The sequence below is a fragment of the Methylobacterium sp. Leaf99 genome, assembly GCF_001422375.1.
In the GTDB taxonomy this organism is placed as follows: domain Bacteria; phylum Pseudomonadota; class Alphaproteobacteria; order Rhizobiales; family Beijerinckiaceae; genus Methylobacterium.
This window is the reverse complement of sequence record NZ_LMMU01000001.1, coordinates 166,645-280,715: the sequence shown is the minus strand read 5'-3', so window position 1 is coordinate 280,715 and position 114,071 is coordinate 166,645. Positions and strand designations below refer to the sequence as shown.

Annotated in this window: 100 protein-coding genes and 2 pseudogenes; 59 read left to right on the top strand and 43 right to left on the bottom strand. The window is 68.9% G+C overall.

Annotated elements, in window-relative coordinates; genetic code table 11:
* Window positions 1-43 precede the first annotated feature (43 nt).
* The 5 genes from pyrH (at window position 44) to dxr (ending at window position 4,499) form a co-directional block, all read left to right on the top strand.
* Entirely contained in the window at window positions 44-766 is a 723-nt protein-coding gene (gene pyrH / locus ASF28_RS01300) for a UMP kinase (protein ID WP_056086606.1), read from the top strand.
* Between the two features lie 135 nt (window positions 767-901).
* The gene (gene frr / locus ASF28_RS01295) at window positions 902-1,468 is read left to right on the top strand and encodes a ribosome recycling factor (protein ID WP_056086604.1); all 567 of its coding nucleotides are present in this window, start codon (window positions 902-904) and stop codon (window positions 1,466-1,468) included.
* 187 nt (window positions 1,469-1,655) lie between these two features.
* Window positions 1,656-2,456 (top strand): isoprenyl transferase, encoded by an 801-nt coding sequence (locus tag ASF28_RS01290; RefSeq protein ID WP_056086601.1) that lies wholly within the window; start codon window positions 1,656-1,658, stop codon window positions 2,454-2,456.
* Complete coding sequence (locus ASF28_RS01285; RefSeq protein ID WP_056086597.1) at window positions 2,456-3,322, top strand: phosphatidate cytidylyltransferase; 867 nt, start codon at window positions 2,456-2,458, stop codon at window positions 3,320-3,322. Before ASF28_RS01290 ends, ASF28_RS01285 begins: the two co-directional genes overlap by 1 nt.
* A gap of 13 nt (window positions 3,323-3,335) precedes the next feature.
* A complete protein-coding gene (gene dxr / locus ASF28_RS01280) occupies window positions 3,336-4,499 on the top strand; it encodes a 1-deoxy-D-xylulose-5-phosphate reductoisomerase (protein WP_056086594.1) in 1,164 nt (387 codons plus the stop codon).
* A gap of 4 nt (window positions 4,500-4,503) precedes the next feature.
* Here the strand turns inward: dxr and ASF28_RS01275 are convergent, their stop codons facing one another.
* Window positions 4,504-5,142 (bottom strand): TetR/AcrR family transcriptional regulator, encoded by a 639-nt coding sequence (locus ASF28_RS01275; protein WP_056086592.1) that lies wholly within the window; start codon window positions 5,140-5,142, stop codon window positions 4,504-4,506.
* Window positions 5,143-5,268: 126 nt separating this feature from the next.
* On the opposite strand from ASF28_RS01275, the gene ASF28_RS01270 reads away from it, so the two are divergent.
* The 5 genes and pseudogenes from ASF28_RS01270 (at window position 5,269) to lpxD (ending at window position 13,393) form a co-directional block, all read left to right on the top strand.
* A complete protein-coding gene (locus ASF28_RS01270) occupies window positions 5,269-6,507 on the top strand; it encodes an HlyD family secretion protein (protein WP_056086589.1) in 1,239 nt (412 codons plus the stop codon).
* Window positions 6,508-6,512: 5 nt separating this feature from the next.
* Window positions 6,513-8,088, top strand: a pseudogene (locus tag ASF28_RS01265) (DHA2 family efflux MFS transporter permease subunit); the annotation flags it as partial.
* A 170-nt stretch (window positions 8,089-8,258) separates the two neighbouring features.
* The gene (gene rseP, locus ASF28_RS01260; RefSeq protein WP_056086587.1) at window positions 8,259-9,419 is read left to right on the top strand and encodes an RIP metalloprotease RseP; all 1,161 of its coding nucleotides are present in this window, start codon (window positions 8,259-8,261) and stop codon (window positions 9,417-9,419) included.
* Between the two features lie 310 nt (window positions 9,420-9,729).
* Entirely contained in the window at window positions 9,730-12,288 is a 2,559-nt protein-coding gene (bamA, locus tag ASF28_RS01255) for an outer membrane protein assembly factor BamA (protein ID WP_056086584.1), read from the top strand.
* A gap of 46 nt (window positions 12,289-12,334) precedes the next feature.
* On the top strand, window positions 12,335-13,393 hold the full coding sequence (gene lpxD / locus ASF28_RS01250; RefSeq protein WP_056086581.1) for a UDP-3-O-(3-hydroxymyristoyl)glucosamine N-acyltransferase: 1,059 nt from the start codon (window positions 12,335-12,337) through the stop codon (window positions 13,391-13,393).
* Window positions 13,394-13,488: 95 nt separating this feature from the next.
* Here lpxD and ASF28_RS01245 read toward each other — a convergent pair whose 3' ends face one another.
* Window positions 13,489-14,217, bottom strand: a complete 729-nt coding sequence (locus ASF28_RS01245) for a Crp/Fnr family transcriptional regulator (protein WP_162239968.1) — start codon at window positions 14,215-14,217, stop codon at window positions 13,489-13,491.
* Window positions 14,218-14,692: 475 nt separating this feature from the next.
* Between ASF28_RS01245 and fabZ the strand changes: the two genes are divergently transcribed.
* From fabZ to ASF28_RS01220, 5 genes are all read left to right on the top strand, one after another.
* Window positions 14,693-15,148: a 3-hydroxyacyl-ACP dehydratase FabZ gene (gene fabZ / locus ASF28_RS01240; RefSeq protein WP_370692867.1), complete on the top strand. Its 456-nt coding sequence runs from the start codon at window positions 14,693-14,695 to the stop codon at window positions 15,146-15,148.
* Window positions 15,145-15,957, top strand: coding sequence for an acyl-ACP--UDP-N-acetylglucosamine O-acyltransferase (lpxA, locus tag ASF28_RS01235; RefSeq protein ID WP_056086572.1), 813 nt, complete (start codon window positions 15,145-15,147; stop codon window positions 15,955-15,957). The genes fabZ and lpxA overlap by 4 nt, the downstream gene beginning before the upstream one ends.
* On the top strand, window positions 15,954-16,805 hold the full coding sequence (locus ASF28_RS01230; RefSeq protein WP_056086570.1) for an LpxI family protein: 852 nt from the start codon (window positions 15,954-15,956) through the stop codon (window positions 16,803-16,805). Before lpxA ends, ASF28_RS01230 begins: the two co-directional genes overlap by 4 nt.
* On the top strand, window positions 16,802-17,974 hold the full coding sequence (lpxB, locus tag ASF28_RS01225) for a lipid-A-disaccharide synthase (RefSeq protein ID WP_056086568.1): 1,173 nt from the start codon (window positions 16,802-16,804) through the stop codon (window positions 17,972-17,974). The genes ASF28_RS01230 and lpxB overlap by 4 nt, the downstream gene beginning before the upstream one ends.
* 63 nt (window positions 17,975-18,037) lie before the next feature.
* Window positions 18,038-18,529 carry a hypothetical protein gene (locus tag ASF28_RS01220; protein WP_056086565.1) on the top strand — a complete coding sequence of 164 codons (492 nt, stop codon included), beginning with the start codon at window positions 18,038-18,040 and terminating at the stop codon, window positions 18,527-18,529.
* A 3-nt stretch (window positions 18,530-18,532) separates the two neighbouring features.
* Here the strand turns inward: ASF28_RS01220 and ASF28_RS01215 are convergent, their stop codons facing one another.
* The 3 genes from ASF28_RS01215 to gltX form a co-directional block, all read right to left on the bottom strand.
* Window positions 18,533-19,426 carry a dihydrodipicolinate synthase family protein gene (locus ASF28_RS01215; RefSeq protein WP_056086562.1) on the bottom strand — a complete coding sequence of 298 codons (894 nt, stop codon included), beginning with the start codon at window positions 19,424-19,426 and terminating at the stop codon, window positions 18,533-18,535.
* A 111-nt stretch (window positions 19,427-19,537) separates the two neighbouring features.
* Complete coding sequence (gene gltA / locus ASF28_RS01210) at window positions 19,538-20,827, bottom strand: citrate synthase (protein WP_056086558.1); 1,290 nt, start codon at window positions 20,825-20,827, stop codon at window positions 19,538-19,540.
* A gap of 240 nt (window positions 20,828-21,067) precedes the next feature.
* Window positions 21,068-22,495 carry a glutamate--tRNA ligase gene (gene gltX, locus ASF28_RS01205; protein WP_056086555.1) on the bottom strand — a complete coding sequence of 476 codons (1,428 nt, stop codon included), beginning with the start codon at window positions 22,493-22,495 and terminating at the stop codon, window positions 21,068-21,070.
* A 162-nt stretch (window positions 22,496-22,657) separates the two neighbouring features.
* Here gltX and ASF28_RS01200 point away from each other — a divergent pair, with 162 nt between their 5' ends.
* On the top strand, window positions 22,658-24,925 hold the full coding sequence (locus ASF28_RS01200; protein ID WP_082475937.1) for a ComEC/Rec2 family competence protein: 2,268 nt from the start codon (window positions 22,658-22,660) through the stop codon (window positions 24,923-24,925).
* On the opposite strand, the gene lexA is transcribed toward ASF28_RS01200, so the two are convergent.
* From lexA to ASF28_RS01160, 8 genes are all read right to left on the bottom strand, one after another.
* Window positions 24,919-25,671 carry a transcriptional repressor LexA gene (gene lexA, locus ASF28_RS01195; protein WP_056086552.1) on the bottom strand — a complete coding sequence of 251 codons (753 nt, stop codon included), beginning with the start codon at window positions 25,669-25,671 and terminating at the stop codon, window positions 24,919-24,921. The genes ASF28_RS01200 and lexA overlap by 7 nt on opposite strands.
* Window positions 25,672-25,911: 240 nt before the next feature.
* Window positions 25,912-27,141: a molybdopterin molybdotransferase MoeA gene (locus tag ASF28_RS01190; RefSeq protein WP_056086549.1), complete on the bottom strand. Its 1,230-nt coding sequence runs from the start codon at window positions 27,139-27,141 to the stop codon at window positions 25,912-25,914.
* Window positions 27,138-27,623, bottom strand: coding sequence for a cyclic pyranopterin monophosphate synthase MoaC (gene moaC, locus ASF28_RS01185; RefSeq protein ID WP_056086546.1), 486 nt, complete (start codon window positions 27,621-27,623; stop codon window positions 27,138-27,140). Before moaC ends, ASF28_RS01190 begins: the two co-directional genes overlap by 4 nt.
* 10 nt (window positions 27,624-27,633) lie before the next feature.
* Window positions 27,634-28,470 carry an indole-3-glycerol phosphate synthase TrpC gene (gene trpC, locus ASF28_RS01180; RefSeq protein ID WP_056086543.1) on the bottom strand — a complete coding sequence of 279 codons (837 nt, stop codon included), beginning with the start codon at window positions 28,468-28,470 and terminating at the stop codon, window positions 27,634-27,636.
* A gap of 10 nt (window positions 28,471-28,480) precedes the next feature.
* A complete protein-coding gene (gene trpD, locus ASF28_RS01175) occupies window positions 28,481-29,494 on the bottom strand; it encodes an anthranilate phosphoribosyltransferase (RefSeq protein ID WP_056086540.1) in 1,014 nt (337 codons plus the stop codon).
* Between the two features lie 54 nt (window positions 29,495-29,548).
* Window positions 29,549-30,163, bottom strand: a complete 615-nt coding sequence (locus ASF28_RS01170; protein WP_056086536.1) for an anthranilate synthase component II — start codon at window positions 30,161-30,163, stop codon at window positions 29,549-29,551.
* A gap of 63 nt (window positions 30,164-30,226) precedes the next feature.
* Complete coding sequence (trpE, locus tag ASF28_RS01165) at window positions 30,227-31,750, bottom strand: anthranilate synthase component I (RefSeq protein ID WP_056086533.1); 1,524 nt, start codon at window positions 31,748-31,750, stop codon at window positions 30,227-30,229.
* 7 nt (window positions 31,751-31,757) lie between these two features.
* A complete protein-coding gene (locus ASF28_RS01160) occupies window positions 31,758-33,662 on the bottom strand; it encodes a SurA N-terminal domain-containing protein (protein ID WP_056091014.1) in 1,905 nt (634 codons plus the stop codon).
* A 194-nt stretch (window positions 33,663-33,856) separates the two neighbouring features.
* On the opposite strand from ASF28_RS01160, the gene tpiA reads away from it, so the two are divergent.
* From tpiA to ASF28_RS01115, 9 genes are all read left to right on the top strand, one after another.
* Window positions 33,857-34,621 (top strand): triose-phosphate isomerase, encoded by a 765-nt coding sequence (gene tpiA, locus ASF28_RS01155; RefSeq protein ID WP_056086531.1) that lies wholly within the window; start codon window positions 33,857-33,859, stop codon window positions 34,619-34,621.
* A gap of 130 nt (window positions 34,622-34,751) precedes the next feature.
* Window positions 34,752-35,159: a preprotein translocase subunit SecG gene (gene secG / locus ASF28_RS01150; protein WP_056086528.1), complete on the top strand. Its 408-nt coding sequence runs from the start codon at window positions 34,752-34,754 to the stop codon at window positions 35,157-35,159.
* Window positions 35,160-35,325: 166 nt separating this feature from the next.
* The gene (locus tag ASF28_RS01145) at window positions 35,326-36,954 is read left to right on the top strand and encodes a CTP synthase (RefSeq protein ID WP_056086525.1); all 1,629 of its coding nucleotides are present in this window, start codon (window positions 35,326-35,328) and stop codon (window positions 36,952-36,954) included.
* Window positions 36,955-36,964: 10 nt separating this feature from the next.
* Complete coding sequence (locus ASF28_RS01140; RefSeq protein ID WP_056086522.1) at window positions 36,965-37,363, top strand: DUF350 domain-containing protein; 399 nt, start codon at window positions 36,965-36,967, stop codon at window positions 37,361-37,363.
* 136 nt (window positions 37,364-37,499) lie between these two features.
* Complete coding sequence (locus ASF28_RS01135; RefSeq protein ID WP_200912635.1) at window positions 37,500-38,129, top strand: DUF1190 domain-containing protein; 630 nt, start codon at window positions 37,500-37,502, stop codon at window positions 38,127-38,129.
* Window positions 38,129-39,292, top strand: coding sequence for a glutathionylspermidine synthase family protein (locus ASF28_RS01130; protein ID WP_056086519.1), 1,164 nt, complete (start codon window positions 38,129-38,131; stop codon window positions 39,290-39,292). Before ASF28_RS01135 ends, ASF28_RS01130 begins: the two co-directional genes overlap by 1 nt.
* A gap of 104 nt (window positions 39,293-39,396) precedes the next feature.
* Window positions 39,397-39,849: a DNA polymerase III subunit chi gene (locus ASF28_RS01125; protein WP_056086517.1), complete on the top strand. Its 453-nt coding sequence runs from the start codon at window positions 39,397-39,399 to the stop codon at window positions 39,847-39,849.
* Window positions 39,850-39,872: 23 nt separating this feature from the next.
* Complete coding sequence (locus ASF28_RS01120; protein WP_244474857.1) at window positions 39,873-41,447, top strand: S10 family peptidase; 1,575 nt, start codon at window positions 39,873-39,875, stop codon at window positions 41,445-41,447.
* A complete protein-coding gene (locus tag ASF28_RS01115) occupies window positions 41,447-41,833 on the top strand; it encodes a hypothetical protein (RefSeq protein WP_244474947.1) in 387 nt (128 codons plus the stop codon). Before ASF28_RS01120 ends, ASF28_RS01115 begins: the two co-directional genes overlap by 1 nt.
* A gap of 12 nt (window positions 41,834-41,845) precedes the next feature.
* On the opposite strand, the gene ASF28_RS01110 is transcribed toward ASF28_RS01115, so the two are convergent.
* Window positions 41,846-42,886 carry a sensor histidine kinase gene (locus ASF28_RS01110; RefSeq protein WP_056086512.1) on the bottom strand — a complete coding sequence of 347 codons (1,041 nt, stop codon included), beginning with the start codon at window positions 42,884-42,886 and terminating at the stop codon, window positions 41,846-41,848.
* Window positions 42,873-44,396: an ATPase domain-containing protein gene (locus tag ASF28_RS01105; protein ID WP_056086509.1), complete on the bottom strand. Its 1,524-nt coding sequence runs from the start codon at window positions 44,394-44,396 to the stop codon at window positions 42,873-42,875. The genes ASF28_RS01110 and ASF28_RS01105 overlap by 14 nt, the downstream gene beginning before the upstream one ends.
* A 296-nt stretch (window positions 44,397-44,692) precedes the next feature.
* Between ASF28_RS01105 and ASF28_RS01100 the strand changes: the two genes are divergently transcribed.
* The 5 genes from ASF28_RS01100 to ASF28_RS01080 all read left to right on the top strand — a co-directional run bounded on the left by ASF28_RS01100 (window position 44,693) and on the right by ASF28_RS01080 (window position 49,810).
* Window positions 44,693-45,793: an OpgC family protein gene (locus ASF28_RS01100; protein ID WP_056086506.1), complete on the top strand. Its 1,101-nt coding sequence runs from the start codon at window positions 44,693-44,695 to the stop codon at window positions 45,791-45,793.
* The gene (locus ASF28_RS01095; RefSeq protein WP_056086503.1) at window positions 45,751-46,689 is read left to right on the top strand and encodes an SGNH/GDSL hydrolase family protein; all 939 of its coding nucleotides are present in this window, start codon (window positions 45,751-45,753) and stop codon (window positions 46,687-46,689) included. Before ASF28_RS01100 ends, ASF28_RS01095 begins: the two co-directional genes overlap by 43 nt.
* A gap of 74 nt (window positions 46,690-46,763) precedes the next feature.
* Complete coding sequence (locus ASF28_RS01090; RefSeq protein ID WP_056091005.1) at window positions 46,764-48,146, top strand: lipopolysaccharide biosynthesis protein; 1,383 nt, start codon at window positions 46,764-46,766, stop codon at window positions 48,144-48,146.
* On the top strand, window positions 48,143-49,330 hold the full coding sequence (locus tag ASF28_RS01085; protein ID WP_056086501.1) for a GNAT family N-acetyltransferase: 1,188 nt from the start codon (window positions 48,143-48,145) through the stop codon (window positions 49,328-49,330). The genes ASF28_RS01090 and ASF28_RS01085 overlap by 4 nt, the downstream gene beginning before the upstream one ends.
* Window positions 49,331-49,387: 57 nt before the next feature.
* Window positions 49,388-49,810, top strand: a complete 423-nt coding sequence (locus tag ASF28_RS01080) for an FKBP-type peptidyl-prolyl cis-trans isomerase (RefSeq protein ID WP_056086498.1) — start codon at window positions 49,388-49,390, stop codon at window positions 49,808-49,810.
* Between the two features lie 202 nt (window positions 49,811-50,012).
* Here ASF28_RS01080 and ASF28_RS01075 read toward each other — a convergent pair whose 3' ends face one another.
* Window positions 50,013-53,096, bottom strand: a complete 3,084-nt coding sequence (locus ASF28_RS01075) for an Rne/Rng family ribonuclease (protein ID WP_056086495.1) — start codon at window positions 53,094-53,096, stop codon at window positions 50,013-50,015.
* Between the two features lie 708 nt (window positions 53,097-53,804).
* Between ASF28_RS01075 and ASF28_RS01070 the strand changes: the two genes are divergently transcribed.
* The 3 genes from ASF28_RS01070 (at window position 53,805) to ASF28_RS01060 (ending at window position 58,335) form a co-directional block, all read left to right on the top strand.
* Window positions 53,805-54,308, top strand: a complete 504-nt coding sequence (locus tag ASF28_RS01070) for a GrpB family protein (RefSeq protein WP_056086491.1) — start codon at window positions 53,805-53,807, stop codon at window positions 54,306-54,308.
* Between the two features lie 123 nt (window positions 54,309-54,431).
* Window positions 54,432-55,718, top strand: a complete 1,287-nt coding sequence (locus ASF28_RS01065; protein WP_056086488.1) for an N-acetylmuramoyl-L-alanine amidase — start codon at window positions 54,432-54,434, stop codon at window positions 55,716-55,718.
* Window positions 55,719-55,896: 178 nt separating this feature from the next.
* Window positions 55,897-58,335: a penicillin-binding protein 1A gene (locus tag ASF28_RS01060; protein WP_056086484.1), complete on the top strand. Its 2,439-nt coding sequence runs from the start codon at window positions 55,897-55,899 to the stop codon at window positions 58,333-58,335.
* Window positions 58,336-58,386: 51 nt separating this feature from the next.
* On the opposite strand, the gene ASF28_RS01055 is transcribed toward ASF28_RS01060, so the two are convergent.
* Window positions 58,387-59,352: an alginate O-acetyltransferase AlgX-related protein gene (locus ASF28_RS01055; protein WP_056086482.1), complete on the bottom strand. Its 966-nt coding sequence runs from the start codon at window positions 59,350-59,352 to the stop codon at window positions 58,387-58,389.
* Between the two features lie 52 nt (window positions 59,353-59,404).
* Window positions 59,405-59,923, bottom strand: coding sequence for a copper chaperone PCu(A)C (locus tag ASF28_RS23125; RefSeq protein ID WP_056086477.1), 519 nt, complete (start codon window positions 59,921-59,923; stop codon window positions 59,405-59,407).
* 518 nt (window positions 59,924-60,441) lie between these two features.
* On the opposite strand from ASF28_RS23125, the gene ASF28_RS01045 reads away from it, so the two are divergent.
* Window positions 60,442-61,740, top strand: coding sequence for a L,D-transpeptidase family protein (locus ASF28_RS01045; protein WP_056086475.1), 1,299 nt, complete (start codon window positions 60,442-60,444; stop codon window positions 61,738-61,740).
* A gap of 91 nt (window positions 61,741-61,831) precedes the next feature.
* On the opposite strand, the gene ASF28_RS01040 is transcribed toward ASF28_RS01045, so the two are convergent.
* Window positions 61,832-62,299: a hypothetical protein gene (locus tag ASF28_RS01040; protein WP_056086472.1), complete on the bottom strand. Its 468-nt coding sequence runs from the start codon at window positions 62,297-62,299 to the stop codon at window positions 61,832-61,834.
* 353 nt (window positions 62,300-62,652) lie between these two features.
* Here ASF28_RS01040 and glyA point away from each other — a divergent pair, with 353 nt between their 5' ends.
* The 7 genes from glyA (at window position 62,653) to thiL (ending at window position 68,512) form a co-directional block, all read left to right on the top strand.
* Window positions 62,653-63,957: a serine hydroxymethyltransferase gene (glyA, locus tag ASF28_RS01035; protein WP_056086469.1), complete on the top strand. Its 1,305-nt coding sequence runs from the start codon at window positions 62,653-62,655 to the stop codon at window positions 63,955-63,957.
* Window positions 63,958-64,075: 118 nt separating this feature from the next.
* A complete protein-coding gene (gene nrdR, locus ASF28_RS01030) occupies window positions 64,076-64,597 on the top strand; it encodes a transcriptional regulator NrdR (RefSeq protein WP_056091002.1) in 522 nt (173 codons plus the stop codon).
* The gene (gene ribD, locus ASF28_RS01025) at window positions 64,594-65,694 is read left to right on the top strand and encodes a bifunctional diaminohydroxyphosphoribosylaminopyrimidine deaminase/5-amino-6-(5-phosphoribosylamino)uracil reductase RibD (protein WP_056086464.1); all 1,101 of its coding nucleotides are present in this window, start codon (window positions 64,594-64,596) and stop codon (window positions 65,692-65,694) included. Before nrdR ends, ribD begins: the two co-directional genes overlap by 4 nt.
* Window positions 65,695-66,339 (top strand): riboflavin synthase, encoded by a 645-nt coding sequence (locus tag ASF28_RS01020; protein WP_056086462.1) that lies wholly within the window; start codon window positions 65,695-65,697, stop codon window positions 66,337-66,339.
* A gap of 189 nt (window positions 66,340-66,528) precedes the next feature.
* Entirely contained in the window at window positions 66,529-67,035 is a 507-nt protein-coding gene (gene ribH, locus ASF28_RS01015) for a 6,7-dimethyl-8-ribityllumazine synthase (protein WP_056086459.1), read from the top strand.
* A 5-nt stretch (window positions 67,036-67,040) separates the two neighbouring features.
* On the top strand, window positions 67,041-67,520 hold the full coding sequence (nusB, locus tag ASF28_RS01010; protein ID WP_056086458.1) for a transcription antitermination factor NusB: 480 nt from the start codon (window positions 67,041-67,043) through the stop codon (window positions 67,518-67,520).
* A complete protein-coding gene (thiL, locus tag ASF28_RS01005; protein ID WP_056086455.1) occupies window positions 67,517-68,512 on the top strand; it encodes a thiamine-phosphate kinase in 996 nt (331 codons plus the stop codon). Before nusB ends, thiL begins: the two co-directional genes overlap by 4 nt.
* Before the next feature lie 9 nt (window positions 68,513-68,521).
* Here the strand turns inward: thiL and ASF28_RS01000 are convergent, their stop codons facing one another.
* From ASF28_RS01000 to maiA, 3 genes are all read right to left on the bottom strand, one after another.
* On the bottom strand, window positions 68,522-68,836 hold the full coding sequence (locus tag ASF28_RS01000; protein WP_056086452.1) for a hypothetical protein: 315 nt from the start codon (window positions 68,834-68,836) through the stop codon (window positions 68,522-68,524).
* Window positions 68,837-68,931: 95 nt separating this feature from the next.
* Window positions 68,932-70,263, bottom strand: coding sequence for an NAD(P)/FAD-dependent oxidoreductase (locus ASF28_RS00995; protein ID WP_056086450.1), 1,332 nt, complete (start codon window positions 70,261-70,263; stop codon window positions 68,932-68,934).
* 141 nt (window positions 70,264-70,404) lie between these two features.
* A complete protein-coding gene (gene maiA, locus ASF28_RS00990; RefSeq protein WP_056086447.1) occupies window positions 70,405-71,049 on the bottom strand; it encodes a maleylacetoacetate isomerase in 645 nt (214 codons plus the stop codon).
* Window positions 71,050-71,250: 201 nt separating this feature from the next.
* On the opposite strand from maiA, the gene dgcN reads away from it, so the two are divergent.
* The gene (gene dgcN, locus ASF28_RS00985; RefSeq protein WP_056086444.1) at window positions 71,251-72,273 is read left to right on the top strand and encodes an N-acetyltransferase DgcN; all 1,023 of its coding nucleotides are present in this window, start codon (window positions 71,251-71,253) and stop codon (window positions 72,271-72,273) included.
* Window positions 72,270-73,256: an N-acetyl-D-Glu racemase DgcA gene (dgcA, locus tag ASF28_RS00980; protein ID WP_056086442.1), complete on the top strand. Its 987-nt coding sequence runs from the start codon at window positions 72,270-72,272 to the stop codon at window positions 73,254-73,256. Before dgcN ends, dgcA begins: the two co-directional genes overlap by 4 nt.
* An 86-nt stretch (window positions 73,257-73,342) precedes the next feature.
* Here the strand turns inward: dgcA and ASF28_RS23120 are convergent.
* The 3 genes and pseudogenes from ASF28_RS23120 to ASF28_RS21310 all read right to left on the bottom strand — a co-directional run bounded on the left by ASF28_RS23120 (window position 73,343) and on the right by ASF28_RS21310 (window position 76,756).
* A pseudogene (locus ASF28_RS23120) lies at window positions 73,343-74,853 on the bottom strand (diguanylate cyclase).
* 418 nt (window positions 74,854-75,271) lie between these two features.
* Window positions 75,272-76,318 carry a cytochrome d ubiquinol oxidase subunit II gene (gene cydB / locus ASF28_RS00970; RefSeq protein ID WP_056086439.1) on the bottom strand — a complete coding sequence of 349 codons (1,047 nt, stop codon included), beginning with the start codon at window positions 76,316-76,318 and terminating at the stop codon, window positions 75,272-75,274.
* An 87-nt stretch (window positions 76,319-76,405) separates the two neighbouring features.
* A complete protein-coding gene (locus ASF28_RS21310) occupies window positions 76,406-76,756 on the bottom strand; it encodes a hypothetical protein (RefSeq protein WP_082475936.1) in 351 nt (116 codons plus the stop codon).
* 376 nt (window positions 76,757-77,132) lie between these two features.
* Between ASF28_RS21310 and ASF28_RS00965 the strand changes: the two genes are divergently transcribed.
* From ASF28_RS00965 to ASF28_RS00955, 3 genes are all read left to right on the top strand, one after another.
* On the top strand, window positions 77,133-79,094 hold the full coding sequence (locus ASF28_RS00965) for a PAS domain-containing sensor histidine kinase (protein ID WP_056086436.1): 1,962 nt from the start codon (window positions 77,133-77,135) through the stop codon (window positions 79,092-79,094).
* A 101-nt stretch (window positions 79,095-79,195) separates the two neighbouring features.
* On the top strand, window positions 79,196-79,927 hold the full coding sequence (locus ASF28_RS00960) for a peptidoglycan-binding domain-containing protein (RefSeq protein WP_056086433.1): 732 nt from the start codon (window positions 79,196-79,198) through the stop codon (window positions 79,925-79,927).
* A gap of 35 nt (window positions 79,928-79,962) precedes the next feature.
* A complete protein-coding gene (locus ASF28_RS00955) occupies window positions 79,963-80,304 on the top strand; it encodes a DUF1491 family protein (RefSeq protein WP_056086429.1) in 342 nt (113 codons plus the stop codon).
* Between the two features lie 6 nt (window positions 80,305-80,310).
* Here ASF28_RS00955 and ASF28_RS00950 read toward each other — a convergent pair whose 3' ends face one another.
* From ASF28_RS00950 to ASF28_RS00935, 4 genes are all read right to left on the bottom strand, one after another.
* Complete coding sequence (locus ASF28_RS00950; RefSeq protein WP_056086427.1) at window positions 80,311-81,438, bottom strand: DUF2336 domain-containing protein; 1,128 nt, start codon at window positions 81,436-81,438, stop codon at window positions 80,311-80,313.
* A gap of 158 nt (window positions 81,439-81,596) precedes the next feature.
* Complete coding sequence (locus tag ASF28_RS00945; RefSeq protein ID WP_056086424.1) at window positions 81,597-83,159, bottom strand: heme biosynthesis protein HemY; 1,563 nt, start codon at window positions 83,157-83,159, stop codon at window positions 81,597-81,599.
* Between the two features lie 168 nt (window positions 83,160-83,327).
* Entirely contained in the window at window positions 83,328-85,304 is a 1,977-nt protein-coding gene (locus ASF28_RS00940; RefSeq protein WP_056086419.1) for a COG4223 family protein, read from the bottom strand.
* Window positions 85,305-85,617: 313 nt separating this feature from the next.
* Entirely contained in the window at window positions 85,618-86,334 is a 717-nt protein-coding gene (locus tag ASF28_RS00935; RefSeq protein ID WP_056086417.1) for a uroporphyrinogen-III synthase, read from the bottom strand.
* Between the two features lie 173 nt (window positions 86,335-86,507).
* On the opposite strand from ASF28_RS00935, the gene tsaD reads away from it, so the two are divergent.
* Genes tsaD through ASF28_RS00915 form a run of 4 tightly spaced genes read left to right on the top strand, consistent with a single transcriptional unit; the run spans window position 86,508 to window position 89,483 of the window.
* Window positions 86,508-87,551 (top strand): tRNA (adenosine(37)-N6)-threonylcarbamoyltransferase complex transferase subunit TsaD, encoded by a 1,044-nt coding sequence (gene tsaD / locus ASF28_RS00930; protein WP_056086416.1) that lies wholly within the window; start codon window positions 86,508-86,510, stop codon window positions 87,549-87,551.
* Between the two features lie 11 nt (window positions 87,552-87,562).
* Window positions 87,563-88,555, top strand: a complete 993-nt coding sequence (locus ASF28_RS00925) for an NAD(P)H-dependent glycerol-3-phosphate dehydrogenase (RefSeq protein ID WP_056086414.1) — start codon at window positions 87,563-87,565, stop codon at window positions 88,553-88,555.
* On the top strand, window positions 88,552-89,016 hold the full coding sequence (locus tag ASF28_RS00920; RefSeq protein WP_056086412.1) for an opioid growth factor receptor-related protein: 465 nt from the start codon (window positions 88,552-88,554) through the stop codon (window positions 89,014-89,016). Before ASF28_RS00925 ends, ASF28_RS00920 begins: the two co-directional genes overlap by 4 nt.
* 50 nt (window positions 89,017-89,066) lie before the next feature.
* The gene (locus tag ASF28_RS00915; RefSeq protein WP_056086409.1) at window positions 89,067-89,483 is read left to right on the top strand and encodes an EVE domain-containing protein; all 417 of its coding nucleotides are present in this window, start codon (window positions 89,067-89,069) and stop codon (window positions 89,481-89,483) included.
* 10 nt (window positions 89,484-89,493) lie between these two features.
* Here ASF28_RS00915 and ASF28_RS00910 read toward each other — a convergent pair whose 3' ends face one another.
* Window positions 89,494-90,156, bottom strand: coding sequence for a response regulator (locus ASF28_RS00910; protein WP_056086406.1), 663 nt, complete (start codon window positions 90,154-90,156; stop codon window positions 89,494-89,496).
* Entirely contained in the window at window positions 90,153-91,580 is a 1,428-nt protein-coding gene (locus ASF28_RS00905) for an ATP-binding protein (protein ID WP_056086403.1), read from the bottom strand. The genes ASF28_RS00910 and ASF28_RS00905 overlap by 4 nt, the downstream gene beginning before the upstream one ends.
* Before the next feature lie 110 nt (window positions 91,581-91,690).
* Between ASF28_RS00905 and ASF28_RS00900 the strand changes: the two genes are divergently transcribed.
* Window positions 91,691-92,662 carry a DUF6925 family protein gene (locus ASF28_RS00900; protein WP_200912632.1) on the top strand — a complete coding sequence of 324 codons (972 nt, stop codon included), beginning with the start codon at window positions 91,691-91,693 and terminating at the stop codon, window positions 92,660-92,662.
* 163 nt (window positions 92,663-92,825) lie between these two features.
* A complete protein-coding gene (locus ASF28_RS00895; RefSeq protein WP_056086400.1) occupies window positions 92,826-93,686 on the top strand; it encodes a hypothetical protein in 861 nt (286 codons plus the stop codon).
* Window positions 93,687-93,961: 275 nt separating this feature from the next.
* Here ASF28_RS00895 and ASF28_RS00890 read toward each other — a convergent pair whose 3' ends face one another.
* On the bottom strand, window positions 93,962-95,680 hold the full coding sequence (locus tag ASF28_RS00890) for a DEAD/DEAH box helicase (protein ID WP_056086397.1): 1,719 nt from the start codon (window positions 95,678-95,680) through the stop codon (window positions 93,962-93,964).
* A 282-nt stretch (window positions 95,681-95,962) separates the two neighbouring features.
* Here ASF28_RS00890 and ASF28_RS00885 point away from each other — a divergent pair, with 282 nt between their 5' ends.
* Together ASF28_RS00885 and ASF28_RS00880 are read left to right on the top strand one after the other, a co-directional pair.
* On the top strand, window positions 95,963-97,084 hold the full coding sequence (locus tag ASF28_RS00885; RefSeq protein WP_056090999.1) for a calcium:proton antiporter: 1,122 nt from the start codon (window positions 95,963-95,965) through the stop codon (window positions 97,082-97,084).
* Between the two features lie 25 nt (window positions 97,085-97,109).
* The gene (locus ASF28_RS00880; protein WP_056086394.1) at window positions 97,110-98,198 is read left to right on the top strand and encodes an NAD(P)/FAD-dependent oxidoreductase; all 1,089 of its coding nucleotides are present in this window, start codon (window positions 97,110-97,112) and stop codon (window positions 98,196-98,198) included.
* A gap of 7 nt (window positions 98,199-98,205) precedes the next feature.
* Here ASF28_RS00880 and ASF28_RS00875 read toward each other — a convergent pair whose 3' ends face one another.
* Genes ASF28_RS00875 through ASF28_RS21305 form a run of 3 tightly spaced genes read right to left on the bottom strand, consistent with a single transcriptional unit; the run spans window position 98,206 to window position 99,767 of the window.
* Window positions 98,206-98,922 (bottom strand): FAD-binding oxidoreductase, encoded by a 717-nt coding sequence (locus ASF28_RS00875; RefSeq protein ID WP_082475935.1) that lies wholly within the window; start codon window positions 98,920-98,922, stop codon window positions 98,206-98,208.
* Window positions 98,915-99,520 carry a sulfite oxidase-like oxidoreductase gene (locus tag ASF28_RS00870; protein ID WP_056086391.1) on the bottom strand — a complete coding sequence of 202 codons (606 nt, stop codon included), beginning with the start codon at window positions 99,518-99,520 and terminating at the stop codon, window positions 98,915-98,917. The genes ASF28_RS00875 and ASF28_RS00870 overlap by 8 nt, the downstream gene beginning before the upstream one ends.
* Window positions 99,521-99,575: 55 nt before the next feature.
* A complete protein-coding gene (locus ASF28_RS21305) occupies window positions 99,576-99,767 on the bottom strand; it encodes a YqaE/Pmp3 family membrane protein (protein WP_082475934.1) in 192 nt (63 codons plus the stop codon).
* 172 nt (window positions 99,768-99,939) lie between these two features.
* On the opposite strand from ASF28_RS21305, the gene ASF28_RS00865 reads away from it, so the two are divergent.
* Window positions 99,940-100,809: a DUF2336 domain-containing protein gene (locus tag ASF28_RS00865; RefSeq protein WP_162239967.1), complete on the top strand. Its 870-nt coding sequence runs from the start codon at window positions 99,940-99,942 to the stop codon at window positions 100,807-100,809.
* Window positions 100,810-100,854: 45 nt separating this feature from the next.
* Complete coding sequence (locus ASF28_RS00860; protein WP_056086386.1) at window positions 100,855-101,604, top strand: hypothetical protein; 750 nt, start codon at window positions 100,855-100,857, stop codon at window positions 101,602-101,604.
* A 47-nt stretch (window positions 101,605-101,651) separates the two neighbouring features.
* Here ASF28_RS00860 and ASF28_RS00855 read toward each other — a convergent pair whose 3' ends face one another.
* The 5 genes from ASF28_RS00855 to ASF28_RS00835 all read right to left on the bottom strand — a co-directional run bounded on the left by ASF28_RS00855 (window position 101,652) and on the right by ASF28_RS00835 (window position 109,002).
* Window positions 101,652-102,905, bottom strand: a complete 1,254-nt coding sequence (locus ASF28_RS00855; protein WP_056086383.1) for a DUF4167 domain-containing protein — start codon at window positions 102,903-102,905, stop codon at window positions 101,652-101,654.
* Window positions 102,906-103,368: 463 nt separating this feature from the next.
* Window positions 103,369-104,235, bottom strand: coding sequence for a peptide chain release factor N(5)-glutamine methyltransferase (prmC, locus tag ASF28_RS00850; RefSeq protein ID WP_056086380.1), 867 nt, complete (start codon window positions 104,233-104,235; stop codon window positions 103,369-103,371).
* Window positions 104,236-104,252: 17 nt separating this feature from the next.
* Entirely contained in the window at window positions 104,253-105,338 is a 1,086-nt protein-coding gene (gene prfA, locus ASF28_RS00845; protein WP_056086378.1) for a peptide chain release factor 1, read from the bottom strand.
* A 95-nt stretch (window positions 105,339-105,433) separates the two neighbouring features.
* Complete coding sequence (gene ptsP, locus ASF28_RS00840; RefSeq protein ID WP_056086375.1) at window positions 105,434-107,695, bottom strand: phosphoenolpyruvate--protein phosphotransferase; 2,262 nt, start codon at window positions 107,693-107,695, stop codon at window positions 105,434-105,436.
* A gap of 71 nt (window positions 107,696-107,766) precedes the next feature.
* Window positions 107,767-109,002 (bottom strand): aspartate kinase, encoded by a 1,236-nt coding sequence (locus tag ASF28_RS00835; protein WP_056086372.1) that lies wholly within the window; start codon window positions 109,000-109,002, stop codon window positions 107,767-107,769.
* A 201-nt stretch (window positions 109,003-109,203) separates the two neighbouring features.
* Here ASF28_RS00835 and ubiG point away from each other — a divergent pair, with 201 nt between their 5' ends.
* The 3 genes from ubiG (at window position 109,204) to ASF28_RS00820 (ending at window position 111,614) form a co-directional block, all read left to right on the top strand.
* Window positions 109,204-109,947, top strand: coding sequence for a bifunctional 2-polyprenyl-6-hydroxyphenol methylase/3-demethylubiquinol 3-O-methyltransferase UbiG (gene ubiG / locus ASF28_RS00830; protein WP_056086369.1), 744 nt, complete (start codon window positions 109,204-109,206; stop codon window positions 109,945-109,947).
* A gap of 47 nt (window positions 109,948-109,994) precedes the next feature.
* A complete protein-coding gene (locus ASF28_RS00825; protein ID WP_056086367.1) occupies window positions 109,995-110,567 on the top strand; it encodes a YbhB/YbcL family Raf kinase inhibitor-like protein in 573 nt (190 codons plus the stop codon).
* A gap of 72 nt (window positions 110,568-110,639) precedes the next feature.
* Window positions 110,640-111,614, top strand: coding sequence for an NADPH:quinone oxidoreductase family protein (locus ASF28_RS00820; RefSeq protein ID WP_056086365.1), 975 nt, complete (start codon window positions 110,640-110,642; stop codon window positions 111,612-111,614).
* A gap of 24 nt (window positions 111,615-111,638) precedes the next feature.
* Here ASF28_RS00820 and ASF28_RS00815 read toward each other — a convergent pair whose 3' ends face one another.
* The 3 genes from ASF28_RS00815 to ASF28_RS00805 form a co-directional block, all read right to left on the bottom strand.
* Window positions 111,639-112,652: an adenosine kinase gene (locus tag ASF28_RS00815; RefSeq protein WP_056086363.1), complete on the bottom strand. Its 1,014-nt coding sequence runs from the start codon at window positions 112,650-112,652 to the stop codon at window positions 111,639-111,641.
* A gap of 82 nt (window positions 112,653-112,734) precedes the next feature.
* A complete protein-coding gene (locus ASF28_RS00810) occupies window positions 112,735-113,052 on the bottom strand; it encodes a hypothetical protein (protein ID WP_056086361.1) in 318 nt (105 codons plus the stop codon).
* A 64-nt stretch (window positions 113,053-113,116) separates the two neighbouring features.
* A complete protein-coding gene (locus ASF28_RS00805; RefSeq protein ID WP_056086358.1) occupies window positions 113,117-114,022 on the bottom strand; it encodes a sulfite oxidase heme-binding subunit YedZ in 906 nt (301 codons plus the stop codon).
* Between the last annotated feature and the right edge of the window lie 49 nt (window positions 114,023-114,071).

Below are 114,071 nucleotides of genomic sequence, written 5' to 3'. Positions count from 1 at the left end.
GCTCTCCGGCCCACTCCCGGGTTGGATTCGAGGGGACTGGCTCATGCCGGAGACCACATTGTTTCGCCGCGTCCTCGTGAAGCTCTCCGGCGAGGCGCTGGCTGCGCCCGATGGATACTGGCTTCATCCGCCGACCCTCGCCGGCATTGCCGAGGACATCGCCCGGACCCGGGAATGCGGTATCCAACTCGCGCTCGTCGTCGGTGGCGGTAACATGATCCGGGGCGCGCGTATTTCGTCCGCCGGCTGGATCGACCGGGCCACCGGCGATTCGCTCGGCATGATGGCGACCGTGATGAATTCGCTGGCCCTCGAGACGGCCCTGAACGCCGCCGGCGTGCCGGCCCGCACCATGTCGGCGGTGTCGATGCCGACCATCTGCGAGACCTTCGCGCGCCAGCCCGCCCTGCATCACATCGACAAGGGTCAGGTCATCGTGCTGGCCGGCGGTACCGGCAACCCGTTCTTCACCACCGACACGGCGGCCGTCCTGCGGGCGGCGGAACTCCGGTGTGACGCCGTGCTCAAGGCGACGCAGGTGGACGGCGTCTACTCGGCCGATCCGAAGACCGACCCGTCCGCCACCCGCTACGATCGGCTCACCCATGACGAGGCGATCGGTCGTGACCTCAAGGTGATGGACACCGCGGCCTTCGCCCTGGCACGCGAAAGCCGCCTCTCCATCGTCGTCGGCTCCGTCCATGCGCCGAGCTCGATCCGGGCCATTCTCACCGGCGAGGCACCCGCCACCCACGTGGTCCCCTGATCCGCCCGTCGCGAAAGCGCGAAGCCCCGTGAACGCCATTTGCGGGCCACAGGGTTTTGGTTCATTGAAGCCGCAGAACGGGCCCCGGCGGCCCGGCCTCCCTCCCTCCTCTGTTCGCGTCGGGACACTGAACGCATGGCTGCCATCCCCGAATTCGACCTGAACGACATCAAGCGCCGCATGCAGGGCGCCGTCACCTCCCTGAAGGGTGACCTCGGTTCCCTGCGGACGGGCCGCGCGACGCCGAGCATCCTCGATCCAATCCAGGTCGACGCTTACGGGGCGATGATGCCCATGGCGCAGGTTGCCACCGTGAGCGTGCCGGAGCCGCGCCTCCTGAGCATCTCCGTGTGGGATCGCGGCATGGTCACCGCCGTCGAGAAGGCGATCCGCGAATCCGATCTCGGCATGAACCCCCAGACCGAGGGCCAGACCATCCGCCTGCGCGTGCCCGAGATGAACGAGCAGCGCCGCAAGGAGATGGTCAAGGTTGCTCACAAGTACACGGAGGAGGCCCGCGTCGCCGTCCGCCACGTGCGCCGCGACGGCCTCGACCACCTGAAAAAGCTGGAGAAGGATGGCGCCATCAGCGAGGACGACGAGAAGCGTCAGGCCGGCGAAGTCCAGAAGGTGACCGACCAGCACATCGCCGAGATTGATGGCGTCCTGGCGTCCAAGGAGAAGGAAATCATGCAGGTCTAGCGTGCCCGCCATCGAAATGGAGGCCGGTTCGTCTCAAGACAGCAGCAAGACAAGATTTGGAGCCGTGTCCGATCCGACTGGATCGGACACGGCTCCGACGTTCGGCGGATTTCCGATCGGACTGGACGAGGCATGGGGGAGGGGCGCGTTGGGTCGAACTGAGGGCGCGCGTCACATCGAGACCGGGATGGCGGGGGGGCAGGGCGCATCGGCGTTCGATGTCCGCTCTCCGGCCGCGTCCGGCGCGGCGCCGGTGCCGCCCACCGGCCTCGCGCTGCCGGCGCCCGCCCATGTCGCGATCATCATGGATGGCAACGGTCGTTGGGCGGCGCGGCGTGGACTGCCCCGCGTCGAGGGCCATCGCCGTGGCGTCGAGGCCGTGCGCCGGGCCGTGCGTTCTTCCATCGATCTCGGTGTGCGCTACCTGACCATCTACACCTTCTCGTCGGAAAACTGGCGCCGCCCGCCCGCCGAGGTCGCGGACCTCATGGGCCTGCTCAAGCTGTTCGTGCGCCGCGATCTGGCCGACCTCCACCGCAATGGCGTGCGGGTTCGGATCATCGGCGACCGCGAGGGCCTGAGCGCGGACATCATTGGGCTCCTGGACGAAGCCGAGGCGATGACGCGGGGCAATCCCGGCCTGACCCTGGTGGTCGCGTTCAACTACGGCGGCCGGCAGGAGATCGTCCGGGCCGTCCGTGCTCTGGCGCGCGCTTGTACCGAGGGGCGGGCGACGCCGGACGACATCGACATCGACGCCATCACGGCGGCCCTCGACACCACCGGCATTCCCGACCCCGATCTGGTGATCCGCACCTCGGGCGAACTGCGCCTGTCGAACTTTCTCACCTGGCAGACGGCCTACGCCGAATACGTGACCACCCCCGCCCTCTGGCCGGATTTCGACCACGACGCCTTCGTGGCGGCCATCGGCGAGTATCACCGCCGCGACCGTCGTTTCGGCGGCCTGAGCGGCAAGACCGGGTGATGGGAAGCCCGAGCGAGGCGACCCCCGGCGCGCGCCGCAATCCCCTCGGGGGGCGTGAGTTTCAACTTCGTCTCGTGTCCGGCCTGGTGCTGGCGGCCATCGTCGTCTCGGCCCTCATTCTGGGGGGTGGCCCGTTCGCCTTCATCTGGCTCGCCGCCGCCCTCGTCGGCACCGCCGAGTGGATCGGCATGAGCCGCACGGGTCCTCGACGGCTCCTCTTGATCGTCATCGGCGCGACCCTCACCGGGCTCGTCCTGTGCCTGAGGGAGGGCGCCGCGCCACACGTGTTTCTCATCGTTGCCGCCCTGGGCGTCACCGGGATCCTGGTCCTGGCCCAGGACGGGCCGGCGCGGGGCCGGGCCGTGGCGGGCCTGTTCGGCGGGACCGTCGTCGCCCTGGTGCCCCCCGGCCTGCGCGACGATCCCGCCATCGGCATCCTCGGTCCGGCCTGGATGTTCGCCGTCGTCTGGTCCACGGACGTGGTCGCCTACATCACCGGGCGCACCTTCGGCGGACCGAAGCTCATGCCGGCCGTGAGTCCGAAGAAGACGTGGTCGGGCGCCCTCGGTGGCCTTGCCGCCGGGACGGCCGCGGGCATCGGCCTGATCGCCCTGGCCCGGGGCTACGGTTGGAGCCCGCTTGCCGCGACCTCCCTCGTTTTCGTCGGTCTCGTGAGTGCCGCGGCATCGGTCTTCAGTCAGGCCGGTGATCTCGCTGAATCGGCCCTGAAGCGGCATTGGGGCGTCAAGGATTCCGGCCGCTCGATTCCCGGTCATGGCGGCGTCATGGATCGTCTCGACGGCTTCGCCGCCGTGGCGCTGCTGGCCGGACTGTATCTCCTCGCGCACCGCATGGGCGTGGTCTGAAGGATCTCCTCCGTTGACTCTCACCGTCTCCATCCTTGGTGCCACCGGTTCCATCGGGCGCTCCACCACGGACCTTCTAGCCCAGCATCCCGAGCGCTTCCGCATCGGTGCTCTCGTTGGCGGCCGTGATGCCGTGGCCCTCGCCAAGCTCGCCCGTGAGATCGGCGCGGATTTCGTCGCCCTGGCCGACGAATCGCAGGGAGCGGCCCTGCGCGAGCTACTGTCCGGCACCGGCATTCCCAACGGCGCGGGCGACGGCGCCGTGCTGGAGGCCGTCGCGCGCGACGCCGATATCGTGATGGCCGCCGTCAGCGGGGCCGCCGGCCTGCGCCCGACCCACGCGGCGCTCCGCCTCGGGCGCACCGTCGCGCTCGCCAACAAGGAAAGCCTCGTCTGCGCCGGGGACGCCTTCATGCGCGACGCCAGGCGCTATGGTGCCACCCTGCTGCCGGTGGATTCCGAGCACAACGCCCTCGCGCAGGCGCTCGGCGACGGCAAGGTCGCCGATGTCGCAACCATGACCATCACGGCTTCGGGCGGACCGTTCCGCACCTGGACGGCCGAGCGCATCGCCGCCGCCTCGCCCGAGGACGCGGCGGCCCATCCGACCTGGTCCATGGGCATGAAGATCAACATCGATTCGGCGTCGCTGATGAACAAGGGCCTCGAACTCATTGAGGCGCATCACCTGTTCGGGATCGAGGCCGCACGTCTCGATGCCATCGTGCATCCGCAATCCATCGTCCACGGCCTCATCGCTTGGCGCGACGGCGCGGTGACGGCGGGCCTCGCCATGCCCGACATGCGGGTGCCGATCGCGCATTGCCTCGGGCTCGGCGAGCGCCTCACCATCGCGCGTGGCCGGTCCGTCGATCTCGCTGCGGTCGGAAGCCTGACCTTCGAGGCCACCGACGAAATCCGTTTCCCTTGCCTTCGCATCGCCCGCGCGGCGCTCCGCGATGGCGGGGCGGCTCCCACGGTGATGAACGCCGCCAACGAGATCGCAGTCTCCGCCTTCATTCGCGGCGTCATCGGTTTCTACGGGATCAGCGACCTCGTGGAGCGTGCCTGTACCCATTTCGCGGGCCTCTACCGGGCGGCCCCGGCCGATGTTGACGAGGCGCTGGACATCGATGCCGAGGTCCGCGCGTGGAGCAGCGAAGCGCTTCCCGCCTGAACCGTCAACTCCCCGGTCCGTAGCCGGCGAGGAACACGCGCACGGCCTCCTCCACCCGGTAGGCGATCTCGCCCTCCGTCACCGCCCCGCCGGCGGCGAACAGAAGGCGGGTGAGGAGGCCGGCCTGGCATAGGTGCAGGAAGTGCTTGGCAGCGAGTTCCGGGTCCGCCGCCGTCAGGCGTCCGGCGGCCACCTGAGCACCGAAATAGGCGGCGAGACGCGCAACCCCCTGAACGGGGCCGGCCTCATAGAAGGCCTGCCCGAAGCGTGGGAATCTCTCCGTGGCCCCGATCACCATGCGGATCACCGCTACGTGGTCGGCGCGCGCCAGTTCGGCGAGATAGCTATGTCCGAGGCGGGTGAGCACGCCGGCGACATCCGGATCGTCCGCATCGAGGCGGAACAGCGCCTCGGCAAGCCCCTGGCGCTCGGCGACGGTGAGCGCCTCGAATAACGCCTCCTTGCTGTCGAAGTAGACGTACAACGTACCCTTTGACACGCCCGCCGTCCGGGCGATCTCGCCCATACTGGCGCCATCGAAGCCGGCGGCCAGGAATACGGAGCGTGCGCCCTCCAGGATTTGCCGGCGCTTGTCCGATTCCGGACCCGTCCGTAGGGGAACCGCGCTCGCATCGCTCGTCATCGTCACCCAACGCCGTCTTGACCGAACCGTTCGGTCACTCTACCTAGCGAAAATGCAGATGCGGTTCAATCCGCTTCAGCTATTGACCGAACGGTTCGGTCAAATTCCGATGCCGGAAACACGACGATGACGCTACGCGACGTGGGCGGACGGGACGAAGGTCGCGATGAAACGGATTCTGGTCCGTTCCCGGACGTTGCGTCGATGTCGGGACCCGTAGGGCCGCCGATGGCCGATTCCACGGCGCGCCCCGAGATCGCCCAGTCCCCGGACGGCGTGCAATCCACGGAAGGCGCGAAGCCAAAGCGGCGGATCGCACGCAAGCTCATCGTTGCACTCGTCGTCTCCGCACTCCTCGGCGGAGGCGGATACAAGGCCTACGCGTGGTGGACGGTCGGGCGGTTCTTCCTGTCCACCGACGATGCCTACATCCAGGCCGATATCTCGGTGCTCGCCGCCAAGGTGCCTGGCTACCTCGCCGTCGTCCCGGTGGTGAACGGGCAGGCGGTAAAGGCCGGAGATATCGTCGCACGCATTGACGATGGAGATTATCGTCTCGCCGAGGAAGCCGCCCACGACAAGCTCGTGACGCAGGAGGCGACCATCACCCGCATCTGGCGGCAGGTCGAGGCCGCTCAGGCCCAGCTCATCCAGAGTGCGACCCAGATCGACGCGGCTCGGGCCGATGCCGTTCGAGCGGCGGCAGATTACGCCCGCCAGCAGCAGCTCGAGAAGGTCGATTTCGTCGCGAAAGCCCGCATCGAGCAGGCCCGTGCCGACCGCGACCGCACCCAGGCCGCCGAGAAGGGCGCAGAGGCATCCCTCGTGGCGATGAAAGCTCAAGTCGAGGTCCTGCGTGCGCAGCGGACCGAGGCCGAGGGGTTGGCCGCCGAGTTGCGCACGGCCGAGCGCCGCGCTGCGCGCGACCTCGCTTTCACCATCCTGCACGCGCCCTTCGACGGGGTCATCGGCAACAAGGCGGTGGAGGCTGGTGCCTACGTGTCTCCGGGCTCGCGCATTGCGGCCCTGGTGCCGCTTCAGAGCGTGCGCATCGATGCCAACTTCAAGGAGACACAGGTCGAGCGGATGCACGCCGGCCAGCCCGTCCACGTCGCGGTGGATGCCTATCCGGACCGCGATATCGTCGGCTGGGTCGAATCCCTGTCGCCGGCCTCGGGCTCGGTGTTCAGCCTGCTGCCGCCGGACAACGCCACCGGCAACTTCACCAAGATCGTCCAGCGCCTGCCCGTTCGGGTGCGGGTGCCAGCGGACGTCGCCCAGGAGGGATTGCTGCGCCCGGGCCTCTCCGTCACCGTCCGGGTCGACACCCGCGCGGTGGCTACGACCGCTGCCCTGCGGCCGTAGGCGCCATGGCCGCCGCCGCCCAGGATTTCGCCCGACCCATCGCCGCCGGACCGCCCCTCGACCGCCGCCGCATGGTGGCGTTCGTTTGCATGGTGTTCGGGATGTTCATGGCGATCCTGGACATCCAGATCGTCTCGGCCTCGCTCGCCGAGATCCAGGCCGGCCTCTCCGCCTCGGGCGATGAAATTCCCTGGGTCCAGACGAGCTATCTCATCGCCGAGGTGATCGCGATTCCCTTGTCGGGCTTCCTGTCGCGGGTGCTCTCGACCCGGTGGATGTTCGTGATTTCGGCGGGCGGCTTCACGCTCATGAGCGTGATGTGCGCCACCTCCACCACCATCAATCAGATGATCGTCTGGCGCGCCCTGCAGGGCTTCATCGGCGGCGGCATGATCCCGACGGTGTTCGCCTCGGCCTTCACGATCTTCCCGCCCTCGAAGCGCTCCATCGTCTCGCCGATGATCGGCCTCGTCGCCACACTCGCCCCCACCATCGGCCCGACGGTGGGGGGCTACCTCACCGATCTGTTCGACTGGCACTGGCTGTTCCTCATCAATGTGGTGCCGGGCATCGTCGTCACGGTCTCGACCTATTGCCTGGTGGATTTCGACGAGCCCAACCTCGCCCTGTTCAAGCGTTTCGATTGGTTCGGCCTCGTGTTCATGGCGCTCATGCTCGGCTGCCTCGAATACGTCCTGGAGGAGGGGCCGAATCACGATTGGCTCGCCGACGAGGCTGTGCTCGCCTGCGCCGTGGTCTGCGCGATGGCCGGGCCTGCCTTTTTCTGGCGTGCCTTCACGGCGGCCGAGCCCATCGTCGATCTGCGCGCCTTCGCGGATCGCAACTTCACGGCGGGCTGCCTCTTCAGCTTCGTCCTCGGCATCGGCCTCTACGGCCTGACCTATTCTCTATCCGGTCTATCTCGGCCGGGTACGCGGCTACTCCGCCCTGCAGATCGGCGAGACCATGTTCATCTCCGGCCTCTGCATGTTCGCCACCGCCCCGATCGCCGGGCGGTTCCTCGGCAAGGTTGATCCACGCATCCCCATGGGCCTCGGCTTCGTCGGCTTCGCCGCCGGCACCTGGATCGTGACGGGGCTCACAAAAGACTGGGATTTCGGCGAACTGCTCGTACCCCAGATCCTGCGCGGCTGCTCCCTGATGCTGTGCATGATTCCCATCAACAACATTGCGCTGGGCACCCTGCCGCCGGCCCGGATGAAGAACGCTTCCGGCCTCTACAACCTCACGCGCAACCTCGGCGGGGCGGTGGGCCTCGCCCTCATCAACACCGTGCTGAACGACCGGTGGGACCTCCACCTCGCCCGCCTGCACGAGCGCTTCACCTGGACCAACACCGCCGTGCTGGAGCGCCTGGAAATGACGCGTCGACAGTTCGAAGGAATGGGCGGCAATGCCGATGCCATGGCCCTCAAGGCGATGATGAACACCGTTCGCATCCAGGGACTGGTGATGAGCTTTTCGGATGTGTTCCTCGTGCTGACCGGCCTGTTCCTCCTGATGGCCTGCGCCGTGCCCTTCATCCGCCGGCCGCGCGCCGCCATGGGCGGGGGCGGGGGGGCACTGACCCTGCGCCTCTCTTTACCGAGATCGCAGGAAAGCCGACTTTCCGTCTGGTCTTTGCCCCGGTGCGACGCCAGAACCAACGTGGTGCATTTGCGTTCGCCCGCTGCAGGTCCGATCTGCTATGGGCGGATCGGCGTGCCGCTGAGACGCCTCGGGGATCGACGATGGACTTTCTGAACGCGATGGGCGGGACGGCCGCCGGCTTCTTCGGCAACGTGATTCCGTTCCTCATCGTCCTCAGCGTCGTCGTCTTCGTCCACGAGATGGGACACTTCCTCGTCGGCCGCTGGTGCGGTGTCGGGGTCCACGCGTTCTCCCTCGGTTTCGGCCCGGAGCTGTTCGGCTTCAACGACCGCCACGGCACCCGCTGGAAGCTCTCGGCGGTGCCGCTCGGCGGCTACGTCAAATTCCATGGCGACGCCAACGGTGCCAGCGTACCGGACCCCGAGGCCGTCGCCCGGATGAGTCCGCAGGAACGCGCGACGAGCTTTCCGACCCAACCCCTGGCTAAGCGCGCCGCCATCGTCGCCGCCGGTCCCATCGCCAACTTCCTGCTGGCGATCGTGTTGTTCTCCGGGGCGATCTATTTCGGCGGCCGCTACGAGACACCGGCCCGCGTCGAGGCGGTGGTGGCCGGAAGTGCGGCCGAGCGCGCCGGCTTCCAGCCCGGAGACGTGATCCGGGCCATCGGCGGCTCGGCGGTGAACAGCTTCACCGACATGCAGCGCACGGTGTCCACGAGCGCCGGCTCCAGCCTCGCCATCACCGTCGAGCGCAACGGCGAGCGTCAGGTTCTGACCGCCGTACCGGACGGCATGGAGGAGCGTACCCCGTTCGGTCGCCACCGCTTCGGTCGCCTCGGCATCCAGGGCCCGAAGGGCAGCGAGGCCAAGCTCGTTCAGTACGGGCCGCTCCAGTCCGTGGGACTCGGCATCCACGAGACCTACTTCGTGGTGGATCGCACCATCGACTACATCGGAAAGCTCGTGACCGGCCGCGAATCGGCCGACCAGCTGTCCGGCCCCATCGGCATCGCCCGGGTCTCGGGCGAAGTCGCCAAGGTTGGGGGCGCCGGCGGCCTCATCGGCCTCATCGCCCTGCTCTCCGTCTCCATCGGTCTTCTCAACCTGTTTCCGGTACCGCTGCTCGATGGTGGCCATCTGCTGTTCTACGCGTTCGAGGCCGCGCGCGGCCGGCCCTTGAGCGAGCGGACCCAGGAGATCGGCTTTCGCATCGGCCTCGCCCTCGTGCTGTTTCTCATGCTCTTCGCCGCCTGGAACGACGTGCTCAACCTTGGTGCGTCCTGGGCTGCGCGGGGCACCTGATCGACCGCTCCGCATCGCCCTCCGGCATGGTCGGTATGGGGCCAAGTCGCTGGCCGCGCAGGCATCTCCGCCGCGCTGCCGAACCTCGTTGACGCTTCGTTCACCGTGTTCGGCAATCCGGTTTCGTCGTTAAGTGACCGGAAGGCCACGTGTCCCCAAAATCCCCTGTGAGCGGGTGCCCCCGGCGTTTGCTTCGACCGGGAAACTCGGTAGAAGCTGAGCTTGGGACCAGACGACGGGACGACCGGGCAAACCGGCGCCTGTCCGCGGGTGCGAACCCGTACTGATAATAAAAGAGACGGGCGATTACATGATGTCGATGACGGGGAAGCGCCGACGCAAGTCGGCGGAGCAGACCATCGTCCTAGTCGCCGCCACGGCCGCAGGGCTGGTGCTCGGCAGCGCGGCGCAGGCCGAGCAGATCGTCGTCCAGGGTAACAAGCGCGTCGATTCCGATACGATCCGGTCCTACGTGACCGGTACCGCCTCCGGTTCGCCCGAGGAGGCCCGCCGCAACCTGTTGGCGAGCGGCATGTTCTCCGACGTCAAGGTGTCGCGCAGCGGCGGCAGCACCGTCGTGAGCGTGCGCGAGAACAACATCATCAACCGCGTTGTGTTCGAGGGAAACAAGAAGATTGAGAAGGCCACCCTTGAGGGTGAGATCGAGGCCAAGGCGCGCGGTCCCTATAACCAGGGCATCGTCACCGCGGACATGCAGCGCATCCGCGAGATCTATCGCCGCTCCGGTCGCGGCAGCGCGAAGGTCAGCTTCCGCACCGTCGACCTGCCCAACGGCCGCTTGGACGTGATCTACGTCATCGAGGAAGGTGACAAGACCGGCATCAAGGCGATCAACATCAGCGGCAACAAAGAGTACTCCGAGTCGAAGATCAAGGAATTGATGTCTTCGTCGGAAATGAACTTTCTGTCGTTCATCAAGACCTCGGACGTCTACGATCCGGACCGGATCACCAATGATCTCGATCTCGTGCGGCGCTTCTACCTGAAGAACGGTTACGCCGACTTCCGCGTCGTGAAGGCCGATGCCCGCTACGTCGAGGCGGAGACCGATGCCGGCTGGGTCATCGACGTGATCGTCGAGGAAGGCCAGCAGTACAAGGTCGGTGCCGTCGCCATCGATTCGCGCCTTCCCGGTCTCGACACGCAGGGGCTCGACGGCGAAGTCCGGACCGCCGTCGGCGATGTCTACAATGCTGAGGATGTCGAGAAGACCCTCAACGGCGTCACGAATCAGGTCGCCCGCCAGGGCTACCCGTTCGCCCAGGTTCGTCCGACCGGCCAGCGTGATCCCGCCACCGGCACCGTGGCCCTCGGCTTCGTGGTCGAGGACGGCCCGCGCGTCTACGTCGAGCGCATCAACATCCGGGGCAACACCCGCACCCGCGACTACGTCATCCGCCGCGAGCTCGATATCACCGAGGGCGACGCCTACAACCGCGTCCTCACGGACCGCGCCGAGCGTCGCCTCAACGGCCTCGGCTTCTTCAAGAAGGTCCGCTTCTCCAATGAGCCCGGCTCGGCCGCCGACCGCGTGGTCATCAACATCGATGTCGAAGATCAGCCCACGGGCTCGTTCTCGGTCGCCGGTGGCTACTCGACCCAGGACGGCATCATCGGCGAAGTGTCGGTCTCCGAGTCCAACTTCCTCGGTCGCGGTCAGTACGTGCGCGTCGCCGGTACCGCTGGCCAGTACGCCCGCGGCGTCGACTTCTCGTTCACCGAGCCGTACTTCCTCGGCTACCGCCTGGCCGCCGGCTTCGACGCCTTCTACAAGTACAGCGACCAGACCCGCTACTCGCGCTACGAGACCACCGTGTACGGCGGTCAGCTTCGCGTCGGCCTGCCGATCACGGAAGAGTTCGGCATTACCCTGCGCTACTCGCTCTACAACACCGAGCTGCGCGTCCCGAACACCATCCGCCGGCCGTACAACGACTGCTCGAACCCGATCCCTGGCTACACGGCGGTCTATCCGAACAACACGTTCACGGCCAACGGGCAGAACGTGGCGGGTCTCGCGGCCTACCCGAACTGCGCCTTCGACGGTGAGGCCTCCATCGCCCTCAAGGGCTCGCAGGGCAACACGCTCACGTCGCTTGCCGGCCTGACGCTCGCCTACTCGACCCTCGACAACATCGGTCTGCCCCGCAACGGCCTCTATGCCGAGCTGAAGCCCGACATCGCTGGTCTCGGCGGCGACTCGAAGTTCTTCCGCGTGACCGGAGACGCCCGGTACTACAAGGAACTCTACGAGGACGTGGTCGGCTTCGTCCGGCTCCAGGGCGGTCACATCTCGGCGCTCAACGACGAGCCCCTGCGCATCACCGACCAGTTCTTCCTCGGCCCGTCGCTGGTCCGTGGTTTCGCTCCCAACGGCATCGGTCCGCGCGACGTCGGCATCGCCGATAGCCGCTCCAACGCCATCGGCGGCAGCACCTATGTCGGCGGCACGGTGGAGGTCCAGTTCCCGATCTGGGGTATCCCGCGGGATCTCGGCCTGAAGGGCGCGGTGTTCGCCGATGCCGGTACGCTGTTCGGCTACAACGGCCGCACGCAGTTCAACGTCAATGGCGACGCCTTCATCAACGGCATCGCCCCCGGCGGCGTCTGCAACTTCAACTCGGCCACCATCGGCGTCGAACCCGAGTGCGTGAACGTCCACGACAAGGCGGTCATCCGGTCGTCCATCGGTGCCTCCATTCTGTGGAACTCGCCCCTCGGTCCGATCCGCTTCGACTACGCCTACGCCCTCACCAAGGACGAAGGCGTGAAGGTGCCGGGCACCAACTTCCGGATCGGCAAGGATCAGCTCCAGGCCTTCCGGTTCTCCGGCGGCTCGCGCTTCTGATCTGAGAAAGGCGCCGCCCTTTTCGAGGGGCGGCGCGTTGCCGGTCATGGATCCGATTTTCTTCTCTGCCAACACCACCCTCAGCCTCGGCGACATCGCCGAGGCTGCCGGCGTTTCACTGCCGTCCGGCATCGACTCGACGACGATACTCACCGGGGCGGCCTCTCTCGAGACCGCCGCCGCTAGCGACGTCGCCTACATGGACAACGCCCGTTACGGCGATGCCCTGGCCCGGACACGGGCCGGCGCTTGCCTCGTCGCGCCGCGCTTCGCCGCCCGCGTGCCGGCCGGCACCGTGGCCTTGGTCCTCCGCGACCCCTATCGCGTTTACGCCGGCCTCCTCGCCCGCTTGCATCCGGATGCCATGCGGCCGGGCTCGCTCTTTGCCTCCACGGGCATCGCGCCCGGCTCCCACGTCCATCCCGAAGCCCGCCTCGAGTCCGGTGTGCGCATCGATCCCGGTGCGGTGATCGGCCCCGGTGCCGAAATCGGCTCCGGCACCGTGATCGGTCCCGGCGCCGTCCTCGGCCCGAATGTCCGGGTCGGTCGCGACTGCTCCATCGGCGCTGGTGCCACCTTGACCCATGCGCTGCTCGGCAACCGCGTCATCGTCCATCCCGGTGCGCGCCTCGGCCAGGACGGTTTCGGCTTCGCCATGGGGCCCGGCGGGCACCTGAAGGTGCCGCAGATCGGCCGGGTCATCGTGCAGGACGATGTCGAGATCGGCGCCAACACCACCATCGATCGCGGGGCCAGCCGGGACACGGTGATCGGGGAGGGGACGAAGATCGACAACCTCGTTCAGATCGCCCACAACGTCGTCATCGGACGTCACTGCGTCATCGTCTCGGGCGTCGGCATATCCGGATCGACCACCCTGGAGGATTACGTTGTCCTCGGTGGGCAGGTCGGCGTCGTCGGGCACCTGCGCATCGGCATGGGGGCGCAGATCGCGGGCTCGTCCAACGTCAACCGTGACGTGCCGCCCGGCTCCCGCTGGGGCGGTACCCCGGCCAAGCCCGTCCGCGCTTGGTTCCGCGAATTGACGACCCTGGCTCGCCTTGCCGAACGCTCGGCCCGCGATGGTGACGAACCGAAGGCCTGACACCGTCTGTTGTGCATGGACGGAATGCCCGTCTCAGGCAACCCGCACCGCACTTGAGCAAAATCGAGATCCGTACGGACCTGTCGAGCGCGCGATCAGCCGGTTTTGCGCAAGCGCAGATAGTCAGGCTGGAAATCCGCCATGGCCTGGAACGCGGGCCGATTCAGGATCGTCAACGATCGACCCGACAGGGTGATCAGCCCCTGACGACGAAGCTCCTGCAGGGTTCGGTTGACGTGCACGCTCGACAATCCGACGGTGTCGGCGAGATCGTATTGCGTGATCGGCATGTCGAATCGGTCCGCGTCCGCCAGGCCGACGGCGCGCAGGCGCAGTTCGAGTTCACAAAACAGGTGCGCGATCCGCTCCAGGGCCGGACGCCCGCCGATGTTGACGAGCCATTCGCGCACGGTGGCCTCGTCCACCTGGGCCGCCACGCGCAGTCCCTCGGCAATGGCCGGAAAATCTCGGGTCACGGATGCGACCGAGGCTCGTGCCAGGCGCGCGACGCATACGGGCGTCAGCGCCATCATCTCGTGGCCCAGCCGAGTGTGCTGGGGCGAATCGAGATCGTAGCTGTCGCCCGGCACGAGATAGGCGATGATCTGCCGGCGACCGCCCGTCAGAGTGCGGTAATGGCAGGCGAAGCCTTCCATCAGGATGAGCCGACCACCCTGTGTGTCGTGCCGCGGAATTAGATCCGCCCGAGTGGGATGATTGTCGTGCCGTACGGTGACCCGCTCGAGCTGATCTCCCGCCGAGGCCGAGAGCGAAACGAGGCTTTCGAGTTTGCGCCGAAATCGGTTCGGCGCCCGGATCGTCACGGCCCGTGCCGGAGCACCGCCATCGGCAGGCCCGGACTCTATCGGATCGATGAGCTGCCCTGTCGGGCCGACCTTGTCTCCGGCGATTCGTGGGCCCCTGCCATCCGCAGGCATCGGGCCGAGATGCCGACGGGATCGCAATTGGGAAACTCCGTACCGGGGAATCAAGGCGACGATGGCCGAACGGGGAACCGAGATCCCGGTCGCAACCGATCAAGAGGTACCGCCCAACGACCGACTGTACGATTGCGCACCGAAGTCGGGCTCGGTCAACTCGGCCAACCCACGGCCTGGCTCAAATTCTCGCTACCGGCTCCAGATTCAACGCGCATGACTTTCGGCGGCTGGGCTTGCATCCGGCGGTGTTTCTGCGGAAAGACTTCGTTTCCACCAGGATGGCGGGCAAGAGAACGAGCGGGGCGGAGCACCGAGTGCGCCGCCGCGCGCCAGGGAGATGATCCGATCGATGAACGAGATGCCGCGTGAGCTCGGCTCGGCCGATATCCAGAAGGTCCTGGAACTCCTGCCGCACCGCTATCCCTTCCTGATGATCGACCGGATCGTCGATATCGACGGTGACCGGTCCTGCGTCGGCATCAAGAACGTCACGATCAACGAGCCGCAATTCACCGGGCACTTCCCCGGTTTGCCGGTGTTCCCCGGCGTGCTCCTCATCGAAGGCATGGCCCAGACCGCCGGCGCCATCTGCTGCCAGCACATCATGACCGAGAACCTGCGCGCCAAGCAGGTGTTCTTCATGACCATCGACAAGTGCAAGTTCCGCAAGCCCGTCGTGCCCGGCGACACCGTGCGCTACCACATGACCAAGATGAACCAGCGCCGCACCATGTGGTGGTTCCAGGGCCAGGCTCGGGTCGGCGACACCCTCGTGGCGGAAGCCGAGATCGGCGCCATGCTGGTGACGGAATGACCGGGGCGGCAGGCATCCATCCGAGCGCGGTTGTCGAGGACGGCGCGACCCTCGGCGCCGACGTGCGGATCGGCCCGTTCTGCCATGTCGGCCCGGACGTCGCCCTCGGCGACGGCTGTGAGCTCGTGAGCCATGTGGTCGTGGCCGGGCATACCACCATCGGTCCCCGCACGCGCCTCTATCCCTTTGCCTCCATCGGTCACCCGCCGCAGGATCTGAAATTCCGCGGCGAGACGTCGACGCTCACCATTGGGGCCGATTGCCTCATCCGCGAGGGCGTCACCATGAATCCCGGCACCGCCGGCGGCGGTCTCGAGACCACGGTCGGCGACACCTGCACCTTCCTCGCCAATTCCCATGTTGGGCACGATTGCCGGGTGGGGAACGGCGTCGTGTTCTCCAACAACGTGATGCTCGCCGGCCACTGCAATGTCGGTGACTTCGCCATCCTCGGCGGCGGTGCCGCGGTGATCCAGTTTGCCCGTGTCGGGGCGCACGCCTTCGTCGGCGGCATGTCGGCCCTGGAGAACGACTGCATTCCCTTCGGCATGGCGCTGGGCAACCGGGCTTACCTGTCGGGTCTCAACATCATCGGCCTGCAGCGCCGGGGTTTCGCCCGCGAGGACATCCATGCCCTGCGCCGGGCGTACCGCCTGCTGTTCGCTCCCGAGGGCACCCTGATGGAACGGGTCGAGGACGTGGCGGCGGAGTTCGACGCCCATCGCGGCGTCGCCGAGATCGTCGCGTTCATCCGGGCCGGCGGCAAGCGCTCGATCTGCACCCCGCGCGAGACTCCGGGTACGCCTTGAGAGCGCAGCCGGCGCCCCTCGTCCTCGTCGCCGGGGCGGGACGTCTGCCCGAACTGGTGGCCGAGTCCCTCGATCGGGCCGGACGCCCGTTCCGCATCCTCGCTATCAGGGGCTTCGCCGAGCGGACCATGCGGGCTCGGGCCGAGGCGTGCGTGGACCTCCTCGACATCGCCGGCGTGCTCGCCATCCTCAAGGCGTGGGGACCCGTCAGCGTGGTGCCGGCCGGCGGTGTCGCGCGACCGAACCCCGCCGCCATCCTCAACGCCGCCGCTGCCTTGCGCAACCGCGATGCGCTCAAGGCCATCGCCGGGGGCGGTGACGACCGCCTGCTGCGCGGGGCCCTGGCCCTTCTGGAGGAGAACGGCCACGCCGTCGTCGGCGTCCACGAGGTTGCGCCCGATCTGCTCAGCCCCGAAGGTGTGATGGGTCGTCATGCACCGGATGCCGCCGCCCTGGCCTCCATCGGCACGGGCCGCGCGCTTCTTGGCGCCCTGGCGCCCTACGATGTCGGGCAGGCGGCCGTGGTGGCGGCTCAGCGGGCCCTGACCGTCGAGGGCCCCGAGGGGACGGATCGGATGCTCGCCCGGGCGCGGGCCCTGGGGCGCAAGCCCTTCGGTTTCGGGGCGAGCCAGCCCGGCACCGTCCTCGTCAAGGTCGCCAAGACGGGGCAGGATCTGCGCGTCGATCTGCCGGCCGTCGGTCCGCGCACGGTCGCGGCCGCTGCAGCCGCCGGCTGCGCTGGCCTTGCCATCCAGGCCGGGTTCACCCTGATCATCGACCGGCCGGCTACGGTCGCCGCGGCCGACAGGGCCGGTCTCTTCCTGATCGGATTGAGGATCGACGCATGAGCGGCGGATCTGTCCCGAAGACGATTTGGTTGGTGGCGGGCGAGGATTCCGGCGATCAGCTCGGGGCCAAGCTCATGCCCGCCCTCGTCGCCCTGTCCGAGCGGCCGATCCGGTTCGGTGGTGTCGGCGGCGAGGCGATGATTGCCCAAGGCTTCCAATCACTGTTTCCCATCGACGATGTCGCCGTCATGGGTTACCTGCCCGTGGCCGCCCGCCTGCGTACCCTGCTGCGCCGAATCCGTCAGACCGTGCGCGACGTGGTCGAGGCCCGGCCCGACGTTCTCGTCATCATCGACAGCCCTGGCTTCACCCATGCGGTAGCCTCGCGCGTGCGCAAGCGGATGCCGGATCTGCCCATCGTCGATTACGTGTCGCCGAGCGTCTGGGCCTGGCGCCCCTGGCGCGCGGCGAAGATGCGGCCGTTCATCGACCACGTCCTCGCCCTGCTGCCGTTCGAGCCGGAGGCGCATCGTCGCCTCGGCGGGCCGGCCTGCACCTATGTCGGTCATCCGCTCATCGAGCGCCTGTCGGATCTGCGCCCCGATGCCCGGGAGGCGCAGGCGCGCGCGGGGTCGCCGCCGACCCTGGTGATCCTGCCGGGCTCGCGCCGCTCGGAGATCGAGCGACTCATGCCGGTCTTCGGCGCCACCCTGGCACGACTGAGCGCGCGGCTCGGGCCGATCGAGGCGGTGCTGCCCGCCGTGACCCGCCACCGCGCCCTCATCGAGCGCCTCGCGCTGGCCTGGGACGTCCCGGTGCGCCTCGTCCACGGCGAGGCGGCAAAGCATGCAGCCTTCCGGCGCGCCCGCGCGGCGCTCGCCGCCTCCGGCACCGTCACCCTGGAACTGGCGCTGGCCGGTGTGCCCATGGTGGTCGCCTACAAAGTCTCGCGGATCGAGGAAGCCGTGGCCCGACGCCTGATCCAGGTGCCCACCATCGTGCTGCCGAACCTGATCCTCGACCGCAACGCCATGCCGGAATTCATCCAGGCGGAGTGCACCGCCGCGCGCCTCACCGACGCCCTGGCGCCCCTGCTGACGGGCGGACCGGTACGCGACGCTCAGGTGGATGCCCTGTCACGGATCGATGGGTTGATGCGACTTCCCGGCGACGACGAGCCGAGCCGGAGCGCCGCGCGGATCGTACTCGCGGCCCAGCGGGCGGCCTGATCGACGGAACGCAAGGCGTGCGTTAGCTTTCCGGCAGGCCAACCCGGATGCGGTCCAGACACCGTGAGACGCACCCTCAAATTCCTCCACACGATGGGAGCCATTGGGCTCATGGGGGCGATGGCGTGCCTTGTCGTCATGCTGAGCTTCACGCCTCCGCCGGCCGTCCTGGCGGGATATGCCTTGATGCGCGGTGCCATGGGGGCCGTGGCGTCGTGGATCTTTCTGCCCTCCCTCGCCCTGACGCTGCTGGCGGGCCTCCTGGCCCTCGCCCAGCGCGCGTTTCATAACGCGGGTTGGGCCTGGGTGAAGCTTGCCACCGGCGTTCTGATGTTCGAGGGCGGATTGGTCTACGTCCAGGGGCCGATGCGGCAGGAGGCCGACCTCAGTGCCGCCGCGCTGGCCGGGCACGGCGATCCGGCGTTGCTCGGCCAGGCCCTTGAGGGCGAGGGCGGGACCCTCTGGCTGCTTCTCGCGGTCGCGACAGTCAACGTCGTCCTCGGCATCTGGCGCCCGCGCCTCATCCGGCCGCCGGCACGTGCGGCGGGGCCCTAGGCGTCAGCGGAGATCCAGATCTCGAAGCGTCCGAACGACCGTATCCCGTGCGGGTCCTGTCAGGGGTAGGACCGGACGCGGCGGCTGGGTGCTGCAAAGGCCGAGTTCATGAGCGCAGGCATACACCACGCGCAGACTGGAGAATTCCTTGAACAGGCCCCAGAGCGGCTGCAGCCGGGCGTCCAACGCCCGCGCCGCATCGGTATCTCCGTCGCGAACGGCCCGGACGATGGCCATGGCGGTCCGGGGAAACAATCCGCCCATGACGCTGTACCAAACGTCACCGCCGGCGAGCAGCGCCTCGACGGCATTCCAGTCTCCGCTGGATCCGATCGAAAAGCCGTCGGGCCCCGCCTCGCGCAGTCCGGTCAGTTGAGCGATGACCTCCCGGCGCCCGGGGGCTGGGCATTTGACCGCAACGATTCCGGGTTCACGGCTGAGGCGACCGACGAGCGCGGGCGTGAAGGTGAAATGGGTGGTGCCCGGATTGTTGTAGATGCAGAGCGGCAGTCCGCTTTCCCGCGCGACGGTCACGAAGTGCTCGAACACCTCGTCCTCCGTCAGCGGCGTATAGGAGACCGGGGCCAGCAAGCCCGCCGCCGCGCCCAGGGCCCGGGCGTCCCGCGCCAGCGCCACGGCCTCGTCGGAGCGCAGGGCTCCGACGCCAACGAGGATCGGCATCCGTCCGGCCACCGCGTCGACGGCCGTTTCCAGGGCGCGCCGCCGCTCGGAACGGGACAGGTACGGATAGGAACCGGTGCTGCCGAGAAGACCGATCGAATCGACCCCCGCCTCACACAGGGGGGCGAGGAGTCGGCGCAGGCCGCCGACATCGACGCGCCCATCGGTATCGGACGGTGTGATCGGAAAGGCCGCGAGCCCGTTAGGAAGGATCATTGGGCACTCCATGTGGGGTGGTAGAAGCGCCGACGATCGTGGCGGGACGTCGTGTCGTCCCGCTCCTGTCTCAAAAACCCCGCCCGATTATTCGGACGGGGTTTCCCATCGTCAGCCGCGCTGGTCGATGGGGACGTATTCGCGCTTCTCCGGGCCGATATAGAGCTGGCGCGGCCGGCCGATCTTCTGCGACGGGTCCTCGATCATCTCGGCCCACTGGGCGATCCAGCCCGTGGTGCGGGCGAGCGCGAACAACACCGTGAACATCGAGGTCGGGAAGCCCATGGCCTTGAGGGTGATTCCTGAGTAGAAATCGATGTTCGGATAGAGCTTCTTCTCGATGAAGTACTCGTCCTCCAGGGCGATCTTCTCGAGCTGAACCGCGACTTCCAGCAGCGGATCATCCTTGATCCCGAGTTGGCCGAGTACCTCGTGGGTGGTCTTCTGCATGATGCGCGCGCGCGGATCGTAGTTCTTGTACACGCGGTGACCGAAACCCATGAGGCGGAACGGGTCGTTCTTGTCCTTGGCCTTGGCGACGTACTTGGCGACGTTCTCCGGGTGGCCGATCTCTTCGAGCATCTTCAGGGCCGCCTCGTTGGCGCCGCCATGGGCCGGTCCCCACAGGCAGGCGATGCCGGCGGCGACGCAGGCGAACGGATTGGCACCCGACGAGCCGGCGAGACGCACGGTGGAGGTCGAGGCGTTCTGCTCGTGATCGGCGTGAAGGATGAAGATCCGGTCCAGTGCCCGGGCAAAGATTGGATTGACCTTAAAGTCTTCGCACGGAACCGCGAAACACATCCGTAGGAAATTTGACGTATAGTCGAGATCATTCTTCGGGTACACGAATGGTTGGCCGATAGAATACTTATAGGCCATCGCTGCCAGCGTCGGCATTTTGGCGATCATCCGCAAGCTTGCGATCATCCGCTGCTTGTCGTCCGAGATGTCCGTCGAGTCGTGATAGAATGCCGACAGGGCGCCGACGCAGGCGACCATGATCGCCATGGGATGGGCATCGCGGCGGAACCCCTGGAAGAAGCGGTTCATCTGGTCGTGCACCATGGTGTGGCGCGTGACCCGATAATCGAAATCGGCCTTCTGAGCCGGCGTCGGCAACTCGCCGAACAGCATGAGGTAGCAGGTCTCGAGGAAGTCGCCGCTCTCGGCGATCTGCTCGATGGGGTAGCCGCGATAAAGCAGCACGCCGGCATCGCCGTCGATATAGGTGATCTTCGATTCGCACGAGGCCGTGGAGGTGAAGCCCGGGTCGAAGGTGAACTTGCCGGTCTTGGCGTAGAGCTTGCCGATATCGATGACGTCGGGGCCGATGGTGCCGGTCTTGATCGGCAGTTCGACCTGCGCGTCGCCCACGGTGATGGTGCTGGTGGCGCTCATGGAGACGTGGACCCTTTCGTGGCAGCGGGGCGGCGCCGGCCCGCGTGGCGATGGTTCGCCCACCCGGCTCCGGGGCGCAAGGGCAACGCATGTTGCACTTGCTCACACGAGCATCGGGTTAGCGGATCAGTCGACCGCCTTCAACTGAGCGCCCGCCTCACGAACGCCGGGATGCGAGAACCGGGCCGGATTGTCATTCGGCCCGTCGGTTCCTCGTCGGCGAAAGCGGCCCCGTTCGCGTCAGGCGGCGGATGCCTGATCGCGCAGGCGGCCGAGGCATTCCGCTCGGCCGAGCACGGCCATTACATCGAAGACCGGCGGGGAGGTCGCCCGCCCCGTGAGCGCCGCCCGAAGGGGCTGGGCGATCTGGCCGAGCTTGATCGCTGCCGATTCGGCGAAAGCGCGTACCGCCCCTTCCGTCGCCGCCACAGTCCACTCGGGAAGTGCCTCGAGGGCTGGCAGGATCGCGGCGAGGCGTTCCCGCGCTTCGGAGCCGAGCAGCCCCGTGGCCTTCTCGTCGAGGGTCAGCGGCCGGGCGGCCGTGAGATAGTAGGCACTGTCTAGGAGATCGACGAGGGTCTTGGCGCGCTCCTTCAGGCCCGGCATCGCCGTCGTCAGTTTTTCGCGCAGCTCCGGCGCCATGGGTGTCGCGATGCCGCGTGACGGCCCGAGGGCCGGTAGAACGCCATCGATGGCGGTGACGAGATCGGCATCGTCCGCCCCCCGGATATAGAGGCCGTTGAGGTTCTCGAGCTTGGCGAAGTCGAAACGAGCCGGCGAACGCCCGATGGACGCGAGGTCGAAGGCCGCCACCATCTCGTCGGTGGAGAACACCTCCTGGTCACCGTGACTCCAGCCGAGGCGCACGAGGTAGTTGCGGAGCGCCGCCGGCAGGTAGCCGAGGTCGCGATAGGCATCGACGCCGAGCGCCCCGTGGCGCTTCGATAGCTTGGCCCCGTCCGCTCCATGGATGAGCGGGATGTGTGCCATGGCCGGCGCTTCCCATCCGAGGGCATCGGAGATCTGGCGCTGGCGCGCCGCGTTGGTGAGATGGTCGTCGCCCCGAATCACCTGGGTCACGCCCATGTCGTGGTCGTCCACCACCACGGCGAGCATGTAGGTCGGATTGCCGTCCGAGCGCAGGAGTACGAGGTCGTCGAGATCCTTGTTCTGCCAGACGACCCGGCCCTGAACACCGTCCTCCACCACGGTCTCGCCCTCGACGGGCGCGCGCAAGCGGATCACCGGCTTCACCCCAGCGGGTGCCTCGGAGGGATCACGGTCGCGCCAGCGGCCATCGTAGCGCAGCGGCCGGCCTTCAGCGCGGGCCGCCTCGCGCATGGCGGTGAGTTCCTCCGGCGTCGCGTAGCAGCGATAGGCATGGCCGGAGGCGAGCAAGCTTTCGGCCGCCTCCCGATGCCGGTCGGCCCGGGCATACTGATAGATGACGTCGCCGTCCCAATCGAGGCCGAGCCAGCGCATCCCGTCCAGGATCGCGTCGATGGCCCCCTGCGTCGAACGTTCGCGATCCGTGTCCTCTATGCGCAGGAGCATCCGGCCGCCGAAGCGGCGGGCATAGAGCCAGTTGAACAGGGCGGTGCGAGCGCCGCCGATGTGGAGATAGCCCGTGGGGGAGGGCGCGAAGCGCGTGACGACGGCTGACGACATCAATCTTGGCTTGAAGTTCCGAAGTGGAGCGGGCTGGTGGCGGATCGACCGGCCCAGGGATGCGCGTGTAGCATGCACGAAGGCAGGCGTTAAGAAATCGTCATCCCGACCGCCGAGGGTGGTGAAGGGTCGCACGAGGGCCACGCCCGGAGATGTCGCGCGATGGTGCGGGGGGGCGCAGGGGCCGCTGGGAGGGTGTGGGCGCGCGCCGCCGGCCGCTTTCCCGCACCGTCCCTGTGGCTCGGCACGCTCCGCGAGGGTCTGGCATCCGAATTCGAACGCGAGGTCGAGCAGCGCCGATTGTTTCCGTGGCTCGCCGTGGCGTTCGGACTCGGCATCCTCCTGTGCCTGACGATCACATCCGGCCCACCGATCCTGGCCGCCCCCCTTGTGGTCGCGGTGCTCCTCACGGCGGTGATGCCCTTCCTGGCCGCCCGCCCCGTGGCTTTGGCCCTCGTTCTCGGTCTCGCCGCCGCTTTTCTGGGCTTTGCCGCCGCCGCGTTCCGGGTGGCGCAGGTGGCGGGTCCGGTTCTGGCGCAGACCACCATCGCGCCCCTCGTCGGCCTGATCGAGGCCCTCGACGAGCGCGAGGAGGGGGCCCGCCTCATCGTCCGGGTTGAGAGCTTCGGCACCCTGGCGACGGAGCAGCGTCCGCGCCGGGTGCGGGTCTCGTTCAAGAAAGCACCGCCGCTGAAGCCCGGCGACCGCATCGCCGCGACGGCCCGCCTGCTTCCGCCACCGGAGGCGGCGAGGCCGGGCGGCTACGATTTCGCCCGCGATGCCTACTTTCGCGGGATCGGAGCGGTGGGCTCCCTCGTCGGCACGATCCAGGTCCGGCCCCCGCCCGAGAATATGCCCCAGTCCCTTCGCATCGCCGCAGCCGTTGACGACGCCCGCAACGCCCTCACGCGCCGCATCACCGACGCCAATGGCGGGCAGGCCGGGGCGGTGGCCGCCGCCCTGGTGACGGGCAAGCGCGGCCTCATCAACGGCGAGACCAACGACGTCCTGCGGGCGGCCGGGATCTATCACGTCGTATCGATTTCCGGCCTTCACATGGTGCTGGCCGCCGGTGTGGTGTTCTGGCTCGTGCGGGCACTCCTCGCCCTGGTGCCCGTGCTCGCCCTGCGCTGGCCGATCAAGAAGATCGCCGCCGCCTTCGCCATGGCGGGGGTGACGGCCTATTGCGTGTTCTCCGGCTGGGACATCGCCGCGGAGCGCGCCCTGATCATGACGCTCGTCATGCTGGGCGCGATCCTCGTGGACCGGCCGGCCCTCAGCATGCGCAACCTCGCCCTCGCGGCCCTCATTGCCCTGGCCCGCGAACCGGACGGACTCCTCGGCCCGAGCTTCCAGATGTCGTTCGGGGCGGTGGCCGGCCTCATCGCCTGCGCCCCCCTCATCGGCGCCCTGGGCCTGCGCGGACAGAGCGCCGGCCCCATCGGCCGCGCCGCCATCTGGGTCGCCACGGCCATCATCGGCACCCTGGCGACGACCCTCGTCGCGCAATTCGCCACGGCCCCGTTCGCCACCTATTACTTCCAGACGATCCAGCCCTTCGGCCTCGTTGGCAACGCTCTGACTCTGCCGCTGGTATCGCTCGCCGTCATGCCGGCGGCGGTCCTCGGCATCCTGGCCTACCCCTTCGCCCTCGATCAGCCGGTGTGGTGGCTCATGGGTCTCGCCGTGCGCGGTATGCTGACCATCTCGACTTGGATCGCCGGCTTTGAGCGCGCGACCTACGTGGTGCCAGCCTTCGGGCCCGCAGCCCTGGCGGCGATGGCCCTGGGCCTCGTCGCCCTCACGCTGCCGGTGTCGCGACTGCGCTGGCTCGGCCTACTGCCGATGGCGTTCGGCGTCGCCCTCGCTGCGAGCCCGATGCGGCCGGACATCTACATCGACCGTGAGGGAGCGGGCGTCGCGATCCGCGCTGCCGATGGCCGCTTGGCCACCCTGGGAAAACCGCCCAACTTCGTGCTGGAGCAATGGCTCAAGGCCGATGGCGATGGACGCAAAATCGGAACCGTCCTCGCCCTTCCAACGGCCCGTTGCGATCGTCTCGGTTGCACGGCGCGGATGCCGGACGGACGGGTGCTCGCCCTCGTCACTGACAAGCGAGCCTTGGGGGAGGATTGCGCCCGAGCCGACTTCCTGATCAGCCGCCGGGAAGTGCCCCCCGGCTGCACGGCCAAGCATATCCTCGACCGGCCCTTCCTCGCCGCGCATGGCGCGACGGCAATCCGCCTCCCGGCGGCGGGAGATCCCATCGTGACGACGGCGCGACGTCCAACCGATGTGGTGCCATGGCGCCCGTTGCGGCCACCAAAATCGACGGCCGCTCCCGCGAACACGGTTCCCGCCACGCCAAAAGTGCCCGAAACTGATGAACCCGACTTGTCGCCGGAAGGTTCGGGCGAACCCCCTCAGTAGCGTCGGACCAGACTGACGAGGCGTCCCTGGATCTGGACGCGATCGGGACCGAGAACGCGGGTCTCGTAGGCCGGGTTGGCCGCTTCCAGGGCAATCGACGAACCACGACGGCGCAGGCGCTTCAGGGTCGCCTCCTCATCGTCGATGAGGGCGACGATGATGTCACCGGTGTTGGCTGTATCCTGCTTGCGGATCACGACAAGATCGCCGTCGAGAATGCCGGCATCCACCATCGAATCGCCGCGTACCTCCAAGGCGTAGTGCTCGCCACCGGACAGAAAATCCGGTGACAGGGTCACGGAATGACTCTGCTCTTGGATCGCCGAGATGGGCGTGCCGGCCGCGATGCGACCCATGACCGGGATGGTGATGGCCCGGCCATCGCCGTCCGTCGCCCGCGTCGTCGGCAACCGCGCCGCCGGCATCCTTTCGACGGGCGCCTTGCCCTTGCCGCCCTCGACGATGCTCGGGGTGAAACGCCGCGCCTCCGAAGGGGGCGACGCCTTCACGGCGCCGGCCTGACCGCCAAGGCTTTCGGGCATGCGGATCACCTCGATGGCCCGCGCGCGATTCGGCAGGCGGCGCAGAAACCCGCGTTCCTCCAGGGCCGTGATCAGGCGATGGATGCCCGACTTCGACTTCAGATCGAGGGCGTCCTTCATTTCGTCGAATGAAGGCGGGACACCGCCCTCGCTCATTCTCTGCTGGATGAACTGGAGCAGATCCAGCTGCTTACGCGTCAACATGCCGACACTCTTCCTGCGATAGATGAAGGCAGCACAGGCTGCAGAAACAAATCACGAACACGCTAGACGTTCCGGAAGTGTTCCGCAAGGGTTCTGTCGAAAGTTGCAACTTCGTACGTAAACGTTCGCACCGGTATGCATCCTGGCTCCCCGGCTTCGAACCAGAAACGGTCTCGTATGAGGCGCGTCTCGCGGACGCTCGCGGATCGCCCGAGCGCTTCGCCCTTCGATCCCACGGATCTACAGGATGCGCCGGTCGAGGCGTAGGATGCGGCAGAGATCACCGGCCTTGGCGGCCTCGCCGTGGGGCGGCCGGATCAGCAGGGCCTCGGCGTGGCCGAGGACGGAAAGCATGGACGAATCCTGCCGGTTCTCTGGGAAGACGATCGGCAGCCGGTCGGGCGCGGTGTCGAGGCGTGCGCGCAGGTAATCCTGGCGGCCGTCATTGGCCGGCATGTCGTGGCCGAGACAAGCGGGTTCGCTGCGATCCTTCCCGGCGTGAGGATCACCCAGCAGCGCCCGGATCGCCGGCACGACGAAGAGCAGGCCGCAGACGATGGACGAGACCGGGTTGCCGGGCAATCCGATCACCGTGGTGGCACCGAGGCGCCCGTGCATCAGCGGCTTGCCGGGGCGGAGCGCCACACGCCAGAATCCGAGTTCGAGACCTTGGCGGGTCAGGGCCGATTGCACGAGGTCGTGGTCCCCCACCGAGGCCCCCCCGAGGGTCACGAGGATGTCGGCCCGCGCTTCGGCGGCGTGCAGGAGTGCCGCCTCAAGGGCCTCCAGGCTATCACCGGCGATGCCGAGATCGATGGTCTCCGCGCCGGCCTCGCGGGCGAGGGCCGCCACCGCGAGGGCATTGGAGGCGACGATCTGGTCCCAGCGCGCCGGCTCGCCGGGCCGTACGAGCTCGTCGCCCGTGGCGAGGATCGCCACGCGCGGGCGTCGGCGCACGCTGAGCCGGCCGTGGCCGGCGGCGGCGGCGAGCGCCGTGCGGCGGGCGTCCAGGGTGTCACCGGCGTGCAGAAGCGCATCGCCCTCGCGGAAATCGAGGCCACTCGGGCGCACGAAACGACCGGCCGCCACGGGTTCGCGGGCGGTCACCATGCCGTCCGCCGCCTCGGCGTTCTCCTGGATCAGGATGGCATCGGCGCCCTCGGGCACCGGGGCGCCGGTGAAGATCCGCACGGCCTCACCCACGCCGAGCGGACCGGTGAAACCGTGGCCGGCGGCACTTGTGCCGATGACCCGCAACGTCGCCGGACAGAGGGCGATGTCCTCGGCGCGCACGGCGTAGCCGTCCATGGCCGAGGCCGGGAAGGGGGGCTGGGTGCGGGTGGCGCACACCGCCTCGGCGAGGGTCCGGCCGGCGGCCTCCGCGATGGCGACGGCCTCGGCCGTCACGGGCCCCGGGAGCCCGGCGAGAATCCGGCGCAGGGCTTCTGCGACGGAGATCGGCCCGCTCAAACGGCATCCTCCGCCAGGTAGGCGCCTGAGCGACCGCCATCCTTGGACAGGAGCCGGATGCCCTCGATGCGCATACCCCGGTCGGCGGCTTTCACCATGTCGTAGATGGTCAGGCACGCCACCGAGACGGCGGTGAGGGCCTCCATCTCGACGCCGGTCGGCCCGAGGACCTTGACCTCGGCGCTGACCCGCAGGCCCGGCAGGGCCTCGTCGACTTCGCAATCGACCCGGACCTTGGAGATCAGGAGCGGGTGGCAGAGGGGGATGAGTTCATGGGTGCGCTTGGCCGCCATGATGCCGGCGAGCCGCGCCGTGCCGATGACGTCACCCTTCTTGGCATCGCCCTCGCGGATGAGCGCCAGGGTCTCGGCAAGCATCACCACCGTGCCGACGGCACGGGCCGTACGGGTGGTGGCGGCCTTGTCCGAGACATCGACCATGTTGGCCGCGCCCGCCGCGTCGAGATGGGTTAGTTCGGCCATGGCCCGGTCCTTACGCGTCCCCGAAGAGCAGGTGCCGGGTCGCTTCTGCGACATCGTCCTGGCGCATCAGGCTTTCGCCGACGAGGATCGTGCGAAGGCCGTTCTGTCCGAGCCGCACCACGTCGGCATGCCCGGAGATGCCGCTTTCCGCGACGGCGATTCGGTCCTTCGGCACAGAGTGACCGAGGCGGATCGCCGTCTCGAACGAGACTTCGAAGGTCTTGAGGTCGCGGTTGTTGATGCCGATGAGCTTCGTGCCGAGGGGAATCGCCCGGGCGAGCTCGGCATCGTCGTGGACTTCCACCAGCACGTCCATGCCGAGGTCGTGCGCAGTCTCGACCACGGCTTCCGCCTCGTCGTCGTCGAGGCAGGCCATGATGGCGAGGATGCAGTCGGCGCCCCAGGCCCGGGCCTCGAACACCTGATAGGGCTCGAACAGGAAATCCTTGCGCAGGACCGGCAACGAACAGGCATCGCGGGCCTGGGTGAGATATTCCGGCTTGCCCTGGAACGAGGGCGTGTCGGTGAGCACCGAAAGACAGGTGGTGCCGCCCTTCTCATAGGCCTTGGCGATGGCGGCGGGGTCGAAATCGGCGCGGATCAGCCCCTTCGACGGCGAGGCCTTCTTCACCTCGGCGATGAGGGCAGGGCGGCCTTGCGCGATATGGGCCGCAATGGCGTCGGCGAAGCCTCGGGGTGGGTTCATGCCGGACACCCGCTTCTCGAGCTTGGTCTGCGGCACCCGCAGCTTCGCTTCGGCGATCTCGCGCCGTTTGTAGGCCTCAATGCGGGCGAGCACGTCGTTCCGCCCGGGGGAGGCCGTGTCGTCGGTCTCGGAATCGGACATGAGACGGCCTTCAGGAGTTCGAGACGTGGACGAGGGCGGCCAGCGTCGCGCGGGCCGCTCCGGTATCGAGGGCGTCTTGCGCCCGCACGACGCCCTCACGGAGGGTCGCGGCGGCGCCCGCCACCACGAGGGCGGCGCCGGCATTGATGACGCCGATGTCGCGGTAGGCGTTGCGCGCACCCTCCAGCACTCCGTGCAGGGCGGCGGCGTTGTGTTCCGGGTCGCCGCCCCGGAGGGCGTCGAGGGTGTGGAGGCCGAGACCGACCTCGCGCGGGTCCAGGGTGGCGTGCGTCAGATGTCCTGCGTCCAACGCCACCACGGCGGTGGGGCCGGTCACCGTGATCTCGTCGAGGCCGTCGGAGCCGTGCACGGTCCAGACGCGCTCGCTGCCGAGTTCGGCCAGCACCCGGGTCAGGGGCTCGGCCCAGGCCGGCGCCGAGACGCCGAAGAGCTGGAACTTGACCCCGGCCGGGTTGGCGAGGGGACCGAGGAGGTTGAAGATCGTGCGCGTCGGCAACTCAGCCCGTACGGGTGCTACGTGGCGCATGGCGCCGTGGTGGGTCTGGGCGAACATGAAGCACAGGCCGGTTTCGGCGAGGCAGCGGGCAAGGCAGTCCGGGTCGAGACCGATGCGGACACCCAAAGCCGACAGAATGTCGGCGGCGCCCGAACGCGAGGTGGCAGCGCGGTTGCCGTGCTTGGCCACGGGCACGCCGCAGGCAGCCGTGACGATCGCGGCCAGCGTTGAGACGTTGTAGCTGCCGGAATGATCGCCGCCGGTGCCGACGACATCGATGGCGCCCGGCATGGCGGCCACGGGCAGCATCCGCGCCCGCATGGCCTCGACGGCACCGACGATCTCGTCGGGCGTCTCGCCGCGCACCTTGAGGGCGATGAGGAAGGCGCTGGCCTGGACCGGCGTCACCTCACCGGACAGCAGATCGTCGAAGGCACGGCGGGCCTCGGCGCGATCGAGACTCGTGCCGGCGGCGACTTTCGCGAGGAGCGGCTTGAACGAATCCACCTGAACGAATCCACGGGCCGTTTGGAATGAGATCAATCAGCTTTGATTGATGGCTCAATGCACGCCGGGCCGGTCCTTGTCACGCGCCGCGTTCCAGGCTGCCGCGATGTCGAGGAAATTCCGCAGGATCTGGGAACCGTGATGCGACAGGATGCTCTCGGGATGGAACTGCACGCCGTGCACCGGAAGGCGCGTGTGCTGCAGTCCCATGATGAGGCCGTCGGCCTCCGCCGTCACGGCCAGCGCCTCCGGGAAGTTCATGCGCTCGACCACGAGGGAATGGTAGCGCGTCGCATCGAACGGGCCATTGAGCCCGCGAAAGATGCCCGAGGCCCGGTGCTCGATGGACGAGACCTTGCCGTGCATGGGGGCGGGCGCCCGCACCACGTCCCCACCGAAGGCCTGCCCGATGGCCTGGAGCCCGAGGCAGACACCGAAGATCGGGATCTCGGCCGCCAGATCGCGCACCACGTCGAGGCAGATGCCGGCCTCGTTGGGCGAGCACGGCCCCGGCGACAGCACCACGGCATCGGGCGCCCGTTCGCGGATCTCCGGGATCGTGATCCGATCGTTGCGGACCACGTCGATGGAGCCGCACAGGGGACCGATCAGGTGGACGAGGTTCCACGTGAACGAGTCGTAGTTGTCGATGACGAGGACGTTGGACATCGGTCGCTCACTGGCCAGTGACGGCGGTTTGACCGCACGGGGCGGCCCGGTCAATCCTGGCGCCTACTGCCCCCGCCGCGCCCGGCTCGCATACATCACCGCATCCTCGGCGGCGCGGAACAGGGCCTTGGCTTTGTTGACGCATTCCTGCTGCTCGGAGGCCGGGTCGGAATCGTAGACGATGCCGGCCCCCGCCTGAACGTGCATGCGCCCGTCCTTCACGATGGCCGTGCGCAGGACGATGCAGGTGTCCATCTCGCCCCGCGCGCCGAAGTAGCCGATGCAGCCGCCATAGGGACCGCGCTTCTCGCGCTCCAGCTCGTCGATGATCTCCATGGCCCGCACCTTCGGCGCGCCCGAGACCGTGCCGGCGGGAAATCCCGCCGCGAGGGCGTCGAGGGTGTCGTGGCGCGGGTCGAGGTCACCCTCGACATTGGAGACGATGTGCATCACTTGACTGTAGTATTCGAGGAAGAACGAGCCCGTGACGGTGACGGACCCGATCTTTGCGACGCGGCCGACATCGTTGCGGCCGAGGTCGAGCAGCATGAGGTGTTCCGAGCGCTCTTTCGGATCGGCGAGTAGCTCCTGGGCGAGGGCCTTGTCCTCGGCCGGTGTCGCGCCGCGCCGGCGCGTTCCGGCAATGGGCCGGATGGTGACGCGTTCGTCGCGCACCCGCACGAGAATCTCGGGTGACGAGCACACCACCTGAAACGCCTCGAAGTCGAGGTAGCACAGGAACGGGGCCGGATTCGTGCGCCGCAGGGAGCGGTAGAGGGCGATGGCCGGCAGGGTGAACGGCGCTTCGAAGCGCTGCGACAGCACCACCTGGAACACGTCGCCGGCGACGATGTACTCTTTCGCCCGCGCCACCATGCCGAGATACTGTTCCGGCGTGGTGTTCGAAACGGGCTCGGGGGCCGCCATGGTGCACGGGTCGATGCGCGCCTCGATGGGCAGGGGGCCTTCCAGGGCCTCGGCCACCCGTTCCAGGCGGGCGAGGGCGGCCTCGTAGGCGGCGCGCGCGGTGACGCCGTGCTCGGGCCGCACGGGGCCAACCACGGTGATCACGTCGCGCACGGAATCGAACACCACCATCACCCGCGGTCGGACGAGGATCGCGTCGGGCACGCCGAGTGGGTCCGCGTTCGGGCTCCCAAGATTCTCCATGGCCCGGACCATATCGTAGCCGAGGTAGCCGAACAGGCCCGCCGCCATGGGCGGTAGAGCCTCGGCCTCGGTCTCGACGCCGATGGCGCTCTCGGCGATGAGGGCGCGCAGGCTCGCGAGCGGGAGCGCGTCCTCGGCGACGAACGCGGTGAGGCCGGGATCGCGGGCGATCTCGGGCCGGCCGTCGCGGCAGCGCCAGGCCAGATCCGGATCGAGGCCGATCATCGAGTAGCGGCCGCGCACCACGCCGCCCTCGACGGATTCGAGCAGGAAGGCCGCCCCGGGATAGCGCGCGCGCAGCTTGAGAAAGGCGGCGACGGGCGTCTCGAGGTCGGCCAGGAGGGTGAGGTTGAGGAGGGTCGGGCGCCCCGCCTCGTAGGCCTCCGTGAAGGCCGCGTCTTCGGGGGCTTGCGTCATCGATCGATCAATACTCGCCGCCGCCGACGGCCCGACGGAAGGCCGCCTGGTTGACGGTGATGCCGACGGATTTCTGCACCTCGGCGATGTACTCGCCGAGGACATCGTCGGCGAGCGTCGACTGGAAGCGCTTGGCGATCGCCGTGTCGGCCGGGGCACCGGGGACGTAGGCCGGCATGGTGGCGGCCGTGACCTTGAACAGGGCGCGGCGCTCGCCGGCTTCCGCCGAGGCCGACTTGTCCATCGCCGTGGCGAAGATGCGGTTCACCACGTCGGCGGTGAGGTCGCCCTGCGGCTGATTCCGGGCGATGTCGGACACGGACTCGACGTTGAGGCCGGCGGCCTGGGCCACGGCCTCGACGCTCTCGCCCTTGTCGAGGCGGTCGGACAGCTCCTTGGCCTTAGCGGCGAGGAGGCGCGCGCTCTCGGCGGCGCGCCAGCGCGCCACGACTTCGTCGCGGACGTTCTCCAGAGGCTTGTCGTGGGCGCGGTCGATGTTGGTGACGTCGTACCAGACATAGCCGCCCGACTTCGTGCGCAGGGGCTCGTTGTCGCCACCGATCTCGGAGCGGAACAGGGCCGTAACGGTGGTCTCGCGGTCGGGGATGCCCGCAACGGGATTGCCGTCCGCGTCGAGGCCCTGCGCATTCAGGACCGGAGCCGCCACGAGGGGGAGGCCGCGATCCTTGGCGATTTCGGGGAGCGGCTTCGTGTTGGCGCGGGCGTCCTCGATGGCGTCGTGGGCCGCCTCAATGCCGTCCGTGGCGCGCTCCAGCGCGATGGCCTTGGCGATGTCGGCCTGTACGTCGGCCAGGGGTTTCAGGGTCCCGGGTTCGATGGCGGTGACGCGCAGGAGCACGGTACCGAACCGTCCCTTCACGGGTGCGCTCACGGCGTCCTTGGCGAGTGTAAAGGCGGCGTCGGCCACGGGCTTGTCGAACAGCTCGGCATTGGTGAGGGTGCCAAGGGTCAGGTTCTTGGCGTCAGCCCCGCTCTCGGCGGCGACGGCCTCGAACGGCGCTTCGTTGGCCTCGATCTTCTTCCGCGCGGCCTCCGCCGATGCTTCGTCAGAGAACACGATCTGCTGGATCGTGCGGCGCTCCGGCGTGCCGTACTTCGCCTTGTCGGCCTCGTAGCGCTTGGCAATGTCCTCCGGGCTCACAGAGTCGGGCTTGGCCATGGCCTGGGGGTCGAGGACGAGGAGGTTCACGGCGCGGGTCTCGGGTGCGCGGAAGGCGAACTTGTTCTCGTCGTAGTAGGCTTTGAGCACCTCGTCCGTGGGAGGTGCGACCTCGCCCGCGAAGGAGGGCGGCAGCATCATGAGCGCCACGGCGCGCCGCTCGGTGGTGTAGCGGTGCACCGCCTCGCGGAGCGCGGCGGGCACGTGAAGGTCGGCGGCCACCGCCTCGGCGAGCTGGAGGCGGGCGGCGACGGAGCGCTGCTCGCGCACGAAGGTCGCCTCGTTGAGGCCGGCACGCTGAAGGGTCTGGAAGAACAGCGACGGATCGAACTTGCCGTCGGCGCCCTGGAAGCTCTTTTCCTCGCGGATGGCGCGCAGGACGGCGGCGTCCGGGATGCTCAGGCCGAGGGACGCGGTCTGGTGGTCAAGGGACGCTTCGCTCACGAGCTGGGCCAGGACCTGACGGTCGAGGCCGAGCGCCCGGGCCTGGTCCGGCGTCAGGGTGCGGCGGGTCTGGCTCTGGTAGCGCTGGAGCTGGTTCTGGTACGCGCTGCGCACGGCCTCGGCCGAGATCGGCGTCTTGCCGACGGTCGCCACCGTCGATGTGGAGCCGGCGCGAAAGAATTCCTCGACGCCGAAGATCGCGACGCCGGCGATGAGGAAGACGAACACCACGGAGAGGATGATCTTGCCGAGCCAGTGCTGGCTCGCCTTGCGCATGTTCGTCAGCATCGAAAGGTCCGGGTTCTTGTCTTTGAAAATGGCGCGCGGACGGGCCGGCGCCACTCTGAAGGTCGCCCGCGATAGACCATCCGCACGCCATCGCAAAGACCGCCGGCCCGACGCCCCGCCGGTTTGCGCCCCGCCCGACTGATCTGGTAGGGCCGGCACGAAGCTGGACTGGTCGACAGGTGGAGCGGAGATCCATGACGAAGACGGGGCGCAGGCCACTGGTCGCGGGCAACTGGAAGATGAACGGCCTGCGCGCCTCCGTCTCCGTCGTAGAGGCGGTGCGCAACGGTCTGAGCCCGGATCTGCTCGGCGACGTCGATGTCCTGATCTGCCCGCCTTCGACCCTGATTTCGTCCTGCGTCGCGGCGGTCTACGGCTCGCCCATCGCCATCGGCGGCCAGAATCTCCACGCCAAGCGCAGCGGTGCCTTCACCGGCAGCATCTCGGCGGAGATGCTGGCCGATCTCGGCGCCTCCTACGTGATCGTCGGCCATTCCGAGCGCCGGGCCTACCACCACGAGACCGACGACGGCGTCCACGCCAAGGCGCTCGGTGCGCGCCGCGCCGGCCTGTGCGGCATCATCTGCGTCGGCGAGACCCAGGACGAACGCGAGGAGGGCCGGACCCTCGACATCGTGCGGGCGCAGCTCGCCATCGGCGTGCCCAAGGGCGCCACGGGCGCCGACACGGTCATCGCCTACGAGCCGGTCTGGGCCATCGGCACCGGCCTGACCCCGACGCCAGCCGATATCGCCGAGGTCCATGCGTCCTTGCGCGAAATGCTCGGCCAGCTCATCGGCCCGGAGGCCGGAAAGGTGCGCATCCTCTATGGCGGCTCGGTCAAGCCCGGCAACGCCCGAGAATTGATGGCCGTCGAGAACGTCGATGGCGCCCTCGTCGGGGGCGCCAGCCTCGTGGCCGACGACTTCCTGGGGATCGTCGACGCCTACGCCCGGTAGCCGTTGGGAGAAGTGGCGTTCGCGTGCGTTCTCGTGTAACAGCCGGCCAAATAAGCGGCCGGCGCGGGTGCGTGCGTCGCGTCCGATCCCTCCCGCGTGTGCCGTGCCCGGTGCCGCCCCTGGATAAAAGATGCAGACCGTCCTGATCTCGATCCATCTCATCGTCGTCCTCGGCCTCATCGCCGTGGTGCTGCTCCAGCGCTCCGAGGGTGGCCTCGGTCTCGGCGGTGGCGGCAGCGGCGGCGTGTCCGGCTTCATGACCGGGCGCGGTCAGGCGAACGCCCTGACCCGGGCCACCGCGATCCTGGCCGCCCTGTTCTTTGCCACCAGCATGACGCTCGGGGTCCTGTCGCATCGCAGCGCCGCGCCGCGGTCGATCCTGGATGGTGCCGGCACATCTCAGCCCGCCAACCAGCCGAATGCCGGCAACCTGCTCGACACCCTTCGGCAGAATCAGGGCGGCGCTCAGCCGGCGGCCCCTGCCGCTCCGACCGCTCCCGTCGCCCCGGCGGCTCCCGAGGCGCCGCAGTCGCGCTGATCTCGGCCGGCGGTAGGCCGCACGAACTTCGTAGGTCCGATTTCGGTCGGGCCTGATCTCCGATTGTCGTTCCGGACGCGATACCCTGCGCCTGCCCTCGCGGCGCGGGGGATAAGCGTTTTTGTGGTTTGGCGAATCGTCCACCCTTGTTTATGGACCGAGGCCCATGACGCGGTACGTTTTCATCACCGGCGGCGTGGTCTCCTCGCTCGGCAAGGGTCTCGCATCGGCTGCCCTCGCGGCCCTGCTCCAGGCGCGCGGCCACACGGTCCGCCTGCGCAAGCTCGACCCCTACCTCAACGTCGATCCGGGCACGATGAGCCCGACGCAGCACGGCGAGGTGTTCGTCACCGACGACGGAGCCGAGACCGACCTCGATCTCGGCCATTACGAGCGCTTCACCGGTCTGCCGGCGACGCGGGCCGACAACATCACCACGGGCCGAATCTACCTCGACATCATCACCAAGGAGCGGCGCGGCGACTATCTTGGCGCCACCATTCAGGTCATCCCGCACGTGACCAACGCCATCAAGGCGTTCGTGCTCGAGGGCAACGAGGCGTTCGACTTCGTGCTCGTCGAGATCGGCGGTACGGTGGGCGACATCGAGGGCCTGCCGTTCTTCGAGGCGATCCGTCAGCTCGGTCAGGAACTGCCGCGCGGCGCCACTGCCTTCGTGCACCTGACTCTGCTGCCCTACATCCCATCGGCCGGCGAGCTGAAGACCAAGCCGACGCAGCATTCCGTCAAGGAGCTTCGCTCCATCGGTATTCAGCCCGACATGCTGCTGTGCCGCTGCGATCGTCCGATCCCCGTGGACGAGCGCCGCAAGCTCGCCCTGTTCTGCAACGTCCGCGAGACCGCCGTCATCGAGGCGCGCGACGTCGATTCCATCTACGACGTGCCGCTCTCGTACCGCGAGGCCGGCCTCGACCGCGAGGTGCTGGCGCATTTCGGCATCGAACCGAAGGGGGAGCCGGACCTGACCCGGTGGAAGACCATTTCGGAGCGCGTACGCAACCCCGAGGGCGAGGTCGCCATCGCCATCGTCGGCAAGTACACGGGGCTGAAGGACGCCTACAAGTCGCTCACCGAGGCCCTGACCCATGGCGGCATCGCCCACCGGGTCAGGGTGAACCTCGAATGGATCGAGGCCGAGGTGTTCGAGCGCGAGGACCCTGCGCCCTTCCTCGAAGGCATCAACGGCATTCTTGTCCCCGGCGGCTTCGGCCAGCGCGGCGCCGAGGGCAAGATCCGGGCAGCCCGCTATGCTCGCGAGCGCAAGATCCCGTATTTCGGCATCTGCTTCGGCATGCAGATGGCCGTGATCGAGGCGGCCCGGTCACTGGCCGGCGTGCCGGAGGCGAACTCGACGGAGTTCGGCGAGACCACGCAGCCCGTGGTCGGCCTGCTGACCGAATGGTTGCGCGGCAACGAGCTGGAGCAGCGCGCGGCCGCCGGCGACCTCGGCGGCACCATGCGGCTCGGCGCGTATGATGCGACCCTGCACGCCGACACCAAGATCGCCGAGATCTACGGCACAACGGCCATTTCCGAGCGCCACCGCCATCGCTACGAGGTCAACATGGCCTATCGCGAGCGCCTGGAGGCCAAGGGCCTGCGGTTTTCCGGACTGTCGCCGGACGGGCTCCTGCCGGAGACCGTCGAGCATGTCGGCCACCCGTGGTTCATCGGTGTGCAGTTCCACCCGGAACTGAAGTCCCGTCCGTTCGAGCCGCATCCGCTGTTCCAGAGCTTCGTCGGGGCGGCCATCGTCCAGAGCCGGCTTGTCTGAGGAGAGGGCGATGGTCTCGATCTCGGGGCTTCCCGCCTTCCTCGCCTACATGGCGGCGGCCGCTGGGCTCGTCGCACTTTATCTCGTGGTCTACCTGTCGGCGACGGCGCATCGCGAAATCGCCCTCATCCGAGCCAACAACAGCGCGGCGGCCCTGGCGCTCGGCGGAAGCCTCATCGGCTACACCCTGCCGCTGGCGGCCGCGATCACCAACGCACAGACGATTCTCGACTGCGTAATCTGGGGCCTCGTCGCCCTCGTGGTGCAGATCCTGATCTACCTCGTCGTGCGATTGATCCTGCCCGACCTGTCGCGGCGGATCGAGGCCGGCGAGGTTTCGGCCGCCATCCTCATCGCCGCGTTCTCCCTGGCCGGCGGCCTCGTCGACGCGGCGGCGATGACCTACTGACGCCTTCCCGCCGGGCGTCCCGCCGGACTTTTTCCTACGATCGCGCGCTTCCAAGGCGCCCGGCCGATGCTAAGCTTCGGCATGGCGCGACAACCCGGTCGCGCGGGAGAGGACCGTGCGTCGCGCCGCATCTGAGATGGCATCGCAGACCGAATCGTCGGCGTCGCGCTCGAAGCGCTCGCAGACCGTCACCCTCGTTCTGCTGGCGGGCGCCGGTGCCACAGCCCTGGCCCTGACGCAGGTCGATCCATCCCAGCGCGAGGAAGATGTCCTCGTCTATCCGACCCCCGAGGCCTGTACGGCCGGCCGAGTTCGCACGGAGGCGGATTGCCGGCGCGACTATGCCACGGCGCTGGCCGCCTACCCGGACTCCGCGCCGCGCTACGGAACGCTCACGGGGTGCGAAGCCCATCACGGCGCGAACCGTTGCCTGAATGGCGCCGTCGTCGCTGCGAGCGACACGGGCCAGTTCGTGCCGATCATGGCGGCCTTCCTCCTCGGCCGGCGGCCCGAGCAGGAACTCACCCCACAGCCGGTCTATGATCACCGCCCCGAAGAGGCGGCCCGGGGATTCGTCGGCAGTGGCGGTGGTGGCGGGTACTGCACGGGCTGGGGCGGCCGTGTCGTCACGAGCAGCGGCGGTACGGCATCGAGTGCCCGCGTCGCCTCGTCCGCCGTCCGGCGCGCCAGCTTCGGCGGGTTCGGCGGCACTGGGCGCGGTTTCTCGGCCCATGGTAGCGGTTCGAGCCATGGAAGCGGCGGCTGATGCGCCGCGTTCCCCTCGGGGCCCGGCCCGACTGGCGCGCGACGGCCCGCGCCAACGGCTTCACCTTCCACGGCTCCGACGGCTTGGATTACTGGGACGAGAGCCATGCCTACGGCTTCACCCTCGCGGAGATCGAGGCGGACATCGAGGGGCCGAGCACCGAGCTCCATGCCCTCTGCCTCGCCTTCGTCGCCGACGCGGTGGAAGATGAGCGCATCCTCGCCTCCCTGGCGATCCCCGAGCACGCCTGGGACGCGGTGCGAGTGAGCTGGCGGCGGGGCGACCCGTCCCTCTATGGCCGCCTCGACTTCGCCTATGGCGGCATCGACCCAGCCAAGCTCCTCGAATACAACGCCGATACCCCGACCGCCCTCTACGAGACCGGCGTGTTCCAGTGGCTCTGGCGTGAGGACGCGATGGCCTCCGGCCGCCTTCCCCCAGGGGCCGACCAGTTCAACACCGTCCACGAGCGGTTGATCGCGCGGTTTCGCGAGATCGGCGCCGGGGGCGACGTGGCCTTCACGGCCTATGCCGACGCGCCCGAGGATCGCGGCACCGTGGCGTATCTGGAGGATTGCGCGCGTCAGGCCGGGCTCGGAACGCGCTTTCTCGATCTGGCCGACATCGGTCTCAGACCGGACGGCACCTTCGTCGATCGGGTGCTCTGCCCGATCCCGCTGCTGTTCAAGCTCTACCCGTGGGAATGGGCTTTCGCCGACCCCTTCGGCACGGCGCTCCACGCCACGCCGACGCGGTTCCTGGAACCGTCCTGGAAGGCGGTTCTCTCCAACAAGGGCCTGCTCGCCCATCTTTATGCCCGCGAACCCGGCCATCCCAACCTGCTGCCGGCCTTCTTCGAGACCGATCCGGCGAAGGCGAGCCTCGGGCAGTCCTTCGCGCGAAAGCCCCTGTACTCGCGCGAGGGCGCCAACGTGCTGATCCTGCGGGACGGCCAGGTCCTGTCGAATGCCGGCGGACCCTACGGCACCGAGGGGTTCATCCGTCAGGGCTTGGCGGAGCTGCCCGATTTCAACGGCAGGCGACCACTCGTCGGGTCCTGGATCGTCGGGGACGTCGCGGTCGGCATCTGCGTGCGCGAGGGGGCCGGTCCGGTCACCACCGACACGGCCTTGTTCGTCCCGCATTTCATCGAGGCCGAGTGACGTTGAGATGCGGCTGTCAAACTGCCGGTGCGGACCTATCTGACGGCGACGTGGTATCGGGTCCCGACGCCCCGCGTTCCGCCGCGACCCAGACGGATGCCCGTGTGACCGAAATCCTGTTCTATCATCTGCAGCACCAGCCCCTGGAACGTGTCCTGCCGAGCCTCGTCGAGCGCTCCCTGGCCCGGGACTGGCGGGCGGCGATCCAGGCGGCGAGCGAGGAGCGTCTCCAGGCCCTGGACGATGGGCTATGGACCTATACCGACGACAGCTTTCTGCCCCACGGCACCGACCGTGACCCGGACCATGCCGGCCAGCCCGTCGTCCTGACCCTCAGGGACACGAACCCCAACGAAGCCGCCATCCGCTTCCTCGTGGAGGGCGCGCCCCTGCCGGCGGACGCCGCCGACTATGCGCGCATCTGCGTGCTGTTCGACGGCACCGATCAGGACGCCCTCCTGCGCGCCCGAGAGCAGTGGAAGGAGGCCAAGGCCGCCGGACACACCATCGCCTACTGGCAGCAGGACGAGGATGGTCGCTGGCAGAAGAAGGCCTGATGCACGCCCCCGAAGGATACGCCATGCAACGCCTCGCCCTCGGCCTCGCGGCCGTGCTGATCGCCGCCACGCCGCTCATCGCTCAGCCCTCGCCGCATGGAGAGCGTCCGGCGCAGGAAGTGCGAAAGCCCCCCGAAGCGCGGGGGCCCGAAGGGCGCAAGCTGCCCGCCGACGCGGTGACCGAGCACAAGGTCACGTTGCCGGATGGGCGAATCCTGGCTTTCACGGCGCGCGCCGGCAGCCTGCCCCTCGTGGACGAGGCCGGCAAGCTCCAGGCGGAGATTGCCTACGTCGCCTACACGATGCCGGGCAAGGAGGGTGCGCCGCGCCCCGTCACCTTTGCCCTCAACGGCGGTCCGGGGGCTGCCTCGGCCTACCTCAACATCGGCGCCCTCGGGCCGTGGCGCCTCCCGGTCGAGGGAGCGAGCATCAGCCCGTCCGCGCCGGTCGATCTGGTGCCGAACGACGGCACCTGGCTCGATTTCACCGACCTCGTCTTCATCGATCCCGTCGGGACCGGCTACAGCCGCGCGGCAGACGGAGACGGTAAGAAGTACTGGACTGTGGAGTCCGACGCGTCGGTCCTGTCCTCGGCCATCGCCCGCTGGCTGCGCGTCAACGAACGCATGGCGGCACCGAAATTCTTTGTCGGCGAGAGCTACGGCGGGTTCCGGGGGCCGCTCATCGCCGCGAAGCTTCAGGAAGAGATCGGCATCGGCCTGTCGGGCCTCGTCCTGCTCTCGCCGGTCCTCGATTTCGCCTGGCTTCAGACCCCGCGCACGACGCCGTGGGGGCACGTCCTCAAGTTGCCGTCCTTCGCCGCCGCCGCCATCGAACGGGCGGGGGGCACGCCGACACGGGCGACATTGGCCGAAGCGGAGGCCTACGCCACCGGCCCCTACCTCGCCGACCTCCTGAAGGGTCCGTCGGACACCGCCGCCGTGGCGCGCCTCGCCGACCGCGTCGGGGGCCTCGCCGGGCTCGATCCGGCCTTCGTCCGCCGGCAGGCCGGGCGGCTGTCGTCGAACGGCGTCCAGCGCGAGATCGGCCGCGACACCGGCCGCGTCGCCAGCGCCTACGACACCGGCGTCACCGGCTGGGACCCCGACCCGGCGGCCTTGTCGTCGGGCTTCGAGGATCCGCTGCTCACGGCCATCCAGGCGCCGCTGACGAGCGCGATGATCGCCCTCTACACGGAGCGCCTGAACTGGAAGGTGCCGGATCTCCGCTACGAACTCCTCAACAACGCGGTCAATCGGGGCTGGACCTGGGGCAGCGGGCGCATGGCGCCGGAGGCCATCGGTACCCTGCGCGGCGTCCTGGCGCTCGACGGCAATCTGCGGGTGCTGGTGGCCCATGGCTTCACCGACCTAGTGACGCCGTACTTCGCCTCGAAACTCCTCATCGACCAGATGCCGGCGTTTGGCGGCGGCCGCCTCGATCTCGCCGTGTACCCGGGCGGACACATGTTCTATTCCCGCCCGGATTCGCGCGCCGCCTTCCATAAGGATGCCGCCGACCTGTTCGCGAAGGCGCTGGACGCGCGGCGGATACCGGGAGGCGACGCCGGCAAGTCTCGATCCAAGGATACGCCGTGATCTCAGACTCCGCGCACCCGCTGCCGCATCTCGGCGCGCTCGTCCTCATCGGATGGGGTCTGTCCGCTTGTACCAGCGTGGAGACACGGGTTCACGAGCCGGTACCGGTGGCGGCACCCGCACCGAGGCCCGCACCGGCGCCCACGTTTTCCGGTCTGGTGCTGACCGGCGACGGCACCTGTACCGGCCCGGTACCTACGACGGCAGCCGCCATCGAGCCCGGCATCGGCGAATGCGATCTGGTGCGCCTCAAGGGTAAGCCGCCGACGGATGTTCTCGTCGGTGAGGGGCGTTCGGGCCGCGAGGTCCAGGTGCTCTACACGGAGCCCGGCGCGAAAGAGCTGTACTTCTTCGTCAACAACCGCCTCGACCGCATCGTGAAGTAGGCGCACCGAGCGTCAATAGCTCGGCACCAGCCGTTCCTCCGGCATCGGCGCCTCCAGATGGAAGCGCAGACCGGCGGGGTCGTATTCGATGGCGACGAGTGCGTTGCATTGCTGAGCCAGCACCCGCTGCAGCAGGGTCGAACCGAAGCCCTTGCGTTCCGGGACGGACACGGTCGGTCCGCCGGATTCCGTCCAATCGAGGTTGAGCGTACGGCCGGTTTCCCCCTGCGTCACCGACCACGTCACGGCGATCCTGCCTCCCGGCTGCGACAGGGCGCCGTGCTTGGCCGCATTGGTGGTCAATTCGTGGAATGCCATTCCGGCCGGTACCGCGAGGTCGGCGGCGAGCTCGATGGCCGGACCATTGAGGACGATGCGCTTGCCATCAGCCGCGTTGTAATGGCCAAGCTCGTTCTGCAGGAGCTCGTGCAGGGGCGCCGTCTGCCAGTAATCTTCCGTCAAAAGCGTATGGGTCTTGCCCAGCGATACGATGCGGTCGGAAAAGGAATGGTAGAACGTGTCGATGTTCTTCGTACTGCGCGCCGTGGCCCCGAGGAGACCTTGGACGGTCGCGAGGGTGTTCTTCACCCGGTGATGAAGCTCGCGGATAAGGAGCGCCTGGCGCTCGTGGGTCTTCTCACGTTCCGCAAGATGCGCTTCGACCTCCCATTGCCGGCGCCGCGCCCGCAGGGCCGAGCGTACCGCGCTAGCAAGGACGGCGGGGTGGAACGGGCGTTCGAGAACGGTGACGTTGCCCAGAAGTCCGGTCAGGCGCTCGTCGGGCGTTGCCCCGCGATGGTTGAGAAGCACGAAGGGGAAGTCCGACCAGGTCGGCTGACGCTTCACCCAACCGGCGATGGCGCGACGGTCCGACTTCAGGAGCGCTTCCTCGGTGATGACCGCGCATGCGGCGCCATCGAGCCCGGCGACGAGGTCGGCGAGGTTCGCCGCGATGTGTGAGGCGATGCTGACCTCCTGCAGGATCGCCTGCGCCACCTTCCCGTCCCGGCCGATGGGTGCAAGGATCAGGACGACGGATTCACGAGTCGGCATGAAGACCGCCGAGTTCGGACTTTCCCGTATCCCGGTCGTCGAGGAGGTCGCGGCGGTCGCCGTCGTAGGTGGGCACGCCGGTGAGCACCCCGTGGAACCCCGTCAACGCTTCGCCGACCCGCAGGCCCTTTCGGTCGATCCGGAACTCGCGGATCGTGTCTTCGTGCAATCCGGTGCGCTTCTTCAGCACCGAGAGGGCGCGGCGCACCCGGCCCGAGGCTTCGAAGAACCGCAGCATCACCACGGTGTCGCTGACGTAGGTCAGGTCAACGGGGGATTCCATCCGACCGACCATGCCGTGCTGGGCCAGGATCAGGAGGGTGACCACGCCCTGCTGGTTCAGGTAGGTCACCAGCTCGTGCATCTGCAGCACGAGGGCCGGCTCCCCCGTCATCGCGCTCATGTAGCCCGTGAGACTGTCGATGACGACGATCCGGGCGCCGTCCTCCTCCACGGCGTCGCGGATGCGCGCCGCGAAATCGCCTGGCGAGACATCGGCCGGATCGATCTGCTCGATCCGCAGGCGACCGGCCTCGACGTGGCCGGTGAGATTCATGCCGACGCCGGCCGCACGCCGGAGAAGGATACCGATGGTCTCGTCGAAGGAGAGCACGAGGGCGTGTTCATTCCGTTCGAGGGCCGCAACGAGGAAGCTCAGCGCCAAGGTCGATTTGCCGGCGCCCGAGGGGCCCATCACCAGGGTCGTGGTGCCCCGGTCGAGACCGCCGCCGAGGACGCTGTCGAGTTCGGGGACGTTGCTTGCGACGGACTCGTCCGAAAAAGGAGCATGGCGCCCGGCGGCAACGAGGCGCGGGTGGACGCGCAGGCCGCCCTTCAGGATGGTGAAATCGTGGAAGCCGCCATGGTACTTCGTACCCCGCATTTTAATGACGTGCAGCCGGCGACGGGCGGCGCCGTAGCCCGGGATCACCTGCTCCAGGCGGATCACCGCATGGCTGAGGGAATGCAGGTTGACGTCGTCCGCGCTGAGGTCGTCGAGCATCAGCACGGTCGCGTTGTTGATGAGGAAGTAGCTCTTGAGGGCCAGCACCTGACGCCGGTAGCGCAGGGCCCCCTGGGACAGCAGGCGGATATCCGAAAGGCTGTCGAACACCACCCGTGACGGCCGCACCCGCTCGATCTCGGCCAGCGCCATCTGCAGGGTCTCGCCGAGTTCGAGGTCGGAGGAGTGGACCAGGCTCTGCTGAAGCTCCGCATCAAGGCTGAGTTCGGGCGGCACCAGTTCATAGATGTCGATGCCGTCGAGGTTCCAGCCATGGCGCTCGGCCACCGAAAGAAGTTCGCGCCGGCTTTCCGACAGGGTGATGTAGAGTACCCGCTCGCCCAGCTTCACGCCGTCCATGAGAAATTGGAGGCTCAGGGTGGTCTTACCCGCTCCGGGCCGACCCTCGATGAGGTGCGCCCGCTGGGCCGCGTAACCGCCGTTGAGGATCTGGTCGAGGCCCGGCACGCCCGTAGGGATCGGCGCAGCATCGGTGGCGAAGGACATAAACGGACTCGGTCGATCGAGGTGAGAGGTCGTGTGAGGCGAATGAAATGCATCGTCTCCAGCCTAACGCAACAGGCGGCCCGCAGAGGCGTTCCCCACGTGACGTGAGGGGCCGAGGGCGTAGGCCAGCTCTGAGCCGTGCGGCCGCACACGGCGAACGGACGTGTCGGCGGCTGATCGACCCTTTGCAGACGGCTAAGCGCGCCGTATCACGGCCGGCCTCGGCCGTGCGGGGCGTACCGTCCGGGTCGGCCCACCCGCGAAGCCCTTTCGAGCCGACGGAGCCGGATCTTCCGATGCGCGAACCGAACGCGATCGACTTCTGGCGCGGGCTCGCCCTCGTCACGATCTTCGTCAATCACATCCCAGGCAACACCTTCGAGCGCTACACCTACTCGCAGTACGGCATCTCGGATGCCGCCGAGCTGTTCGTGTTCCTCGCCGGCTGGTCCATCGGCATCGCCACACGGGGGCGGGACGGCTATCCCGAGCCGCGCCTCAAGACCGTCCTGCGGCTGCTGTCGCGCACCATCGAGGTCTATCGGGCGCAGATCACCACCATGGCGCTCGCGCTCGGGATGATCGCCGGCACGGCCCTCGCCCTCGACAACCCGCTGCTCCTCGAATGGCACAATGCCGGTGGATTCTTCGCCGACCCGATCCAGACCATGGTCGGCTTCGTGCTGCTGACGCACCAGCTCGGGTTCTTCAACATCCTGCCGCTCTATGTGGTGCTGCTCGGGATCGCACCGGTCTTCGTCCTCCTCGCCCGGGCGAACAGCATCGCGGCCCTGGCCCTGTCCTTCGGACTTTACGGGGCGAGCCTCGTATTCGCGTGGAACCTGCCGTCCTGGCCCGGGGAGGGCGACTGGTTCTTCGATCCCCTGTGCTGGCAGCTCCTTCTCGTCCTCGGCTTCGTCGCGGAGGACTGGAACCGACGCTCGCCCTGGCTGCGGACTTGGTCGGTGCGCCTCGTGCCCCTCGGTATCGCCATCGTCGCCACGGGCATCGTCCTGGCAGTTCTCGAGATCCGGCCCGACCCGCTCCTCGTGCCAGAGCCGCGCCTGCTCTTCACCTTCGACAAGACGTACCTGACTCCCGCGCGGCTCATTCACTTCGTCGGGATGCTGCTCGCCTTCCAGACCCTCTACGCCGTGCTGGCGCCACGCCTCGGCCCGGTGACCGGGTACTTCGCCAGCCTCGGGCGCAATTCCCTCGCAGTCTTCTCCATCGGATCGCTCCTCAGCCTCGCCGCGCAACTGGTCCGCTTCTGGACGGGGGGCGGTGTCTTCGTTGACGTTTCCGTCGTAGGATCGGGCGTGATCGCACTGGGTTTCACCGCATGGTTCGTCGAATGGCGCTCCCGCAAGCCGCGGCCCTCCTCGCCGCCAGCCTGACGCTCGCCGTGTCGGGCCTGGCGGCGTGGGCCAATCCGGCTTCCCCTGCGGGCCCGGTCACCGTGGTCTCGCCCCCGAAGCCCGCAGCCGGCAGCGACGGGGCCGAAGCCCTCGACGTGAGTTTGTCGCCCGAATGCCGGGTGCCGGGCTCGAAGCTCTACACCCTGGCACGCCTCGGGGCGGTCAAGCTCGCCCTGCAGGAGAAGCGCCCGGTGCGGGTGCTCACCATCGGTTCATCCTCGGCCGGGCTCGGGGCGTCGGCGACCTACCCGGTCAAGCTCGAGACCGCCCTGGAGCGCTCCCTGCCCGACGTCGACGTGGTGGTGGAGAGCCGCGGCATGCAGGGCGAGATCGCATCCGGTGCCGCCGAGCGCCTGCGCAACATGGTCGCCGAGGTCGAGCCCGACCTCGTGATCTGGCAGGTCGGCACCCACGACGCCCTTGCGCGGGTGGACGCCGAGGCCTTCGCCAGTGCCCTGGACGAGACCGTGCAATGGATCAAGGGCCACGAGATCGACGTGGTGCTGGTCACGCCGGTCTACACCGCCAGCCTCGCATCCGACGAGTACTACAACAGCCTCGTGCGCAAGGTTCAGGAAGTCGCCCTGCGCGAGGGCGTGCCCCTGGTGCAGCGCTACGAGGCGATGCGCTATCTCTCCGGCCAGGGCCAGAAGGGGGAGGGGCACCTCCTGGGCTCGCAGTTCCGCCTCAATGATCTCGGCCTGCGCTGCATGGCCGAGCACGTCACCCGCGCCATCACCCTGTCGCTGCTGCAGGCCGATCCCGCCGTCACCGGAACGGCGAAGCCGCCCGCGGCTGTGATCGTTCCGCCCCGCGACGCTGCAGCAAAGGCGACGTCGCCGCCGCCGCCCGTCCTCATCGCGCCCGGCGATTGACCTTCGCGCTTAACCGCGCCGCAAGGCCCATGCTCTAAACCCGGTTCCGTCGAGCCGGGGAAGCACAGATGGGCATGGCGACGGATCGCATCGCTGCGTCGAACCTCGGTCCCCTCTTGGGGCGCCTGCGCGGCATTTTGGGGCGCCTGCGCGGCATTCGCACCGGACCGGCGCGGGCCGCCCTCGACGTGTTCGCCATCCGCATCGCCTCGGCGGGTTTCGCCTACATTGCCCAGGTGCTGATGGCCCGCCTCATGGGCGGCGCCGAGTACGGAATCTTCGCTGCCGTCTGGGTCTGGATCGGGATCCTCGGCCATTCCGCCACCCTCGGCCTGTCGCAGGGGGCCTGCCGCTTCTTACCGACCGAGCAGGCCCAGGGCCGGAGCGACGCGGCGCGCGGCTTCCTCGTCGGCGGTGCCATCGTCACGATCCTGGGCGCCCTGCTGCTGGCGGTCGGCGGCCTTCTCGTCCTGCGGGCGGAGGGTACCCTACTGGCCGGTCCCTACGGCGCGCCGATCCTCCTCGCCGCCGCGATCCTGCCCCTGTTCGCCCTGCAGGACTTCTGCGAGGGCCTCGCCCGAAGCCAGAACTGGGCGATCCTCGCCATCGCGCCGCCCTACCTCCTGCGCCAGGGCCTGATCATGGTGGCGATGGTGGGGGCGGTCTGGTCCGGCGCTCCGGCCGAGGCCTGGGTCGCCGTGGCCTGCACCCTCATGGCAACCGCCATCGCGGTGGCGCTCCAGGCGGGCTGGCTGATCTTCCGCCTGCGAACCGTCTGCCCGCCCGGTCCACGCGTGTATCGATGGCGCCGATGGCTCCGAGCCTGCCTGCCGATCGCGCTGACGGATCTCGCGAGTGCGGGCTTCAATGTCGTCGATGTCGTGATCCTCAGTGCCTTGATGCCGCCGGCCACCGTGGGATTGTATTTCGCCGCGACCCGCATTCAGCAATTCGTCGTCTTCGTGCACTTCGCCGCCTCCGCCGCCACGGCGCAGCGCTTCGCCGCCATCCACGCGGCGGGCGATCGGCCCGGCCTTACCAGCCTCGTCCGCATTCAGGCCAACCTGACCCTGGCGGCGACCATCGTCATCGGGGCCGGTGTCCTCGTGGCCGCCCCCCTGCTCCTCGGCCTGTTCGGTCCGGAATTCCGCGGCAGCCTGCCGATCCTCGCCATCCTCGTCGCCGGCAGCATCGTCGCGAGCGTGTTCGGGCCGGGCGAGGATCTCCTGACCATGCTGGGCGGTGAAGGCGTCTGCGCGGCCATCACCCTCGCGACCCTGGGCCTCGCCGCCGGGCTCTGCTGGGCCCTCATCCCGGCCTACGGCGTGATCGGAGCCGCCCTCGCCATGGCGGTCGCCGGCACCGTGCGGGGACTCGCCATGGCGTTGGCCGCCCGTTCGATCCATGGCCTCGTGACGCCGGTTCGACTCGGCCCCTTCCGGAAGATCGTGCGATGACCGCTCCAAGTCGCCTGCCCGCTCCGTCATCCACCCCGACCTTCGCGATTCTCGATCTGGCCGCCTTGGAGCGGGAGGGGGCGGCCTGGGACGATCTCGTCAGCCGGGCTATGGATCCACATCCGCATTACAGCCGCCACGTCCTGGCTACCCACCGCGCCGCAGGCCTCGCACCCGACGATCTCCGGATCGTGGTGGTCCGCTCCGGCGTACGCCTCGACGCAGTGCTACCGTTCCGGTCCACCTACGACCTGTGCGGCCTCGGCCGTCCCGTCGCGCAGCCGTTCCTGTCGCCCTTCGTCACCGCCACCCTTCCCCTCGTCGGGGACGGTCCGGATTGGCCCGCGACCCTCGCCGCCCTCGTGGCCGGCCTGCGCGCCGCCTCAGGCGGGCGGCCCTGGCGCTGGCCGCTGCTGGCCACCGGGACTCGCCTCGGACAGGCCCTCTGCGCCGCCATGAAAGCCGATGGCTGGGCGCTCGGCGAGGTCGAAGCTTTCGCGCGCCCGATGCTCGATCGACGCCCATCCCACGACGCCTTCGTCACCGACCATCCCCACCGTGCCCGCCTGAAGGACCTCCGCCGACGCCAGCGCCGCCTCTCCGAAGGCGGACACCTCACCCTGGAGACCGCGACGGTCGGCGACGCCCTGGCCGCCGCCGTCGAGACCTTCCTCGCCCTCGAGAAGATCGGCTGGAAAGGCGCGGCCGGCAGCGCCATGGCCTGCCGGGCGCCGCATACCGCCTTCGCCCGGGCATTGTTCTCCGGAGGCGGGGGACCCGTGAGCGCGCGCGCCGATACGCTTGCCCGCGACGGACGGCCGCTCGCCGTCAGCCTCGCCCTCCTGGCCGGGGGAACCGCCTGCCTCCTGAAGACCACCTACGACGAGGCCGAGCGGGCCGGGGCGCCGGGCCTTGTCCTCGAAGCCGAGATCGTGCGCGTGCTGCACGAGACCGCCTTCGCCGAGCGCCTCGACTCGGCGACCCTCGCTGGATCGGCCCTGGAGAGTCTCTACCCCGAGCGCGAGACCATCGCGGAGATCGTCGCCGTTCCGGATGGCGGGCGCGGGCTCGTGTCCTTGGAGCGGCGGGTGCGCCTCGCCCGGTTCGAGCACGCGGCGAAAGCCGGTGCGAAGCGGCATCTGGCGGAGAGTGCGATGGCCCAGAGGTTGATGGGCCGCCGCTGACGCCCCACATCGTGCCTCGCGACTGGCCCACATCGGTTCGCCAGACAGGAGCGCCGTATGTTTCGCCCGACCCTCGCCCTCACCGGAGCCTTGTTCCTCGCCATGACCACAGCGTCTTCCGCCGCCGAGACCGTGACCCTGCCCTCCGGGCTCCAGTACCGCGACGAGGTCGTGGGTACCGGCCCCGAGCCGAAGGCCGGCCAGAAGGTCAACGTCCACTACACCGGCTGGCTCGACGACAACGGCAAGCCCGGGAAGAAATTCGACTCGTCGCGGGACCGCGGCACGCCTTTCAGCTTCACCCTCGGCGCCGGCCAGGTCATCGCGGGTTGGGATGCCGGCGTCGCCACCATGAAGACCGGTGGCAAGCGCACTCTCATCATTCCGCCCGATCAGGGTTACGGCGCACGCGGCGCAGGCGGTCTGATCCCGCCCAACGCCACCTTGATCTTCGACGTAGAGCTCCTCGGCGCCAAGTAGGTTCGACTGCCCCCAGGGGCTTTTGAATGCGGGAAAGGCCGGATCGGGATGTCCCGGTCCGGCCTTTCTGTTTGGTCGCATGCGCAACCTGTTCGATCGCTTCGCGGGGCGGTTCTAACGCTTGCCCTTGCACCGCGCAGACTGGCTGATCCTGTCTCCGCAACCACGTCGGAGGGAGACAGGATCAGCGAAGTCGTCGGCGTCATTCGCCCGAGAGGGCGGCTTTGGTGCGGGACCACCAACCGGCGCGCTTGGGCCGATCGGGATCGAACGGCGTCAACACGACGGCGACCGGCTCCGGGGCCGGAGCCTGTGCCGCGGCGGGCTGTGCCTCGGCGACGGACTCGGATTCCCGCACCGGGGAGGCTTCGACGGCCGGACCGGTATCGGCGGGGACCTCCGCAGCAGCCTCGGACATCGGTTCGGATGGCGGTGATGCCACCGGCAGATCCACGGCCACCGGCTCGGCGCTGGGCTGCATCGCCTCGGCCACGGCTTCCGCGTTCACCGGCTCTTCGCCAGCGAAGGCCGTCGGGGCATCGGCCACCGTCTCGGGCTCGTAGTCCTCGGCATCTTCGCCCGACGTCCTGTTCGGAATCTCGCCGTTTGAGGCCTCGCGCGAACGACCGTCACGGTCGCGGCCGCGACCGCCGCGGCGGCCCCGGCGGCGGCGGCGGCCGGAGCCGTCATCGTCGCCATTGCTGGCAGCCTCGGGCTGGCTTTCGCCGTCCGCAGTGCCCTCGTCACCCTCCGTCTGCGCGGTCGCGCCGGGTTCGTCGGACTCGTCTTCGTCGGTTTCGGAGCGACCTTCGTCTTCGCCGCCGGCCTGGGCGCCATTCTCCTGGCGTCCACCACGACGGCGCCGGCGCCGGCGGCGTCCGCCACGACCTTCCCCGCCTTCGCTCGTTCCCTCGCGGACCTCTTCGGTCTCGGTTCCCTGCGCCTCGGTCTCCGCCTCGATCTCGGCGGTCTCGACCGCCTCGTCCTCGAACTCCTCGTCGTCCTCGGTCTCCATCGCCGGGTTGATGGCGATGGCGCGAACGCCCGTGATGGCGCCCTCGGCGCGCACGGCCGGCTCGCCGCGATCGAGCTGGAACGCCGCCGTGGTGGCGAGACGCTCGTCGGCCGCGATGGTCACGGTGACGCCGAAGCGTACTTCCAGTTCGTGCAGGTGGCCCCGCTTCTGATTGAGGATGTAGAGGGCCGCTTCCGTGCGGGTGCGCAGGACGAGGTTGTGCGAGGCGCTCTTGAGCAGCGATTCCTCGATGGCGCGCAGGATCTGAAGGGCCACCGATGCCGTCGCCCGCACGAAGCCCGAGCCGCCGCAATGGACGCAGGGCAGCGACGAGCTCTCGAGCATACCGGTGCGGATACGCTGCCGGCTCATTTCGAGGAGGCCGAACGGCGAGATGCGGCCGACCTGGATGCGGGCGCGGTCGTTCTTCAGGCACTCGTTGAGTTTCTTCTCGACGGCGCGGTTGTTGCGCTTCTCCTCCATGTCGATGAAGTCGATGACGACAAGGCCGGCGAGATCGCGCAGGCGCAGCTGGCGGGCGACTTCTTCCGCCGCCTCCAGGTTGGTGCGGAGCGCCGTGTCCTCGATGTCGTGCTCGCGGGTCGAGCGGCCCGAGTTCACGTCGATGGAGACCAGCGCCTCCGTCGGGTTGATGACGAGGTAGCCGCCGGACTTGAGCGTGACGTGCGTCGAGAACATCGCGTCGAGCTGCTGCTCGACCCCGTGGCGCGCGAAGATCGGGGTCGGGTCGCGATACGGCTGCACCACCTTGGACTGGCCGGGCATGAGCATGCGCATGAAGTCGCGTGCCTCGCGGTAGGCCGCGTCGCCCGCCACCAGGATGTCGTCAATGTCTTTGTTGTAGAGGTCGCGGATGGCGCGCTTGATGAGCGAGCCTTCCTCGTAGACCAGAGCCGGAGCGGAGGACGACAGCGTCAGCTCGCGCACGCTCTCCCACAGGCGCATGAGGTATTCGAAGTCGCGCTTGATCTCCGGCTTGGTGCGGGACGCGCCGGCCGTGCGCAGGATGACCCCCATGCCCTCCGGCACCTCCAGATCCTGGGCGACCTCCTTGAGGCGCTTGCGGTCGGCGGCGCTGGTGATCTTGCGCGAGATGCCGCCACCGCGGCCGGTGTTGGGCATCAGCACCGAATAGCGGCCGGCGAGCGACAGGTAGGTGGTGAGCGCGGCGCCCTTGGTGCCGCGCTCTTCCTTGACGACCTGCACCAGGATGATCTGGCGGCGCTTGATCACCTCCTGGATCTTGTAGTGCCGCCGATAAGTGCGCGGACGCTCTGGGATCTCGGCCAGGGCGTCGCCGTTGCCGCCGACCTGGGCGATTTTGGGCTCGCGTTCGCCGTCCTCGCCTTCGTGATCCTCGTCGTCGTCCTCGTCCGAATCCTCGTCCTCGTCGGAATCCTCATCCGAATCGTCGTCGTCTTCGTCCTCCTCATCGGACTCATCCTCGTCGGATTCGTCCTCTGCGGTCTCGGCGGGTGTCGAGCCGCTAGGCGCCGTGACGGGCTCGGCGGACCCGCCCATGGGCGCGGCCTCGAGGTCGATCTCGGCGGCCGGCTCGACGTGGGGCTCCACGTGGGGCTCGGTGGCGACATGCGCTTCGGCAGTGACGTGCGGCTCCGGGGCCGAGTCGGTTTCGGCCGCGGAACCGTCCGCCGCGGGGGCCTCGTCGGCATTCGCCTGGGCTGCGGCTTCCTCGGTGGATTCCACGGCGTGCTCGGCCTGCGCCAGTTCGGCGGACGCGTCGCCGCCCGTCTCGGCCGAATGCGCCCCGTGGGCCTCGTTCACGTCGGACCCGGACACCGTCTGCTCGCCGGCGCTCACGGCCGAACCGTCGGTCTCCGACGACGGATCCGCGACGCTCACGGTCTCGGAGGTCTTGGCGGAAGCGGCCTCGGCACGGCGGCCGCGCGAGCGGCGGCGGGGCTTGCGCTCCTCGCGCTCGCGGTGCTCCTCGGCGTCGCGCGCCTCGTCCTCCAGCAGGGCCTGCCGGTCGGCGAGGGGGATCTGGTAATAATCGGGGTGGATCTCGCTGAAGGCGAGGAAGCCGTGGCGATTGCCGCCGTACTCGATGAAGGCCGCCTGGAGCGAAGGCTCCACCCGCGTCACCTTGGCGAGGTAGATGTTGCCGCGAAGCTGGCGCCGGTTGGCGGCCTCGAAGTCGAATTCCTCGACCCTAGAGCCGTGGACCGTGACGACCCGGGTCTCCTCCGGGTGCATCGCGTCGATGAGCATCTTGTTGTTGTTGGCCATGACGAACTTTCGACAGGGCGGTCGACGTCGTTCTCCTCGAACCGAGCGGCTCCCGTGGCGTGCCGCCCCGTCCCGGCCCATCGGGCCGGACGGTCAACGCGCGCGACGACCCGAAAACGTGGATCGCGGGAACTGTGGGGAAGGGATTGCCGTCAACCGCCTTTGGGCGCCGGTGATCGGCGCGCGTGGGGTTGATCCTGGCCAGGGCCGACGGGACTGCGGCGCCACGCGAAACGCGCATGCGTCGAACACGAGCAACGGCAACCGATGCTGTGTGTCCTCCCATCCTCTCCCTGACCTCGCGAAGACTCTTTGGGCCGGATACCGCCGGCCACGGATTTCGAAGAAGGCCGCGAGCCGAGCGGCCGCAGCTTGAACCGTCACCTGCCCGGCTCATGGAGCACCGGCGAGCATGGCGCGGGAACCGACGGCGAAGACGCCCGAGTAAGATCTCGAAACGCCCGCGGGCCGCGGAGCATACCGCACGGCACCGGGAAGGGTACAGGTTCATTACAGATCGTCGCAGGGATTTGGCAAGATGGAAACGCGGTGCGTCCCGCGATAAGTCCCGTTCCTATTGTGACGAAGGCGCCCCTGACGCACATCCCGTCCCGTAGCCGCGTGCCCCCGGCGGACGAGGGATTCCATCTGTGGTCTTCACCGGCCGGGCGCCCGGCCCGCTGGAGTTTCCGGGAGGGGAATGCAGCGATGGATGGCGACGCGACATTCAGCCTTGCGAACGATCAGGGTCGCGCCCGCCGCGCCGCCGAAGCGCTGTTCGCGTCGGTAAGGCGTGACCTCGTGCCGATCCTGCCCGCCTCCGCCGAAGTGCTGCACGTCGGTGCCACGGCGATTCCAGGGTGCCTGACCAAGGGCGACCTCGATGTGGCCGTGCGGGTCGATGCGGACGACTTCCCCTCCGTGGAGGCGACCCTGGCCGCGCGTTTCCCCCGCAACGCGGGATCGATCCGTACAACCGACTTCGCCGCCTTCGCGGATGCCGGTGCGTCGCCTGCCCTCGGCATCCAGGTGACGACCCGGGGCGGGGATTTCGATGTGCTCCATTGCTTCGCCGCGGCCCTGCGCGCCGATTCGACCCTGGTCGCGGGTTACAACGCGCTGAAAATCCGATGCGAAGGCGCGCCGATGGACGCGTACCGGGCGGCGAAGGACGTTTTCATTGCCGACGTCCTGCGTTCGCGATTCCTGTGACCTACGCGGGTGTCGCGCCCCGGCCACAACCCGGCGCAAACCGTCGCCGTGGCACAAGGAACAGTTAACCATCCCGGTCGTATCGCTTAACCGGACGCCATCAGGAACCGGAACGCCGGACCCATGCTCGCATCGCATCGCTGGATTCGCCGCCGCCTGCTTCGGTCGATGATCCTAGCGGTGAGCTTCGCCCTCATCGCTAGCCCGTCCGTGCGCGCTCAGGACGGCGACAGGACGGGCCGGGCCCCGGCGGCGGTGGCCATTGCGGCGGAGCTGTCGAACGGCGGCCCCGGCATCACGAAGCTCACCCTGACCCTGTCGAAACCCATCGAGGCCCGCGCCTTCGTCATGGAACGACCCGACCGTGCCGTCATCGATCTGGCCGAGGTCAACTTCCAGCTCGGCGCGGAGACCGGGCGCAAGCGCGAAGGCGTTGTGTCCTCGTTCCGCTACGGTTTGTTCGCACCCGGCCGCTCCCGCATCGTCGTTGATCTGGCGCAGCCCGCCACCGTCGGGAGGATCGAGACGGTGACCCGGCCCCGCGATGGCGCCGTGCTCCTCACCGTCGAGTTCCAGCGCAGCGACCGCGAGGGCTTCAAGCGCGCCGCCGTGGCCAGCGATCCCGCGCCCCAACCCCGCAAGGCCATGGCCCCGGTCGAGCCGATGGATGCTCGCCCGCTCATCATGGTCGATGCGGGCCATGGTGGCACCGACCCGGGCGCCATCGCGGCGACCGGCGTGTTCGAGAAGGACATCGTGTTCGGGTTCGCCCAGGCCCTGGTCACCCGCCTCGAATCGGGTGGCCGCTACCGGGTGCGGATGACCCGCGACCGTGACGTGTTCGTGCCCCTGTCCGAGCGGGTCCGCATCGCCCGCGAGGCCAAGGCCGACCTGTTCGTCTCGATCCACGCCGACTCAATCCAATCCGCCCCGCAGGTGCGGGGTGCGACCATCTACACCGGTTCGGAAAAGGCCACGGACGCCGAATCGGCGCGTCTGGCCGAACGCGAGAACCGGGCGGACGCCGCCGCCGGTACGGAATCGAACGAGGGCCCGGGGCACGTCGCCGACATCCTCCAGGAACTGACCCTGCGCGAGACCCGCACCTTTTCCTCGGGCTTCGCCAAAGGTCTCATGACGCAGCTCGGGCCGGTGATGGAGATGAGTCCCAAACCCCACCGCGAAGCCGGATTCATGGTCCTGCGCTCGCCGGACGTGCCCTCCGTGCTCGTCGAACTCGGCTACCTGTCGAGCAAGCGCGACCTCGACCTCCTGCAGTCGGACGCTTGGCGTGCCGACGTCACCGGCGGCATGGCCAAGGCCATCGACGCGTTCTTCGGCAGCCGCACCTCCCTGACCCGGCCGAACCCGCCCCGGCGCTCGGCGGCAATCGCCCCAGTTTCACCATAGAATGAGAGTGAAACCGGGGCTCACGGCGCCCCGGTCCAACCGACGTCGCGAGTTCGACGGGAACGGCCGCGCGGGAAGCCCCAAGCGAACGCCGCCCTTCCTCATGCCCGCTGCCCGAACGGTGGCGAGCCGAGTCCAGGCCGGACCGGCGGCAGATCCAGCGACGAACGGGACCCGGATGCGCATCATCCTTCGTTTCTTCGGCTTCCTGTTCAGCATCGGCGCGATGCTGTTCGTGGTCGCCTCGGCCGCCGGGGCGTTCTTCTACTGGAAGTACAGCCAGGACCTGCCGGACCACGCGGCCCTCGCCAATTACGAGCCGCCGGTGATGAGCCGGGTGCATGCCGCCGACGGCTCGCTGCTGGCCGAGTACGCCACCGAGCGCCGGCTCTACCTGCCGATCCAGGCCATGCCGAAGATCGTGGTCGCGGCCTTCCTCTCGGCCGAGGACAAGAACTTCTACAAGCACGGCGGCGTCGACCCCGAGGGGCTCGTGCGCGCGGCCCTGACCAACTTCAAGAGCGGCAAGAAGCAGGGCGCCTCGACCATCACCCAGCAGGTCGCCAAGAACTTCCTTTTGTCGCCGGAGCAGACCTTCGAGCGCAAGGCCAAGGAGGCGCTCATCGCCTTCCGGATCGAGGCGGCGTACTCGAAGGACAAGATCCTCGAACTCTACCTCAATGAGATCTTCCTCGGTACCATCGTGCCGGGACGCAACCTGCACGGCGTCGCCGCCGCGGCGCTGGATTATTTCGGCAAGTCCGTTCACGAACTGACCATTAACGAGGCGGCCTATCTCGCCGCCTTGCCGAAGGGGCCGAACAACTACCATCCTTATCGCCAGACCCAGAAGGCCCTGGACCGCCGCAACGAGATCATCGGCCTGATGGCCCAGAACGGGTACATCACCAAGGAGGAGGGCGAGGCCGCCCGCAAGATGCCGCTCGGCGTCAATCCGCGCGTCGCCTTCGCCAACGCTGCCAACGCCAACTACTTCACCGAAGAGGTCCGCCGCGAGATCGCGGAGCGCTACGGCGAGAAGAAGCTTTACGAAGGCGGCTTGTCCGTGCGCGCCACCCTAGACCCGAAGATGCAGGCCTGGGCTCGCAAGTCCCTCGTCGACGGCCTGATCCGGTATGATCAGTCTCACGGCTGGCGCGGGGCGCAGGCCAAGGTCGATCTTGTCGGCCGCGATTGGGGTCTGGCCGTGGCCGAAGTGCCGGGTCTCGGCGACGTGCAGCCCTGGCGCCTCGCCGTGGTGCTGAGCACGAGTGGTGGCGCCGCGCAGATCGGTCTCCAGCCCCGGCGCGAGGCGTCCGGTCAGGTCTCGAAGGACCGCGAGACCGGCACCATCGCGGCCGAGGGCACTCGCTGGACCGGCCGTTCGCCGGCCGCCGCCCTCAGCGCCGGCGACGTGGTCTACGTCGAGGCCATGGACGGCGGGCGCGGCACCTATCGCCTGCGTCAGCGTCCGGAGGTCTCGGGCGCCATCGTGGCCATGGACCCCTACACGGGTCGGGTCCATGCCATGGTCGGGGGCTTCTCGTACGACGAGAGCCAGTTCAACCGGGCGACGCAGGCGATGCGCCAGCCGGGCTCGTCGTTCAAGCCCATCGTCTACTCGGCGGCCTTGGACAACGGCTACACCCCGTCCTCCATCGTGCAGGATTCGCCCATCACCATCGAGGCCGGCCCCGGCCAGGAGGCGTGGACGCCCTCGAACTACGACGGCAAGTCCGGTGGCCCGCACACGCTCCGCTACGGCATCGAGCACTCGAAGAACCTGATGACCGTGCGACTCGCCAAGGATGTCGGCATGCCGCTCATCGCCGAGTACGCCCGTCGCTTCGGCGTCTACGACGACATGCTGCCCGTGCTGCCCATGTCGCTCGGCGCCGGCGAGACCACGGTCATGCGCATGGTCACCGCCTACTCGATGCTCGCCAATGGCGGCCGGCGCATCCGCCCGACCCTCATCGACCGCATCCAGGACCGGGTCGGCGAGACCATCTACAAGCACGATGCCCGCAAGTGCCTTGGCTGCGACGCGGAGAAATGGTCCGGCCAGGACGAGCCGAAGCTCGTGGACGATTCGGAGCAGGTCCTCGACCCGCTCACCGCGTACCAGATGGTCTCGATCATGGAGGGCGTGGTCCAGCGCGGTACCGCCACCATCCTGAAGCAGGTCGGCAAGCCGCTGGCCGGCAAGACCGGCACCACCAACGACGCCAAGGACGCGTGGTTCGTGGGCTTCTCGCCGGACCTCGCGGTGGGCGTCTATCTTGGCTTCGACAAGCCGCGCTCGCTGGGTGACCGCGCCACCGGCGGCGGCCTCTCGGCCCCCATTGCCCTCGACTTCCTGAAGCAGGCCCTGAAGGACAAGCCGCCGACGCCGTTCCGCGTGCCGCCCGGCATCAAGCTCATCCGCGTCTCGGCCTCGTCGGGCATGCGCGCCGGCTCCGGAGAGGGCGCCGGCACCCTGCTCGAGGCGTTCAAGCCCGGCACCGCGCCACCCGACGCCTACGTGGCGGCGCCCGCCAACAACAACGCTCCCCCGTCGGGCGGAGCGGTGCCGCCCGACGCCGACCGCGCCGCCCAGGCCGGCGGACTCTACTGACGAGCGACGCTGCGAGACCGACCGGACCCCTGTCCCGGCCGGTCTCGCGTCTCAAAACCCCTTGCGCGCGAGGGCCATGGCCGCGAGCTTGTCGATATCGAACCCCGCCTGCGGCACCTCCACCATGAAGCGCTCGGCGATCTGCGAGACGACGAAGTCCGGCCGCACCCGACTGATGGTGTTCCAGTCGATGCTGGTGGACCACATGACGTGCACCTCGCGAAACGTATCGGCCAGCATCGGCGTCAGGGTGCCGGTGGCGTTGTTGGCCGTGTGATGGGCGTAGGAATCGCCGAACAGCACGAGGCGGCGTGGATCGGCCTCCGGTGAGTCGTTGCGAAAGATCGCGTGGGCGCCGATATGCGCATCCCGACCGCGGCCTTCCGCTTCGAACGCCGTGATCAGGTCATTGGCGTAGACCCGCCGCGCCGCGCTTTCGAACAGGCACGGTTCGGCGATTTCGCAGCGGACCGGCTCGAACTTCGCGCCGAGGTCGCCGCCGTAGACGTGGGGTGAGCCCATGCGACGCGCGGCGATGTCGTAGCGCGGGCGCACACCGAGATGCCGACAGATCTCCGCATAGGCGAGCCAGCCGCCGGCGAAGGTCCAATGCGTGTCGGTGTGCCGGTAGAGCGCTGTGTCCCGCGCCCGCGCCCGGAACGGCCGTACGAGATCGACGAGGGATCGGCGGGCGGGCGACAGGCGCAGCCACCGCTCCAGGCGCACGGCCGGAGACCGGGCGGGATCGACGACGAGACCATCGAAGCCGTGGTCGTGAATCGCGAGCTTTTCCGGGGCGACGACGTGGGCGTAGCGGATGCCGCGTCGTGCGAGGCGCCGGGTCCGTTCCTCCAAAAGGCGGCGCCAGCGCCAGAGCTTGGCCCTCGGGAAGCCGGGCATGCCGTACTGCGCCTGGACGTCGTTGCTGCCGCCCGTCAGGAACAGCCAGTTGTCGCGCCCGATATGCACATCGGGGTGGCTCGATACGGACGGCGCGACGGCGGCTGTGAGGCTCATGCCCGCTGTCTAGACGCAGGCGCCTGCAGGTGCACCCTCTTCCGCCATGACCTCAATGGTGATGGTGTGGGGCCGGAGCGGCAGGCCCGGCCGCGTTCGGGCTCGTCGCGCCGATGGGCGCCACTGCGAAGGTGACCGGCACGGTGCCGGCGCGCTCGAAGCTCAAGGTCCCGGAAACGGGCTCGCCCACCTTCGGCGCGGTCTTGAGATCCTCGAACATGAGGTGGAGACCGCCCGGTTTCAGCTCGATGGTCTGGCCCGGCCCGATGGGCAACCCCTCCGGCACCGGCGCCATCTTCATGACGCTGCCCGCCATGGTCATGGAATGGATCGCGCCGCGGCCAGCAGTGGCGATGGCCGCCCCCGTGAGGCGGTCGGCCTGCGTGCCCGTGTTGGTGACGCGGACGTAGCCACCCGCGACCTTGGCGCCCCCCGGCGTCGCCCGCATCCATGGCGTCTCGATGCGCAGGGCCCCGGCCATGACGGGCTCGGCGGCGCGGGCCGGGGCCGCGAGACCGAGGGTGGTGACCGACAGGGCGAAGCAGAGGGCGGAGCAGATACGGCGGGTCATCGAATTGGTCCGTAGGTAAGGCGGAGGGACGAGGCGAGCGGGCTCCAGCCCGGGGCGGTCGACGCGCGACGACCATGCGCGCAAATCGATCGTGCGCAAGAGCACTTCGTCGGCGCACCGTACGAGACCGCGATGACCCACGGGCATTCGTGTCCGGCAGTCTGCTCCGTGCAGGGCCGAGCCGACGATGGGCCGCAGGGAATCATGCAGCGTTGACAATGCTTTATGAGACTTCGTTGTCCCGTGCCCTGTTTGGTTCCCGTAGGGCCCGATGTGTGGGATCGATAGGGCCCGAGCGGGCCGCAGCCCGGGTCACGCCCGCATTGGCCCTGTGGCGGAGGCGATACGCTCGCGCGGAAGTCATCGCGAAGTCCGCTGGTGCCATATTCTAGCCCGGCCGCCATGAGTTCTTAACCCCACCCCGACACGTTCGTGGCAAGGGGTGGTCCGAACCCGGCGCATGGCGTCGGCGGCCGGGCCCCCGACGCCGCACCCTACGTCAGATCAGAGTTCGCCCGATGCTGAAACAGGCTCTCCATCCCCGGTCCCTCGGCCTCGCCCTCGCCGCGTCCGTCGCCCTCGTGGGCCACGCGGCGTCCGCCCGCGAGCAGGGCGGGTTCGCCCAGGCCGAGTGGGCGCAGGACTACGCCGCGCCGACCACCATGCAGGTCCGGCGTTCCTCGACGCCGATCCTGTCTCCCCAGACCATCGCGGCTTCCGAGCAGACCATCGAGCGTTATCGGGACATCGTGAACCGCGGCGGATGGAAGCCGGTCTCGGGGGCCGACCGCCTGCGCATCGGCGCCAAGGGGCCGGCGGTCGGCGCCGTCCGCCAGCGCCTCATCGTTTCCGGCGACCTTGATTCGGCGTCCGGCGGCTCGGGCGTCTACGATTCCTACGTCTCGGCCGGCGTGAAGCGCTTTCAGGCCCGGCATGGCTTGAGTCAGACCGGCGCCATGAGCATGGCGACGCAGCAGGCCATGAACGTGCCGGCCGACATCCGCCTGCACCAGCTCGAAATCAATGTGCAGCGTCTGCGCTCCTACGCGGGTAACCTCGGCAACCGCTTCGTCATCACCAACATCCCCGCCGCCTTGGTGCAGACGGTGGAGAACGGTCAGGTCGTGACCCTGCACGCCGCCGGCGTCGGTAAGATCGATCGCCAGTCGCCGATCATGAACACCAAGGCGACGCAGATCAATTTCAACCCGTTCTGGACGGTCCCGGCTTCCATCGTGAAGAAGGACCTCATCCCCAAGATGCAGAAGGACCCGAACTACCTCACCGAAAACAAGATCCGCATCTTCACCGGCGAGACCGAAATCTCCCCGGCTTCGGTGAACTGGAACTCGGACGAGGGCACGCGCTACCGCTACCGCCAGGATTCGGGTGCGGACTTCAATTCCATGGGCATCGTGCGGATCAATATCCCGAATCCGCACGGCGTGTTCATGCACGACACCAACTCCAAGGGCGTCTACGGCGACGATTTCCGCTTCATCTCTTCGGGCTGCGTGCGCGTGCAGAACGTGCGCGAGTACATCACCTGGCTTCTCAAGGACACGCCCGGCTGGGGGCGCGATCAGGTGGAGCAGGCCATTGAGAGCGGCAAGCGCGTCGACGCCACCCTCAGCACCCCCGTGCCGGTCTACTGGACCTACATCACCGCCTGGGCGACCCCCGACGGTTCGGTGCAGTTCCGCGACGACATCTACAAGCGCGACGGCGTGAACGTGCCGTCCACCCTCTCGGCCCCGACTCCCGTGGCCAGCGCCGAGCAGGTGCCAAGCTTCGAGCCGGGCGACGAAGAGAACTAAAGGTTGAGACGCAGCGCGCACAGCTCGCTGAGTGGCATCCGCAAGCACTGACTCAGGCGGCGGGCGAGGTATCGTCCGCCGTCTTCGCATGTCAGGCTTCGGCATGTTGCGCTTCGGATTGCGCGATGTACCGGCGCGTTTCGATTTCCGTCGTTCGAGCGAACGCGATCGCCGCTTGCGCGTCGTAAAGGTCGCCGCCCTCGCTCTCGTAGAAGATACCGCCGGTCACGTGGGCATAGGCTGCCCCCGCGATATTGACGCCGCACGCATTCGCAAAGCCGACAAACCTGAAATCGAGGGCGCAAGTCCAGGGACCGCCGAAATCCGTATCCAGGTCCATCTCGACAGTTTCCGCAGCGTCGTCGGTGCCGACAGGACAGCACTCGAAGCCGGCCTCCTGCCCTTCCCGGTGCGCGGGTAGATGGCCGCCCAGATCGTCGACGCGCCTGTCCGCTTCACTATCGAGGACGAGATCGAAGCCGATTGCACGGATGGCTGCCTGCCACTCGCCGACGGTCGTGAGGCGGCGGTTGCTGAGAACGGTTGCAGATAATGACATCGGAACATCCTTCCGTGTCGGATCGCCCGATGACGCGGCTTCCCACGAGTTATGGCTGAGGCGGAACGACGCGATTGCGTCGAATCGATTTCACAACCAGAAGCAAGTTCTGTGTTTGTTCGTGTGATGTCGAGCGTACTCCGCCCTGCGGATCGTGGCTCGCAACGGTGCATCGGCCCAGCTTCGCGAACCCGCCGTGGGAAGGAATTTCAAATTTTTTCCAAGGACGCTGCAAATTAGCTGCGCTTGGCCTCATCCCGCCGCACGTGTAGTAAATTGCCCATCGAGCGTCCGCCCGCCTTACGCCAGCGGATAACGGACGCCTTCGCCCGTTCAACAAATCGAGGCCTTCCATGAGCGCCGGTACCGTTGCCGACAAGCACTTCTCGAATTCCTTCTTCAATGCGTCGCTCGCCGACGCCGATCCGGAAGTGGCCGCCGCCGTCGGTCAGGAACTCGGGCGCCAGCAGCACGAGATCGAACTCATCGCCTCCGAGAACATCGTCTCCAAGGCGGTGCTGGAAGCGCAGGGCTCGGTTCTCACCAACAAGTACGCCGAGGGCTATCCGGGTCGCCGCTATTACGGCGGCTGTCAGTTCGTCGATATCGCCGAAAACCTCGCCATCGAGCGCGCCAAGCGCCTGTTCGATTGCGGCTTCGCCAACGTGCAGCCGAACTCGGGTTCGCAGGCGAACCAGGGCGTGTTCATGGCGCTCATGCAGCCGGGCGACACTTTCCTCGGCCTCGATCTCGCCGCCGGCGGCCATCTCACTCATGGCGCGCCCCCGAACGTCTCGGGCAAGTGGTTCAAGCCCGTTTCCTACACCGTGCGTCGCGACGACCAGCGCATCGACATGGAGCAGGTCGAGGCGCTGGCCCACGAGCACAAGCCCAAGGTGATCATCGCGGGCGGCTCCGGCTATCCGCGCCACTGGGACTTCGCCAAGTTCCGTGAGATTGCCGATGCCGTCGGTGCCTACTTCTTCGTCGATATGGCCCACTTCGCCGGCCTCGTCGCCGCCGGCGTGCACCCGTCGCCGTTCCCGCACGCCCACGTGGCCACCACCACGACCCACAAGACCCTGCGCGGTCCGCGCGGCGGCATGATCCTGACGAACGACGAGGCGCTCGCCAAGAAGTTCAACTCGGCGATCTTCCCCGGCCTGCAGGGCGGTCCGCTCATGCACGTCATCGCCGGCAAGGCGGTGGCCTTCGGCGAGGCCCTGAAGCCCGAGTTCAAGATCTACGCGCGTCAGGTCATCGAGAATGCCAAGGCGCTCGCGGACACCCTGATGTCGGGTGGCTACGACATCACCTCGGGCGGCACCGACAACCATCTGATGCTGGTCGATCTGCAGAAGAAGGGCCTCACCGGCAAGGCAGCTGAAGCCGCGCTCAGCCGCGCCGACATCACCTGCAACAAGAACGGCGTGCCGTTCGATCCGGCGAAGCCCACCATCACGTCCGGCATCCGCCTCGGCACCCCGGCCGGCACCTCGCGCGGCTTCGGCGTCGCCGAGTTCAAGCAGATCGGTGGCTTCATCGTCGAAGTGCTCGACGGCCTCGTGGCCAAGGGCGAGGCGGGTGACGCCGAGATTGAAGCGGCCGTGAAGCAGAAGGTTCACGCGCTGACCGATCGGTTCCCGATCTACGCATGAGCCGCACGGCGGTGTTCGCGCTTAACGCGTGCACTGCAACAGGCTAAGGAGGGCGGCCGGGGGTCACGTGATCCGCGGCCGTTTCTCGTTTCTCCGCGCCCACACAGGTGTCCGCCCGATGCGCTGTCCCTATTGCAGCGGCCCCGACACCCAGGTGAAGGACTCGCGCCCCACCGACGATGCGATCCGCCGGCGGCGGGTCTGCCCGGATTGCGGTGGCCGCTTCACCACCTTCGAGCGGGTGCAACTGCGCGAGCTCACCGTGCTCAAGCGCTCGGGCAAGCGCGTGCCGTTCGACCGGGACAAGCTTCAGCGCTCCATCGGCGTGGCGCTCCGCAAGCGGGCGGTCGACCCCGAGCGGATCGAGCGCCTCGTGAGCGGCATCACCCGCCAGCTCGAGAGCGGCGGCGAAGCGGAGATCACCACCGAATCCATCGGCGAATTGGTGATGGAGGGGTTGAAGGGTCTCGACGACGTCGCCTACGTGCGCTTCGCTTCGGTCTATAAGAATTTCCGCGAAGCCAGCGACTTCAAGGCGCTGCTGGGCACCTTGGGCGAATCGTCGGCCGGATCCGCGCCCACCGACGAGTCCAGCGTAACGCCCCTGCGCCCCAAGGGCCTGCCCCGGCCACGATCATGAGCGGCACCGATATCCGCTTCATGGGGCTCGCCCTGGCCTTGGGCCACCGCAACCTCGGGCGGACTTGGCCCAACCCCTCCGTCGGGGCCGTCGTAGTGGCGGACGGACGCATCGTCGGACAGGGCGTGACCGAGGTTGGCGGCCGGCCCCATGCCGAGCCGCAGGCGCTCGCCATGGCGGGCGATGCCGTACGCGGCGCCACCCTCTACGTGACCTTGGAGCCGTGCTCGCATCACGGCCGCACCCCGCCCTGCACGGACAGCATCATCGCGTCCGGGATCGCCCGCGTCGTCACCGCCGTGGAGGATCCCGACCCGCGCGTTGCCGGACGCGGCCACAGACTCCTCGAGGACGCCGGAATCGTCGTCGAGACGGGACTTCTGCGCAAGCGCGCCGCCCGTGATCACATCGGCCACGTCACCCGCGTCACCAAGGGGCGCCCGAGCCTGCACCTCAAGCTCGCCCGGACCCTGGACGGCTTCGCCGCCGGGGCGCCGGACCAGCGCTTGCGCATCACCGGCCCCATCGCCGACGGTGCCGTCCACTTATGGCGAGCCCATGCGGACGCGATCCTCGTCGGCATCGGCACGGCCCGGGCCGACGACCCGTCCCTCACCGTGCGCCTTCCCGGTCTGTCGGGACGTTCGCCCCTGCGCGTCGTCCTCGATTCGAGCCTGCGGCTGCAGCCTTCGACCCACCTCGTGCGGGGCGCACGCGACATCCCCACCCTCGTGATCACCACCCGCAACGCACCGGCTCATCCGAAGCGCATGCTCGCCTCCTTCGGTGTTGAGGTGATCAGCGTCGCCGCCGAGCCGGGCGGTCGGATCGATCTTCCCGCTGCCCTGGAAGCCTTGGCCGAGCGCGGCGTCACTCGCATCTGCTGCGAAGGCGGTCCCCACCTCGCCGATGCCCTGGCGCGCGCCGATCTCGTCGATGTCTGTACCCTGATCACCGGCCCTCATGCCCTCGGAACGGGCGGCCTTCCGGCGATCGGGCCGCACCTCGACGCCAGCCTGTCGCGGGGCCATCTGACACCTGTCGAGACGCGCGACTTCGGTCCCGACCGCGCGGTCACGTATGAGCGGAGCCCCTAGATGTTCACCGGTCTCGTCACCGATGTCGGAGAGGTCGTGAGCGTGTCGGGCGACGACCGCCTACGCCGCATTCGCATTCGCTCTGCCTACGATCCGGCCACCATCGCCCTCGGCGCCTCCATCGCCTGCTCCGGCCCCTGCCTGACGGCCGTGGCCGTAGAGGGCGTGGCGGGGGGCTGCGAGTTCAGTGTCGACGCCGCCGCCGAGACCCTGGCGCTGACAACCGTCGGCACCTGGGTCGCGGGCACGCGGGTGAACCTCGAACGCTCCCTGAAGATCGGTGACGAACTCGGCGGCCACCTCGTCACCGGCCATGTCGATGGCCGCGCCGAGATCGTCGCCCGGGAATCGGTGACCGGGGGCATCGGCGATCCGCAATGGGCGCCGAGCGACCGCTTCACCCTGCGGGCGCCGGGGGGGCTTGCCCGCTTCATTGCCCAGAAGGGTTCGGTCTGCCTCGACGGCACCTCGCTCACCGTCAACACCGTCGCGGGCAACCTGTTCTCGGTCCTCCTGATCCCCCACACCCTGGCGGTGACCACCTGGGGCCGGCGCCGCCAGGGCGATTCCCTCAACCTCGAGGTCGATCTCATTGCCCGCTACGCCGCGCGCCTTACGGAAGCACAGCCGGCGCTCGCCGACTGAAACGTCCGCGACGGTTGTCCGCCGCCTTGTCCGCCGGGCGCCTAAGGTCTATCGCTCGGGCCTTCCGATCGGGTCGGCTACGGCACAGACTCGGCGCGCGAGCCGGGGCAACCCGGTCGATCCGGGGTGGCGACGTCCAAAAAGCACGAAAAGCCCGCCCAAGCGCCGCGCATTCGATAAGGCCCCTCGATGGTTTCGACCCCACCCGCCTCCCGTCCGTCGCCCGCCATCGTGAGGGGTGCGCGCGTCCTCGTGGTCGAGGCGCGCTACTACGACGAACTCGCCGACGAACTGCTTGCCGGCGCGCAGGCGGCGCTGGACGCCTCCGAGGCCGAGGGCACCGTGGTCACCGTACCGGGCGCCCTCGAGATTCCCGCCGCCATCGCCATCCTGATCGAAGCCGCCGCACGCGCCGGCCGGCCCTACGACGCCGCCGTAGCGCTCGGCTGTGTCATCCGGGGCGAAACCGGGCACTACGACATCGTCGCCGGCGAGAGTGCGCGTGCATTGATGGACCTGTCCGTGCAGCGGCTGCTGCCGCTCGGCAACGGTATCCTGACGGTGGAGACGGAAGCGCAGGCCTTCGCCCGCGCCCGCGTGTCCGAGATGAACAAGGGCGGTGGGGCCGCCGAGGCGGCGCTCGCGGTGCTGGCCCTCAAGCGGGCCGCCGCGGCCGCGCCCGTCGGAGAGGATTGAGCACCATGGCCAAAGTCATCGAGCGCAGCGGCGCGCGCCTTTCTGTGGTGCAGGCACTCTACGAGATGGAGATCTCCGGCAAGGGCGTCATCGAAGCGGTGGCCGAGTTCGAAACCTTCTGGATCGGCCAGACCGTCGACGGCGTCGAGCATCCCCCGGCGGAGATCGCCTTCTTCCGCGATCTCCTCCGCGGCGTCGTCGAGGAGCAGCGCGCCATCGATCCGATGCTCGACGGCGCCCTGTCGCAGGGTTGGCCGTTGAAGCGCATCGAGGCGGTGCTGCGTGCCATTCTCCGCGCCGGCGCCTACGAACTCATGCATCGCCGCGACGTGCCAGCCCGCGCTGCCATCTCCGAGTACGTGGATGTGGCCCACAGCTTCTATGGTGGTGACGAGCCCGGCATGGTCAATGCCGTCCTCGACAAGGTGGCGCGCGAGGTTCGGGGCCAGGAATTCGCCGGCCTGCCCGGTTCCGGCCGGGCGTGAGCGGGAACCGTCCCACCGAGGACGGCCTCATCGCGCGCTTCTTCGCGCCGCTCGCCGGCCCCGGGGCCGACGGGATGCGTGACGACGCCGCCACCCTGACGCCGAGCCCCGGCTGCGACCTCGTGTTGACGGCCGACGCCATCGTGGCGGGCATCCACTTCTTCGCCGACGATCCGCCGGCCTCCATCGCCCGCAAGGCCGTCGGGGTGAACTTTTCGGATCTGGCCGCCAAGGGCGCGGCTCCGCGCGGTATCCTCCTGACCCTGGCGTTGCCCGACGACTGGACCGAAGCCTGGCTCGGGGCTTTCGCCGCCGGGCTCGGCGACGCCCTGGCGGATTTAGGCGGTACGCTGCTGGGTGGCGATACCGTGCGTGCCGCCGGGCCGCTGATGATCGGCGTCACCGCCATCGGTGAGGTCTCCAACGGGACCATGGTACGGCGGATGACGGCGGAGATCGGCGACGTTCTCTGCGTCAGTGGCACCATCGGCGATGCCGCCCTCGGGTTGCCCCTCCGTCGCTCACCCCTGCCGGATTGGGGTCATGTCATCGGTGGGGATGCTCGCGCCGCCCTGGTCGACCGCTACTGGCACCCGCGTCCGCGCCTCGGCCTCGCGCCGGTTCTGCGGCGCCATGCCCGGGCCGCCATGGACATTTCGGACGGTCTCGCCGGTGATCTCGCCAAGATGCTGACGGGGGAAGGGCGCTCCGCCCTGATCCGGCTCGCCGATGTTCCGCTTTCCCCGGCCGCCGCCCGCGCCGTGGCGCAGGCGCCGATCCTCATGGACACCGTCCTGACCGGCGGCGACGACTATGAGATCCTCTGCGCCATTCCGCCTGAGCGCCTCGATGCCTGTCTCCTCGCCGCGGGGGCCATCGGCATTCCGCTACACCCCATCGGGACGGTAACCGCCGGTGATGTTCCCCCGGCCTTCGAAGCGTCGGACGGATCACGCAAAACCTTCGCGGCGGCGTCCTTCAGCCACTTCTGACGCTGTTCGTCAGGCGGCCTCGTCCTCAGGCGGCTCCGGATCGACGGTCCAGTGGGTGGCGAAGGCGGCGAGCTGGCGCGCATCGGCAAAGGCCATCACGGCAACCACGCGGTCGGCCGGCATCGCACCCGGATAGGGCGCCAGAAGCACGGTCTCCTGTGAGAACTTAGCGCCCGGCGCCCGCTCGGCGAGCCACGCGTCGGCCTCCGGGGTGAGCCGGTTGGGATCGCCCGCATCGCGGGCGCGGGCATCGGCGCGCAACACCAGCACGTAGGGGCCGAGGGTCGGATTACGCTGCTGCAGGGCCTGGATGATGTCGATCATGGGGTGTCTCGAAATCAGCGGAGTAGGGCACGGCCTCAGGATGGAAACCTCTCCTCCCACGAGGGAGAGGAAAGGGCGTCGGCGAACGCTTCCGATCAGTGTAGCTTCACCCGCGATTCCGTGCGGCGGGTCAGAGCCCGGGCGACGGCGTCGAGGGTAGTCTTCACGGTGCCGTGCAGGGCCTGCTCATGCATCTTGTAGAGTGAGCGATACATCATCCGAGCGAACAAACCGGCGATGAACATGTTCTTGCCGCGCACGAACCCCATCAGGCTGCCCACGGTCGAATACTCGCCCAGCGACACCAACGAGCCGAAATCGCGGTACTTGAACGGCTTCAAAGGCTTCCCCGCGATCTTGGCCGGGATGGCCTTGATGAGGTGGCTCGCCTGCTGGTGGGCGGCCTGGGCTCGGGGCGGGATCGGCGTATCCGAGCCTTTCTCTACGAGGTAGGCGCAGTCGCCGATGGCGAAGATGTCGGGATCTCGCGTCGTCTGAAGGGTCGGCGTCACCACGAGCTGACTGTTGCGCGTGGTTTCGAGACCACCGATCTCGTGCAGGAACGGTGGCGCCTTCACGCCGGCCGCCCACACCACGAGCTCGGATGGAATGAAACCGCCATCGGCGAGCTGAACGCCGTCGGCGCGCACCTCGGTGACGCGGGCGTTGGTTCGGACCTCGACGCCGATCTTGTCGAGCAAACGGATGACGTCCTGCGACAGGCGCTCGGGCACCGCCGGCAGGATCCGGGATGCCGCTTCCACCAGGGTGATCTTGAGGTCCTTGTCCGGGTCGATTTTGTCGAGGCCCGTGGAAGCCACGTCGCGGGTGGTGCGGTGGAGTTCGGCGGCGAGCTCGGTGCCCGTCGCGCCGGCGCCGATCACCGTCACGTGGAGCTGGCCCGGACGTACGGGACCGACCTGGGTGTGGGCGCGCAGCATGCCGTTGACGAGGCGCTGATGGAAGCGAACCGCCTGGTCCTGCGTATCGAGGGCGATGGCGTTCTCCTTCACCCCCGGCGTACCGAAATCGTTGGTGGTGGAGCCCACCGCCAGCACCAGGGTGTCGTAGCCGATGGCCCGAACCGGCGTGACCTCGCGCCCTTCCGCGTCGTGGCTCGCCGCGAGCTGGATCGTGTGCGCGGCCCGGTCGAGGCCGGTCATCTGGCCGATGCGGTAGCGGAAATGGTGGCGGTGGGCGTGGTGCAGGTAATCCACCGCGTGATGGCCGACATCGAGGCTGCCGGCGGCGACCTCGTGGAGCAGCGGCTTCCAGATATGCGTGCGCGCCCGGTCCACGAGGGTCACGTGGGCCTTGCCCGACTTGCCCAGGGACTCGCCCAGTTTCGTCGCCAGTTGCAAGCCGGCCGCGCCTCCGCCGACGACGACGATGCGGTGCAGGTTGTCCACGGATTCGCCCGGTACCATGCGATTGTCGTCCTACGTCTCGTCATTGATGGAGGAGCAGGGCCGGCAAGGCCAAGCCGCCCTGCGGAAGCCCGTTTCACCCTAGAACGTTTTTATTTTGCGGTGGACCCGGTCAGGGCAAAGAAAATTATCCGCACCGCGTCAGGCGGGTGCGCCGGGCTGGCGCAGGGGATGCGCCCGCGCGAACGCGTCCTGCGACAGGCAATCCTCCGCGATCCGCCGGACCGTCGGGTAGGGCGCCGTTTCGACCCCGAAGATACCGGTGCCGACCCACAGGCTGACGAGGCAGAGGTCGGCGTGGCTCACCGCGTCCCCTTGCGCGTAGCGCCCGGTGCCGAGCTCGTTGGCGAGCCGGGTCTCCAGGGTCTTCAACCCGGTCTCGAACCAATGGCGCACGAAGCCCATCATCCGGTCCTTCGGGATGTCGTAGGCCTGCATGAGGTAGTTGCGCACACGGGGCACGTAGAGCGGATGGGTGTCGCAGGCGACCACCTGAGCGAGCGAGCGTGCCCGGGCGCGCTCGCGCGGATCGGCGGGCAGCAGCGGTACAGCCGGATGCACGTCCTCGAGATAGTCGAGGATGGCGAGCGATTGAGTCAGCGGCGGCCCGTCGCCGTCGAAGAAGGCCGGCACCGCGCCCTGCGGGTTGATGGCGAGAAAGTCGGGCTTGAACTGGTCGCCCGCATCGAGGTCGATGAAGGTCTCCTCGCAGGGGATGCCCTTGAGGTTGAGGGCGATCCGCACCCGGAAGGCGGCGGCCGAGCGCCAGTTGCCGTACATCTTCACGTGCGTCGTCTCTCCGTTCCGGAGGCGACCACACCCGACATCGGCCCGGACCGCAAGCCCCTCCGGCAGACCCCGTCATGAAACCGATGCCCTGGCCGTGATCCTGCTTTGTCGCAGGCGAATTTGGCAGCGTCGGATTCCTCGCGCATAGCGAGAGACATCGTGAAGAATTTCGGGACGTAGCCCCGGGGATGGACGGACATGCAGATCGAGACGCCCTACCTGATGTTCCTCGGCGACGTGCCCGACACCCTCGCGGCCAAGACCGCGTACGGCATCAAGGATTGGCGACCCGAATGGTGTGTCGGCCAGATGCGCCTGCCCGGCTGCGCCGCCGACCTCGGCATCCCCGATCTGACCCTCGCCGAGGCGGTGGAGGAGGGCTGCCGCACCCTGGTGATCGGTGTCGCCAACGCGGGCGGCGTGTTGCCGGCGCACTGGGTGGCCGAGATCGTTGCGGCACTCAACGCCGGTCTCGATATCGCCAGCGGGCTCCATGCCCGCCTCGGTGCCGTGGCGGAGATCGCGCAGGCGGCCGAAGCCAATGGACGCCAGCTCCATGATGTCCGCCATACCTCGGAGACCTTCGCCACCGGCAAGGGCACGAAGCGCCCCGGCAAGCGGCTGCTGAGCGTCGGCACCGACTGTTCCGTGGGCAAGAAGTACACGGTGCTCGCCCTCGAGCGCGGCATGCGGGATCGTGGCCTCGACGCGGATTTCCGGGCCACGGGACAGACCGGCGTGTTCATCTCCGGGCGGGGCGTCGCCATCGACGCCGTGGTGGCCGATTTCATCTCCGGCGCCGTCGAGTGGATCGCCCCGGCGGCCGAGCCCGACCACTGGGACCTTCTGGAGGGACAGGGCTCCCTGTTTCACCCGTCGTTTGCCGGCGTCAGCCTCGGGCTCCTGCACGGGGCGCAGGCCGACGCGTTCATCGTCTGCCATGAGCCGAGCCGTACCGCCATGCGCGGCGTCCAGCACCCCCTGCCAACGATCCGGGAGGTGATCGATCTCACGGTGCAGCTCGGGCGCCTCACCAACCCGGATATCCGCCCCGTGGGCATCGCCGTGAACACCCAGAGCCTGGAGGAGGGCGCCGCACGGACCCTGCTCGCCGAGCTTGCCCGCGAGCATGGCCTGCCGGCCACCGACCCCGTGCGCTTCGGCGTCGAGGAAATCGTCGACCGCCTCGTCGCCGAGTTCCCGGCCGGAGCCGCCGCATGAACCGGGTTCTCGACGCGGTCATCGAGCGCTTCCCCATCGCGGGGGCATTCACCATCGCGCGCGGCAGCCGCACGGAGGCCGTGGTGGTGCTCGCTACCGTGACGGATGCGGACGGCCGCGTCGGGCGCGGCGAGTGCGTGCCTTACGCCCGCTACGGCGAGACCGTGGACAGCGTCCGCGACCTCATCCTGGCGCAGGCCGATGCCGTCGCCGCCGGGGCCTCGCGGACGGACTTCCTGACCACCCTGAAGCCGGGGGCCGCCCGAAACGCCCTCGATTGTGCCCTGTTCGATCTCGAGGCGAAGCAGCTCGGCCGGCCGGCATGGGAGATCGCCGGCCTCAGTGAGCCGCAGACCGCCACCACGGCCTATACCCTCAGCCTCGGCGACCCTAAAAGCATGGAGGCCGCCGCCCGCGCGGCGTCCGCGCGTCCCCTGCTGAAGGTGAAGCTCGGGGGGGAAGGCGATCCGGAGCGCATCGCCGCCGTGCGCCGGGGCGCGCCTCGGTCGCGTCTCATCGTCGATGCCAACGAGGCGTGGCGACCCGGGACCCTGGAGGCCAACCTGGCGGCCTGCGTCGCGGCCGGCGTCGAGCTCATCGAGCAGCCCCTGCCGGCCGGCGACGACGACATCCTCGCTACCATCGCCCGCCCGATCCCGATCTGCGCCGACGAGAGTTTGCACGACCGCGCCGGCCTCGACGCCCTGGCGATGCGTTACGACGCCATCAACATCAAGCTCGACAAGGCCGGTGGTCTCACCGAGGCGGTGATGCTGGCCCACGAGGCGCGGGCGCGCGGCTTCTCGCTGATGATCGGCTGCATGGTCGGCACCTCCCTCGCCATGGCGCCCGCCATGCTGCTGGCGCACCACGCCGACTATGTCGATCTCGATGGCCCCCTGCTGCTGGCGCGGGACCGTGATCCCGCGCTGACGTTCGAGGGAAGCCTGATCCACCCGCCGACGCCGGACCTGTGGGGGTAGGGGCTCGTCGGCCGTTCGACCGGCTCTCGTGTTCACCGTCCCCCAGGGGAAGGCCCAGCGCGGCGACGGCATCGTGCTTAGGACCGTCAGGAAACGCCGACCAGCCGGTATGCCGCTTGCGGGTGCGGGCCGGGGGCATCCTCGGGGACGCAGCAGGTCTGGTTTCGCCCCCGTGCCTTGGCCTCGTACAGTGCCGCATCGGCGCGCCTGTAGAGATCGGTCGAGGCTTGGGCCGCGTCGGGCATGGCGGTCGCGCCGCCGATGCTAACGGTGACCGAGCCTGCTCCGATGTCCGCGGGCCCGATCGCGAGCTTGGCCACCTCGAGATGGACCCGCCCGGCGACCCGGAGGGCGCTCGCGGCGTTCGTATTGGGTAAAAGCAGGACGAACTCTTCACCGCCGACACGGAAGACGAAATCCTTGGACCGGGGCATGCTCGCGGCGAGATGTTCCGCAAGTCCCGCCAGGACCTCGTCGCCGACCGCATGTCCGTAGCGGTCGTTGTAGCGCTTGAAGTGATCGGCATCGACCACGAGGAGAGAGAGAGTGGTTTGCCGGTGCGCGCGGCGTCCTCCCAGGCTCGGACGAACACCTCTTCGAACCGGCGTCGGTTCGACAATCCGGTGAGGGCATCCGTCTGAGACAACAGCGCCAGCTCCGCCTGTGCCGCGGTGCGGCGGCGCAACTCCCGTCCGAACAGCAGCGACAATCCGATGGTCAGGCCGCACAGAACCAGCACGATGAGACTGATGACGAGGGCTTTCTCGCGCCACTCCGCTTCGACCTCATCGATGGACAGGGCCACGGTGAGGAGTAGCGGAAACTCACCGACGCCCATGAACGTGTAGTGTCGCTCGATCCCGTCGCTCGCCGTGCGGCCCACGAAGCTGCCGCGTCCCTCGGCGAGGAATCGCTTGAAGTTCGGAGCGTGGGCGAAACTCGCACCGATGTTTCCGCCACTTGCGGGGTAGCGCATGATACGCCTGCCGTCGCGCAGGTAGAGGTTGATCGCGCCTTGGCGTCCGATGCCGATATCCTCGAACAACCGGCTGAAATACGTGAGTTTCAGCGTACCGAACACGACGCCGCCGAAGGACCCGTCCGGTTTGTCGATGCGCCGACTCAGCACGAGCACAAGGGTGCCCATGAGGTGCGAGACCAGGGGCTCGCTGATGTGAAGACCGAGGCCGGGCTGCTGGCGATGCGCCTTGAAGTACGCGCGCTCGGAATTGTTCACCTTGCGGGCCGGGAGGGCGCCGGCATCGATGATGCTGTGCCCGTTCTCGTCGAGCACGAGCATCACACCCATGTCCCGGGCCGTGGCGGTGCGGTCGAACAGGATGCGCTGCCGGAGCTCGGGCGTGGCCGCCATCACATCCGGCGCCTTCAGGTTGTCGATGACGCCCTGGAGCGAGAGGTCGATGATTTCGATGTTGCGGGCGATGTCGCGATCGAGAACCTGGAGGAGGTTTCTCGATGTCTGTTCGGCCTTGCTCCAGGCGTCCCGGCGCAGGTCGAGCAGCATGATCGCGGACACGAGCAGCATACCGAGGGGCGCCAGGATACCCAGGGCGATCCAAGTCTGGGCCGAACGCATGGTAATCGAAAAGCAGTGCCGCGACCACACAGATCAACTCCCGCATGGGTTCTTCTTGATCCGACGATACCGGGAGAAGATGAATCGATGATTTCGTATTCGCAGCACTATCTTCCGATCGCCGCAGATGGGCCAGCGAAGTGCGATCCATATGAATCGACGCAGCTCAAGACAGCATTTTCCAAGACGCCATGCTCTGAGAACGAACGAGGCGTTCGTATCTCGCGTATGCGATCCTCGCGGTAAGCCCGATCATCGACGGGCCGCGTCAGATTTGGATCGCGGAACGGTTCCGGTCGCCGGAACTACCCCCGCACGATGAACCGCAGGACGTAGACCAGTGTCGTGAAGACCAAGAGACTCACGGCATAGAAGGCCAGGAACCACAGCAGGCGCCGGCTTTTCCCGGTGATGTCGCTCAATGGCCGTAGCCCCCGGACTGCATGTCCTCGGCGACTTTCCCCCGGAACACCCAGTAGGCGTAGGCGGTGTAGGCCAGCGTCAGCGGCATGACGACGGCGTATCCCACGAGGGCGAATTTCAGGGCGCTCACCGCGTTGGCGGCCTGCCAGATCGTCAGGCGCGGTGGCACGATGTAGGGGAACAGGCTGATGGCGAGGCCGAGAAACCCAAGCAGGAACAACGCGATGGTGAGCAGGAACGGCGCGACGTGGCGACCGTTGGCGAGGGTGCGGTGGATGTTCCAGGCCACGAGGGCGGTCACGGCGGGCACGGGCGCGACGTAGAGAATGTTGGGCCACGCGATCCAGCGCCACTGGATGTCGAGGCCGAGGAACGGCACCCAGGCGCTGACGATGGCCATGCAGGCCACGGTGGCGATCAGGAACTGTCCGCTCTTGCGGCGCGCCCAGATCTCGAGCTCGCCCGAGGTTTTCATCACGCACCAGGTCGCGCCGAGCAGGCCGTAGCCGCAGACGAGGCCGATGCCCGTCATCACGCTGAACGGGGTCAGCCAGTCGAGGGTGCCGCCGGCAAATCCCCGACCCGCGATGTGGAAGCCCTGCACGAAAGCGCCGAGCACCAGCCCCTGCGCGAAGGTCGCCACCAGGGAGCCGTAATGGAAGGCGTAGTCCCAGAGAGGTTGCGATCGCTCGGCCTTGAACCGGAATTCGAACGCGACGCCCCGGAAGATCAGGGCGATGAGCATAAGGATCAACGGCAGGTACAGCGCCGGCAACAGGATCGCGTAGGCAACGCTGAACACCGCGAACAGGCCGCCGCCGCCGAGCACGAGCCACGTCTCGTTTCCGTCCCAGATCGGCGCCACGGACAGCATCATCCGATCGCGCCAGTTGCCCTTTCGCGCGGCGGTGAACAGGATTCCGACGCCGAGGTCGAACCCGTCGATGACCACGTACATCGCGACGGCGAGCGCGAGGAGCGCCGACCAGATCAGGGGCAACCAGAAGGCCGCTCCCTCGTATTCCATGCCGAACCCGAACATCCGATCATGCCCTCGCCGCCGCCCCCGTAGGTGTAGCGGCACGCTCGGGGCAAATCCACCGCGCTGCCCGTATGGGTGGCGGTCGTCCTATCGCGACGCGACGCCCCGCCAGGGTGGGCGCCGGTCTGCGTCGGCCAGGGTATCCGCTGAGGCCGAGCGTGACGTGCCGAGTCGCCGAACGAGGGCGTCCGTTCCGTCGCGGACCATCCGGTCCCGTGCGTCCGCCGGCATCGCGTCCCAGGCGGCGGCAAGCGCCTGACCGGGCTGAACCTGTGCGGCCAGGGAATGGGCGGTAAGCGCTTGGGCAGGAAGAACTTGAGCAGGAAGAACTTTGGCGGACATTCCCGGCAGCGACACAGCGGCATCCGGGTTGTCCCGAAGCATCGCAAGATAGGACAGGCCGCCGATCACCACGGCCGCACGGATGAGAAACAGCATGGGTCGGTCCAGGGTCCGTACCGGGGGCTGCCGAACGGCGCGAGCCTCAGGAAGCCATGCGATTGGTAAAGCAGACATGACGCCGGAACCGCGACCCGGCGTGATGGTGAACGGTGCTTTAGCCCACCGGTTTCGCGGCGGTGGTCGGCTCCGGGGCCGGAGTCCCGACGTAACTCGAATTCAGCGCGACCGGCGGCCAAGGTCGGAAGGAAGCCCTGCGCTCGGTGATCCGGTTACCTTCCGGAAAGCATGCGGGGACATGCGGGGGTTCACCCGCAAGACTCGCTTAAGTCACCTCTGCGACGGTTCGATCAGTCGAGTTCAAGTCGAGCCAAGGGGCGTCGGACGGGTCGTATGGCCTCCATCCGCGCTGTGCGTGTCGGTATTGCGTATCTACGGTGCCCTGGCGTCCCTCATCGATACCCGCTTGGCGGGTCTCGTGCACGAGTCGGTGATCGACGATGCCGCCGTGCGGTTTCGTCACGAGCGCTTTCTCGTGTCGCGCCTCGCCACGGGGCTCGTGATGATGCTGGGCCTGCCGCCGTTCCTGCTTCTTCGCGGGGTGCCGAGCGGCATCGAGGCGCTGGCCATCGCCAGTCTGATGCTCCCGGTCTTCGCCGCCGTCCTCCTGTCGCGCACGGGCATCCTCTGGGTCGCTCACGCCATCTCGTCGGCCGGCCTCACCGGCCTCGTGGTCTGCCTCGCCATGATGACGGGCGGAGTGAACTCCGCCGCCGCCATCTGGCTCGTGGCGATCCCCCTGGAGGCCGTGGTCTCGGGCTCGCGCCGGGCGACCCTGGCCGCAGCCATCGTCGCCGCCCTCGGGGCCCTCGCTGTCGCGCTCCTGCCATCGGTCGGCGTGAGTGGGGTGCTGATGGAATGGTCGCGGACCCTGGCCATGCCGGTCTTCGCCATCACGGCCATCGGCCACATCGCCGCCCAGGCCATCGAGCACTTCCGCCACGAAGGCCGTTGGCTCGCCAAGCTTCGGGACAACGAGCTGCGGGACCGCACGCTCCTGTCGGCAATCGACGATCTGGTGACCTGGCACGATTGCAACGGCCGCGTCATCGAGGCCAGCGCGTCGTCCGCCCGCTTCGTCGGGGCCGAGGCGAGCCGTCTGCGCGGCCACGGCCTGCTCGAGCGCGTCCATGTCGGCGACCGTCCGGCCCTGCTCCAGACCTTGAGCGACGTCGCCGCCTACGGGACACCCGCCACGGTGCAGTTTCGCCTGCACCTCGATGCCGCTGCCATACGGGCCGAGGGCGCCCCGCGCACCATCTTCGCAGAAATGCGGGCGCACCGCATCGACGGAACCCGCGCGGGCCTGTCGGGCGCCGAGCTCGACAAAGTCGAGGCGACCGGATCGAGCGTCGTGGCCGTGACGCGCGACGTCACCGAGCACCGCCGCCACGCGGAAGAATTGGAGCGCGCCCGCGCCGAGGCCGAGCGTGCCGACGAGGTCAAGAGCCGCTTCCTCGCCACGGTCAGCCATGAACTGCGCACGCCGCTCAATGCCATCATCGGCTTCTCCGAGGTCCTGGCGGGCGAGGGTGCCATGACCATCGGTCCGGAGCGCAGCCGGGAATATGCCGTGATCATCGGCGATTCGGGCAAACACCTCCTCGACGTGGTCAACACCCTCCTCGACATGTCCCGCATCCAGAGCGGCCATTTCGACTACGCCCCGGAAACCTTCGACCTCAACGCCCTCGTGCGGACCTGCTGCGACCTGATGCAGCTCCGGGCCGTGAAGGCCGGTGTCGTCCTCGTTCGCACCGAGGAGGCTGCCTCGATCCCCGTCACGGCCGATCTGCGTGCCTGCCGGCAGATGATGATCAACCTCCTGTCGAACGCCGTGAAGTTCACGCCCGCCGGCGGACAGGTCGAGGTCTCCATCCGCCAGACCGGCAACCACCTCGATCTCGTTGTCACGGATACCGGTATCGGTATCGGTGCCGACGACCTGCCGCGCGTGGGTGATCCGTTCTTCCAGGCCCAGAGCGATACGCGGCGCTCGCACGAGGGCACGGGCCTCGGTCTCTCCGTGGTCCAGGGACTCGTCGGCCTCCACGGCGGCGCCATCGCCATCGAGAGTGTCCAGGGCGAGGGCACGCGCGTCACCGTCACCCTGCCGGTCATCTGTCGGGCGGAACCCAACCTCGCCGGTCCGGCCCCGATTCGCACCGCTTCGCGGGCACCCGGAGCCGGTCCCGATGCGGTCCGCCTGCCCGTGGCACCGGTCCGTCGGCCCATCGGTCTGTTCGAGGCGACCGCCGAGCCCGTGCGCGAGAGCTACGTGCCCGACGGCGGTTCGCCCCTGCGACGCGCCGGATGAGACCGGCCCGACACCACTCCGAGCGGCCCAAGTCCGCTTCTCCTGACCGTCTCATCCGCGCCGCACGCGCGGGCGGGGCCGTCGCGTTTTAAGGAGCTGCCATGCGCGATCAGCGCGAGATCATCGTCCCGCCCCAGCCGCGCGGACCGCGGGCGGATGCCGCCACCCGGCGCGAGCGCGCCGGCGCGAGCGTTCGGCCGGGGGGATGGCGGACCGATCTCGCCGCCGTCGGTCGCTGGGCCGGCCGCCTATGCGTGAACCGGCCCGGCGACGTGCTCGGGTTCGTGGCGGTCGTAGGGGCCGCGGCCTTCATTTCCTTGAACGCGCTGGGCTACCAGATGGGCCGCCATCCGGCGCCGATCTTCCCGAAGGTCCCGCCGCGCCAGACCACCGACAAACCCGCTCGCCGGATCGAGGCTGCGAAGATCGAGGCCGGCGTCGGGGAATCCAGCAAGGCCGTGCCGCCGAAAATCGAGGCGCCCCGATCCGACGCCCTCAAGCCGGAAGCGCCCCGGGGCGAGGCACCCCGCGTCGCCCTCATCCGCTCCGAGCCGGCCCCCCGCCCGGTCTCCCGCGACACCATCGGCGAGATCATCCGCGAGGGCGAGACGACGGCGTCCGTAACGCCCAAGGCCGATCCCGCCGTGGCGAAGGCGCAACGCGCCCTGGTCAAGCTCGGCTATGGCCCCCTCAAGGCGGACGGGCTTATGGGAACCGGCACCCGCGCGGCTATCGAGCGGTTCGAGCGCGATCGCAAACTGCCGGTGAAGGGCCAGCCCGCCGGCCGCACCTTGCGCGAACTCGCCGCCCGCGCCGCGGCCGCGCCGGGCTGATCCTCCTGACGGAGGAATGCGGGTATAGGCGGTGCATGGCACGCCTGCGTTCGGATTTCTGGGTCTCGGCCCATCTACGTCGTCTCGGCACCGAGGGGATCGCCGCCGTCCAGCGGCGTCGCGGCGCCGCGGAGGCGGGGGCGATCTTCGTCAAGGTCGATCGCCTTGATGGCCGGGCCGACCTCTACGGACCGGCACCGCAATCCCTGGTCGATGCGGATGGCGATACGGACCGGCGCTTCGTTCCGCTGATGCGCGAGGCGGAGTCCGCCGACGTCGAGAGCCGCATCGGCAAGGAGATCCGCTTCGACGGCGACCTCTGGATCGTCGAGATCGACGATCGGGCCGGCCGTCACCTCCTGGATCTGGCCGAGTGAACGACGTCAGGAGGTCTGGCGGAGACGGCCGGGAAGGGCGGTGCGCGAGGAACTCCGGTCGACGGTCGCCGGGGAGACGCGCGGACGCGCGGCGTCGGGCGCGTTGTAGGGTTGATGCGCTTTGGCATCGCCCGCACGCTCGGGCAGGGCGGTATTGAGAACGGCCGAGAGAAGGCTGCGGGCTGCGGGGCGCTGAACCTTGCGGAACAGCTTGACCAGATCGAACACCCGATCGACGGAGCGAGCGACGGTCTCGTTCAGGGTCAGGTAGACGTAGACCGCCTCTTCCTCGTGCAGGCCGGCGGCACGTAGGGCCAGGGTGAGCAGATCGTAGCGCAGGTGCGGGTCCGGCGTCGCCGCCAAAAAATCTCGGCGCAGGCCCAGCATCTCGGCCAGGGCTCCGATGAAACCGGCGATGTCGCCGCGCCCCGAGAACCCGGTGAGGACCGCACCGGCCTCGCGTGGCGGCGGCGGGCATGGCCGGAGGGCGACCGTCGCCGCAATGGCCTCGCCGATAGCATCGCGACGGGCTTCGTCGGCGAACAGGAAGAGCGGAGAAAGGTCTGCCGAAGCCACATCCGTGCGGGCGAGGAGTGCCTCGGCGAGGTCGGCCGAGCGGCGTCCGCGCCCGACGAGACGTGCGAGGGTCTCGGCCCCGAGGGAGATCTGGCCGTTGCGGGCGAGTGCCGTATCGACCTCCGCCACGGCGCGGGCGGACAGGGCGTTGACGGTCGCCCGGTCGAGGTCCGGCCGCGCGGCGATGGCCGCGCCAAGATCGGCGCCATCCGTGAGGGCGGCTTCGATCACCGACGGCGTCAGGGACGGGGCTTCGGCGACGACGGCATCGCGGACGGCGCCCCCCCGCGCAGCAAGGATCGCCAGGATGCCGGGTGGCGTTTCCGGGAAGGCGGCGAGCTTGCGCGCCACGATCTCGGCGGTCTCGTCGTCGACGATGGGGATCAGCCCGCCGGCCAGAGCCTCGAAGGCCTCGAGGGTCTTCCGGTCGCGGAACGGAGCGGACAGGAACAGGTCCGTCTGCACCCGCAGGATCACGGGTTTCAGATCGAGCGTGTCGAGGCGCGACAGTTCGATCAGGCCGGAGAGGTCCGGCGAATCGTCGAGAGATGGGTGCATGGCACTTCGATTACGCAGAACTCGCTGTCCCAAGACTTAGCGGGTTTACGTGAATCAGCCTTTAAGCCCTCCGGCACCTCAGCGTGTCGTCCTGCGCCATCCCCGCAGATCACAGGCCCTGCATCGACCCGTGATCCACCGTCTTCAAGGATCTGTCCTCAGACCGCGCGGCGCGCCTTGCCGTCCGCGTTGTCTGTGGCTTTGTCCACGGTCTTGGGCATCGGCAGAACCACGGGCGTCGTGGCCCCGGCCGGCATCGGGTTGGATGTTGCGGCTGCGCCCGCAGCGGTCGCGACCGGCGTCGCGCCGTTCAGCGCGATCGTGGATGGAGGTCCGGCAGGAATGGCGGCCTCCGTCGGCTTGGCCGCCTCGATGGGCAGAACCGTCTCTTCCTGCGCCTCTGGCTCGTCGGGCCTGGTCTCGGAGGGGCCTGCCAGAACCTCCGTCGGCGTCTTCCACACGAACGCGTCGAGGCGGCCCGTGATCGGGGAGATGGGCGCCCAGCGCTCGGAGGCGATGCCGTCGGCGATCCACAGGGCATCGCGGGGGGCATGCGCCGCGCGGCCGAGCCACTCGCGCGACCGGGCGGCGCCGGCACCGTGCTCGGCCTCTTCCAGGCGCGCCATGGCGAGGCAGGTCCGCACGGACGGACGATCCGCCAACAGCGGCGCCAGGGCTTCTCGGGCCTGGGCGAATTCCCGGGCCTCGTAGGCCGCCTGCGCCATGGCGAGGCGGGCCTCCGGGTGCCAGGACGAGAGTCGCGCCAGGGTCTCCGCACGGGACAGGCGGTCGCGCACGGAATCGCCGGTCCGCAGGGTCATGTAGGTCTTGGCCAGATCCGGATGCGGCCCGGCGCGCCATGCGGCCTCGACGATCTTGGCGGCCTTCCGCAGGTCACCGCGCCGCGCGAGCAGACGTCCGGCCAGCGCTGCCGCCGGCACGAGGTCCGGTGCGAGCTTGACCGCCCTGAGCACCCGCTCCGTGGCGGCTTCCGGCTCACCGGCCTCGCGCTCCTGCGCGGCGGCGGTGAGGAGCACGGCACGCTGGCGGCGGGCGACGCCCTTCTCGATGAGTCCGAGGGATGCGCGGCGCTCGACGGTCTCCGTCGCGCCGCTCCAGTCGCCATCGGCGCATTGCGCTTCGAGGACGGCCTCGTTGGCCCAGGTGACGCTCGGCGCCAGGCGGGCGGCCTCGGCCGCATAGGCACGGGCCGACGCGTCGTCCTCGCGGCGGCGCGCCTCGACGAACAGGCCACGCAGGCCGAGAACCCGCGTTTCGGGATCGTCGACCATGCGCTGGAATGCGGATTCCGCGGCTTCCCGGTCTCCCGAAATCTGGGCCGCCTGCGCCTTCAAGAGCAAGGCAAGGGGCTCCGCCCCGAGCAGGCGCTCCGCATCGTTGGCGTGGCGCCGGGCGGCCATGGGATCGCCCGAGCCCACCGCGACCATGCCGCGCGACAGGGCGGAATAGCCCTTGGCCCGGCGCCGGTCACGCGAGCCGCGCACTAAGGCCTCGGGCAAGGTGATGAGACCCCGGACGATGGCCCAGATGAAGCCCACCACGATGGCTGCGATGAGGACGCCGATCAGCGCAATGGCGAGGCTGGTCGCCACCTCGTAGCCATTCCACACGATGGTGACGGAGCCGGGATGATCGGCGACCCAGGTCGCGCCGTAGGCAGCGACGGCGAGGAGGGCCAGGAAGGCGAGAGCGCGCCACATGGGATCAGAAACTCCTGGGCGTAGCGCCGGTCGAGCCGACGGTGCCGTAATCCGGGAACGGGAGCGACGGCGGCTCCCGGGAAATCGACGACGACGAAAAGATCGTCGACGATGAGCAGGTCGAACGGCGTGCCCCGCACAGGACGCGCCCGCTGGGCTGCCGGCGTCTCAACGCGACGCACCAGCGGATGGCAACCCCTTGAACGCTTCCGAAAGCAGGGCCTGGGCCGCTTCCCCGGCCGCCGCGCGGGACTTGAGCTTGGTACCGAACTCGCCGGCTTGGGAGCGGATGTCCTCCGGGAGTGCCGCGAAAGCCTGGGCAGCCTCCGCGATGGCACCGCGGTCGAGGGCATCCTGCACCTTCGGCACCGGATCGGCGGCGGGTGCCGCCCCCTGGGCCGATGGGGCGGGAGTCTCCACCTTGCGAACCTGGACGATGGACTCGGCCATGCTCATCAGTTTCTGACTGAAGTCTCCGGTCTCGGCCACGCTTCGGACTTGCGACGCCCGGCGGGCGGCTGCGATCTTGTCCGCCACCGGGCGGAACTCGGCCGCGAGCGCCCGGGACGTCGGTGCGCCTCGCTCGGCGAACACCGCCACGGCGGTGAGACGGGCGGGGTCGCCGGGCTCATAGTTGCGCAGGGCCGAAAGCGCATCGGCGTAGGGCGATCCAGTGTTCAGGGCGGTGACGATCCGGTCGGCCGCGACCACCCTCAGGGCCGCCTGCACCGTGGTGACCTCGGCGCGTTCGGACAGCGCCTTGTCGAGGCCGGCGATCCTGTCGGACTGCGCCTGGATTTGGGTCTGGACCTGACGCTCGATGCCCTTGGCCGCCTCGGCGGCCTGCGTCTTGCCGGCCTCCGCCGCCTGCTGGCTCGCCTGGGTGGCGGCCTGGACCTTCGCCTCGACGGCCTGCTGAACCTCCGTCAGCTTCTGGCCGAGGTTCTGCGTCGCCTCGGCATTGGCTTTCGCCCGGTTCTCGGCAGCGGTCTCGATCGCGGCCAGTTTGAGAGCGAGGTCGGGTTGCTCCCTGGGTTTCGGTGCGGCCGCGATCTGGCTTTCCACCGTCTTGAGGCGCTCGGCGAGGGCCGTCACTTGCGCGGCGTCACCGTTGCCCGGGTTCACCGCCATGCGAGCTTCACCACCCTGGTCGCGGCCGGGCTCCTCCTGAAGCGCCGAAAGGCGCTGGTCGAGGCTGTCGAGGCGGGTAACGATGTCCGGTGGCAGGACGGCTGCCTGCGACACGGAGCCGTCGCTGTTCGGGGCCGGCGCGGCGCTTGCCTTCTGAAGGGCTTCGCGCGCGGTCGACACGGCGTCCGGTACCGCCTTCAATGCGCTCTCGTTGGACGCGACACGCTGGGACAGGCGGGCAACCTCGTCCTTGGGAGCCAAAGCGGCGATTCGTTCATCGAGGGCGGCGAGACGACCGTCGTCGGGATGGCCGAGCACACCGGCGCGCTCGACGGCGAACAACAGGCCGGCACCGATGACGCCGCCGAGGAGACCAGCCGTCGCCACCGAGCCGAAGCCGGGACCACGCGCCGCCAACGCCGGGGGCGTCGGGGCGATCTTGGGTGTCGTGCCACCCGACCCCGCGGCCGATTTGGCCGCATCCCCCGTCAGACCGCCCACCGCCGACTTCGAATCGACGGATGCGAGCCCGGCGGACTTGGTCTCCTCGGACTTACTATCCGCGGACTTGCCATCCCCAGGCTTTGTCGCGACGCCCGGCATGATGCCGGCGCCCGTGGCCGACGTCTTCTGCGCCGGCGCGGGATCGGGCAGGCGCTTGGCCTTGAGGTCGATGATCGGGCCGTCCGTCGTGGCCGCCGCCGGCCGCGGCGTACCCTGAGGTCCACTGGTGAAGGTCGCGGTCCTCGGGGCGTCCTTCGTGTCCGCCTTCGGCACTTCGCCGTTGCCGAGGTTGCCCTTGCCGGGGTCATTCTTGCTGGCGTCGCTCTTGCCTGGCTCGGTCTTCGGCGGATCGACTTTGCTCGCTTCGACCTTCGGCGGCTCCTTCGACACGTCGGATGGCTTCACCGGCTCGGACGCCTTCGTGTCGGCGGGCTTCGGAGCGACGGGCTTCCCCGTCTCGATGGCTCCCAGGCCATCGGCCGATCGGGGCGCGTCGGCGGATTTCGCCACGGGTGATCCGGCGGGCTTCGCCGCTTCTCCGGGGAGGGGAGCCGACGGCGCGGAATCCGGCTTCGTGCCAGACGCAGCCGGCACGGCTCCCGGGGATGATGGTGTCGGCTTGGATGCCTCGGGCGGGCGCGCACCGGGGGCGCTGCTCGGTCGGTCGGCGTCGCTGTTGGGTGGTTTCACGGTTGTTGCTCCCTTCCCGACGCTGCCCCGTCCCCCGCACCGGTTCTCGGTGCTCTGAGGGTTCGGCGATCGCGACCCAGTTTCTTGGAAATCGTCCTAGCACCACGGCCCGCGCCGGTGCGAGGCCCTTCCGTCAGGTTCCCGTCGCCAAACCTGCCAGAAGCGTTTCCTCGTCCGGCCGTTCCGCTACGAAATGCACGTCGAGGCCCGCCGCGACCAGGGGCGCGGCCACGTCACCCGACAGGCAGTAATGCTTGAGCGCGCCGAAGGCTCCGCCGAGCTCCGCCCGGCATGCCAGACCGTAGGCTGTCTCGGCGCTGCGCCGCGAGTAATGGAGAACGGCCTCCAGTGAGCCTGGATACGCTCCGAGCGCCGTCGCGATGGCTGTCGGCAGTACTGACTCAGCCACTGCCGCGTAGGCGACCACGCTCGAGATCGGATAGCCCGCCGTCCGCAGGGATGCCGTCGGCTCCGCCTTGCCGTCGACGCCGGCCACATGAAGAAGGGAACTTCCCGCCGGCAGGGTGGCGCGGACCAGGACGACGAGATGAGCGGCATCGCCCCCCGCCTCCGCGACCGCGCGGAGCCCGGCCCGGCGGGCGAGAGCCGCCGTCCGCGCGCCCACGGCGAAAGCCGGGACGTGTTCGAATCTCACCCGATCGGCGGCCGTCAGGGCCGCCACGGCGTTGGCGCTCGTGAGTAGCAACCCGGCGAAGGCGGCTGCGGGAAGGGCCGCGCCCGTCGGGCGAATGGTCAGGACCGGCGCCACGACGGGGGTATGGCCGAGGGCCGAGAGGCGCCGTCCCGTTCGCGCCGCGCCCGGCTCCGGCCGTGCCACCCAGATCCGCATCCCGCTCACCCCGTCCGGTCGTTGCCCTGATACCGCCGGGCCGTCTAGGATGCACCGGTCAAAACCACGTGCCGGTGGGGCCGGCCGTGATGGGCATTTTCCTCACGTGGCGCGCGCACCCTCCCGGTCGTCTCACCCTCGGATCACACGCCCCGCATGAACGTCCTCCCCAAATGAACGTCCTCGGCATCGAAACGACCTGTGACGAGACCGCCGCCGCCCTGGTCTGCCCCGGCGAGGGTGGACGCGGGCGCATCCTCTCCAACGAGATCCTGAGTCAGATCGCCGAGCATGCGGCCTACGGCGGCGTGGTGCCGGAGATCGCCGCACGGGCGCATGTCGAGGTCCTGGACCGGCTGATCCTCCGCGCCCTCGATGGCGCCGGCCTGCGCCTCGCGGACGTCGACGGCATCGCGGTGGCGGCGGGCCCTGGCCTCATCGGTGGCGTCCTCATCGGCCTCGTGACGGCCAAGACCCTGTCGTTGGTCGCGCGAAAGCCCCTCATCGCCGTCAACCACCTCGAGGCCCATGCCCTTACGGCGCGTCTCACGGATGGAATCGGGTTTCCCTACCTCCTGCTCCTCGCCTCCGGCGGCCATACCCAGCTGGTGGCGGTCAGGGGGGTGGGCGACTACGTGCGCCTCGGCACCACCATCGACGACGCCATCGGAGAAGCCTTCGACAAGGTCGCGAAGCTTTTGGGCCTCGGTTACCCGGGCGGCCCCGAGGTCGAACGCATGGCCGAGACCGGCGACCCCGAGCGCTTCGCCCTGCCGCGCCCCATGCTCGGCCGGCGCGACGCCAACTTCTCCCTGTCCGGCCTCAAGACCGCCCTGAGGATCGAGGCGGAGAAGCTGGCGCCCCTCTCCAGCGTCGATGTGGCCGACCTCTGCGCCGGCTTCCAGGCGGCCGTGGTCGACGTCATCGTCGATCGGCTGCGGGTGGCGATGCGCGACTTCGCGACGGTCGCCGGCCATCCGACGGCGCTGGTCGCCGCCGGCGGCGTCGCGGCCAACGGCGCCATCCGCCGGGCCCTCACGACACAGGCCGGGGAAGCCGGACTCCCCTTCGTGGCGCCGCCCCTGGCGCTCTGCGGCGACAACGGCGCGATGATCGCCTGGGCCGGCATCGAGCGCCTGCGGCTCGGCCTCGTCGACGATCTCACCGCCCCGGCCCGCGCCCGCTGGCCGTTCGCTGAGCCCATCGCCGCCGCCTAGGAGAAGCCCCCATGAGCAGACCAATCGCCGTGGTCGGCGGCGGTGCCTGGGGGACGGCGCTCGCCAACGCGGCCGCCGTCGCCGGTCATCCCGTGATCCTGTGGCTGCGCGACGCCGCCGCCGCCGCCCGCCTGGAAGCGACCCGCGAGAACGCGCGCTACCTGCCCGGCGTGTCCCTCCATGCCGCCATCCGCGCCACGTCCGATGCGCGAGACCTGCGCGACGCCGGAACGGTGCTGATGGTCACCCCGGCCCAGACGCTGCGGGCGGTCCTGTCGGACCTCGCCCCGTCCTTCGATCCGGGAACGGCCATCGTGCTCTGCGCCAAGGGGATCGAGCGCGGCAGCGACGCGTTCATGAGCGCGATCGCCGCCGACATCGTCGGATCCGACGCCCCCGTGGCCGTGCTGTCGGGGCCGAGCTTCGCGGCGGACGTCGCCCGCGGCCTGCCCACTGCCGTCACCCTGGCGGCCGCCGATGCGGGTCTCGCCGCCCGCCTCGCCACCGCCCTGTCGGGGCCGAACCTGCGCGTCTATCACACGGACGACGTGCGCGGCGTCGAGGTCGGCGGCGCTGGCAAGAACGTGCTCGCCATCGCCTCCGGCATCGTCGCAGGACGGGGACTCGGTGAATCGGCGCGGGCCGCCCTCATCGCCCGGGCGTTCGCCGAACTCATGCGCTTCGCCCGAGCCTATGGCGGTCGACCGGAGACCCTCATGGGCCTGTCGGGCCTCGGCGACCTCGTCCTTACGGCGTCGTCGCCGCAATCGCGCAACTTCGCCTTCGGCTTGGCGCTCGGCGCCGGAGCGTCGCCCGACGAGGCCGCCGGCGGCAAGCTCGCCGAGGGCGCCTACACCGCCGCCGCCCTCGTGGCCCTGGCCCGTGCCCGGGCCGTCGAAATGCCCGTTGCCGAGGCGGTCGCCGCCGTCGTGGCGGGGACGGCCAGCGTCGAGACCGTCATCGCCGCCCTCCTGGCGCGTCCGCTCAAGGGCGAGGCGGAATGAAGCCCGGACCGATCCACGCCTTCCTCGCCGGCTATGGCCAGGACGGTGCCGGGCGCCTGCTGGCGGAGGTGGTCGCGTTCGGCGATGCCCGGATCGAGGGCGTGCACGACTTCATCCAGTGGTGCTTCCCGCTTCACGAAGCGAGCCTCGCCGTGCCCGGTGCACCCGTCCTGACCCGCGCCGAGGCCGCCGCGATCCGGGCCGACGCGGCCGCCCTCGCAGGCCTGCGTGCGGGGCGCGACCGGATGATGCGCTTCTACGCGCAGACCGACGGCTGGCTGCGTACCCACGACCACAATCACCTGCGCATCACCCGTATCCTGCGGGCCCTGCGCGATCTCCTGGGATTGGCCGAGGCCCGCGCCTTCCACGATCTGGTGCTCGCGCGCAACGCCGGCGCCGGCGCCCCGGTCAATCCGGACAGTCTTCGTTACTGGTCCGCCGCCCTCGCGGGGGACTGACGGCCACGCTTCTCCGATGGTAAGGCATCCGCCGTTTCCCGGAGATCCGCATGGCCCACTGGCTCTACAAGTCCGAACCCGCCACGTGGTCGTGGGATCAGCAGGTCGCCGCCGGGGCCGCCGGCACCCAGTGGAACGGCGTGCGCAACCACGTCGCCAAGAAGAACCTCCAGGCCATGGAGGTCGGTGAGCTCGGTTTCTTCTACCATTCCAACGAGGGCAAGGCGGTGGTCGGCCTCGTCGAGGTGATCCGTCCGTACTATCCGGACGATTCCGACCCCACGGGCCGCTTCGGTATGGTGGACCTGTGCGCCGTGGCAGCGCTCCCCCGGCCCGTCACCCTGGAGGCGATCAAGGCCGAGCCTCGCCTCGCCGCCATGGTGCTCGCCAACAATTCCCGCCTGTCGGTGCAACCGGTGACGGAGGACGAATGGGCGATCGTGCGGGCGATGGGCGGGCTCGCCTGAGCCCGGCCGCTCACCCCTGCCGCTGCGCCTGCGTCACTGCCACGTGAATGAGTTCGGCGAGCGTGCGCACGCCGAGCTTCTGCCGCATCTGCGAGCAGGCGTTGGTGACGGTCTTGTAGCTCACCGACAGGTCGCTCGCGATGGCACCGTAGGACTTGCCCTGGGCCAGACGCGCCAGGATCTGCTGCTCGCGCGGCGTCAGCTGCGCCTCGGGCGTGCGGCGCGGGTCCGTCCGCAGCATGGCGACCTCCGTGGCGAGGCGGCGGTCGAGGTAGACATGGCCGGCGCGGACGCGGTCGAACGCCTCGAACAACTCGCCGGAGGCGTGGTCCTTGAGGACGTAGCCGAGGGCCCCCGCCTCAAGGGCGCGGGCCACGATGACCGGATCGTTGTGCATGCTGAACACGAGGATGCGCACCTGTGGATCGACGCCGCGCATCCGTCGGATCAGGGCGAGCCCCGCGAGCCCGCTCCCCTGAAAGGTCAGGTCGCAGATCACCATGGACGGCTTGAGGCGGTGGAAGGCGCGATAGGCCGATACGACCGTGGTCGCCTCGACGATGCGCTCGACACCGGCATCCTCCAGCACCCGGCGGCAGCCCTGGAGCACGATCGGGTGATCGTCGATGACGAGGACGGGCGCTCGCGTGAGGGTGGTGGGGATCGCATTCATGCGTCGGAGATCACGCTCGTGTCCTCGGACCGTTCGGAACCGAACGGTATCATGATCCGGACAACCGTCCCGGGCGACCCGTTGTCAAGCACCAAAGTGCCGCCGAGGGCTCCGACGCGCTCGCGCATCCCCGACAAACCAAGTCCGACCCGGTGATCGGGGGCGATTCCGCCGCCGTTGTCGCGCACGGTGATCATGAGGCGGCCCCCCGCTTCCTCATAGGCCTCCACGTTCACTTGGACCGCCCGCCCGTGCCGCACGGCGTTTGTCATGCTCTCCTGGATGCAGCGGAACACCGTCAGGTCGGTGACGTCGCCGTAGCCTGGCCCAAGTCCGTCGAATGTGCCGGTAAACCCGGTGCCCGAGTGGCGTCGGGTGAAATCCCGCAACAGCAGAACGAGGCAGTCGGGCAGGGGAACTTGACCCAGGGCGTGCGGACGCAGGCGGTTGAGGAGGTCGCGATTGAGGGTCTGGACCTGACCGACGATGGTGCTGATCTCCTCAGCGCGCTGGGCGAGCTTCGTCCGGTCGGGCGCGATCTCGGCCCGTGCCATGCGGATCACCGAGGCGGCGTTGGCCTCGAGGGCGAAGAGGCAAGGGCCGAATTCATCGTGGAGTTCCAGGGCCGTCGCCCGGCGCTCGTCGTCCTGGGCGGAGAGGAGTTGGCGATTGAGCCGGCCGTTGGCCGCGCGGGTCTCCGACAGGGCCTGGGCCACGCTGTTGAAGCGTGCGGCGATGATGGCGAGCTCGCGGGATGCCGGGGGGGCGAGGCGCGCGGTGTAATCCTGCCGTTCGAGCTGGGTCAGGCCTTCGGCGACCTGGGTCAGGGGTGCCAGCACCCGGCCGAACGCCACGTACAGGGCGATGAGCAGTCCGAGGCTGACGAGCAGGCTCGCCACCGACAGGGACACGGCGTAGCCCCAGACCTCGTCGATCTCGTCGCGGGGCTGGGTGGTGATCCGCGCCATCCCGATGTGCCTGCCCTGGACGACGATGGGCAGCTCGTGGCGGCGCGCCTCCGGCGCGATGAGGGCGACGAACCAGTGCGGGGCGTCGTGCTGGTCCCGGCGCAGGCGCGGGGAGGGCGCCGGCACGACGGCGCCCGACGCGTCGAGAACGGTGACGCGCACGTGACGCAGGCCCTGGACACGCAGGCGCAGGGTCTGGAGCAAGGTCTCGGGCGAGGCCGATTGCGCGAGATCGATGGTATCGGAGACAAGGAGCTCGACATTGGACAGGGCGGCCTTCATCTCGACCTCGACGGCCGAGCGCGCATTCAGCACGATGACACCGCACGACAGCAGGGCCGCCAGGAGATCGATGGCCAAAACCAGGACGATCATCCGCGTCCGCGTCGGCAGGCGTGCCCAGAAGGTGGGGGGGGCGGTCCAGACGGATGGGTTCGAGGCGGGAGCCGTCGTCATGTTCGGAGTGCCGGGGAACGGGGCGGGACGTAAGCCGCTTGTAGCCCACTCGCCATGGGATGGAACGCGCGGAGCACGGTTCTCCCGCGTCTACGCTGGACCCGCGGACCATGGTTGATCCGCGCGACGCGATTCGCGATCACCTCGCGCGGGCCCTCGACGATCCGGCATCGCGCTGGAGCCTCGGCGGGTTCGGCGCCGTGGCAGAGTTCGACTGCGCCGCTGGCGAGCCCGTCACGTGCCTCGGACGGTTCGGTCGGTTGACCCCGCGTGGCGCCCTGATCCTCGACCCCACCGACGACCTCGTGATGGTGGCCTACGAGACCGGCTTCACGGGCGGCTGGAGCCATTGCGTCGCCCTGTGCCTTCCCGCAGCCGGGGCCCTGGTGTCGGGTGTTGAAGTGGTCAACCTGCGGGGAGCGGATACGGGCGCCGCCCGCCCCCAGGATCGCGATGCCCTGATCTTCGACCTTGGACTTGGGATGCCGCAGGGCTGGGCCGGGCTTCGGACCCGAGATCCAGACCTCGTCGCCCGCCTGTCGGCGGCGTGCGGCGTGTCGGCCTTCGCGTCCGGCAGCCCTGTAGCCCGGCTTCTCGCCGAACGGCGCGTCGATGTGGTGATGGGAACGCCGCTCGGGCGGATCGAGGTGTTCGGTGGCCCTGCTGCGCCCGCCATGGGAGGGCCGCGTGCCTTCGTCGCTCCGCGGATGTTGCGGGCGGGCCGAACCCATGCGGCCACGGCGCCAATTCCACCGGGCCTCGTCCCCTGCGCCCATCTCCATCCGCCCCATCCGTGCCGTGATGCGGAGGGGCGGCCAATCCCATTCGATGCAGGCAATCACGCCGCGTTCCAGGCGGTGCTGTCCCGTTGGGGAGACCCTCGCCTCGTCGCCCTCAAGGAGCGGCTCGCAGCGGGCGAAGCCATGCCCCGCGGCGCCGGCCGAGCGGCGCGCGCGGTCGGCCGGGTCGTCGCGGCGCAGGTCGCATGTCAGGCTGAAAGCATCCTCGAACCCGATACCGGCAAGATGGTGCCTGGGTCGTCCCGGGACGTGGAGAAGTCGATCCGCGACACCACTCGTTAAAGCGTACGGCTTAATCCAGATACCAACCGGGTAATCTCGGGCTTCGACTGTCGATACGTTGCCGGACATCTTCATGCCCCATTGTCGGGATCAGTTCACGAACACGGCACCGCGTCAGCAGCTGAAAACGGCTGCAGGGTGCGTTCGGGATGAGTTCACGCTGATGTCGATTGCCCTCGATCCGTCCGAGATGCGCGCCCCCGGGGAAGGCCACGCCCCGGTCAAGCGGCGTATTCCCTCGGGCGTCGGCCGCCTCGCCCTGCTCACGCTCCTTGGAAGCGTCGGCCTCGTCGGCCTGTCGGCCGGAGCCTATTCGATGCTTTCGGGCCTGGCCGGTCCGCCGCCCTCCAAGGTACGCATGGGTCGGGTCTCGACCGATTGGCCCGACCTGCGCGACGGCGTGCCCGCGCTTGTCTCCAGTGTCGGTACGCCTGCGCCGATCGCGGCCCCGGCGGCCCCACCGGTGCGCGAGGCCGCCTTGGCCGATCCCGGTTCTGCCAAATCCCTCGCCGCGCCCATCGAGGTGATGACGGCCCAGCCCAGGGCGGTCGGGGCCAAGCCGGCCGAGATCAAGCCCCCGCAGGTTGTCAGCGTGGCGCCGGCCACCAAGCCCACCCGCCTGCCCGTCATCGAGAACGCCGCGACGCTGCCCAACGCACCCGCCGTCGCCCTCGTGGAGAAGGCTCGTACGGTGCCCCTCGTCGCCCCGACGCCCACCGAGACAACCCGCGCCCGTGCCACGACGGGCACTGCTTTCGCCGCCTTGCCGCCCGCCCCAGCAGAAGGCGCGTCCAAGCCGAAATCAGCCCCATCCGTGGCGCGAGCCAAGCCCGCTGCCAAGCCGGTTCCGGTCGCTGTCGAAAAGGTCGCCGCGGCTCAGCCGCCGCGGGCTGCCGAGCCGGAGGCCGAAGAGACCGAGATGTTCGGCATGAAGGTGCCGTCCCTGGCGCCCATGGGCCGCAAATTCGCCGAAGGCGTCGAAGCCCTGGGCAACGCCGTCAAGCGACTGCCCGAGCAGTTCTGAGGGCAGTTCGACCCAGGCCGAATCTGCCCGTCAGACTAGGCAAAGTGATCTGACCGAACGCTTCGGCGAACTTCATCCGGCTACCCAGCCCAGAGGTGGCGGGGCTGCGACCTCCAGGGATGCCCTCCGGGATCGCATGATTCCGAAACGCCCTCCTTCGGGGCCTCCGATCCACTCGATCCCATGAGATGACGATACATACGAGGAAGGCGCGATCCCTCGCGGGATCGCGCGTTCCTGGTGTCGTCACCTTACCCCTGCGCGGCGAGGCGCCGCTACGACTTCGCCTTGCTGCGCGGCTTCTTGCCGATTTCCCGCTCGTGGCGGGCACCGCGGGGGCTCTTGAAGCCCTTGGGGCCGCTGGCCTCCTGGTCGCTGCCGGCCCCGTCGAGGAGCGCCTCGACCTGAATTTCCGGCGATCCGTTCTTGGCGAAGGTCTGAGCGAAGCGCGAGGCCGCGCCGCCGCGCACCTCGAACTTGGTTTCCCGGTCGAAGATGCGGATGGCGCCGATCTCCTGACGGCCGATATTGCCGCGCCGGGTCAGCATCGGCAGCAGGCGGCGCGGATCGGCATTGTCGCGCCGGCCGAGGTTGAGCCGGAACCACACCGAGGGGCCTTCGGCGTCGATGCGTGCGGTATCGGCGGGATCGTAGATCGGCCGGGCCTTGCGCTCGGGGCCGGCGCCCGGATCGGTCACGTCCTCGGGCTCGGGCAGACGGGCACGGTAGATCCGGGCCAGGGCCGCGGCGAGTTCCTGCGGCGTGCGCCGGGCGAGCAGGGCCTCGCCCATGGCGACGTCTTCCTCGGCCGGGGCCTCGGTGAACAGCGGGTCCTGCCACATGCGCTCGCCGTCGAGGGCGCGGATCTCGTCCGCCGTGGGCGGGCCGGCCCATTCGGCGTTGACCTTGGCGATGGCCAGCATCTGCTCGGCGCGCCGGCGCTTGGAGGCCGGGATCAGCAGGACGGAGGTTCCCTTCCGCCCGGCGCGGCCCGTGCGGCCGGACCGGTGCTGCAGCACTTCGGCGTCGTGGGGCAGGTCGGCGTGGATCACCAGACTCACGGTGGGCAGGTCGATGCCGCGCGCAGCGACGTCGGTGGCGACACAGACCTTCGCGCGGCCATCGCGAAGGGCCTGGAGGGCGGCATTGCGCTCACCCTGGCCGAGTTCGCCCGAGAGTGCCACGGCCAGGAAGCCGCGCTCCGTCAACACGGCCTGGAGGTGGCGCACGGCGTTGCGGGTGTTGCAGAACACGATGGCGGTGGGCGCATCGGTGAACCGCAGGGTATTGACCACCACGTGCTCCAGCTCGCGCGGCACCACGCGCACGGCCCGGTAGGTGATGTCCTCGTGGCCGCGCTCCTGGCCCTTCACGGCGATGCGCAGGGCGTCGTTCTGGTAGCGCTCTGCCAGGGTCGCGATGGCCTTCGGCAGGGTCGCCGAGAACAGCAGCGTGCGTCGCTCCTTCGGGGTCACCGACAGGATGAATTCCAGATCATCCCGGAAACCGAGGTCCAGCATCTCGTCGGCCTCGTCGAGGACGACGGCGCGCAGATCCTGGGTTGCGAGGTTGCGGCGCTCGAGGTGGTCGCGCAGGCGGCCCGGCGTGCCGACGACGATGTGGGCGCCGTCGTTGAGCTGGCTGCGCTCGCGGCGCGGGTCCATGCCGCCCACACAGGAGATCACCCGCGCGCCGGTCTCGGCGTAGAGCCAGGACAGTTCGCGCTCGACCTGAAGGGCGAGCTCGCGGGTGGGCGCGATGACCAGGGCCAATGGCGCGCCGGCCGGGCCGAACCGCTCCGCGCCGTCGAGCAGGGTGTCGGCGAAGGCCAGGCCGTAGGCCACAGTCTTGCCCGAGCCCGTCTGGGCCGAGACGAGGAGGTCGCGCCCCTGCGCGGCCGCTTCGATCACCGCATTCTGGACGGGTGTGGGGTCTTCGTAGTCGCGCGCGGCCAGAGCTCGGGAGAGCGGGGCCGGCAGGGTCGGAAAGGGCACTGAGGAGCCTTGCGGGCAAACAGGCGAGAATCCGCCGGGAGTTGGCCGCGCAAAGCGCGAATCGATCCCCTCGGTGCGTGATTCCGGCCTCGATCGGTTACGGATACGGCGTCTTGTAGCGGGAACCGCGTCCGCGCGCCATCTCCGCGCACGCATGGGTGGCTTCCCGCACAGTTAAGTCTTGTCTTTCGGTCGTGCCCGTGACCCCCGTGGGCCATTCGCGGACGGCTCGACGAGATCTCGTACCTCGCGGTGCGAAGCCCGACGGTGACAGGGGGAATGATGGCGGCAGTATTGCGGCTGGTCGTGGCGTGGACGAGCGTCGCCGCCTTCTTCGTGTTCGGGCCGGCCTGGCTCGCCGACCTCGGGGCCCCGCTGTGGGCTTCGGGTCTGTTTCTGTGGCTGTTCCTCGTGATCCTGTGGGCGGCGTTCGGCGTGGTCCACGAGGCCGAGGAACTCGCCCACCGCCTCGGCGAGCCCTACGGCACCCTGGTCCTGACGCTTTCCATCGTCGTCATCGAGGTGGTGCTGGTCTCGGCGGTGATGCTGTCCTCCAAGGCGGTGCCGACGCTCGGACGCGACACGATGTTCGCTGTGTTGATGATCGTCCTCAACGGCATCGTCGGCCTCGGGTTGCTCATCGGCGGCCTGCGCCACCACCAGCAATCCTACAACCTTCAGGGTACCTCGGCCTTCCTGTCGGTGATCATCCCGCTCACGACCATTGCGCTCATCATCCCGAACTTCACCACCTCCACCATCGGCGGCACGCTCACCCCCGTGCAGGCGATCTCGTTCTCGGTCTTCACGGTGGCCCTCTACGGCATCTTCCTGCTGATCCAGACCGGCCGGCACAGCAGCTTCTTCATCCACGACGGCGGTCGCGTGGCGAAGTCGAACCCTGGGACCGTGAGCCCGGAAGCGGCCTCCGATGGGGAGGGTCGCGACACCGGTGCGATCCTCCGGCACGTGGCGCTTCTCATCGCCAATATTCTGCCCATCGTGCTCCTGTCGAAGAGTCTGGCCGCCATTCTGGACCACGGGATCGAGGCCCTTGGGGCTCCTTCGGCACTGGGGGGCGTGCTCATCGCCGCCATCGTATTCACGCCGGAGGGCATCAGCGCCCTCAAGGCCGTGGCGCGCAACGAACTGCAGCGGGCGATCAACCTCTGCCTCGGAGCGGCGACCTCCACCGTCGGTCTCACGGTACCGGCGGTTCTGGCGGTCGGCCTGCTCACGGGCCAGACCGTGGTGCTCGGCCTCGCGCCGACGGAGATGACGCTCCTCGTCGTCACCCTCATCCTCAGCACCCTGACGTTCTCAGGACTGCGCACCACGGTGCTCGAAGGCGCCGTCCACCTCGTGGTGTTCTTCGTCTACCTCGTGTTGATCTTCAGCCCGTGATTCACTGACACCCGGGAGCGACGATATGAGCGAGGTTCTGGTCATCGGAGCCGGGGTCGTCGGCCTCGCCGTTGCCCGTGCGGTCGCCCGGCGGGGCCACACCGTCGTGGTGGCGGAGGCGGCGGGCGTCATCGGCACCGGCGTCTCCGCGCGCAGTTCCGAGGTGATCCACGGCGGAATGTACTATCCGGAGGGATCGCTGCGCGCACGGCACTGTATCGCCGGCGCGGCGATGCTCTACGCGTTCTGCGCGAGCCACGGGGTGCCGCACCGGGCCTGCGGCAAGCTCATCGTCGCCACCGACGAGACGGAACGCGCGGCCATCGCCAAGATCCATGCGCGTGGTGTCGCCAACGGCGTCGAGGGCCTCACGCTCATCGATGGGGCGGAGGCCCGCACCCTCGAACCCAACCTCGCCTGTGTCGCCGCCCTGCACGCGCCCGGCACGGGCATCATCGACAGCCACGCCCTGATGCTCGCCCTCCAGGGCGACATCGAGGATCGCGGTGGCGCCATCGCGTTCCACAGCCCCGTGGCGGGCCTCGCCAGAACCGGCGGCGCCTGGGTCGCGACCGTGAACGGGGACGAACTCGCCTTCGACGCCGTCGTGAACGCCGGCGGTCTCGGCGCGCACGGCGTTGCCGCGCGCGCCGCAGGTTATCCCTCGGAGCGCATCCCACCCAGGATCCTGGCCAAGGGCAGCTATTTCGGCTGCCTCGGCCGTCCGGCGTTTTCGCGGTTGATCTATCCCGCGCCCGTCGAGGGCGGTTTGGGAATTCATCTCACCCTCGACCTTGCCGGGCGCATGCGCTTTGGCCCCGACGTCGAATGGATCGAGGCGGAGAATTACGACGTCGATCCCGGCCGCGCAGACGCGTTCGTGCGGGCGATCCGGCGCTACTGGCCCGGTCTGCCCGAGGGTGCCTTGACGCCGGACTATGCCGGCATCCGCCCGAAGCTCACGGGGGCCGGCGCGCCGGCGGCGGACTTCCTCATCGACGGACCGGCGGAGCACGGCTTGGCCGGCCTCGTCCACCTCTTCGGTATCGAGAGCCCCGGCCTGACGTCGAGCCTGTCCCTGGCCGAAGAGGTCGCCGACCGCCTGTGTCCGTGAGATCCCGTCAGCCGCCGAAGCGCTCGGTCCGAATCGCGCCGGGTGGGAGGCCTGCCTCGACGAGAAGGTCGGCCGCCGCGGATACGAACGGGTTGGCACCGCAGAGATAGGCGTGCCGCGGCTGCCCGAGGCGCGTCAGGGCCTCGCCCACGAGCGTCGCATCGATGCGACGACCGCCCTCCCGGGTGAGGCTCAGCACGAGGTCGAAGCCCGGCTCGTCGCGGGCACGCCGGCTCAGCTCGTCGCGGGCGATGGCCTCCGCCCCGTGACGCACGGAATAGAGCAGCAGGGCCGGTACCGCGGGAGCCGCCTCGGCCCGGTGACGCAGCATCGCCAGCAGCGGCACCACACCGGAGCCGCCCCCGATGAGAAGGAGGGGCCCCCCATCCTGCGCACGCCAGACGAACGCGCCGCCGATGGGGCCACGCAGTTCGATCGTGTCACCAACCTCCGCCACGCCATCGAAGAAGCTCGACACCTCGCCCTGCGCCGACCCCTCGACCATAAGCTCGATCGTGCCGTCGTTACCCGGTGCCGAGGCGATGGAGTAGCTCCGCTGCGCCTGATAGCCGTCCGGGGCCGTCAGACGCACATCGACGTGCTGGCCGGCCAAGGCGATCCGATCGAACGCAACGGCGAGCCTGAAGCTTTTCACTTGGGCCGTCACGGGCGTGATGCCGATGATGGTCGCACTCAGCCAGGGGAGGGGGGACGGTTCAATCACCTGTGAAGCGCTGCTCGCGCCATGGGTCGCCGTACATATGGTATCCGCTCATCTCCCAGAATCCGCCCTCGTCCTTCTCGGTGAAACGCAGACCCTTCAACCACTTGGCGCTTTTCCAGAAGTAGAGGTGCGGTACGAGCAGACGGGCCGGGCCGCCATGGTCGGGGGCGATCGGTAGCCCGTCGTAATGGGTCGCCACCATGGCGCGGCCGCCCGTGAGATCGGCGAACGGCACGTTGGTGGTGTAATCGTCATGTCCTTCGGCGAGGGCGAAGGCCGTTGGTGCCGAGATGCCGGCGTCGGCCAGAAGATCGTCGATGCCGACCCCCTCCCACGCCGTGTCGAACTTCGACCACTTCGTGACGCAGTGGATGTCTCCGCCCCAGCGGGTCCGAGGCAGGGCGCTGAAGTTCTGCCAGGTCCAGCTCTTTAGGGGACGCGAACCGACGCGCAGGGTGAAGCGCCACGTCTCGCGATCGACCCGCGGGGTCGGACCGATCTGCAGCACGGGGAAATCTTGCGTCAGGTACTGACCCGGTGGCAGGCGTTCCCGCGTCGCCTCCGATGGCGGTCGTCCGGTGAAGCCGCGTGTGCTCATGCTCACCTCGTTCGCATTACGGTTATCGACGCACTGCCTCGTTCGATCGGCGACGTCAGCGATCGCGCATGACGATCCAGAGGGCGTGGATCATGCCCGGGACGATGCCGAGGACGGTCAACAGGATGTTGAGCAGGAACTGCAATCCGATGCCCGCCGTCATCAGGACGGCGAGGGGGGGCAGGAAGATGGCAAGCAGGATGCGAACGAGATTCGACACGATGGCTCCGTGACGTGATGCGCTCATGGAAGGGCGGAGAGGCAACTGTACCGCTTGTCTCCGGGTTCCAGGTGGAGGTTTTTAAACCTCTGTCTGTAGGGATGTCGCTGACGCGGCATATTCCCGGACCATGATCCAGACGCTCATCCTCGATGTCGAGCACGCCGTGTCCATCGGAACACCCGATCAGCGGGCGGCGATGCTGCGCCGGATCACGGCCCTGTTCCTGGATCATGCCGTGCGTTTGGGCGAGACCGAGGTCGAGCCCTTCGATGCGATCCTCCTCCATCTGGCTCAGAACGTCGAGGTCGCGGCCCGAGCCGTCCTCGCCGAAGAAATCTCCGAGATTGCCAATGCCCCGCGACGGGTTGTCCGCGATCTCGCCTTCGATCCGGAGATTGCCGTCGCCGGTCCTGTGCTCACACGGTCCGAACGTCTGGCCGAGGACGATCTGGTGCGGATCGCCGGCGAGGCCGGCCCCCTGCATCTTGATGCGGTCGCACGCCGGCGGACCCTGAGCCAGCGGATCACCGAAATTTTGGTGACACGTGCCACCGCCGCCGCCCTACGCCGCATTGCCGGAAACGAAAGCGCGCTTCTGTCGGAGACCGGGTTCGCCGCGATGCTGGCGATCGCCCGGAAGGACGCAGTGCTCCGTGCGATCCTCGACCTGCGCCGTGCCGTGCCGGAATCCCATCGGGTAAGGAATGCCACGGCGAAGCCGGGGGCGACGGTCGACGTCGATCTCGACGAGAAAGCCGTCGTCGCCTTCATCGCGCAGGGGCGGGTGGACGACGCGCTCCTCGTCATTGCCCGCATCGCCCAGGTGCCGCCCGCCGTGGTACTGCAGGCCTACCGGCGCAGCGACACCGACCCCCTGCTCTTTCTCGTGCGCAGCGTCGATTTCGGCTGGGGCACCCTCAAGCACCTGATCCAGTCGCGGCCCGGCCGGCGCTTGCCGCCCGAGGAGATGCGCGGCGCCTTCGAGGCCTTCCAAGCTCTTTCGGTCGCCACGGCGCGCCGCTCCGTCCGCTTCAACGCGGCTCAGGGCGACACCAGGGTCGCTTGACCCTCCGACGTACCGGCCTCACCCCTCCCGACTCCGGAGGGTGACGTGCTGCTCGATCTGTTCCACCTCCTGACCACACCGGTGCCGTGGTCACATCGGCGGCGCGGCTACCTGCGCGAGAGCGTGCTGCTCCTCTCCCGCTCGCGTCGGTGCCGGGCGGCCTGGACTCCACACCTCGCACAGGCCCGCGCCGTGATCACGCAGGCTTGCGAGGGGCTGGCGCGGCGGCGCACCGTCGTCGTCCTCGGCTCGGGCCTCCTCGACGACGTGCCCCTCGATTGCCTGGCCGCACGCTTCGCAGACGTGCGTCTCGTCGACGCCGTCCATCCCTGGCCGACCCGGTGGATGGTCCGGACCAAATCCAATGTCACCCTGGTGACGGCCGACCTCACGGGGCCGGGCGCCGTCCTCGTCCACGCCGCCGGGCCTGAGGTCGATCTCGTGATCTCGGCCAACCTGCTGTCACAACTGCCGATCCTGCCCGTCGACGAAGCCGGGGCGACGGAGCCGAGCCTTGGACGGGACATCGTCCGGAGGCATCTCGACGAACTGACCCGTCTCTCCGCCCGGGTCTGCCTCGTCACGGATGTCGAACAGATCGAGGAGGACCGCGACGGTCGCGTCACCGATCGCCTCGACCTTCTCCATGGTGTGCTCCTGCCGGTCCCGGACCGGATCTGGACCTGGGACCTCGCGCCGTTCGGTGAGAGCGCGCGCCATCGCCGCCTCATCCACCGTGTTCACGGCTATGCCGATTGGCATGCCGCCGTGCCCCGCGCCGGCGGCGGTCCCTGAACGCGAAAAGCCGCCCCGGAGGGGGCGGCTTTCCAGAGGGACGAAACCTATTCGGTTCCGGACGACGAGTCGTCGGCGCCCGTGACACCGGGTTCCGCGCCGTCCGTTCCCTCGAAGCGGGCGCGGCGGCGGCGGCGCGGCTTCGGCGCGGCCGAGGCTTCGTCCGTCCCGGCCTGGACCGGGACCTGTGGCGCTGTTGCGTCGGTCGCCGGAGCCTGGACCGGCCGCTCGACCGGAGCGGGCCGGGGCGGCGTCATCAGGAAAGCCGGCAGGCCGGCGACATCCTCGACCGGCGCGCGCTCGCTTTCCTCGCGACGCCGGCTCCGCCGGGGCGGGGCGTCCACCGGGCGACGGGCTTCCGAAGGCTGGAAGTCCTGCCGCGGTGCTTCCTGCCGAACCGGCTCCTGGCGAACGGGCTCTTGCCGAACGGGATCTTGGCGTTGAACGTCCTGCCGATGGGTATCCTGCCGGACGGGCTCGTGTCGCGGAGACTCATCGCGACCGATGTCCTGAGGCACGTCCCCCCCGCGATTGTTCTCGAAGCGCTGTCCGTTGTTGCGCCGTCCGTACTCCTGCCGCGGCTGATCCTGACGAGCCTGATCCTGCCGGGGCTGTTCCGGGCGATCCCGATCCTGTCGCGGCTGGTCCTGACGGCTGTAGTCCGGCCGCTGATTGTCCTGTCGCGAAGGATCTTGCCGAACAGGATCTTGCCGAGCAGAATCTTGCCGCGACGAATCCTGACGATTGTAATCCTGGCGCTGGCCATCCTGGCGCTGATTGTCGAAGCGCTGCGGCCGCTCGCTGCGGTTATTGAAGCGGTCGCGCCGGTCATTGCGGTCGTTGCGATTCTGCCGGTTGTCCGGCCCGCCATCCTGCCGGGCGTTCTCGTGGCGCTGACCATCCTGCCGCCCCTCGTAGGCCGGAGGCTGATAGGCGGGCTGGGGCTGCTGGCCCGGATCGCCGTAATCGTCGTTGTAGGATTGGGCGGCATAGCCGAGGGGTGCGCCCTGATCGTCGCCGCCATCCTCGTCGCCGTCGTCATCGAAACCGTTACGGGCGTAGCCGCCGGCCTGAAGCCGGTTCTGCTCCTGCGCACCGGAGATGATGCGGAAGTAATGCTCGCCGTGCTGAAAATAATTCTCCGCCGCCACGGGATCGCCGCTTGCCTGGGCGTCACGCGCCAGCTGAGCGTACTTATCGGCGATATGCTGTGCCGTGCCGCGAATCTTGACGTCGGGACCGTTCGATTCGTAGGAGCGGGTCAGCGGATTGGGACCCTTGGGGCGGTTGCGACCGCGCACCCGTCTGTTCTGGTTTGGTCTCATCGGTCTCGATTGACCCTCGTTGATACGGGAGCGTCTGGTGAGGCGGTCCGGGACCCGGCGGTTTTGAGCCAAGGTCGGGCCGAGCCATGGTGACCCGGTGATGGCTGCCGCGGGATCCGGTTTGTCAGGTCAGCGATCAGGACTCGCCGTGCTTGCCGTCTGTCCCGGTCCACCGAGGCTCGCGCTCGCGTTCAGGCGCTCTTCGGTTTTCAGGCTCGAAGTGACCAAGCTCCTGCGCGTCGTCTCGTTGCGCGCTAGCCTGATCGTGGGGAGATCGCCGAGAAACGTCGCGGACAAGAAGCCGGCACCATCTCTGCCACGACCCGTCTCAACAGGTCGTTTTCGATCTGCCAAGGAGCGTATCCGGTTGCCGATGCGGCAACAAGTGTTTTTTCGCGCTACCGCCGGTTGTTCGCTGCGCTTTCTTCAGGGAACCGATTCAGGATTCGTTAAAGGCGACCACGCGGGCATGGCCGGAGAGGTCGTGCGTGACGCGTCCCTCTGCGAAGCCGAGATTTCGGCCGATGGCGAGGACCGCGTCCGCCTGATCGTGTCCGACCTCGAACAGGAGGCTTCCACCCGTCGCGAGGCCCACGGGCCCCGCCGCGATCTCGGCCAGGATGCGCCGGTAGGCATCGAGACCGTCCAGGCCGCCGTCCAGGGCCGCACTCGGGTCGTGCAGGCGCACCTCGTCGGCGAGCGTCGCGATGGCGGCGGCGGGGATGTAGGGCGGGTTGGAGACGATGAGGTCGAACCCGCCGGCGAGTCCAGCGCACCAATCGGCGTTGAGGAAGGCTGCCCGGTCGCCGACCCCGTTCGCGCTGGCATTCGCGCGCGCCTGGATCAGGGCTTCGACTGAACGGTCGAGGCCGATACCGAAGGCGCGGGGCCGTTCGGTGAGCAGTGCCACGAGGATGCAGCCCGAGCCGGTACCGAGGTCGAGGATGCGCAGGGGCCGCGCCCGGTCGGAATGGCGCTTCAAGGCCGCTTCCACCACGGTCTCGGTATCGGCGCGCGGCACCAGGGTGTCCGGGGCGAGACCGAAGGTCAAACCCCAGAACTCCCAGCTGCCGACGATCCGCGCCACGGGCTCCCCTGCGAGGCGACGCGCCAAGGCCCGGGACAGGGACGCGGCACCGACTGCGCCGATGGGCTCGGTTCCGCGGAGGATCAGTTCCGTCCCGGTGAGGCCGAGGACGTCGAGGACGAGGAAGCGTGCGTCGTTGTCGCCGATGCCCGCATCGGCGAGACACCGGGTGACGTTTCGGAGGGCATCCGCGCGGGTCGTCCCTGCGACGAAGGTCATCGGGGCGGAGCGCCGTGTCAGGCCATCCCCTCGGCCGCCAGGAATTCGGCCTGATGTTCGGTCACGAGGGCATCGATCAGCTCGTCGAGGGCTACGCCCGCCAGCACCTCTTCGAGCTTGTACAGGGTCAGGTTGATGCGGTGGTCGGTCACTCGCGCCTGCGGGAAATTATAGGTGCGGATGCGCTCCGAGCGGTCGCCGGAGCCGACCTGCGACTTGCGGTCGGCGGCACGCACGGCGTCCTTGGCCGTGCGCTCGGCATCGTAGAGCTTCGAGCGCAGCAGCTGCATCGCCCGCGCCCGGTTCTTGTGCTGCGACCGCTCCTCCTGGACGAAGATCACGATGCCGGAGGGCATGTGGGTGATGCGGATGGCCGATTCCGTCTTGTTGACGTGCTGACCGCCCGCCCCCTGCGACCGCATAGTGTCGATCTTCAGGTCGGCATCGTTGATGACGATATCGACCTCCTCCGCCTCCGGCAGCACCGCCACGGTGGCGGCGGAGGTGTGGATGCGCCCCTGCGTCTCCGTGTCCGGCACGCGCTGGACCCTGTGGGCACCGCTCTCGAACTTCAGGCGGGCGAACACGCCCTTGCCCTTCACCTCGGCGATGACCTCGCGGTAGCCACCCGCGGTGCCCTCGCTCTCGGAGATCACCTCGACCTTCCAGCCCTTGGCGTCGGCGTAGCGGCCGTACATGCGGAACAGGTCGCCGGCGAACAGGGCCGCTTCGTCGCCGCCGGTGCCGGCGCGGATTTCCAGAATGGCGGATTTCTCGTCGGCCGAATCCTTCGGCAGCAGGATGAGCTGCAGGGCGCGGTGCGCCGCCTCAAGCCCGGCCTCGGCCTCCGGCTTCTCGTCGGCGGCGAGCCCCCGCATCTCGGAATCGCTGCCCGGCTCGTCCATGAGCGCCTGGATGTCGGCGAGATTGGACGCCGCCGCCCGGTAGGCATGGATCGCCGCGACCACGCCCTCGAGCTCGGACAATTCGCGGGACAGCTGGACGAAGGTCTCGGAATCGGCCGAGCCCGCGCTCAGGGTCGCGGTGACGATGTCGTGGCGCGTCAGGATGGCGTCGAGACGGTCGGAGGGAATAGGGGTCATCGCCCGTGGGGTACTCTCACCAGTGATTCGGGTTTGGCGGCGTCGCCGCTGCTGCAAACGGGCGAGCCCGCCAGGCAGGCTAGTGTTTCGGCCCGCTAGATAGGTACGCCGTGCGCCTTGGCGAAGGCGGTGAGCGCGGGCCGCAGGGTTTCACCGTCGCCCGCGCGCGCCATCTCGGCGTCGATGAGAGCCGCGATCGCCGAGGCGTCGAGGCCCAGCACCATCGCCTTCACCGGACCGATGGCGGCCGGCGACATCGACAGGTGCCGGAAGCCCAGACCGATGAGGGCCATGGCTTCCAGCGGCTTGCCGCCGATCTCTCCGCAGACCGTGGCCGGGCATCCGGCGGCGGCGGCGCGCTCGGCGATGAGCCGGAAGGCGCGAAGCGCCGGGACGCTCAGGGTGTCGAAGCGGTTGGCGACCCGGCGATTCTCGCGGTCGACGGCGAACAGGAATTGCATGAGGTCGTTCGAACCCACCGACAGGAAGTCGGCGGCGCGCGCGATCTCATCGATCTGGAACAGTAGCGAGGGCACCTCGACCATCACGCCGAGACGGCAATCGCTCGGCAGCGGGTGGCCATGGCGGCGCAGATGCGCCTTCTCGCGCTCGACGATGGCCTTGGCGCGGGTGAACTCGTCCACCGTCGCCACCATGGGGAACATGATCTTGAGGGGGCGTCCGGCCGCCGCGCGGAGCAGCGCACGCAACTGCACCCGCAGGAGGGCCGGCCGATCGAGGCCGATGCGGATCGCACGCCAGCCGAGCGCCGGGTTCTCCTCCTCGAGGGCCGGCATGTAGGGCAGAATCTTGTCGCCGCCGATATCGAGGGTGCGCACCGTCACCGGCAGGTCGCCCGTGGCCGCGAAGACCGCTTCGTAGAGCGTCTGCTGCTCGGCCGCCGAGGGCATGCGCTGGGCGACCATGAACTGGAGCTCGGTGCGGAACAGGCCGATGCCGTCGGCGCCCGTCTCCGCCAGGTGGGTGAGGTCGATCAGGAGACCGGCGTTGAGCTGGAGGCCGATGGCGACCCCGTCGCGTGTCACCGCGGGCAGGTCGCGCAGGGCGCGGTACTGCTCCTGCCGCTTGGCGCGCACGCGCACCATCTCGCCGTAGGCCGCCTCGATCTCGGGTCCGGGACGGACCTGGATCTCGCCCGTGGCGCCGTCGACGATGATCGCGTCGCCAGCGTCGCACAAAGCCGTGGCGTTGGTGATTTCACCGACCGCCGGGATGCCGAGGGCGCGGGCCACGATGGCGATGTGGCTCGTCGGGCCGCCTTCCTCCAGCACGACGCCGCGCAAAGCCGTGCGGTCGTAGTCGAGGAGGGCCGCCGGCCCCATGGAGCGCGCGACGAGGATGGCGTTCTCGGGCAGCACCCGGTCGCCGTTGCCCTCGTGGCCGATGAGGGTGCGCAACAGGCGGTTCGCGAGGTCGTCGAGGTCGTGCAGGCGGTCGCGCAGGTAGGGGTCGCTCTGGCGCATCATCCGCGCGCGGTTGTCCGACTGGACGCGCTCGACGGCGGCCTCGGCCGTCAGGCCGGACTGCACGGCCTCGCGCATCCGCCGCAGCCAGCCCTTGTCGTGGGCGAACATCCGCACGGTCTCGAGGACCTCGCGCGATTCGCCGGTGCCGATGCTGTCGCCGCGCTCCACGAGGTCGTCGATGGCCGAGCGGACTTCGCCGATGGCGAGTTCGAGGCGCTCGACCTCGCGATCGACATTCTCGGCGATGAGTTGCTTCACCACGATCCGCGGCTCGTGCAGCACCACGTGCCCCAGGCCGATGCCGTCGGCCAGCGCCACGCCGCGCTGGCTCACGGCGCGGCGTGCCACGGGTCCGGTACCGGGCGCGAGCGCCTGGAGTTCGCCCGAGGCGATCATCTCGGCGAGCACCATGGCGGTGGTCTGGAGCGCCTCGATCTCTTCCTCGGAATAGACCCGGTAGGTCTTGTTCTGCACGACGAGCACGCCGAGGGTGTTGCCAGCGCGCAGCAGCGGCACGCCGAGGAAGGCGTGGTAGGCTTCCTCTCCCGTCTCCGGGCGATAGGAGAACGACGGGTGCGACTGGGCGTCGGAGAGCGACAGGGGCTCCGCAGTCTTGGCGATGAGGCCGACGAGGCCTTCGTCCGAGCGCATGCGCGTCAGATGGACCGCCTCGCGGTTGAGGCCCTCGGTCGCGAACAGCTCGAGGGTGCTGTCGTCGCTCAGGACATAGACCGAGCAGACCTCCGCAATGACGTTGGCGGCGATCAGTGTGACGATCCGGTCGAGGCGTGCCTGTGGGCTGACCGGCTCCGCCATCGCTTCGCGGAGGCGGCGCAGCAGCAGGCGCGGGCCTCCGGGCGCAGCGGGCATGGTCTCCTCGATCCGGCTTCGGCTACAGCGGAGTCACGCGCAAGATTCGTGCGTGTGACGATCGCACCTGTTCAGGCTTGGTCGAGGCCGTATAGCGAGTGGAGCGTGCGCACGGCAAGCTCCGTATAGGCGGAGTCGATCAACACGGAGAACTTGATCTCCGACGTGGTGATCGCACGAATGTTGATGCCCTTCTCGGCCAGCGCCCGGAACGCCTTCGCGGCGACGCCCGCATGGCTCCGCATGCCGACGCCGATGGCCGAGACTTTCACCACGTCCGTGGCTCCCTCGATCTGGGCGAACTCGATGACACCGCTCTGCGCATCGAGGATTTTTCGCGCGCGGTCGTAATCGGCGGAGGGGACCGTGAAAGTCATGTCCGTGGTCGACTGGTCGCCCGACACGGTCTGGATGATCATGTCGACGTTGATGTTGGCGTCCGCCAGCGGGCCGAAGATCGCGGCCGCGATGCCGGGGCTGTCCTTGACCTGACGCAGGGTGATCTGCGCCTCGTCCTTCGAGAAGGCGATCCCGGTGATGATCTGCTGTTCCATGGTCTCGTCCTCGTCGCAGATGAGGGTTCCGGGGCGGGCGTTGTCCGGCGGGTCGAAGCTCGAACGCACGGTCGTCGGCACCCGGTGCACCATGGCGAGTTCGACGGAGCGGACCTGGAGCACCTTGGCGCCCAGGGACGCCATCTCCAGCATCTCCTCGAAAGTCACCCGCTCCATCCGCCTGGCCTTCTGAACCACGCGCGGGTCGGTGGTGTAGACGCCGTCGACGTCCGTGTAGATGTCGCAGCGCTCCGCGCCGATGGCGGCCGCGACCGCCACCGCGCTGGTGTCGGAGCCGCCCCGGCCGAGGGTGGTCACCCGGCCCGTGGCCTCGTGCATGCCCTGGAAGCCGGCGATGACCGCGACCTCGCCGCGCTTGAACCCGGCATCGAGGCGCGCGCCGTCGATCCCCTCGATGCGGGCCGAGCCGTGGGCGTCGGAGGTGAGGATCGGGATCTGCCAGCCCTGCCAGGACCGGGCGTTGAGACCGGCCTTGCGTAGGGCGATGGCCAGCAGGCCGGCGGTGACGAGTTCGCCCGAGGCCACGACGGCATCGTACTCGGCCTCGTCGTAGATCGGATTCGCATCCTTGACCCAGGCGACGAGCTCGTTGGTCTTGCCCGACATGGCCGAGACCACCACGGCGACGTCGTAGCCGGCGGCAACCTCACGGGCGACGTGGGCCGCCACGTTGCGGATGCGCTCGACATTTGCGACGGACGTGCCGCCGAACTTCATCACCAAACGGGGCATGCAGCGTCCGCGCTGATTCTCGGGGAAAGGGACCGTGGTTCGGGCGGGCCGATGATCGCCCGCGTCGCTCCGCGGCTGTACCCGACAGGGCTTCGGCGGGTACAAGGGCAACCCGAGCGTGTCAACAATCGGGGCCATGGGGCCGCGACCCATCCCGGTACTGTTCTTCCCACGCCGTTCCCGCCCATTCAGACGGACCCGATGACCGGACCCACCTCTTCCTCCATCGACCGTGACGAGGTCGCCCGCTTCGAGGCCATCGCGGCGACGTGGTGGGACCCCGCCGGCCCCATGCGGGTGCTGCACCGCTTCAACCCCGTGCGGCTGGCCTATATCCGCGATGCCGCCTGCCGGCATTTCGACCGGGACCCGAAGGCGCCACTCCCGTTGGAGGGCCTCACGATCGTCGATGTCGGCTGCGGCGGCGGCGTCCTGTCCGAGCCCCTGGCGCGCCTCGGTGCTCGCGTGACGGGCCTCGATCCGGCCCCCACCAACGTCGAGGTCGCGCAGGCGCACGCGGACGCCGCAGGCGTGAGCGTCGACTACCGGGCACGCACCATCGAGGGCGTGGTGGCGGCGGGCGAGCGCTTCGACATCGTGCTCGCCATGGAGGTGGTGGAGCACGTGGTCGACATGCCGGCCTTCGTCGCCACCGCCTGCGCGGCGGTGAAGCCCGATGGGCTCCTGTTCTCGGCCACGATCAACCGGACCCTGCGATCCTACGCGCTGGCCATTGTCGGCGCCGAATACGTCCTCGGCTGGCTCCCCAGGGGCACCCATGACTGGGACAAGTTCGTGAAGCCCCAGGAACTCATCGGCGCCGTCGAGGCCGGCGGCCTCTCGGTCACCGATACCACCGGCGTGGTGTTCAATCCGCTGGACGGCTCGTGGCGGCCGAGCCGCGACACGGCGGTGAATTACATGATCGCGGCACGCCGCGCCTGAACTCCCGGCGGTGTCCCGCCGTTGACCGGGCGCAACCGGAGGCCGCCATGCTCGAGAAGATCCCCCACGCCGTCGGCGAGGCCCTGTCCGGCCTCAAGGCCGGCCTTCAGGCCACCACCTATCACGCCGAATTCGCCGAGACGCCCGCCACCGTGCGGCTGACGAGCCCGGCCTTCGCCGACGGCGCGGCGATTCCGGCCCGCTTCACGCAGGACGGTGAGAGGACCTCGCCGCCGCTTACCTGGGACAGCCTGCCCCTCGGCACGGCGCGGGTCGTGCTCCTCGTCGAGGATGCGGGCAGCCCGACGCCGCGTCCCCTGGTCCACCTCATCGCATGGAACCTGATGCCGGAGGCCGGCTCCCTGGCCGAAGGGGCCTTGCCGAGCCCCGGGGGCGCGCACCAATCCCAGGATCTCGGCAAGAACAGCTTCCTGCAGGATCAGTGGTTGCCGCCCGACCCGCCCACGGGCCATGGGCCGCACGACTACCTGTTCCAGATCTACGCCCTCGATACCGCGCTCGCCCTCGACGCCTCGCCGGGCCGGAGTGCCGTGATCGAGGCCATGCACGGCCACGTGCTGGCCAAGGGCAGCCTGACGGGGACCTACGCCCGGACCTGAATCGACTTTAGGTGTTGCGCCGGTCAGCGCGCCCGGTGCATGGCCGCTTCAAAACCGGGATGGAGCTATTGGATGAAGGCCCTGCTGTGCACCCGCCTCGGCGAGCCCGATGACCTGTCCCTGGCGGAGATCGCCGACCCGGTGCCGGGACCCGGTGAGGCCGTGGTGCGCATCACCCTGGCGGCCCTCAACTTCTTCGATACCCTCATCATCGCCGGCCGCTATCAGGTGAAGCCGGATCTGCCGTTCTCACCCGGCGGTGAGGCCAGTGGCGTGGTCGAGGCACTCGGGCCGGACACGGCGGGCTTTTCCGTGGGCGAACGGGTCATCGTTCATCAGAAGTTCGGCACGGTCCGGGAGCGGATCGCCGTCGCGACCCATCATCTCACACCCATCCCCGATGGCGTCTCCGACGAGCAGGCCGCCGGCCTCACCATCACCTACGGCACGTCGCTCCACGCCCTGCGCGACCGGGCCAAGCTCCAGCCCGGCGAGACCCTGGCGGTGCTGGGCGCCTCGGGCGGCGTAGGCCTCGCGGCGGTGGAGCTCGGCGCCATCATGGGTGCGCACGTCATCGCCTGCGCGTCCTCGCCCGACAAGCTCGCCGTCGCCCGCGCGCACGGGGCGACGCAGGGCGTCGATTATGGGGCCGACAACCTGCGCGAGGCCCTGCGGACCCTGACCGAGGGACGGGGCGTCGACGTGATCTACGATCCCATCGGCGGCGACTACGCCGAGCCGGCCCTGCGCTCGCTCGGCTGGAAGGGCCGCTACCTCGTCATCGGATTTGCCGCCGGAGACATCCCCCGCATCCCGCTGAACCTCGCCCTCCTGAAGGGCATCGACATCCAGGGGGTGCATTGGGGCGTCTTCGTCGAGCGTGAGCCCGAGGCGCACGCGGGGAACCAGCGACAGCTCCTGGCCTGGGTCGCGGAAGGACGTCTTACCGCCAAGGTTCACGGGGTCTATCCCCTCGCCGAATACGCCGAGGCGCTGGGCATCCTCAAGCGGCGCGAGGCTGTGGGGAAAGTGCTCCTACGGCTGTGAGCGCCTTCCCCGCGAGGTTCGTGTTCAGAGCAGGCCCTGAGCCTTCGCCAGGGCCACGAGGTCGTGCTGGGGCCGGGCGCCGATGTGCTGGATCACCTCCGCTGCCGCCAGGGCGCCGAGGCGGGCGCTCGCCGCGTTGTCGAGGCCGCGCGCGTGGCCGGCGAGGAAGCCCGCCGCGAACAGGTCGCCGGCACCCGTGGTGTCCACGAGCTCGTGCACCGGGGACGCCTCGACGCTGCGGATCTCGCCGCCCTTGACCACCATGGCTCCGTCGGCCGAGCGGGTGACGAGGCCGAGGAGGTGCTTGCCGCGCGCGTCGCGCTCGTCCCGCAGGGCCTTGAGGGCGACCTCGGCATCGTCGGTCTCGTAGAGACTCTGCAGCTCGCCGATGTTGGCGAACAGGATGTCGATGCTGCCGTCGCGGATGAGCCCCAGGAATTCGTCGCGATAACGGCCGACGCAGAACGCGTCCGACAGGGTGAGCGCCACGGCGTTGCCGGCGGCGTGGGCGATCTGCACGGCCTTGCGGAAGGCGTCTTTGGCGGCCGGCGGGTCCCACAGGTAACCTTCGAGGTAGGTCACGCGGGCGCTTCGCACGGTGGCCTCGTCGACATCGGCCGGGGACAGGCTCTGGCAGGCGCCCAGATACGTGTTCATGGTGCGCTCGCCGTCGGGCGTCACCAGGATGAAGCAGCGCGCCGTCGCCGGGCCATCGGTGGCGGCCGGGACGGTGAAGCGTACGCCCGTGGCCTTGAGATCGTGGGCGTAGAGACCGCCGAGTTCGTCGTCGCGGACCTTGCCGATGAAGCCGGTTTTCGCCCCGAGCAACGCGGCCCCGACGGCGGTGTTGGCCCCCGAGCCACCCGACACGATGGTGGCCGGTCCCATGGCATCGTACAGGGTCTCGGCCCGCGCCTCGTCGATGAGCTGCATCGCCCCCTTCGGCACGCCTTGCGCCGCGAGGAAGTCCTCGTCGGCACGGGCGATGAGGTCGACGATGGCGTTGCCGAGGACGAGGAGGTCGAGGGATTCGGGCATCTAACCGTCCAGTCTGGCTGGGGATGAGGATGCGCCGGGCTGTGGCATCGCCCCCGCCGGGGGTCAAGCGACGGGCGGTCTCCTACTGGAGTGCCTTCACCTCGCACTGCGCATAGTCCGAGGCCGCCTTCACGTAGGCGTTCAAACCCTTCACGTAGGCCTCCGCAAGGGGGCGGTAGACCGCGATCTGAGCGTTGTAGGCCTTGATGGCGTCGTTGTAGCTGTAGGCCTCCCAGCCGGGGCAGCCGCCCTTGGCCTCGAGGCAGGGCGGTTTCTCGGGGAAGGCGGGCTTGGCCGGCCGGGCGCTCGCCGGCGGCGGTTCGGCGCGGGGGCATTCGGCGACGACCGCGCCCCCCGCGAGGAGGCAGGCAAGGCCCGCCGCCAGAATCGTCTTCGACATCGCATCCTCCCGAGCCACTCCCGAAAATCTCATGCGGGAGGCCGGGCGCCGCCGCAAGCCGGGTTCAGCGCGCCGCCATGGCCTGCCTCGACCTGGGCTGAGCCGGCCGGGTCTTCGGATCGGTTCGGGTGTTCGAGCGATCCCACGCGAGGCGCGCGGCGTTCACCGCCGGCAGGATCAGCCCGAGGGCGAGGACCCACCAGGCCGGGCGGATCATGCTGGGAAAGGCAAGGTTGGCCTGCAGCACCCGCTCCGCCGGGATGCCGCTTGCGAAGCCGTACCACGCCGCCTCGAGACCGGCGGTGACGAGGGCGACGGCGACGGCAAGCCCGAGCAGGGTCAGGGGATTGATCGGCCAGCGCAGGCGCTGCAGGGCCCGCCAGCCCATGAGGAGCAGGAACCCGCCGGTCCAGAACACCGGGTCGGACACGTCGATCTTGGCCTGGAGGAAGTAGTGGACGAGGCCGAGCACCGCGATGGTGTAGACCGCCTTGTGTAGGCGCGGCCAGGCCTTGCCGAGGCGCCGGATCATCCCGTCCGTCGAGGTCACGCCGAGCACCACGAGGCCGAAGAGCGCGACGAACCCGATGGTGAGGTAGAACCGGGTGACGATCTCGGACACCACCTTCGTCAGCACGAAGTTCTGATCGACGACGTAGAGCGCGAGGTGGATCAGCGCGTAGGCCAGCACCGTCAGTCCCAGCATCCGCCGGACCAGGATGAGCTTCGGGAAGTTCGCGATCCGCCTCAGGGGCGTCACGGCGAGCGACAGCAGGAGAAAGCGCACGGCCCATTCGCCGGTGCCGTGCAGGAGCGCGGTGATCGGCTTGGCACCCAGCGCGTCCCCCGCGTAGGCGCCGGCGAGCCAGAGGCCGGGCGCCAGGGCGAACAGGAAGACGCTGAGCTTGAGGCCGGAAAGGCGGCCGGCGCGGTCGCGCCAGGGCGCGGAGAAGGCGGGCAGGGCTGGCATGATACTTCCGGATACGGCGGTCGGGCGACGCCGCCTCTGCCGTATCTAC

Bases quoted from the DNA above. Each gene is read 5' to 3' on its own strand.
- pyrH (WP_056086606.1), top strand. From the start codon at position 44: ATGCCGGAGACCACATTGTTTCGCCGCGTCCTCGTGAAGCTCTCCGGC.
- frr (WP_056086604.1), top strand. From the start codon at position 902: ATGGCTGCCATCCCCGAATTCGACCTGAACGACATCAAGCGCCGCATG.
- ASF28_RS01290 (WP_056086601.1), top strand. From the start codon at position 1,656: ATGGCGGGGGGGCAGGGCGCATCGGCGTTCGATGTCCGCTCTCCGGCC.
- ASF28_RS01285 (WP_056086597.1), top strand. From the start codon at position 2,456: ATGGGAAGCCCGAGCGAGGCGACCCCCGGCGCGCGCCGCAATCCCCTC.
- ASF28_RS01275 (WP_056086592.1), bottom strand. From the start codon at position 5,142: ATGACGAGCGATGCGAGCGCGGTTCCCCTACGGACGGGTCCGGAATCG.
- ASF28_RS01270 (WP_056086589.1), top strand. From the start codon at position 5,269: ATGACGCTACGCGACGTGGGCGGACGGGACGAAGGTCGCGATGAAACG.
- rseP (WP_056086587.1), top strand. From the start codon at position 8,259: ATGGACTTTCTGAACGCGATGGGCGGGACGGCCGCCGGCTTCTTCGGC.
- bamA (WP_056086584.1), top strand. From the start codon at position 9,730: ATGATGTCGATGACGGGGAAGCGCCGACGCAAGTCGGCGGAGCAGACC.
- lpxD (WP_056086581.1), top strand. From the start codon at position 12,335: ATGGATCCGATTTTCTTCTCTGCCAACACCACCCTCAGCCTCGGCGAC.
- fabZ (WP_370692867.1), top strand. From the start codon at position 14,693: ATGCCGCGTGAGCTCGGCTCGGCCGATATCCAGAAGGTCCTGGAACTC.
- lpxA (WP_056086572.1), top strand. From the start codon at position 15,145: ATGACCGGGGCGGCAGGCATCCATCCGAGCGCGGTTGTCGAGGACGGC.
- lpxB (WP_056086568.1), top strand. From the start codon at position 16,802: ATGAGCGGCGGATCTGTCCCGAAGACGATTTGGTTGGTGGCGGGCGAG.
- ASF28_RS01215 (WP_056086562.1), bottom strand. From the start codon at position 19,426: ATGATCCTTCCTAACGGGCTCGCGGCCTTTCCGATCACACCGTCCGAT.
- gltA (WP_056086558.1), bottom strand. From the start codon at position 20,827: ATGAGCGCCACCAGCACCATCACCGTGGGCGACGCGCAGGTCGAACTG.
- gltX (WP_056086555.1), bottom strand. From the start codon at position 22,495: ATGTCGTCAGCCGTCGTCACGCGCTTCGCGCCCTCCCCCACGGGCTAT.
- ASF28_RS01200 (WP_082475937.1), top strand. From the start codon at position 22,658: ATGGTGCGGGGGGGCGCAGGGGCCGCTGGGAGGGTGTGGGCGCGCGCC.
- lexA (WP_056086552.1), bottom strand. From the start codon at position 25,671: ATGTTGACGCGTAAGCAGCTGGATCTGCTCCAGTTCATCCAGCAGAGA.
- moaC (WP_056086546.1), bottom strand. From the start codon at position 27,623: ATGGCCGAACTAACCCATCTCGACGCGGCGGGCGCGGCCAACATGGTC.
- trpC (WP_056086543.1), bottom strand. From the start codon at position 28,470: ATGTCCGATTCCGAGACCGACGACACGGCCTCCCCCGGGCGGAACGAC.
- ASF28_RS01170 (WP_056086536.1), bottom strand. From the start codon at position 30,163: ATGTCCAACGTCCTCGTCATCGACAACTACGACTCGTTCACGTGGAAC.
- trpE (WP_056086533.1), bottom strand. From the start codon at position 31,750: ATGACGCAAGCCCCCGAAGACGCGGCCTTCACGGAGGCCTACGAGGCG.
- ASF28_RS01160 (WP_056091014.1), bottom strand. From the start codon at position 33,662: ATGCTGACGAACATGCGCAAGGCGAGCCAGCACTGGCTCGGCAAGATC.
- tpiA (WP_056086531.1), top strand. From the start codon at position 33,857: ATGACGAAGACGGGGCGCAGGCCACTGGTCGCGGGCAACTGGAAGATG.
- secG (WP_056086528.1), top strand. From the start codon at position 34,752: ATGCAGACCGTCCTGATCTCGATCCATCTCATCGTCGTCCTCGGCCTC.
- ASF28_RS01145 (WP_056086525.1), top strand. From the start codon at position 35,326: ATGACGCGGTACGTTTTCATCACCGGCGGCGTGGTCTCCTCGCTCGGC.
- ASF28_RS01140 (WP_056086522.1), top strand. From the start codon at position 36,965: ATGGTCTCGATCTCGGGGCTTCCCGCCTTCCTCGCCTACATGGCGGCG.
- ASF28_RS01135 (WP_200912635.1), top strand. From the start codon at position 37,500: ATGGCATCGCAGACCGAATCGTCGGCGTCGCGCTCGAAGCGCTCGCAG.
- ASF28_RS01130 (WP_056086519.1), top strand. From the start codon at position 38,129: ATGCGCCGCGTTCCCCTCGGGGCCCGGCCCGACTGGCGCGCGACGGCC.
- ASF28_RS01120 (WP_244474857.1), top strand. From the start codon at position 39,873: ATGCAACGCCTCGCCCTCGGCCTCGCGGCCGTGCTGATCGCCGCCACG.
- ASF28_RS01110 (WP_056086512.1), bottom strand. From the start codon at position 42,886: ATGCCGACTCGTGAATCCGTCGTCCTGATCCTTGCACCCATCGGCCGG.
- ASF28_RS01105 (WP_056086509.1), bottom strand. From the start codon at position 44,396: ATGTCCTTCGCCACCGATGCTGCGCCGATCCCTACGGGCGTGCCGGGC.
- ASF28_RS01100 (WP_056086506.1), top strand. From the start codon at position 44,693: ATGCGCGAACCGAACGCGATCGACTTCTGGCGCGGGCTCGCCCTCGTC.
- ASF28_RS01095 (WP_056086503.1), top strand. From the start codon at position 45,751: ATGGCGCTCCCGCAAGCCGCGGCCCTCCTCGCCGCCAGCCTGACGCTC.
- ASF28_RS01090 (WP_056091005.1), top strand. From the start codon at position 46,764: ATGGCGACGGATCGCATCGCTGCGTCGAACCTCGGTCCCCTCTTGGGG.
- ASF28_RS01085 (WP_056086501.1), top strand. From the start codon at position 48,143: ATGACCGCTCCAAGTCGCCTGCCCGCTCCGTCATCCACCCCGACCTTC.
- ASF28_RS01080 (WP_056086498.1), top strand. From the start codon at position 49,388: ATGTTTCGCCCGACCCTCGCCCTCACCGGAGCCTTGTTCCTCGCCATG.
- ASF28_RS01075 (WP_056086495.1), bottom strand. From the start codon at position 53,096: ATGGCCAACAACAACAAGATGCTCATCGACGCGATGCACCCGGAGGAG.
- ASF28_RS01070 (WP_056086491.1), top strand. From the start codon at position 53,805: ATGGATGGCGACGCGACATTCAGCCTTGCGAACGATCAGGGTCGCGCC.
- ASF28_RS01065 (WP_056086488.1), top strand. From the start codon at position 54,432: ATGCTCGCATCGCATCGCTGGATTCGCCGCCGCCTGCTTCGGTCGATG.
- ASF28_RS01060 (WP_056086484.1), top strand. From the start codon at position 55,897: ATGCGCATCATCCTTCGTTTCTTCGGCTTCCTGTTCAGCATCGGCGCG.
- ASF28_RS01055 (WP_056086482.1), bottom strand. From the start codon at position 59,352: ATGAGCCTCACAGCCGCCGTCGCGCCGTCCGTATCGAGCCACCCCGAT.
- ASF28_RS23125 (WP_056086477.1), bottom strand. From the start codon at position 59,923: ATGACCCGCCGTATCTGCTCCGCCCTCTGCTTCGCCCTGTCGGTCACC.
- ASF28_RS01045 (WP_056086475.1), top strand. From the start codon at position 60,442: ATGCTGAAACAGGCTCTCCATCCCCGGTCCCTCGGCCTCGCCCTCGCC.
- ASF28_RS01040 (WP_056086472.1), bottom strand. From the start codon at position 62,299: ATGTCATTATCTGCAACCGTTCTCAGCAACCGCCGCCTCACGACCGTC.
- glyA (WP_056086469.1), top strand. From the start codon at position 62,653: ATGAGCGCCGGTACCGTTGCCGACAAGCACTTCTCGAATTCCTTCTTC.
- nrdR (WP_056091002.1), top strand. From the start codon at position 64,076: ATGCGCTGTCCCTATTGCAGCGGCCCCGACACCCAGGTGAAGGACTCG.
- ribD (WP_056086464.1), top strand. From the start codon at position 64,594: ATGAGCGGCACCGATATCCGCTTCATGGGGCTCGCCCTGGCCTTGGGC.
- ASF28_RS01020 (WP_056086462.1), top strand. From the start codon at position 65,695: ATGTTCACCGGTCTCGTCACCGATGTCGGAGAGGTCGTGAGCGTGTCG.
- ribH (WP_056086459.1), top strand. From the start codon at position 66,529: ATGGTTTCGACCCCACCCGCCTCCCGTCCGTCGCCCGCCATCGTGAGG.
- nusB (WP_056086458.1), top strand. From the start codon at position 67,041: ATGGCCAAAGTCATCGAGCGCAGCGGCGCGCGCCTTTCTGTGGTGCAG.
- ASF28_RS01000 (WP_056086452.1), bottom strand. From the start codon at position 68,836: ATGATCGACATCATCCAGGCCCTGCAGCAGCGTAATCCGACCCTCGGC.
- ASF28_RS00995 (WP_056086450.1), bottom strand. From the start codon at position 70,263: ATGGTACCGGGCGAATCCGTGGACAACCTGCACCGCATCGTCGTCGTC.
- dgcN (WP_056086444.1), top strand. From the start codon at position 71,251: ATGCAGATCGAGACGCCCTACCTGATGTTCCTCGGCGACGTGCCCGAC.
- dgcA (WP_056086442.1), top strand. From the start codon at position 72,270: ATGAACCGGGTTCTCGACGCGGTCATCGAGCGCTTCCCCATCGCGGGG.
- cydB (WP_056086439.1), bottom strand. From the start codon at position 76,318: ATGTTCGGGTTCGGCATGGAATACGAGGGAGCGGCCTTCTGGTTGCCC.
- ASF28_RS21310 (WP_082475936.1), bottom strand. From the start codon at position 76,756: ATGCTGTTTCTCATCCGTGCGGCCGTGGTGATCGGCGGCCTGTCCTAT.
- ASF28_RS00960 (WP_056086433.1), top strand. From the start codon at position 79,196: ATGCGCGATCAGCGCGAGATCATCGTCCCGCCCCAGCCGCGCGGACCG.
- ASF28_RS00955 (WP_056086429.1), top strand. From the start codon at position 79,963: ATGGCACGCCTGCGTTCGGATTTCTGGGTCTCGGCCCATCTACGTCGT.
- ASF28_RS00950 (WP_056086427.1), bottom strand. From the start codon at position 81,438: ATGCACCCATCTCTCGACGATTCGCCGGACCTCTCCGGCCTGATCGAA.
- ASF28_RS00945 (WP_056086424.1), bottom strand. From the start codon at position 83,159: ATGTGGCGCGCTCTCGCCTTCCTGGCCCTCCTCGCCGTCGCTGCCTAC.
- ASF28_RS00935 (WP_056086417.1), bottom strand. From the start codon at position 86,334: ATGCGGATCTGGGTGGCACGGCCGGAGCCGGGCGCGGCGCGAACGGGA.
- tsaD (WP_056086416.1), top strand. From the start codon at position 86,508: ATGAACGTCCTCGGCATCGAAACGACCTGTGACGAGACCGCCGCCGCC.
- ASF28_RS00925 (WP_056086414.1), top strand. From the start codon at position 87,563: ATGAGCAGACCAATCGCCGTGGTCGGCGGCGGTGCCTGGGGGACGGCG.
- ASF28_RS00920 (WP_056086412.1), top strand. From the start codon at position 88,552: ATGAAGCCCGGACCGATCCACGCCTTCCTCGCCGGCTATGGCCAGGAC.
- ASF28_RS00915 (WP_056086409.1), top strand. From the start codon at position 89,067: ATGGCCCACTGGCTCTACAAGTCCGAACCCGCCACGTGGTCGTGGGAT.
- ASF28_RS00910 (WP_056086406.1), bottom strand. From the start codon at position 90,156: ATGAATGCGATCCCCACCACCCTCACGCGAGCGCCCGTCCTCGTCATC.
- ASF28_RS00905 (WP_056086403.1), bottom strand. From the start codon at position 91,580: ATGACGACGGCTCCCGCCTCGAACCCATCCGTCTGGACCGCCCCCCCC.
- ASF28_RS00900 (WP_200912632.1), top strand. From the start codon at position 91,691: ATGGTTGATCCGCGCGACGCGATTCGCGATCACCTCGCGCGGGCCCTC.
- ASF28_RS00895 (WP_056086400.1), top strand. From the start codon at position 92,826: ATGTCGATTGCCCTCGATCCGTCCGAGATGCGCGCCCCCGGGGAAGGC.
- ASF28_RS00885 (WP_056090999.1), top strand. From the start codon at position 95,963: ATGGCGGCAGTATTGCGGCTGGTCGTGGCGTGGACGAGCGTCGCCGCC.
- ASF28_RS00880 (WP_056086394.1), top strand. From the start codon at position 97,110: ATGAGCGAGGTTCTGGTCATCGGAGCCGGGGTCGTCGGCCTCGCCGTT.
- ASF28_RS00870 (WP_056086391.1), bottom strand. From the start codon at position 99,520: ATGAGCACACGCGGCTTCACCGGACGACCGCCATCGGAGGCGACGCGG.
- ASF28_RS21305 (WP_082475934.1), bottom strand. From the start codon at position 99,767: ATGAGCGCATCACGTCACGGAGCCATCGTGTCGAATCTCGTTCGCATC.
- ASF28_RS00865 (WP_162239967.1), top strand. From the start codon at position 99,940: ATGCTGCGCCGGATCACGGCCCTGTTCCTGGATCATGCCGTGCGTTTG.
- prmC (WP_056086380.1), bottom strand. From the start codon at position 104,235: ATGACCTTCGTCGCAGGGACGACCCGCGCGGATGCCCTCCGAAACGTC.
- prfA (WP_056086378.1), bottom strand. From the start codon at position 105,338: ATGACCCCTATTCCCTCCGACCGTCTCGACGCCATCCTGACGCGCCAC.
- ptsP (WP_056086375.1), bottom strand. From the start codon at position 107,695: ATGCCCGCTGCGCCCGGAGGCCCGCGCCTGCTGCTGCGCCGCCTCCGC.
- ASF28_RS00835 (WP_056086372.1), bottom strand. From the start codon at position 109,002: ATGCCCCGTTTGGTGATGAAGTTCGGCGGCACGTCCGTCGCAAATGTC.
- ubiG (WP_056086369.1), top strand. From the start codon at position 109,204: ATGACCGGACCCACCTCTTCCTCCATCGACCGTGACGAGGTCGCCCGC.
- ASF28_RS00825 (WP_056086367.1), top strand. From the start codon at position 109,995: ATGCTCGAGAAGATCCCCCACGCCGTCGGCGAGGCCCTGTCCGGCCTC.
- ASF28_RS00820 (WP_056086365.1), top strand. From the start codon at position 110,640: ATGAAGGCCCTGCTGTGCACCCGCCTCGGCGAGCCCGATGACCTGTCC.
- ASF28_RS00815 (WP_056086363.1), bottom strand. From the start codon at position 112,652: ATGCCCGAATCCCTCGACCTCCTCGTCCTCGGCAACGCCATCGTCGAC.
- ASF28_RS00810 (WP_056086361.1), bottom strand. From the start codon at position 113,052: ATGTCGAAGACGATTCTGGCGGCGGGCCTTGCCTGCCTCCTCGCGGGG.
- ASF28_RS00805 (WP_056086358.1), bottom strand. From the start codon at position 114,022: ATGCCAGCCCTGCCCGCCTTCTCCGCGCCCTGGCGCGACCGCGCCGGC.